Here is a 115,343-nt window from a genome sequence, read left to right as displayed (position 1 = left end):
GCGTGTATCTGATCGCCAGGAATTACCACAAGCCTTAAATGAGATGATAAATAGCAAAGGCTCATTTTTATTGGAAGTAATGGTAACAAAAGAAAATAATGTTTTTCCGATGGTGGCGCAGGGATGCAGCTTAAGTGAAATAAGGCTTAAATAATCATATGAAAAACGAAGAAACAAATAAGCAGGAATTCAATATCACTGTATACTCAAAAAACCACGTGGGATTGTTAACCCAAATAGCCACGATGTTTACGCGAAGGAAAATAAATATCGAAAGCCTGAATACATCACCATCTGAGGTTTCCGGTATCCATCGCTTTCATATCCTGATTTCAGAAACGGAGGAAGTTATCGGCAAACTTGTACGCCACCTGGAAAAACTGACAGAGGTCCTCAAGGTATACTATCACTCCAATGATGAAGTGATCTGGCAGGAAATGGCATTGTATAAGATGTCAACAAATATTATTAAAGAACATTTAAACGTTGAAAGGTTATTGCGGATGCATGGAGCAAGAGTAGTGGTGATTCGAAAGGATTATACAGTATTTGAGGTTACCGGGCACAGAGAGGAAACCAATAATTTAATAACAATTTTACAACCCTACGGCTTGATTGAGTTTGTACGGAGTGCAAGGGTAGCTATTATAAAAAACAGCAATGGTTTTAATAGCAAGCTAAAACAGTTTGAAAGATTAGATCCATTAACTGATATGGTACCTGAACACTTTTTAAATGAAGTAACAACCAGCGAAATAGTTGTTTAGAGGATAATGATTGAAATGTATCTACCCTGTCATTGGGGTAGATCATTCAATCATGCAACCTAAAGTTTTTAATTTTCCGGGCATCCGCCGGGGAATAGCGTCCATTTTTATGAGCGCAGCAGAGGCTTATAAATCTTTTAAAGGCATCATCAGGCGTTTATTCCAATGGACAACCGTCTTGCCAATAGCAGGAATAACGAAGATGAGGACAGCAACAACCAGTGACACAATTGCAAAGATCATAAACAATGCCCGGTTTGTTAACAATTGGCTTTGCTGCGTGAGGTTTTGCCATACAGCACCATTTGCCAGGCTTGATGCCTGTTCAGATGTGAATCCTTTTGAAGTATAAAGAGACCGGTAGGTAGTTAAACGTACAATCAGATTTTGGTTATCCGACGTCAGGTAACCAAGAAATCCCTCTTTAAAATATTGATTAAAGTACAATTGCAGATTATAAAATCCGGCGAATGAATTTGCAGTGGCGGTAAAACGTGTACAGGCAGCTATTACCAAACCTGTAGTACCTGTATATGCGGGCGCTGATGAAAGTACAAATATCATAATAGGAACAAACAAAAGGCCTGAAGCAGCACCCTGTACAAATACCGGCAACAACAAATCGGCGAAGGATAAATCAGGTGTTAATAAAAAGCTCATCCAGATATTGAATGCCCCCATCAGCACAAACCCTGTTACCAAAAGCACTTTAATAGTAACTTTTTTGGCGAGCATCAGTCGGATAGAGAAAATCAATAAACCTACCATCCCCACTATATTGCACAGGCCTAATGTAATAACCTGAAGCGCACTCCATTTAAGTACTCCGCCTGCATAGCCATAAATCAGGTTCACACTGTCTTTACAGCCGTAATAAACAGCAAGCAAACAAACCCCCATTACAAAATTTCGTATTTTAAATACACTAAGATGCACCACCGGCCGTTTAACGATGCTTTGCCTGTACAAAAACAACGATGCCCCAATCACCGTGGCAATAGCACTATACTGTATACGCGGAGCGGCAAACCAATAATATTTGGAGCCATAAATGATGGTGTAAGCCAGCGCAAGAGCGCTGAAAGGAAATATGACCATTCCACTCCAATCAATCTGATACAGGGGATAGCGCTTGTGCACCGTCTTCCGCTTTAACATCAGTAAGGTAATAGTCAGCGTCAACAACTGGAACACGATCAGGTAATAATATGTTATCTTCCAATCCGCAGACTCTACAACCACGCTGGCAAGCAAACCAATCAATACGGTGTTGCTAAGCAGCGTTCCATAAAATACAGCGGGAGCTATAGTTTGCACCCGCTCTGCAGGCAAACGCGAAAACACCAGCAACAGTCCAAATACAATGACATTGCCTGTTACAATCCCTTGCAGAAACCGGATAACAAGAAATAAATTAATATCATGGCAGTGCAAACAGGCGAAATTCAACATAATGGCTACCATCATGCTGCCCAATAAATAGCTTCGGGTTTGAAAGTATTTGAAAAAACGAAATTGCACCGGTAAAACAGTAATAATACCAGCATATGTTGACAATACAGCAAACCCAATATCCTCGGGCTGTGCACCAAGATAGGCAACCATATAATTCTGCGTGAGCACGAACATACCCAACTGCACCAGGCCCGACAGTAAAATCATGAATAACGCAATACGTACTCCCCAATGCCAGCCTGTTATCCAATCTTTAAAATATACCGATTTCATGATTACGATTTCTTTTTAACGGCCACAGTCACATTCATACCGGCAACTACATTGCTGGCCTGTTCATCTGCAAACTCAATTTTTACGGGCACCCGCTGGATGATCTTAACAAAGTTTCCGGTAGAATTATCTGGCGGCAAAAGCGAGAAACGAGAGCCGGTAGAACCTGCTATAGCCATGATCCTGCCTTTAAATACTTTGCCGTCTATGGCATCTACCCGTATCTCTACAGGTTGCCCCACGTACATGCCAGCCACCTGTGTTTCCTTATAGTTCGCGTTTATCCATTTTTCTTTTTCATTAATAATGCTTACCAATGGCTGTCCGGGTTGGATCTGCTGGCCCTCTAAAATATTTTTGCGGCCCAGCCTGCCTGAGTAAGGCGCGCGGATAATGGTATAAGATAAGTTAAGCCTCGCCAGCTCCAGTGCAGCCTGTTTACGCTTGATATCTGCCTGCAACAGGGCGAAATGAGTTTTAAGCTCCGCGATGCGTGCCTCGTTAGTTCTTAAGCCATTTTTTGCAGCACTATAGTCGCTTTCTGCTACATCATAGTGTGCTTTCACCTGTTCCAAATCGGCACCGGTAGCGGCTTCTTCTTTCACCAGATTGGTGTACCGCCTGATATCCTGTTGCTGTTGCACAAATCTGGCCTCCGCACCCTTGATCTGATCCTGGTTGACACTGGTACCTGTTTCTGCCGAGTGAATACCCGCTGTAAGTACCGTTAGTTGAGCACGGGCATCCTCTATAGTCGCTTCCGCAGCCTCCAGCTGGGCCCTATACTCTCTGTCATCAAGCATAACCAGCGTATCGCCCTGTTTAACCAGCTGATGCTCGTTAAAGCGAACACGCTGAATATAGCCCCCTGCTCGTGCTGAGACCGGATTGATATATGATTCAACCTGAGCGTCATTGGTTTCTTCGTAATGCTCGCTATATTTCCAGTATTGAAAAAAATACACGAGCCCTGTAAGGATCAAAATCACCGCGATAATCGTGATGGCAATATTCCCAGGATGTGTTTTATGATTCTCTTTTTTCATTTTTTTTATTGTTTGTTTATAAGTTACCGCTGGTATAAAGAATATGATAATAAATAGCCAGTGCATCAGTTTGCGCTTTAATCAAACTGAACCTCGACTCCTGGTACAGGTTATCCGCATCCAGCAGATCTGTTAACAAGGAAAGCTGATTTAAATATTTGGTATTTACGATACGGTAATTTACCTCAGCCTGTTGCACGGAGTGCTCATTAACCGAAATCCGGCTGAGCGCTTCAGCATACTTGATATAATAAGATTTGATATCCGTACGAACCTCATCACTATAAGCCTCCTGCTGTATTTCAAGTTCTTTTACCCGCAGTTTACCAGCGGTCACCTTACTTTTATTGTGGTATAGCGATGAGATGCTGTACTGCGCTTTCAGCCCCACAAAACCAACTGCATAAGCCTGGTTAACCGGCGGAAAGACCAAGTAATTTGGGTAATTCAGCCCATAGGCGGTATAAAAGCTCAAACTGGGTTTATTACTGCTTTGAACTCCTCTAAGCCTGGCCCGCTGTACTTCAACGTTTTCAGCGGCTTTTTGCACGCTATAGGAAGAAACTCCGGCGGCCTCGATAAGCGGTAGCAATGAACTGCTCTCCGGCTTTGGCATACCGGCGGAATCAACAGGTGATATCCGCACGGAATCAGGAACATCCATCAAAACATCTAACTTTTGATTGGCGATACTAATATCATTTTGATTTTGCTGCAAAGAAAGTTCAACGTTTGCCAATGTAACCTCTGCCCGCAGCACATCGCTTTTGGTAACTTTTTGATTTTTGTAAAGCGAGTTAATGTTATTAAGCCGGGTTTGCGCTCTTTTAAGCTGGTCCAGGATAAACTTCTGAAGATCATTAAGCTTAACCAGATCAAGGTATTGGTTAGCAGTTTGTAAAGCAATATTTCCAGATTGATCCCGGGTGTTCAGCTTCGCCAGCTTAAAATGCGAAGTACTTTCTTTTTGCAAGGCTCGCTGCCTGCCACCACTATAAATATTAAATGAGGCATCAACACCTATTGCCGCAGCGTTTTGTGTTGGTGGCAACGGTATTGTAGTGGAATGGCTAAGTCCTTGTGAAAACAAAGTGAGTTGAGAAAAACGCTGATACGAGGTACCAACGTTAATCGTCGGCAATGCGGCGTTGTAAGCATCTTTGCGGTCTTCGCCAGCAGCATTTTCTCCGATATTGGCGGCCTGCACCCATTTGTTTTGATTCTTGGCAAATTGTACCGCCTCAGCGAGGGTAAGTTTATAGTTATTGCCAGCCCGCTCCTGGGCGTTTACAAATGTTGTATTCAACATTAAAACAGCTATTAATAAAACAGTAGCTGACAAATACAGCTTTCTGCCGTAGTAGGCATTATTATACATGATTTTTTTGTTCAAATTGATGATGATCTTCGAGGGTTAGCATCGACATAACGTAGTCCACTATTCGACGGGCGAAATCATCCTGTGGTGTTTTATTCAAATGGATGCGCAAGGTCAGATAATCAGTAAACACCGATCGTACCAAAGCGAGTATATTCAGCACAAACACCTCTTCGTCTATTTTTTTAAAGTATCCTTTAGATACACCGCTTCCAATGGCTTTCAGCAGGAAATTATATACACGGTTTCTTACTTCTGTTAACCGGGCGATAATGAGTGGATGCTGCTCGGCAATTAGTTCATTGCATAGCAGTCGATGAAAACTCTGGTTAGAAGATACTCGCTTGATATAGGCCGCGATATACGCTTTTAACTTTTCCGCCGGATCAAGATCAAGCCTTTCAAAATGGTTGATTTCTTCGGCGATCTCGTCCAGTCGTAACTTAAAAATATCGAGGTAAAGCGCTTCCTTTGAACCAAAATAATAACTGATCATGGCCGAATTCACTCCCGATCTTTCGCCAATAAGCCTGATGCTGGCGCCAGCGAAACTATATTGAGCAAACACTTCTTCAGCGATCATCAGTATCGTTTCTTTGCGATCATGCAAGCCATAATTTGTTGCGGTTGTCATTTGTCAAACCCTATTAAAATTTTTGATAGGACAAATTTCCGGCTAAACGGCAGCGAAAAGTAGGCGAAACTACGTCAATGTTCGTCGAAATGACTTATATAAGGCTGAAGCGAAGAGATAAAATTCAATCGAATTTTTTTCGGTATTCCACCGGTGATATCCCGGTACCTGCCCGGAAGAATTTGCCAAAAACAGACTGGTCTGAGAAATTAAGCATCCCGCTGACCTGCGATACGGTGAGTGCCTTGTTTTGCAGCAAAACTTTAGCCTCAAGAATGATGGCGTCATCGATCCATTTTCCGGCAGACCTACCCGTTTTCTTTTTGATGGCCGCCGAAAGAGACTTTGGCGTTACATGAAGCTGACCAGCATAAAAATCAAGTCTGCGCTCGCGCATATAATTACGAATCACCAATTGCTTAAATTTTGTGAACAAAGGGTGTCCCTTTAGCAGGCTTGCCGGACCAGAAATATGCTGCCGGTGATACGCATCAATTTCGTAAACCAGGGCGAAAATGTAGCTTCGAATAATCTCGGCCTCATGATAATTTGCAGTGGCTTGCGTAAGTTGAATGAGCTCAAATATCTTGCTGAATTTAATAGCGTTAGTTTCTTTCAGCGGTAAAACATGAAGATCACTATTTTCAAAAAAATCATACCTGGTGAGAAAAAAAAGGTCCGCGTGTCGTTCCAGTAAAAATGTGTCCTTAAAAAATATCACATCCATTTTTAGGAGGTCGCTGCTTTTAGTGAAATACCTGATAACCGAAGGCCCCAAGGTAATAATTGACGGCGCTTCAACATCCCATGATACCAAGCCTGTATTTAATTTTACGCCGCCCTCTTTTATATGAACGATAGCATAACTTTCCGCCCGGTATGGTTCTTCCTGATACGGAGTTTCACCAGATCTCACGAAAAGATAATCCTTGTTATTATCGGGTACAGAGAAGAGCCGACTGTGTCTTGAAAGCGAAAAGGTTTTCATGCCATTCATCAACGTAAAGTTACAATATAGAGCCTATTTTTAGCTCTCAACAGCATTTTATATACTAATTGCAAAGGAAATGATCTATAAGGCAGATGCTTCTATAAAACCGGCAGATTTTTAATTATCTTTACTTATAAACCTTTCCCGACCAAAATTACGATTACGTTTTAACTCATTGGATAGTCATGAAAATCAAAAAAAAACTATTGTTGGGGTTTAGCCTATTGTTTATTGTAGTGCTCATTTTTGGCATTGTTTCTATATACTACATCAAGGTAATATCTGAAACCTCCAGTATTACCTTGAAAAATAATTATGCAACGTTAAAATTTACCCGCGAAATGCGCTCCGTTTTAGATGAAAATGATTTGCCGCTAAACTCAGTGGCAATTAACACATTTGATAATGCGCTAAAAAAACAGGAAAATAATATCACAGAACCAGGCGAAAGTATAGCAACAAGTAATTTGCGCAAAGCCTTCCGTTTGCTAACAGGCTCTTCTTCAAATTTAAATCAAACACAGCAGGCGGAACGGGATGCACGCCTGCAATTGAAAAATATTGAAGGCTTAAATATGCATGCCATTGAGCTTAAAAATAATTACACGCATTCAACTGTCGATAGGTCAACCTTTTTTCTTGGTGGCATGGTATTTATCACCTTTTTAATCCTTTTTGTTTTAATTGTCAATTTCCCGGGCTTTATATTGAATCCGCTCCAGGAACTGGCAAATGCCTTTCATCAGATCAGTCAAAAAAATTATAATGCCAGGCTGCACTTCCAAACAAGTGATGAGTTTATCCAACTTGCCGACGAGTTTAATATCATGGCAACCAAACTCGACGAAGAACAAAATGCCGATCTTACCAAAATAATTGCGGCAGAATTGCGGATAAAAATGCTGATAGAAGAAATGCCGGACGCTGTAATCGGCCTCAACGAAAAACAGGAAATTCTATTTATAAATGAGGAGGCCAGGAGAATCTTTAACATGGGCAAAAAGCCTGTTACAGGTCAATCTGTTGCCGAGTTATCAAAAAGCAACAAACTGTTAAAAATGATACTGGATGGTAAGGGCACAGAAAATTCTTTAAATACCGACCAACCAGGTAACGATTTGTATTTCCAACAAAAAACGATTGAAGTTGTAGTACCTAATTTGAAACCAAATCATGATGTGCTGGATGTTGCCGGTTACTCGGCCGGAACAATCCAGGTTTTTAAAAAAGTAGAAGTTTAAGCGATAAATCCCCTCAATAAATAATGACAGCTTAATCACCCTTTTAAGCTATTGATTACTAACACGCAAATCCAATACCCTTCTGCCTGAGCTCTCATGCTCAGATGTATTTGTTATCAACAAATACACTTTCCAAATCCAAACTTCACTTAAAGTTAAATTTTATTTTTCTTTAAAAGCAACCTGCTACACCTTTTTAGAGTAGTTACTGATACATCAAAAACTCCTAAATTAAAAAATATGAAAAATCAGAAACTAAGCTATTTTTTTATAGCTGTATCAATGGGTATTATGCTATTGAGCATCTCTTGCAAAAAAAGTTCACACAAGATTGATCCAACACCTGTTTTAACCGGTGTTAAGCTTACCGACAATACCACGTTTGGTAAAATACTTACCGATAATAATGGCTTTTCGTTGTACTTTTTCTCAAAAGATGTAAGTGGCACATCAAATTGCGCGGGAGGCTGCGCCACCACATGGCCTGTGTTTTACAAAGAAAGCTTAACTATTGGTACAGGTTTAACCACATCGGATTTTGGGACGATAGACAGGGCTGATGGCAGCAAACAAAGCACCTACAAGGGCTGGCCATTATATTATTATATGAATGATACTAAAGCAGGCGATACAAACGGCGATAAGGTTGCCAACCTATGGGCAATTGCCAAAGCTGATTATTCCATTATGTTTGGTAACGCGCAGCTAATTGGTTTAGATAAAGTGCAATATACCGACCAGGGTGTGGCGGGAACTGCAGTATCACAATACATTACAGATGGCAACGGCCTCACATTATACATGTTCAGTAAAGATGCGGCCAATAAAAATAACTTTACCAAACCCGATTTTAGCAATGATGTGGCCTGGCCTATTTACACAGTTAGCGCGGTGGCCAGCATTCCATCCGTGTTTGATAAAAGCCAGTTCACTACCATTGATGTTTTTGGCAGAACACAACTTGTTTATAAAGGACATCCATTGTATCATTTTGGGCAGGACGCAGCAACTCGTGGCAACACAAACGGCATCAGCTTCCCAACGCCAGGTGCCGCTATCTGGAAGATAACCAACAGTACTACCGTTGCATTATAATAACAATTGACCATTTACAAAAGCGGATGGATTTTAATAGTCATCGAACGCTCTTTGAAAAGCCGCCTAATAGGGTGGCTTTTTTGTTGTTGATAGTAACACCCCCGTTTAATAACAATCTACCATTTAAAGTAATGTTAACAAACAGGATAGCAATGGGAAAAGAGAACAAGATCATTTGTCTCTTACTCACGCCAAACAAAGAAATTTCAAGATTATTAGTGGTATTTACTTTATCAAACTAATAAAGCCATTGGCTGCAACTTATCGAAATAAAGTATCTTTAATTTAAATGATTTTATATTTACATTATTAAAATAAACAGTGATGAAACAAGAATTCATGTTATATATCCGCAATGCAGGGGATGCAAAAGCGGCGTTATCAGCAGATCAACATCTAGCGTTTATAAAAAAATGCGAAACTTATATCCAGTTATTAAAAGCAGAAAACAAATTAATAGCAGCCCAGCCAATTGTACGGGAAGGTTATATTATTTCAAAAAATGAAAATGTATGGACACAAATAGCGATCGATCCCAGTAAAGAAGTTCAGGTTGGTTATTATCATATTTCAGCAAGAGACATAGATGAAGCAATTGAAATAGCAAAGAATAATCCCGAGTTTGAGTATGTACCTTCGGCTACAATCGAAGTAAGGCCAATAAAATTAAAGGAAGAGCAAACTAACTTTGTTTACCCCAAATAAGCAGGTAGTAAAATATATTTAGCCCAAAAAAGCTACTACGTATTTGGCGACTCTGGCAATGTAGCCAATGTATTCACCTAATTGATAATATACATTTCCTTAGTTAGCTCCTTTTACAACTTTAACTCACCCCAACCCTGCCTGTAAGCCCGGCGGATGTATTGGTTGGCGGGTTCAAAATTGGTAACCTTCATATTTTCGCCATCCCAGGTTAAGCCGGTGTATCTGCCGCTAAATTTGTAGCCTTCCATATTGCCGTAAACAGGGTCATTACGTTTTATTTTCTCGCGCAGGTTAAAGGTACGCAGCAGTAGGTTGCCCATGAGCACAGTTTCTGTAAGCGGGCCCGCATAACCTACAAAGGGCGAATCTACTTCCAGTTTACCATAACCGGCTATACTGGCATCAACCCATTGCCACCAGTGGCCATCCATACCACCGGGTACCCTGGCGTATTTCTCCGGAACATGTACATCCTTATTTAAAGCCAATGGTAGCAACCGGGGATGACTTCCACCCCATCCGCAGGAAACTTTGCCTTTGGTGCCGATGAAAAGCGTACAGCCCTCAAAATCATTTTCGCCGGGGAAATCGCCCAGGGCTTCATTCATATTTAAAGCGGGGTCAAGTTCCGCAAGGCGTTCGGGCGTTATGCCGCCATCCATCCAGTAAAGATCAAGGTTATTACCGTTTTGTTGTTTAAATTTAAATTTGATATAACTTGATACCGGTCCGCTTCTGGGGTAAATACCTTCTTTAAATATTCCCTGGTAAACCGTACTGGCACTGCCCGAGACCTCGGTTGGGTAACCTAAACCCAACAGTTTAAACGGCGGCCCCATGATGTGGCAGCCCATATCGCCGAGTGCACCGGTACCAAACTCCCACCAGCCACGCCAGTTAAAGGGTACCAGATTATCAATATAATTGGTTTGTTTGGCGGTACCCAGCCACAGGTCCCACTTCAGTTCTTTGGGTATGGGTGGTTTAGTCTTTGGCCACGCTATACCCTGCGGCCACACGGGGCGATCCGTCCAACAGTATACTTTTTCAATATCACCTATCAAACCGGCCTCAAACCATTCGCGCATGGTGCGCATACCATCGCACGATGCGCCCTGGTCTCCCATTTGGGTAACCACCTTGTATTTTTCTGATGCCTGGGTTAATATGCGGGCTTCGTAAATATCATGTGTTAAGGGCTTTTGCAGGTATAGGTGTTTTTTTAATTGCATGGCGCTTAGACCAACCAACGCGTGGTTATGATCGGGGATAGCCACGGTAACGGCATCAAAGTTTTTGTGCTGCTTATCAAACAGTTCGCGCCAATCGTGATAAAAGGGTGCCTTTGGAAATTCCTTACGGCGCGGGGCGGCCTGTCTATCGTCAACATCGCACAAAAAAGCGATAACTGCGTTCTTTTTGGGGGCAGTTGCAAAATGATGAATATCGTTCTCGGCCTCGCCACCACAGCCAATGGCGGCAATATATAACTTATCGCTTGGTGCGGTGTAGCCTTTGCCACCCAACACAAAACGAGGTACAATATAAAATCCTGCCGTAGCAATAGCTGCCTTTTTTATAAAATCGGCCCGGCTTATACCATTGGTGGTGGTAGTTTCCTCTGCTTTTTCCATCATATTATTTGTGTAGTGGCTTTACAGATACCTCTTTAAAAAACACTATATCATCATTTCCATGATTTTGCAGGCCGATATAGCCTTCATTGGGGCGGATGCCGCGGAAAGGCTCAAAATCAAACTTGCGTTGTGGGGTTGGGTCGCCTTCTTTATAATCGGTAACTTTTTGGCCGTTTACAAAAACAATTGTGCGCGGGCCGTCCAGCGTAATCTCCATGGTATTCCATTCCGGCCCAGGCTTACCGGGCTTGGCCAATGGTTTGGTTAACGAATACAAAGTACCGGTAATATGGTAATCATCCTCCTTGGATGTTTCGGGGTGATTATCAATCTGTACCTCGTAGCCATAAAATACCGGCATCCACTCCTCCCGCGGTTCCAGCGGAATACGGATAAACACACCGGCATTGCTGTTAAATTTTTGCATTTTGTAAACCACCCGGATGGTGCAATTGCTAAATTTCTCTTTAGTCCAGTATAATAAGCCCATTCCTCCATGGCTTCCGGTTACACCATCCTTCACGTACCGGCTGCCCTTCCCTACCTGTTTCCAGCCGTTAAGATCTTTACCATTAAAAAGCTGCCGCCAACCATCCTTGCTTTGCGCATAAGTATTGTTTGCAGCAATTAAAAAAAATAAAGTTATACCGCCCAACAGGCATTGTTGAAAGTGCTTTTTGTTCATGACAGACGAGAATATAAATGGTTTATAATTGGTTATACTAATGTATAACTATTTTTTGAAATGGAGTAAGAACGGCGTTAATTGATAAAATTAAGATTATTGCGGCAAGCAGCAGTTTGGGCGGCTAAAGACGAAGCTTAAAAAGCTTCTATCACCTGAACGACACAGGAAATAAAAAAGGCCGAAAAACTCTCGCAGTTTAATCGGCCCTACATCTACCTATGAAAAACAATCCTTTGAGAAGGATATTAAGTTAAATTCAAATGCTGTGCCAATTGTTAACTATAGCTTAAAACACACAAAATGGCACTTAATTTTTATTTTCGTTAATATTTTGTGGAAATATTTCCACCATTTGGAATCGCAAATCACCACAGTAATTGCAAAGCTGCAAATTGCCTGTTTTAAACCGTTTTCGTCGGCACATTTTGCCTTCTTGTCTATTCTATTTAACACATGGCTTAAATGCTATTACCTTAGCCCGTATGTTTAACCGTATAAAACCGGCGCTTATTATTGAAGTGTGTATCCACCTTTTGTTTTGGGCACTTATTATATATACTCCCATTATTTCCAGGCCAGATATGCGGGGTATGCCCCAGCATATGTTTTCGCCGGGGCGCATCATCACTTTTAACCTGGTATTGGCCGCGGAATTTTACCTCAATGCTTTTTTATTGATCCCTAAGGTGCTAACAAAAAATGCTTGGCTTTATTTTTTAGCGTTATTAACCTCCTTTGCTGTTTTTAATATATTGCTCTGGTACCTGAGGCCACATTTCCCAATGCCGGAGTTTAGAGGAATGGCCGGCCACATGCCTCCCCGCGGACCTAATTTGATCCTGTTCCCATTATTATCCATTACTGCGGGCAGCTTTGCCTACCATTACCTTTCTGATCAGTTTAAGGCAATGAACAAAAAGAAGGATATCGCTAATGCTTCACTCCTTTCCGAGCTGGCTTTTTTGCGTTCGCAGATCAGTCCGCACTTTATATTCAACGTAATTAACAGCGCGGTTGCCCTTTCGCGTTTAAATCCTTCGGCAGTTGAGCCTACGCTGATACAATTATCCAAATTATTGCGTTACATGCTGTATGTTACTGATGCCGAAATGGTAACGGTACAAAAAAAGGACGATTACCTGCGCAGTTACATTGAACTGCAGCAACTGCGCTTTGGCGATCAGGTGAAAATATATTACCATTCGGAAATAAAGACACCTGATAAAACCATTGAGCCTATGCTGTTAATCCCCTTTGTGGAGAATGCCTTTAAACATGGTACCGGCGATATCGACAAACCCGATATTGCGGTAACCCTTATAACTGATGAAAAAAACCTGCGGTTTAGTGTACAAAACGTTTACAATGCCACCGAAATACAAAAGGATAATGACAGCGGTATTGGCTTAACAAATGTTAAAAGGAGGCTTGAGCTGTTATACCCTGATAAACATAATTTATATATCAATAAAAACGAGCAAAACTACATTGTAATGCTGCAACTGGAACTTAAATGATGCGATGCCTGATTATTGATGATGAGCCACTGGCGCTTGATTTGCTGGAAGATAGCTTAAAACATGTACATGCCATACAAATAGCGGGGCGATGCCGCAATGCTGGCGAGGCTATCCTTGCCATGCAAAAGGAGCACATCGATCTTATTTTCTGTGACATATACATGCCCGGAATTAACGGTTTACAGCTTATCAAGAGCCTTACCAATCGCCCAATGGTGATATTTGTAACCGCTTATGAAAAATTTGCTATTGAGGGTTTTGAGCTTGATGTAATTGATTACCTGGTGAAACCGGTACCGCTGGATAGATTTTTAAAGGCATGCCATAAGGCGATAGACCTGTTTGAGCTTCGCCGGAGTTATGTGCCGCAACCTGTAGTTAAAAACTATTTCTTTTTGCATGCCGATTATAACCTCATTAAGATATGTTTTGACCATGTGGAATATATTGAAGGGTTGAAGGATTACGTAAAGGTTCATTTTGCCAACCAGCAAAAGCCGGTGTTATCGCGCATCAGTCTTAAAGCGGTTGAGCTGCAATTACCTGCCGAGCAGTTTTTCAGGGTTCATAAATCATACCTGGTAAACCTGCAGCATGTATCGCAGCTACGCAGGGCACGCATTAAACTCATCAATACCGAAGTACCTTTAAGCGATAGCTACAGAGACGTAATTAACCGGATGATTGGCAAGGTACAATAGTGAGTGGTTGATTAAGTGAATGGTTGGCCAGTTTAAGAAACTTGGTTGATCGTACGCAGTTAGTCAATTTGAGAAATCAAACTACCGCTCTCTATTCACCACTCACTTAATCAACCACACACTATTCACCACCCGACCCACTACACATTAACCTCCCTTATCTACACAAGCTCTGCTAACGTCGCTTTTATTTTAAGGCATTAAAAATAGGGTGCATTTTCGGCTCAAAGAAAATGTACCCCCTAATGAAGAGATTTTCCTTATTGTTATTTACTATTATTGGTTTAGGCCATTCGGCCGTTCAGGCGCAGCAAACGCAGAAAAAGTTGAAAAACATCATTGTCAACCATTTTTTTGCGTGTCCGCTTGATCAGATGTTTGATACACTGGGCATGACTTACCAGGTACGTATTGTTTTTGACCGCGAACCGCTGAACGCGATGGATGTGGTTGAACACTTTTTTGAAGAACCTTTAAAAGATGTTATTGCCAAAGTATGTAAAGAAAACGATCTGAAATACTGGATCGAATCCTCGGGCACCATTTACATTCTGCAAAACACCGACGACCTTAGCCGTCTTAAAAAACTTAACCAGCTATCGTTACAGGCAGCCAACGCCAAAGTAAAACGTCGCCAGCGCGATGAGGATGATGAGCCAAAATTGGTGCCCAAACACTTTATGGTAAGTGTTAACGGGCGTGTTATTGACCAGCTAACCGGCGAATCACTCCCCTCGGCCACAGTAAAGGTCCGCAATACCGATCTTAACACCATGACCAACGCCGAAGGTTATTTTACTTTTCTGCGGGTACCATCCGATACCTGTATCGTGGAAGTATCGTATGCAGGCTACCAATCAGATTTTTTCAGGCTCAACAGTGAGAAAATCAACACCACGCTTATATGCGGCATGTACTCATCGCTCAACACCTTAAATGAGGTTAGCATCACCGGCAAAAAAAGCGGGGTAATGAATACAGATAGCAGGCAGGTAGGTGTGTTGCAGCTTTCGCCCGCCAATTTGGATAAATTGCCAACTATGGGCGATAAGGACATTCTGCGGGCCTTCCAGCTGATGCCAGGTGTAAGCGGCACCAATGAATCGTCGTCGGGAGCCTACGTGCGTGGTGGCACACCTGATCAGAACCTGGTATTACTTGATGGCTTTACCATTTACCAGGTAGATCACCTGTACGGTTTCTTTAGCGCCTTTAATGCCAGCGCGGTAAAGGATGTCCAGTTATACAAAGGGGGCTTTACCTCCAAATACGGTGGCAGACTATCAAGCGTTACCGAAATTAATGGCAAAGAAGGAAACAGGAACGAAACCAACATGGGCGTAGACCTAAGCTTGCTGAGCGCGAGCGGTTTCCTGGAGGCTCCGCTATCAGATAAATCATCCTTGTTACTGGCCATCAGACGATCATACCAGGGACCATTCTATAACAAAATATTTAACCAGTTCAACCAAACTACTACTTTCCAGGGTGGCGGTGGGGGCGGCCGGGGTTTTGGAGGCAGATCCGGCGGCGGTTTTGCCAACCAGGTAACACCAAGCTCTTTTTTTTATGATGCTAATGCCAAATACACCTATAACATCAGCCAAAAAGATAAAGTATCTGTGAGCTATTACTCTGGCACTGATAAAACTGACAATAGCCGCGACCTGGGCCTGCCGCCGGGATTATCATCATCGGGCAGCGGCATAGGCATTACCGATTATACTAAATACGGCAACCTGGGCAGCAGTATCAAATGGTTTAGGCAGTGGAATAAAAAACTGTACTCCAATAATTACATCACCTACTCCTCCTATTTTAATGATCGCAACCGCGGCAGTTCCGGCGGATCATTATTGGACAGTAACGGGATAGCACATACTTTTAGCAACAGCACCATCGAAAACAACAACCTGAAGGATGTTGGCTATAAATCTGAGTGGGAATGGCAGGCAAGCAACACTTATAAATTACTGTTCGGTGGGTTTATTTCCTACAAAAAAATAGATTATGAGTACACCCAGAATGATACCAGCAAGCTCATCAATCAGCATAACAACGCCACACTGGAAGGTGTGTATGCAGAGCTGGCTATCGACCCAAATAACAAACTGCATATTCAACCCGGTTTACGCACCAGCTACTATGGCCCTACCGGCAAACCTTATTTTGAACCCCGTTTATCGGCCAGTTATAACCTCACCGATAGATTTACCATAAAGGGGGCCACCGGTCAGTTCTACCAGTTCGAAAACCAGGTGATTCGTGAGGATATACTCGCCGGCGACCGTAACTTTTGGGTGTTATCCAATAACAACAATATCCCGGTAGGCAGTTCAAGGCATTTTATAGGTGGCGTAAGCTATGAAACCGACGAACTTTTGATTAGCGTTGAGGGTTACTACAAAACCCTGAGCGGACTTACCCAATACACCGTAAGGCAAACCCAAACAGGCGGAGGCAGTTTCAGAATGCCAGGTGTGGGAGAAACGCAAACCGTTACCCAAGATTTTTACGAAGGCACAGGCCGGGCCAAAGGCGTTGAAGTATTGCTACAAAAAAAGATGGGTAATTATACCGGCTGGATTAGCTATACCCTGGCCAAAGCCGAAAACAAATTCAGTGCTTTTGGTAATGATTATTATACCGCCAACCAGGATGTAAGGCATGAGTTTAAATCAATCAACATGTACCATTACGATAGGTGGAACTTTGCAGCCACATTCCTGTTCAGTACCGGCAGACCGTATACTGCTCCCCTATCTACCTACACCATTAAAACTGCCGATGGTAATAGCACAACCTACCTCAACATCAGCGATAAAAACGGTGAGCGTTTGCCAGCCTATCACCGTTTAGATATGTCGGTATCATACGATCTGCTGAAGATAGATGGACATAAGGTAGGCTCCATTGGTCTTTCGTTTTTTAATGTTTACAACCATACCAATACCTGGTACCGCGAGTACCAGATGCAAAATAACCAGGTGATAACCACCAATGTTAATTACCTGGGCTTTACCCCCAACCTTACTTTAAGTTTACGATGGAAATAAATACATACCCCCGCCATATCATATTATGTTTAATAACAGGCGTGCTCCTTATGGCATCCTGCAAAAAAAACCAGTCGGATATTTTAGCAACCAACAAACCGGTGGTTGAAGCCTACCTTATACCCGGCCAGGCCTTAAGCGTGAAGGTTTACCAGCAAAAAGATCTTGCTGATACTACAACTTATGGCGCTGCACTAACCGGCTTAAGCATCAGCGTATCTGATGGCAGCCAGAGCGTTAAGCTTACCGAGTCGGCAAGTGGCACTTATACTTACGCCAGTTCATCATTTGTAACCGGCGGTAAAACCTATACCATGCAGTTTAATTATGATAATGTGACTGTGAGCGCCACTACAGTAATGCCGGGCAAGCCACAAAACTTTGCCTTATCTGATAGTGTTTTTCATGTACCCAGCGCCATTAACCCGTTGTATGCCGATGTAGTAAGGGCAACCATCAGTTGGACAAACCCCGATTCGTTGTATCATTTGCTGGTATTTAAAAATCTGGATAATGATCCATATTATATATCTTACGTCCGCAGTAATAACAAGCCCAGCTTCCAGATCAATACAGAACAAGCCTCCTATTACAACTTGCTTCAATCATCATTTAACTACTATGGCCATTACAAAGTTATATTGATGAGGGTTAATAAGGAATATATTAACATCCTCACCACCAACATATCGCGCAATTCGCAAACCCTTGTTAATGAGCCTACCAACGTTACCAATGGTTTGGGGATTTTTACGGCCATGCAAACAGACACCTTGAATTTGAGGGTTACTACGCAGTAATTTGCATACTTAATCTTTTTAGATTTCACTGTGGTTAACAGGTACTCATAACCAAATGGCCTTGAGCTAATATTATAGGTTGCTATATTAAATTACCTTATTTAATATAGCAACTTTTTATTTACTCATTTCGTATAGATTCCTAAATAATCGTTTCTTAATAATTAAGAAAAATCATTCATTTACCTAAACCAAAGTTATGATGTAAGCCCACCTTTTGCTACTTATTGTATTTGAAGTTGTTTAGGCTATTTTTATCCTCCGCTATAAACAGCACATAAAAAACTCATGGAATCTACTTTTATTTTATAAAAACAGGTAAAAACACCTGTTTCACAAAAAGGGATTTTTCACTTGTAACCCGGCGCAGTTAATTAAATAAATTTGTACTAATAGTTAATAAATATTAAAATAAACTATAAGTTTAAAACCAATTACAGCAAGTATTAAACATTAAAAATCATTAAAAAATGGGACAATTCGCTTCGGTTACTAATTTAACCATGCCCGAGATAGTGGCACTGGTTACGCAATCAGTTAAAGATACCACACTGGCACTTTCTGATTTAAATATTATTATACAGGGGCTCACTCCCCGTTCATCTGAAACTCCCCCACCAACATATACCAATCTGGAGCTGGCAGTACCAGCAGCTATTTCGGCAGCCGAAAGCGATTCAACTTTTATTTTTGATGCGATATTTCCTACTATTACCCTGCCCTCTTCATCGCAGGATGCCGGCGTTGTATTGGGCTATAATGTAAATGGAAACATTCAGTCTTTAACAACGCAGATAATGGTCGACCTGATTAACTGGGGCATCCAGATCCCCAGTGATGATGTTGCTTTATTGGCTACTCAAATACAAGGCCAGGTTGATAATAGCGACCTTACACCATCCACAACATATGGACAAATAAATATGAACAACCCGCTTGATGAAGTTTTAGGCTGGGTAGCATCATTTGGCGTATTCCGTACCGGCTACAATCCTGATGGGACCATTAACCAGGCAGTTATTTACAGCTTTTGTGCAGCAGTGGGCGTGCCCGAAGTTGTAACAATTTAAATGAATTAAATACCATCATGCTTTAAACATTTAACTTAAAATACAAACCTAAAAAACATAATTATCATGAATAACGTCGAAAGTACAACTTCCGATCAAAGCGCTATCAGCAGCAGATCATCATTATCCAATAAACCCCGTATCCCGTTAGCAGAGGCAGTATCAAGGGCCGAAAACTGGCGTAACCTGGTTGTTAAAATGCCCGCGGGAAGTACATCAAATATTTTAGGGGCAACCAATGGCACAGACGTATCCAAACAGCGCATTTTCAGAGCTATTAATATAAACATTGCCGATGTAAAAGATTTGATGCAAGATCATCCGCAAGCCAAATCAATCCGCCTGTATTTAAGTTTGCAGGATCCCGCCTTCCCTTACCAGATCACCGGTATGCTGGTGCCGGTTGATGCCAACAACCACGATATGTTAACCAAAAAATCGGTTAGTGAAGGCTTGATGAATGAAGGTGAAATAGTAAACAGCGCGAGTGCCTCAACCATTTACGATTTTACACAACCTTGCCCGGCCTTGTGCGATACCTCAAGTCCGCTATTTAATAGCACCAATAGTTTAGAGAATTATATATAATCTAATAAGCCTGCTATGCCTTCAGCCAAATTAATTTTTGTGGGCTTAATTGTTCCGGTTTCAGTTTTAATCCCTATCAGTTTCGCTGTGTCAAAATATAAGCGCGCTGATAGGGCGCTTTTGCTCATCTTTTATTATTTATTATTGGATGGTTTGGTTAATCTGCTGGCAGCAGCTCTCGCCGATAGGAAGATAAATAATCTTCCGTTATTACACATATTCACAATATTTGAATTTTTGCTGCTTTCGTATTTTTATATAAAGATTTTAAAGGAAGCATTGATTCGTAAAGTCATAGGTGCATTAATGGTGATATTTCCGTTGGTCTGTATACTAAATTTTACTTTTTTTCAGAGCATTTTCCGTTTTAATACCTATACAAGGCCCTTAGAGGTATTGATTGTGATGGCTTACAGCCTGGCTTATTTCGCCCAGATAAATGAGGCCGACAATGAAAAACGATGGGTCAGCAACCCTTTAAACTGGATCAATACCGGGGTACTTCTCTATTTTTCGGGAGCATTATTTGTATATTCCTTTTCTAATTTAACCGTTGCCTATATTATCAGCCCCAAATATTATTCACTCAATTTGTTTATATGGAACATACATGCCGCCTTACTGCTGGCCATGTATCTTTTGTTTTCGTGGGGGTTTTATATATGCAGAAAGACGTAGGCGATAATATATATGTACTGGTAATTATGTGTACAGGAGGTATTGCCTTATTGGTGATATCATTTGTTATTTTGTTTATACGCAATCAAAACAAGCTGCTGCAACAGCGGGAAAGTTTGCACCAGGTTGCTATGGATCATCAAAAAAACCTGCTCCACGCTGTAATTCACTCGCAGGAGGAGGAAAGAAAACGCATTGGCCAGGATCTGCATGATGAAGTTGGTGGTTCGTTATCAAACCTAAGAATGCTCATTAACCGGTTAAACAATAGCAATGTTGCTGAAAATGATGTGCCGCCAGCCGAGTTTTATAAGCAGCTGATAGATAAGATAATTGAAAATGTGCGTAATATATCTCACAATCTTTCGCCTCCCGGGCTTGAGCTGTTTGGATTTTCGGAAGCATTAGAAGAAATGAAGGATGTTATAAGTAAGGGGCATGATTCCCTTATCTCTATAACCAACCATGCAACCATGTCAACAGATACGCTACCTAAACACGTGGCGCTGGCCCTGATAAGAGTATTGCAGGAACTGGTTACCAATACGTTAAAACATTCCCTGGCCAATTATATCGGCATATCGCTTTTTATGAAAAACAATTTGCTATCTATTCATTATACAGATAATGGCATAGGTTATAATACAGAAGATAAGAGATTCAAAAAAGGTATGGGCATGCAAAATATAGAGAGCCGCCTCATGCTGATCAATGCAAGATATTCTGTTAAAACAAGTGCTGGCAGAGGCTTTTCTATGTTTATTTACCTTGACCCTCAAAAAGATATTGGCCCCAATTAATTTGACATGAAAAAGATCCGTATTGTTGTTGCTGACGATCAAACCCTCTTCCTGGAAGGATTGGTTAATTTATTAAGCACCAATCCCGAATTTGAATTGGTGGGCCAGGCCGAAAACGGGCGAGTATTGCTTGAGCACCTTAAAAGCCAGGCCACGCTGCCGGATATTGCGCTGATAGATATGAATATGCCGATAATGAATGGCGTTGAACTAAACGCGGTTTTACATCGCGAATATCCTTCCATAAAAGTTATTGTATTATCGGTGCATGGTGAGGAGCGGTATATGAGTAAAATGATTGAAGCCGGAGCATGCGGCTATCTCAAAAAAAATTGCGAAACACATGAACTCTTTCAAACTATTATCAATACCCACCAATTGGGTTTTTATTTTAACAGGGATGCTGTTAGTGCCATGAGAAACGCTGCGCATCATCGTAAAGCAGGCATTCAAAATCTGAATAATATCCCCATATCATTAACCGAAAGGGAGTTGCTGATACTAAAAATGATCTGCGACGAATTAACCAATGCCGAAATAGCGGAGAAGCTATTTATCAGCAGCCGCACCGTTGACGGGCATCGTACCAATTTACTTGGAAAAATTGGATGCAAAAACACTGCAGGCCTGGTCATATTTGCCATCAAATATGGCGTTTTTGAGGTGCAGTTTTAGTTACATCCATTGTAACACACCATTCCATGCGGCAAAGCAATGTACCAATTGCTTTCCTTTAACCGCTCTATTTTCAATTAAGAACTTCCTCATCCGGCTGATGTCTTATAAGGCCATTTAACGTTTATACACTTTTTCAGCATTTAACCATAGGGAAAAACAGGTAAAAACACTTGCTTTTTAAGCAAAAACACTTGATTTAAATGACAGGGGTTAATACGCTGAAATTGGCCGTTGCATAGGCGTTACTTTGAAATGTCAAAACAAAAAAGAAGCGCATCTAACCAAATGACAAAACGGCCGATACCGAAAAGCCTTAAAAGAGTAGGTAAAAATCAGGAAAGTTTAACAACATGAAAAATTCAGAATTAACAGCTTCAAAGATCCCGGTAAATTCATGCCAGGTGTTCATCATCGCTTTTGTTGATTCAAGCTCTATACAAACCGGAAGCGGGCAGGGCTTGTATTTTGTAGATAACAGAAGCTCGGCAGGCAGTAGCAACGAGGGTACATCCGCGCTACAAACTGTTTGTTCAAAAATGTCAAATGTGGCATGGAGTGTTATCCCCTTAAATCCAAACGATGGCTTTTTATACTCCATACAAAGCATTGGCAGTTCAAACTCATGGGGACCTGGTGGTCAACCTGGGAGCGCTACTGCCGGCTACTTTACCGGCCAGGTTCAAAACGGCGGGCAAGCCAGCTATCAAATTGAAATTAATGCAATAGGCGGTGGTAACGTATTGCAGCCAGCTACCACTCTGGGCATGAATGGTAATTAATTTATTAATCAATCTGTTAAAATTTTAAAGAAAATCAACATGTCACACACACCAAAAGTGCAGCTAATTAAAGCATCACAAACCCCGCAAACTACTATTGGTATTGCTTTAGATACCGCTTATTTAACCAGCCTGCCACCGGGCACACAGCCAAGTACCGGCATTTATATGATTGATAACCGCCTTAATATTGGCAGTTATAATGAAGGCCAAATGGAATTATATACATTTTGCTACCCCGGCGATAATGTTTCTTTTTACGCCCAGCCAATTGACACGCAGCGTGGTGATTCTGTAAGTATCATCGGTATCAATGTTTCTTATGGTAACGTATTCGGTGGTAGTTTAGGCGCCCCACAGCCTACAGATAATGCCGCTTATTGGATTGGCCGGGCCATTAACAGTGGCAGACAAACCTACCAGGTACAAGTTTTAATAACCGACGAAAACCATAATGTTTATGTTATTAACTGGGATCCGTTTATTCAAACTGTAGGCTCCTGAGCATTTTAATGAACAATATTCAACTGCCGGTTAGTTTAACCGGCAGTTTTTTTTATCCGTAGGTAAACACACCCATCAACATGACCGGCAAATCACAGATCAATATTTTTTATGCTGTTCAAACTCCTCAAACCACTATTAATATAGCGCTTGATACTGCTTATTTAGAAGGGGTTCCGCCGGGCAAGCAAGCCATTACGGGTATTTACTTAATGGACAACCGCATTAATATGGGCAGCACTATGGAGGGCACTCAAAACCTGCATACGGTTTGTTATACAGGCGATAATATATCCTGGCTGGTAATGCCTGTGGATCCTGAAAGGGATGACGTGGTATCTATTATTGGTTTTACTGTTTTAACCGGCAATGTTTTTGGAGGAAATATAGGCGCTCCTCAAAGCGGAACCAATCCGGCTTATTGGGTTGGCAGGGCCATTAATGGCAAAACCCAATCATCCTACCAGATTAACTTTTTAATTGTTGATAAAAATGGCAACCTGTTTACCTCCCACTGCGTTGCTGCTATATCTACCATTTAGTATAAATTAAAAAGCAACAGACCACCGGTTATTTTATGAAAAGATGGGCCAATAGTGTTTAATTGCAATGATTATTCCGGGTTATTGCATATATAAATATCTAAAATATAAATTGTAGCTTTAGGTAAAAAATATCAATTCGTCGGGCAGAGTTATTTTTAGTGATCTGGCCGAATCATTTAAGCCGCCTTGCTATGAAGAAAAAGGAAGAATTAAAGTACATTGATAAAGAGTGGAAGGATATGAAAGCCAGTCTTGAGCAGTATTTAATTAATGAACGCCCGGAAGATCTTCATCATTTCAGAGTACAGGTAAAAAAAATACGTGCTTTTGTAATCCTCTCTGATAGCGCAAAACATCATCCCCAATTAGCCAAACACTTTTTATCTGTACGGAAAATTTTTAAACAGGCCGGCGAGATAAGAAACGCGTATATAAACCTGGAATTGGGTAAAGCTTACCAAATAAATAACCAGGATTTTTTAAACACCCAGCAAATGCTGTTTGAAGAAGCGAACAAAAAGTTTAAATCTAACGGCGACAAATATTTAAAACAACTCAAAGAGTCGCACCAAAGGCTCAACAGAAAAATAAAATCCATTAGTGATTGGCATATCAATCAGTATTATCTACATCAGTTACATACAATTGCAGGATCGCTCATCATACCAGAATTTGATGATCAGTTACATGAATCCCGCAAACAGATAAAAATCCTTGTACACAATCATAAAATAGTCCATACAGCACTCCATACAGGAATAAACGGTGATTATTTAAATGAGGTGCAAACCGCTATAGGCGATTGGCATGATAGCGTGCTGGCAGCAGAGTTGCTTTCAAGTGATGAAGAAAAAGGTAATATCACAGTTAACAAATTGAAAAAACAGCTTGTAAAACTTAAAAATAAGGTAACTGATATTATTAATGATTTTTATAACCGGGCAACAACAGTGGTTGACTTACCTGTTGAACAATTAAGTTAGCTATATAGCTATCGGCCTCCCCGTCACATTTTCAAATTAAACAAACTTAGCGCCCTGGCCCTAAAACCAAAGCCCATCCGCGCTGCTTTCCAATTTTTCGTAATTTAGCGTTTTATAAAAAACAGAATATATATGAGTATGGATGAATATGTTTCGTTTGAACAGATCCCTTTTGGTTCGGATGATTTCGCCAACAACCCCGAATCGAGGTGCCCTTGCCTTTTGCTGTTGGATACCTCTGGTTCTATGGGTGGGATGCCCATACAGCAGCTTAACGAAGGTGTATTAACTCTGAAAAACGAATTGATACAGGACTCTTTGGCATCTAAAAGAGTGGAGGTGGCTATTGTTACCTTCGGGCCGGTTAACCTGCAGTCTGACTTTACTACCGTTGATAACTTTTTTCCCCAGACCTTAACTGCCGAGGGTGATACCCCTATTGGTGCAGCCATTACTATGGGGATTGATATGATAGCCAAACGCAAACAAGTGTATAAAGAAAACGGCGTGGGCTACTATAAACCCTGGATTATCCTGATCACAGATGGTGCCCCTACTGATAACTGGGCGCATGCAGCACAGCTGATCAAAGAGGGGGAAGAAAAAAACGCTTTTGCCTTTTTCGCTATAGGTGTAGAGGGCGCAAGCATGGATACCTTAACCAAACTATCGGTGCGCAGCCCCATCAAATTAAAGGGACTGATGTTTAGGGAGTTTTTCCTGTGGTTATCCTCATCAATGAAAATGGTATCCAGTAAAAATCCGGGTACTCCAACCAAATTACTGCCACCATCGGGCTGGGGAGAAGTATGATCTGGAAGGTAATTGCACAAAGCGTTATCGGTACATCACACATCGCGGCAGGAAAAACCTGCGAGGATACGGTACATTTTTGTTTGACAGAATTGCCGCACGGTGGTGAAGCCCTGATTTGTTTTGTAAGTGACGGAGCGGGCAGTGCCACCTACGCTGCCGAAGCATCTGCCGCGGCGGTACAACAGGGTACAGATATTATGCACGACTGGATACTGGCTGAAAAAGAAATTGATGACGCCGCTTTAATAGAACTGGCCGAAATGATTTATGACGGCCTGGATGCACTGGCAGCAGAAAGGGAAGTGATGCTGAATGAGTTTTCATGCACCCTCCTGGGTTTTGTGATATTCCCCGAAAAGTCTTGCTTTATGCAGATAGGCGACGGAGCTATTGTACGCAATGATGGCAGCGGTTATTTTACACATCTGTGGTGGCCGCATAATGGCGAATACCAGAACACCACTACGTTTTTGATAGATGACCCTAATCTGCGGAACCTGAAAACCAAAGTAATACATGAAAGCATTGCCGAAGTAGCCATTTTTACGGACGGACTTCAAATGCTGGCCCTGAACAATGAAACCGAAACGGTTCACCAGCCCTTTTTGAATGATTTGTTTAAAGTACTGCGAATGGTTGAAAATCCGGAGCACATAGAGATCCTGAACAACAAATTAGCTGGCTACTTAGCTGGCGATACCATTAACAGCCGCACCGATGACGATAAAACGTTGCTGCTGGCTACCCGATTAACTCATGGCAAACCAGGCATATAAGGGAGCGAAAGACACCCCTTACCTGGCAGGCCGCCAGATTGGCGAAGGGGGCGAAGGAACGATACACGAGGTACAGGGCAACCCGGCACTGGTGCTTAAAGTGTACAAAGAAGCTGTTGACCGCGATAAAGCGGAAAAACTGCTGCACATGACCTCCATTACTGACCCCGAACTGGCCAAATTTGCGGCATGGCCCATAGATGTGATCCGTGATGGTGCGGGCAGGGTATCGGGCTTTGTGATGAAAAAACTATTGGGCTTTGTGCCCCTGCACATGTTGTTTAGCCCTATGGACCGTAAAAAGCTGTTCCCTGATAAAGGTTATAACTTTTTGGTGCACGTGGCCCGTAACCTGGCAACCGCTTTCCATAAAATACATCAACTGGGTATAGTGGTTGGCGATATTAACGAGGCTAATATATTGGTGAACGGAACCGGTATGGTGGCTCTGATAGATTGCGATTCGTTCCAGGTAAAAAACGGTAAGCGTTACCATTTTTGTGAGGTGGGTATCCCCCGGTATACTCCACCGGAGTTATTGCAGATGGGATCTTTTGAAAACGTTGTGCGTACAATAAATACAGATAGCTTTTCACTTGCCACCCTCATTTTCCAGTTGTTGTTTATGGGGAGAGCTCCCTTTACCGGGGTTAACCGCAGTAAAGAGGATTTTGACGAAGACAAAGCAATTAAATTAAAAGAGTTTGCATACTCTTTGCAACGGCCCAATAAAAAACTTACACCGGCACCCAACAGCCTAAATCTAAAGGATTTTACACCGGGTCTCATCAGTTCTTTTCATGCTGCGTTTGATGGCAGCACACCAAGGCCCACGCCCAGGCAATGGGTGCTCGATCTGGAAGAGCTAAATAAGGAGATGGTGAATTGCAATCGCTCCCGGCTGCATTATTATTCGAAGAGCATGCAGCAATGCCCATGGTGTGCTTTCAGAGACAGGGCCGGTATAGTTTATTTTATGGAGGATGCCCATCTAAAAAACATCCCCGAGCTGCAGGATATTGAACAGTTTGTAAATGGTTTTAAGCTGGAGAACCTGGAGATAAGAAAACTGGCCGATACCTATACTTCTGGTACGATAAAGGCAAGGCCAGTTGAACAGAAATTTAAAACACTTTTTTACATCAACATCACCGTACAGATCATTGCTTTATTGATTACCTTAAGTGTTAGCATGACGGAAAGCTGGTGGTTTGGTTTTGCAGGTGCATTGTTCCTTTTACTGTATAATACGCTGGCACCCGCCCAAAAACAACTTAAGGCTGAACTTAAAAGCAGGAAAGCCGATCATGAAGTTTTACAAAACAAGTTCCAGGCGTTGGTAAAAAAACACAACCAGCCAACCGAACTGAACCGCTATAACCAATCGGCAAAAAAACTGACTGACCTGATCACTGCCTTCCGATCATTACCCGCAGATTTCGCCGCTAAAAAAAGGATGATCGAGGAAAAATACTACAACATTAAGTACCAGGTTCACCTTCTGCAATTTGATATCCGTAACTACCCTATCCCCTCCTTTGGCACCGCGAAAAAGCAACTGATCTATACCAACGGTATCCACACAGCGGCAGATATGTACAAACTGAAAACCCATAAGATAAGCGGCATAGGACCAAAAAACATCCAGGTGCTGCTGGATTGGCAAAGGCAAATGGGGGCTGGGTTTACCTATACACCAGATACGGAGGCCATTGACCGCGAGATCAATTTCATCGCCAACGAGATCTACATCAAAAAACGCAAACTGGAAAACGATATCAAAGCCGAGTACAAAGGTTTGTCTACACTAAGAGCAGGTATCATAACCGCCACCGAGCTATTGGAGCGCCAATATGTGCAGCTTGGAACAAAGCTATACCAATCCCGGGTTGACGTTGAAGCTTTTGAGAAGATTGCCGGTAAGTGGTTTTAATGGCTATCACCCGGTAACATACTTAACCAAAGGCAACTTACTCATGGCATAAATTAATAACCATGACAGCAAAAAGCATAGCAACGCTATAAGTGGAATGCTTAGTATAGGTGTAAAAAGCGTATAATTAATTCCAGCCAAATCGAGCAGAGTTAATATTAAAGCATGGCTAAGGTAAATGCCCAGTGTATATTTCCCGGCATTATCAAAAACGCGCCTTATGGCAGGGTTTAATTTTACCATGGTATATTTCGCTATTAAAAACGCGCTTGCCGAAAGCACCACTATAAATGGTCCTATGGGTTCATAAAAAAATGTGCTTAATGCATGATCCTTTATTTCCAGGTAATAAGTCCCCCAGGTAATTAAAGCAACAAGACCAATAAATACTAAAGCTGCGATAACAGGCAACGCACGCAATTTAAAGTGTTTGTAGGTTAAATAATGCCCTAATACCAGGTATCCAATATACCCGGTAAAATTATGAAGATCAACAGCGGTGTTGAAAATGCCCAAATAGGGTGTGCTTAACAGCATAGCCAAAAACCAGATGGCAAGGAAATATAATAGCTCGTTTTCGGTAGCGTTACGCACAAATTTACTCAAAACCGGGATAAACAGGTACAAGCCTATCAACAGGTATACATACCACAGGTGATAAAAACTACCGGTTTGCAGCTGATGTAATACCAATTTAAGATCGGCCCAAACATCGCTGGTAAAAGCAATCTCTTCGTTGTATAACTGGTAGCCTATGTACACCAGGCTCCAGAAGATAAAGGGCAGGATCAGTCGACCGATGCGTTTTTTTAAAAAGTCGCCCAACTCATATTCACGATGAAGCAATAAGGCACCCGTTATCATCACAAAAACGGGCACAGCAAAACGCACCAATGCATTATATATATCGCCAACTATCCAATCGTGTAAAGGCGTACCTTTATAGGCAAAAAGTAACGGCGAAGCTGTATGTAGCACAATAACAGCAAACATGGCTATCAGCCGTAAATTATTTATCCAGTTAATATTTTGTTCTTTATGCTGCAAAACGGCTTCGCTAAATTTCATCGGATAAACATATACAATATTTTGGTTCGGTTATGTTTCATTTTTATTTTGACATTCCGTTTTACCATAAAATACAGCTTCCTTTCTTATACACAAAGTACTAATCCCCTCTCCCATTTTAAAAATCCTATCTTTGTAAAATGCTGTCAAAACTCGTCAGATCTGTACTGGTAGTTACCCTGTTATTCGCTTTGCAATTAAGCGGCGCTGCAAGGGTATATGCTGTTACGGGTAAATCGAAGGCCGCAAAAACTCCCGAAAGCGGAATTAAGCAAAGCACACGTAATGATCAGCTGATTGCCGAAACGGGAGATACCATACATTTGCCGGTATTGCAGTTAAGTGTGCAGCAGGCAGCTTTTTTAACTACGGGTAATCTTGTTGAACCTAAAGATGGCATTGGCCTTTATTTAGGTGCGCCATTAAGTGTTCCCGGGGCCCGGTTTTACCGGCTCATCCTCTTCCCTTTTCATGGTTTCTGGTAAATCCAACTGATTCTATTTTAATTTCTCCGCTTTTTAACAAAGCGTATTTTAATCATTTTTTTAATTATCAGCATGAACCATATAACGGAAAATGCCCTGGTTGCGGGCATCTTATTATCTATATTTATCCTGCCGGTGGTGATCATCACCCGGCGATCTAAACAAAAAAGAATTGCAAGCTTAAATAAGCATCTGCAAAGCATTATAAATGAACAACAGCTTAGCCTAACCCGCTCTGAACTTATTGGTAATAAGATCATCGGCTGGGCACAGGCCGGTAAAACACTATTGTTTGGGGCAAGCGATGGAATGATGATCAACGATTTGAGTACTGCTAACCGCTGCTACGTGCTGAAAAGCATGAACGGCAAAGCAGTAAAATCAATCATCCTGCAAATAGCAGATCCTACAAACAGGTTGGTTTGCAGCATACCATTTTACCAACAATTTATGGATAATGAACAAAAGCTAAAACAGCTGGAGGCCCAGGCAAAAGACTGGGAACAGCTGCTAAACAATCATTTTCATAAGTAGTTTATTAATGAAGCTGCACATAAATCATGATGCAGCTTCTTTTTATTCAAAAAAAGGAGGCTATCATTTCGACAGCCTCCTTTTTTTGTTACCTAATTATTTTATTAGTTTAACTAACCGATATTTAAAACCCGGTATTGTTAGGCAATAATTTAGGGTTTACATCTGTTTCTTGTTTTGGTAAAGGGAATAATAACTGCTTTTCGGCAAAAGTGGCGCCAAAAACAGTTTTATGCCCAACAAAATTATCCCAGTTGCCCGTAACGTCATTGTGCACTTTGCGGGTCCTGATCATATCAAACCACATTTTATTTTCAAAGCAAAGTTCATAATAGCGTTGTAGCCAAACTTCCTGCTCAAATGCGGCTTGTGATAATGCAACAATTGGCACCAGGTTTGCTCTTGCCCGAATATTATTAACCATTTGAATAGCAGTAGCATTGGGGCCGTTCTCTGCCTCATTTGATGCTTCTGCATACATCAGTTCCACATCGGCCAGGCGGTACAGTGTATAGTTCAAATCAGATTTTACTGTACTTGTTGCAGCGGTTACATCAAACCATTTATAAATGTAGTGCCCTTTAAAATTAACGGTAACACCTGTTTTAATGTTAGGATAATTGGTATAAAAGAATTGTTTTTCCTGTACCCTTTTATCGCCGGCAGGGAACGAATTAATAAACTGCTCAGTTGGATATACTGATCCGTATTCGTCGGAGTATTTTGAGATACCCGAGAAGTTTGGAATAGTAAGCGGAGTAAGCGGATTTGTTGAAGGTACCGACGCAGCATATTGTACCTGGAAAATAAACTCTCCGGTATTTTTGTTGCCTGGTTTTATCATATCGGTATACTCAGGAAACAAAGTGTATCCACCATTCTGGATCACATCAAGCGACCGTTTTGCCGATTCTGCATAATATTGCTTACCACCGTTTATGGCAGCGCCAGCATAGGTAAGATATACATCCGCAAGTAAAGCCTTAACAGCACCCATAGACACTTTACCTGTATTATCTTTCCACGGTAAGGTTGATTTTTCTGCTAACAGTAAATCCGGGATAATAACTTTATCATAGATATCTTTTGCAGCTGTACGTGGTATATTAAGATTCAGATCCTTAGGCGTTTCTGTAACCATGGGTACAGCACCATACATTCTTACCAGTTGAAAATAGTACAAAGCCCTTAATGTATGTACTTCGGCAAGCATATTTGTTTTAGCTTCATCAGTTAAACCGGCTGCGTTAATAGCAGGTATTTTGGAGATAGCCAGATTGGTAGCGCCAATACCCAGGTACATTTGTTGCCACCATGTATCAAAGTAAAATGACGTAGGACTGTATGACAAATTTTGATAATTAATAAATCCGGTTTGTCCCAGGTCGCTATTTGATTTACCGGTCATAAATTCCATTAAATTCCAGGTGTTACCACCATATGAGCCGGATTGACCTGCCAGGAAACCCTGCAAATTCTGATAACCTGAATTTGCGAATGCCCGGGCTACTTTAACGCTTGAAACATTAGATTCGGGCGTTAAAAAGCTGGTGGGTTTTTCTTCTAAAAACTTCTTGCAGGAGCATGATAGTAGTATTGTGGCTGCAAGTAATATATTTCTTGTTGTTTTCATTTGAATATCATTTAAAGTAAAACTTATAAATCGTTCCTTTTTTGCGTTATGCTATTTTATCTAATCTTTTATCTTACGCAATTACTTAAAAGGTTACTTGTAAACCCAGGTTCCAAACACGCGGACGTGGGTTTGAGAAGAAATCTAAATTTTGTGAGAACGAACCGTTTGATCCGTAACCTGAGTTAAATGTATCAACCTCAGGATCGTAGCCGGTATACTTGGTGATGATGAACAAATTTTGAACGCTGGTGTAAACCCTAAAACGATTAATGTGTAATTTTTGGGTTACCGATTGCGGTAAGCTGTAACCCAAGGTAAAGTTTTGGCCACGTATGAATGAACCATCTTCAACCCACCAGGTATCAAAGTGCGAATCCTGCGCAAATTTGTAATTACGCACCTGCGATATGTAAGTATTTTGATGAGAAGGTGTCCAACCGTCAAGCACAGTTGCAAGACTGTTTGATAATGTTTGCCTGTCTTCTGTAGAGTGCTTAAAGTTAGCAGCGGTATTTACACCTTCAACAAAACGGATATCGAAAGAAAAATCAACATTTTTATACCTGAAACTGCTGCTGAATGTACCAGTCCATTTTGGATAAGCCTGCCCTATTATACTATAATAGTTACTGCCATCCGGGTTATAAATATATTTCCTGTCACCTGCTTTTAAGCTATGCTTAGCGGCTTCGGCAACGTCAGCAGGCGAATCGCTGTATGTGCCCAGTCTGGTCATTCCATAAAATGAACCAATTGGCTGGCCTACACGAATCACATAGTTTTGACCAAGGAAGTTAGGGCCAGGGAAAATGTCGGCACCATTATCGTTCAGTTTTAATACCTTGTTTTTATTGGCATTAAATATAAAATTAGTGCTCCATTCAAAATCAGTTGATTTTATATTTACGGTATTCAGGCTGATCTCGACACCGGCATTTCTTACCGAACCTACGTTTTTGTATACGTTGGCGTTGGTTTCACCAGCCGACCATGGAATAGGCGCCTGCAACAACAGATCCTTAGTTACACGGTTGTAATAATCAAGATTAAGGCTAACACGATCATGAAGCAAGCCTAATTCAACACCGGCATCAAACTGTACAGAACGCTCCCACTTAAGGTTAGGGTTGCCAATGTAGCTTGGTAAAAGTGTTGATTGAGTAGCTCCGCTTAAAACTGTTGTACTTGGCTGTATTTGTGCCAATGAGCGGTAATTACCTATCTCCTGGTTACCTGATACACCATAGCTGGCCCTTAACTTAAGGTTTGATATGGTTTGATTATTTTTAAGGAAATCTTCCTGAGATACACGCCAAGCTGCACCTACTGATGGGAAGAATGCGTATTTATTGTTTTTACCAAACCTTGATGATCCATCATAACGGCCGGTAGCTGTAAACAGGTATTTATCATCAATATTATAAGTTAAACGGGCGTAATATGAACTCAAAGAAGATTTTTCGTCCTGAGTTTCATTGGCGCTTTTAACAGAACCAGCCTGCTCATAATGATATTGGAATATATCATCAATAAAGTTTTGTGTTTCTGAACGTACTCTTTCATATCCTTTTTGTTGAAAAGATACCCCCACCAAAGCAGTTAACCTTTGTCTGTCACTTATTTTTTTGTTCCAGGTTAAATAATTTTCTGTTTGCCAATAGTAGTTAGTGTAAGCATTTACGTTGGCTACACCTCCCTGATCCTGTGATAAGTGAGGCAAATCTCCGGCAGAATAAAAATTATTTTTTTGTGAGCTTAAATTATAACCAAAGTCTGTTTTAAAATCCAGTTCCTTTGTTATGTGAAATAAAGAATAAACGTTTCCAAGCATTTGCAGGTTATTGTTCAATGTATAACGCTCATTGGCAACCTGCACAGGATTTGGAGCTCCTTCAAGACCAGCTATATCATAGTTGCCAGCCCAGGTACCGTCCGGATATTTTACCGGTACAATAGGCACTTCCTCAGATACATCGCGGGGAACGTTTAAGCCACCGTTTCCGTCGGTAACCAAACGTTGCCTGCTGCTTATCAGGTTAATGCTACCACCCATTTTAAGCCAGTCTTTAACGTCATTATCCATGGTCATTTTTACAGAATATCTTTTAAATGCCGATGTAGGTGCTAAACCATTTTGATTAAAGTAACCAAATGATAAACTGTATACCGATTTTTCGGTTCCGCCCTGGATGCTTAATTGATGACTCTGCGAAAAAGATGGTTTATAGGTTTCCTTTTCCCAGTTAGTATCATAAATAGGATTATTGCTGGCATCAAATAACTTAGGGAAGTTAGCATGATTTAAAGCAGCCGGAGGTGTCCATACCGCCCCTGTAGGATCAAATTTTTGCCCGTTAGCAAATGATTCATTATAAACCTTTACAAATTCGGCAGAGTTAAGTGTGCGCAAATGCCTGTATAATTGGCTTTCATTAAAATTATCATCATAAGTGATGGTTGCAGTACCTGCACGGCCACGCTTGGTAGTAATCATGATAACCCCGTTTGCACCGCGTGATCCGTAGATGGCAGTTGAAGAAGCATCCTTCAATACCTCGGCAGAAGCAACGTCAAGTGGATTAATAGTGTTAGGGTCAACACCAACTACACCATCAACCACATATAAGGGATCAAGGTTGGAGTTAATTGATCCAATCCCCCTGATACGTACCTTTGCACCTGCACCAGGAGCCGCGCTGTTAACACTTACCTCAACACCGGCAACTTTGCCTTGCAAGGCTTGTGTAAGGTTGGCAACAGGCCTATCGTTTAACTGGTCGCCCTTAATACCGGTAACAGCACCCGTAAGATCTGATTTTTTTACTGTACCGTAACCTATTACAACCACCTCGTTAAGGGCGCTTGCAATTTCTTTTAACTGAACGTTAATAGTGCTTTTACCAATCGCATTTATTTCCTGCGTGGCATAACCGGTATATGAAAATACCAGTATAGGGTTAGCTTCTGTTAATTGTATACTGAAATTTCCTTTCAGATCGGTTTGGGTACCGCCCTGGGTACCTCTTATTTTTATACTTACACCAGGTAAGGCAGAGTTATCTTTGGCATCGGTAACCTTTCCGCTGATTTTAAGCTGCGCCATCACGTGTAGCGATAGCAAAGTGAACAAAATTGAATAGATAATTTTTTTCTTCATAACATTGATTTTAGTTTTTTTAGAGAATTAATTCTTTGGGGATGATCGACATGCATCCTGCACTGTCAAGGAGGCTTAGCACCCCGGGTTTTACTGGTATTTGGCCAAAAAAATGACAAAACAATTCCAGCTACCTTTATGGCATTATTTTTTTTCATGAATTATTGTTTATAGGTTGTTTTTAGTAGTTGTATTTACTTTTATTGACTATTTATTCTTAATGGCCCATTGCTTCAAAACAGTAATGGCATCATACAAAACACCAGCCTCGCCCCTGAAATCGCCAGATCCTTTTGGGGCTCCGGTTTGCACATCATACCATTCAAAAAAACCTTTGTTAGCAAGTGCCCTGTCAAGCATGGGCGATAATTCGGTATATGCGTCGTTAACGTAACCATATTCAATCAAAGCGCCCATCATCCTGCCGCCAAACCAGGTCCAATCACCACCATTCTGATAATTATATGGTTGCATGTTGGGGTACTGTTTTGCCGGATATGGGGGATAGACCGTGATACCTATAGTGCCATGTTTTTCCTTAGCTGCAGCGGCTACCATTTGCCTGTTTATTTCCTTAACCTCCGCAGGTGTATTAAAACCGGCTAAAATAGCGCACACAGATCCACCTGTATATAATATCTCTTTCTCGTTAAAATCTGGCGAAAAGGGGCTGCCATTTAAATAAATATGAGGGATATACTTTTGGGTTTTAGCATCCCACAGGTATTTACGTACATTTTTGGTAACACCCGCTGCCACTGAAGCCCAATCCTTTTGCGTTTTATAAGTTTTGGGTTTCATGGCCAGAAAATCATGAATGGCCTTTACATACATGGCGTTGTCATAAATATCAATTGCCCACTTGGTTTTATCATTAATAGCTACACCCCAGCCTGTTTCCGATTGTACATCGCCCCAATCTATAGTAGTTGCACCTGTAACAAGACCGTATTTTGCCGACCACCTGTCCTTTTGTATATAACTAAAGGCATCTTCCATACGCCGTAACACGGTTTTATCGCCGATAACTTCGTTTAGGATAGCCTTATCGCCTGTTACATCAATATATTTTTTTACAGCCTGAACTAAAGATGATTCCTGGTCTGTTTCAACCGTGTTTTTATGAGCCGCCCATCCACGCAGCAATGGCGAATAGCGGTATTTATAACCAACATTCGCTTTCGCGCTATCCACTACTCCATCAACTATATTGCCATCCTCGCCCTGAATTTTAAAAAACATCAGGAGATTGGTTTTTACTTCTTCTTTAGGATGAACTTTAAGCGACCCTTTAATAAATGTGTTAAAATCACGGATCCACACTTCGTTATAAGAAGTGCCTGCAGAAAAGCCCGAGAGCAATTTTAAAGCCCTGGCCTGGATAGTATCTAACCGCTGATCGGAAATAATCGATTTAGCTAATACCGGTTTGACAGATACCTGTGCACTGGCATTTAAATTGACAAAAATGGATAAAGTAAAAAAAGCAGGTAAAAGTACTTTCATGCAGGAATAAATGTTAACGTTAGGTATTACGATGTAAATTAGGTACTAAGCATCTGATACATAGCATCAGATCTGGTTTATATGTACAAACATAGCAACATAAAAATATAATGCAAATTTTTTGTTACATATTTTTTTAAAAAAAACGGCCTAATTTTAAGCCCCCCGGCTTTTGACATAGAAACCGTATAACGGCATATAAATTATCAGTATATACATATAAACATTATCATGTTTATATATTAATGATTTAATTTGCAGTACATATAGTTTGTAAAAACTAAAAAAATACCGAGATATATGAAACTTTCCATTGATCACAAAAGTGCCGTACCTCTTCATATACAGGCCGAAAACCTGTTAAGGGAACTGATTAAAGATCCTGAATATCAGTCTGGTAAATTATTGCCAAATGAAGTAGACCTGGCAAAAATATTGGCTATATCCAGGACCACCCTGCGCCAGGCCATTAATAAATTGGTTTATGAGGAGTTGCTGATCAGAAAAAAGAGACTGGGAACAAAGGTAGCTCATCCCAAAATGAGCTCAAAATCAATGAATTGGTTAAGTTTCACCCAGGAAATGCAGGCGCGCGGCATTCCTATTAAAAATTATGAATTACATGTTAGCTGGGTATACCCAGACGAGTTCATCGCTAATTTTTTTGATATAAAAGCCGAGAAAAAGATCATGAAACTGGAGCGGCTGAGAGGCAATGCCGAAGAAGCCTTCGTTTACTTTGTATCTTATTTTCACCCCAGGATAGGGCTAACCGGTGATGAGGATTTTAAAAAGCCATTATATGAAATGCTGGAAGTTGACCACTCGGTAGTAGCCAATTTATCAAAAGAAGAGATTAGCGCCAAAGCAGCCGATAAACTAATTGCAGGCAAGCTGGAAATTGACCCCGGCAGCCCGGTACTTTTCAGAAAACGTTTTGTTTTTGACCAGGGAGATCGCCCTATGGAGTATAACCTGGGTTACTATAAAGCCGAAAGCTTTATATATACTGTTGAAAGCAGGCGCACCAGCTAATTTCATGTAAAAAGATATAAGCGGTGTTTGGAATATAAGGTAAATACAATATGTTTGCACATTATAACATATAACATTTGTATGAGCAAGAATTCTGCTTCACCAAGCGATTTCAAAATTGATGGCGGGGAATTAAGGTCGACTAAACAGTTCCTTATCCCGGCAAAAAAAGAAACCGCCTTAATTCACCAATACGATATTTATCCTACTTTTAAAATCAACCAACAAATTTATAACGGTTTTGAAAGCTTGGCGGTATGGATAGCAGCACAAAAAACAAACATTACTATAGATGGCTATTCCGGGGTTTACTGGGACATTTTTTTAGATAGTCTTAATGCGGAATTTATAAAAAAGGGCATTCATGTAAATTGGGTAAACATCAATGAAGCACTTAAGCCCGAAAATGTTATTAATGAAATAATAGCCCCTGCCATGGGTGGGGATGATCCACTCTTCGGCAAGATATATGAAGGTGTCATCACCGATTTTTTCGACGCCGGAAAACTAAGCTCATTAAAACCAATTGAAGGCAGCGTAAATATAATTTATGCTTGTGGTGCTGCGCTTGCCGGTTGGGAAACCCCGGTTATTTATATTGATGTTCCTAAAAACGAGATTCAATTCAGATCAAGGGCGAACAAGATCACCAACTTGGGCGATAATCAACCTGCCGATCCAAAAGTTCAATACAAACGCTTCTATTTTGTTGAATGGCCCGTATTAAATAAACACAAAAAGCAATTGATCCCCATAATTGATGTAATTGTTGACGAACAACGGATCAACGAGATATCATGGGCAACAGGACAAGCGCTTAGAGATGCCTTAAAAGCAATGGCTCAAAATATGTTCAGGGCCAGGCCATGGTTTGAGCCCGGCGTATGGGGTGGTGAATGGATAAAACATCACATTAAGGGTTTAAATAATGATGTTGTAAACTATGCATGGTCATTTGAACTGATAGCACCCGAAAATGGTATTATTTTACAAAACGGCAGCGAAATGCTGGAAGTATCTTTAGATACGCTGTTTTTATATAATAACAAAGCTGTTTTAGGTAAAGCCGCCGAAAGATTTGGCGATGCCTTCCCTATTCGTTTTGATTTTCTGGATACCTATAACGGGGGTAATCTGTCTCTTCAATGCCATCCTACTGTTGCCTATACCAAAGCGAATTTTGGCGAAAATTTCACCCAGGATGAAACCTATTATATCCTTGACGCCGAACCAGGTGCCGAGGTATACCTTGGTTTCCAGGAAAATATTAATAAGCAGGAATTTAAAGCCGTTTTAGAGAACAGTTTCAAAAACAATGAGCCTGTTGAAGTTGGAGATTATGTGCAAATATTGCCGGCAAAAAAACATGACCTGTTCCTGATCCCCAATGGTACGGTACATTGCTCTGGTAAAAACAATATGGTGCTTGAAATAAGTGCCACCCCATATATTTTTACTTTCAAAATGTACGACTGGCTGCGCCCGGATCTGAGCGGAAACCCACGAACATTAAATATAGACCGGGCATTTGAAAACCTGAATTTTGAGCGGAAAGGGAAAGTAGTTACAGATACCTTGATATCCCGGCAAACCATCATTAAACAAGGTGATGATTGGCAGATCATCAATCTTACTACACATCCGGATCATTTTTATGCTGTTGAGCGCATTGAATTTGATACCGTTATTGAAGAATTTACACACAACCAATGCCATGTACTTAGCTTGGTTGAAGGTGAAAGCATCACCGTTACCACCAACAATATGGAACAGGTAATAAACTATGCCGAAACATTTATTATCCCTGCCGACGCCATAAGTTATACCATTACCAACAAAGGCAACAGCCGGGCAAAAGTGATAAAGGCATTTGTTAAAGATGAATGCTGCTAATTAATGGCAACTTCATTAAAAGATTAAGCAAACCAATAAAGCAATCAACTTTAAACAGTTTTAGCAATTCAAAAAAAAGCTAAAATTGCAAGAAAAAAAAATAACCAAGCCACCTAAAACTGTTTTATGAGTAAGGAAAATTTAAAGTCGGTAAATAGCGGATCCACCGTGTTTTTGGTGGCAATTACTTTGGTAGCTACACTGGGTGGTTTACTTTTTGGTTTCGATATGGCGGTGATTTCCGGCGTGCTGCCTTTTGTTAAAAACCAGTTCTCGCTTTCGGCTGCAACAGAAGGCTGGTTTGTATCTTCGGCATTGGTTGGCTGTATCATCGGAGTTTCATTCTCGGGCGATCTGAGCGACCGTTTAGGTCGAAAAAAAATGCTGATGCTCTCTGCCATATTATTCCTGGCATCGGCAGTTGGTTCGGCATTATCATCTGGTTTTACATTACTCATCTTGGCGCGTATGCTTGGGGGGATGGGAGTTGGGGTTGCCTCAATTGTAGCTCCATTATACATCTCAGAAATTGCACCGGCCAATGTAAGGGGGCGCCTGGTTACATTTTACCAACTGGCTATTACCGCCGGCATATTGGTTGCCTACTTAACCAATGCGGGTTTATTAAGCTTCTCCTTAAATTACAAAGGTACAGGCATGGGTCATATTTTAAACCTTATCCTGGTTAAAGAAGTGTGGCGCAGTATGCTTGGTTTGGGTACTATACCGGCCTTGCTATTTTTTACCGGCTTATGTTTTGTACCTGAAAGCCCGCGCTGGCTAATCCAAAAAGGACAAACTGAAGAGGGTATCTCGATTTTGGCCCGGATCACCAACCTTGCTACTGCCAAAAGCGACGCCCTCATCATAAAAAGCAGCATAACACAGGAAAAAGGCTCATACAAAGAGATTTTTGCACCGGCCATGCGCAAGCCCTTGCTTATTGGTTTGCTGCTGCCTTTATTTTCACAATTTAGTGGTATCAACGCGGTTATTTATTACGGTCCGCGCATTTTGAGCGATGCGGGAATCAACATTACGAACGCTTTATTGGGGCAGATCATTTTTGGGATTGCCAACTTCCTGTTCACCCTGATCGCAATCTGGAAGGTGGATAAAATGGGGCGCAGGCCTTTGTATATAGTGGGTGCCTTAGGTGCTACTGTTTGTTTGTTTTTTACGGGTGTTTGTTTTTACACAGGTGCTACAAATAATATAGCATTGGTTATCAGTATTATATTGTTCCTTGCGTGTTTCGCCTTTTCTATTGGCCCCCTGAAGTTTGTTATAGCTTCCGAAATCTTCCCCACTAAAATACGCGGCCGGGCGCTAGCTTTAAGTATTATGGTGATGTGGATTGCGGATACTATTGTAGGGCAGTTAACGCCGATGTTTTTAGGATCTGTTGGACCGGCTGTTACCTTCTGGTTTTTCTCTGCTTGTTGCCTGCTATCTTTCTGGGTGGTATACAAAATGGTACCCGAAACCAAAGGGAAATCGCTTGAAGAGGTACAGGAGATCTGGGCAGGACACTAATTTAAATGCGGCAATATAAATCATACAGATTTTAACTACCTTAATCCTGCACTATAGCTAAAACATTCTACATAAATGATTAACAGAAAAACGCTGACTATCATAGGCATAGCCGTATATTTTGCTACCGCCGCAAATGCGCAAGTATATAAAAATCCTAAAGCTCCGGTCCAACAGCGCGTTGCTGATCTTTTAAAAAGGATGACGCTTGAAGAAAAGGTTGGTCAAATGAGCATGTCATCCCTCGGCGAAGCAAAAAATAGCAAAATTGGATATGGTGTTTTGGAAAGCCCGTTTACCAATGTTAAGGACATTGCCCTACAATCGATTGTAGCTAAAAAATACGCCCGTGAACAAACCAGGCTGGGAATCCCTCCTATCCAGATTGGCGAATGCCTGCACGGCCAGTTGGCTGCCGGCGCAACAACATTTCCGCAAGCTATAGCGCAAGGAAGTACCTGGAACCCGGCTTTGATTGAGCAAATGGGTTCTGCAATTGCTTATGAGGCTTCTACCTCTGGGGTTGATGAAGCCTTATCACCATTATTTGATCTTATCAGGGATGCCCGTTATGGCCGTGTAGAAGAATGCTTTGCGGAGGATCCTTACCTGGTAGGCCAGCTGGGCTCCGCTTTTGTAAAAGGCATGCAGGGCGATCCATTGAAAACCCGTGCCAGCTTTGCCTTTGATAAAGTGATGTGTACAGGCAAACACTTTGCCGCTTATAGTAAACCCATAGCCGGTATTAACCTTGCACCTGCAGAAATTGGTGAACGAGAATTACGCTCCATGTTTTTGCCGCCTTTTAAAGATGCGGTGCAAGATGCCAATATTGCCGCCATTATGCCATCATACAACGAAATTGATGGTATCCCGGCCCATAGTAACGAGTTTTTGCTGAAACAGGTTTTAAGAGGAGAATGGGGCTTTAAAGGATATGTTTTTTCGGACTATGGAGGCTTGAGTCAATTATACAATTTTCATAAAGTAGCAAAAACGGCTTCAGATGCTGCGCTCTTAGGTATAAAAGCAGGTGTAGATCTGGAAGCTTCACGTCCCGATGTGTATGCCCACTTAATTGAACTGGTAAAAACCGGGAAAGTAAAGGAAAGCCAGGTTGATAGCGCAGTATCAAGAATACTGACGGCCAAATTTAAAGCCGGACTATTTGAAAAACCATTGCCGGATACTTCACTTTTGAACAGCAGGTTGCATACACCCGATCATATCAAACTATCGCAACAAATAGCCGAAGAATCCATCATCCTGTTAAAAAACGAGAAAAGCTTATTGCCTTTGAATATCAGCAAGCTTAAATCAATAGCAGTTATAGGCCCAAATGCCAACAAGGTGCAATATGGCGATTACAGCTTTACCCGTGATAATCTTTCGGGCGTTACGGTGTTGGATGGTATTAAACAATTTGCGGGTAACAACATTAAAGTTAATTATGCACAGGGCTGCGAACTTTCCGGCTTAGATAAAAGCGGTTTTGATGAAGCTGTTAAAATAGCAGCAAACAGCGACGCCGTTGTTGTGGTGTTAGGAACCACCAGCGTGGTATTTTCTGGAATTGGCTGGAATGGACATGCTCCCGGCAATGAACCTAAAGATCCATTTACCTGTGGTGAGGGATATGATGTTACAGATATTAACCCGCAAGGTGTGCAACGGGAGTTATTACAGGCAATTTATAAAACTGGCAAACCTGTAATATTAGTAATGGTACATGGCCGCCCATGGAGTATCAGCTGGGAAAAGGAAAACATCCCGGCTATACTGGAAGCGTGGTATCCCGGCGAAAAAGGTGGTACCGCAATAGCCAATATCCTTTTCGGCAAAGTAAATCCTTCCGGAAGGTTAAACATGAGTGTGCCGCAATCAACCGGGCACATCCCGGTATTTTATAATTATGTGAACTCATCAAAAGGAATTAACCGCCAACATGGTACTATTGAAAAACCAGGGCAGGATTATGTATACTCATCAACCGATCCTTTGTTCGCTTTTGGTTACGGCTTAAGCTATACATCTTTCCAGTATGATAACCTAAAAGTGTCCAAAACCGCTTTTACTAAAAATGAGCAGGTTACTATTTCTGTCGATATAAAAAATACCGGAAGCATTGCTGGCAAAGAGGTTGTGCAGCTTTACTTGGGTAATAAAATAAACTCTGTAAGTACTCCCGAAATGAGCCTGAAACGTTTCAGCAAGATAGCTCTTGAACCGGGCGAAGTTAAAACCATCAATTTCACTATCAACAGTAAAGATCTGGCCATCTGGAACAGGCAAATGAAACTGGTTACAGAGCCGGGAACTTTTGATGTAATGATTGCTAAGGCTGCAGATAATGTGGTATTAAAAAAACAACTCGAGTACAAATTGTAATGATGCATCAGGGCCTACATTATAACCTAAAAACACAATCATTTATTTTCTATCTGATTTTCACCAAAAACCCGCCATTGAGTAACGATGGCTTATTATATAAAAATGGTTCACCGGCCGAATTACACATTACAGCGCCGCTATAAATTGCTATTGCCTGGCCTGCCGCTGTATCCCACTCCATTGTTGGCCCATGCCTGTAATATATATCCGCTTTACCTTCGGCAATTAAACCAAACTTAATAGAGCTGCCAACAGATACCGTCTCTGCAATAGGATATTGTTTCAACATAGTGATTTCTTCTGCCGATGAATGCGACCTGCTACCTACAGCTATCCAGTTTTTTGTTTTTTTATTGGCATGAAGTTCCTTTGTTTCGCCTGTTGCACTCTCCTTCCAACTGCCAATACCTTCACCTCCATAATATAGTTCGCCGGTAACAGGAACATATATAATACCTAAAACAGGTGCGTTTTTATGAATAAGTGCTATGTTAACGGTAAATTCACCGTTACGTTTAATAAACTCTTTTGTTCCATCTAAAGGGTCAACACACCAAAAGTATTCCCAATTTTTCCTAACTTCATAAGGGATATCTTTCCCTTCCTCGGAAATTACAGGTATACCTGGATTTAAAACGGTAAGCCCTTGCATTATAATTTCATGTGAGATCTGGTCGGCAAGTGTTAAAGGCGATCTGTCATTCTTTAAAGTTACCGCTATATCACCGCCGTTATAAACAGTAAGTATCCCCCTGCCTGCCTCCTTAGCAAGTGCTAATAAAATGTGCAGATCAATAGTTGGTAACCCTTCAAAATTCAATTTCATAAAAGCAGATCAATAGCAATACATATTTTCCAATAATAGCTATTGCTATCAATATTTGCACCCTAACTTAATTTTTATTTGATGATAGCAGACGTTATGGTATCAGATTGATTTAATTTTACCTTAGATACCGATCCTTATGAAAGAAGAAGAAAAACTGATCTTCAATAATCTCAAAGAACAATACATTCATTTTGGTTTGCCTGCTGATTGCATTGATGATAAAACCGACTTTGTAATTCACAATTTGAAGGATATCCACAAGAATTTGCCTTATCAGTCGCTGGTGTTCAGGCCAAACTTCTTTTCTTTTGTTTTTGTTAAAAATGGCTCGGGGAAATATACTACCGATGAACTGGTGTTTGATACCGTACCCGGAACCATTTATTTTACAAACCCGGGGCATTACAAATCATATAACTGGTATAATATAGAAGAGGTATACCTGATTACCCTTAGCGAATCCTTCCTGAAAGAGAATGTTCACCCGGATATTTTTGAGGAGTTTCCGTTCCTGCTTGCCGAAACCGTACAGCCACGGGTTTTGGCTCCGGCCGCCTTTGCAGAGTTTGAGCAGCTTTACCTGCAGATATCAAAGGAGTACCAAGCTCAAAGCGCCTATCGCAATCGCATTATCGGGAACCTGTTTGTTGTATTGCTGTTAAAAGTAAAGGAGTATTTTTGGAAAGATTACAACCCCATTTATGAAGGCAACCGCAGTTCGCAGATAGTGAAGGAGTTTAAACGCACGCTCGAAAAACATTACCGCGACCTGAGTAATGGCCTTGTTGAAAAAGCTTACCGTGTACAGGATTATGCCGATGCCCAAAGCTTGCACCCTAATTATTTAAGCAACGTTATCAAAATAAAAACCGGGAAGGCAATTGGTACCTGGATAGCCGAAAAAACAATATCTGAAGCTAAGGCGCTGTTACAAAACTCGACCATATCTATTAAGGAAATTGCCTACCGTTTAGGATTTACCGAGTCGACACACTTTAGCAATTATTTTAAAAAACATACACAGCTATCTCCTGTTTTGTTCAGGAAACAGCATGTAAGTTCCTCATTGTAGATATTTCAACATTTGCCATTAAATAACAGCGTATTAATATAAAAAAACTCCATTCGCGATAAACAAATGGAGTTTTTTATGGTGAGATTTTTTTGGTGATTTAAGATGCTTTTGCCAACTTAAAGCCGGGTGCAGCCTTTAAAGTGTTTTTTACTACCGGCGTTACCGATTCATAATGTTTTTCTTTCAGTTTTTTAAATATCTCAAAACTAAATGCATCCTGCATAGGCAAGTTATATTTTGCTATAGTAGCCGGATGAAGCTGTAAGGTTTCTGAGGGAACTTTAAGATTCATATGGTTGATATGCGTTAAGCCGGTTACATTATCCGTATCAAATACAACAAAGGTATCTATCAACCTTCCTTCGGCATCGGTATAAACCACTGATTCATGTTCTTTAAAGGTTTCCATAATTAACAGATATAACCAGATAACAAGCAACTGTTTTAATAGTTTGATAACTATTAATTAAATATTACAGGAATTTAACTGACAGATTATTTACACCTGTTTAAAACCTGCCGATAAGCGCCCTAAATAAAGAAACTGTTGATGGCGTGCATCCTAATGCAGCCAGATATCAAATTATGGCCACCATTACAGAGCAGCAATTGCCAGGGCTTTTAAATAATACTGTGGCACAGCTGTTTGCATTTACATTATCTTATATGTAACTTTAGGTTATCGGTGTAAATACTGATAAGTTTTATCCAGATCCTTTTAATCTTTAAATTCACAGTTATGCCTAATCACCTATCCCCGCTCGGAATTTTCCATACTGCTGTTAGTATCCTCGCTGTTCTCATTGCATTATACGCTTTAATCCGTTATGGGAAAATAGATCCCGCAACTGCTGTTGGTAAGTTATATATAACTTTAACAGCAATTGCCTGCCTTACGGCATTGCCGATCATGAAAACCGGACATTTAAGTGCTGGGCATGGCCTGGCAGTTATTGTTTTAGTATTGCTCCCCATTGGCGTATATGCCAAATCAATCAAATTTTTGGGGAAGGGTGCCGATTATATTCAAACTATAGTAATGTCCTCAACCTTGTTTTTCTCGATGATTCCTGCAACTATTGAAACTTTAACCAGGCTACCTATAAGCCACCCGCTGGCCGCCGACCCAAATGACCCGGTAGCAAAAATGGGACTGCTCATCCTTGTTGTACTTTACATTGTAGGCGTGCTATACCAGGTTATAAAAATCAGGTCGGGGAGAAAGGCGACAGGAACACCAGATAGCACAGTTACATTGAGTTAATTTATCACAACTTAATGTTGATCCTGTTTAAACGTGATGTTTTGATTTGCCGTTATTGACTTGAACCTTTGCTGGTGGAATTGATTAAACAAATTTAAGCCTCATTCAATGCATTTATCCAAACCATTTTATTGTAAAAATGGTTTGGATATTGCTTAACGATTAAGCCGCATGCTTTACATAATGGCCGACCAGGTTGGTTAGTGCAGTTAATTCAAATGGCTTGCTTAACCAGGCATCAGCCCCACAGGCTTTAGCGATATCTGCAAGATCAGGATATCCCGATATCAGTATAACCGGGATATGACTGGTTAACGGATGCTGTTTTATGGCCCGGCATAGTTCGCTGCCAAAGCCGTCCTTTAGTTTATTATCAACCAAAACAAGATCTGGCATATGAAGAATCACTCCTTTGATGGAGTTTTTATCAAGAGATGCAACGGTGCAATACCCCTCTTCTCTAAGGACGACCTGTATAGCTTCAGACAAGTCTGAATCGTCTTCCACAACAAATATTTTTTTGCTCATAGGTTTGGTTTTAAGTAGATACACAAATTTACTCAGCAAAACTATCAATTACAAATTAACTTATTTACACAAAAGGCAACCATAAAATTCAGGTTTCACATTGATTATCAACATGGAAAAACAAAATATGGTATATCGCCAAACAAATCAACCTGATTTTAATTTAATTGGTGTAATATGAAATTTAATACCCCCTAATCGCATATGAAAATTACAACATACCCCGGTAAATCATTCCCGCTTGGCGCTACATGGGATGGTAAGGGCGTCAACTTCACACTATATTCCGAGAATGCTACTGGCGTTGAACTTTGTTTGTTTAACGCTCCTAATGACGAAATTGAATCAGAAAGAATACAAATCACCGAATACTCTGAACTGATATGGCATGTTTATATCCCCGGTTTAAAACCCGGGCAGCTTTATGGCTACAGGGTGAGCGGCCCCTATGAACCCGAAAATGGACACCGCTTTAATCCTAATAAACTGCTGCTTGACCCTTATGCCAAGGCAATTTCCGGAACTATCAATTGGGACGATTCTTTATTCGGATACCAAATTGGCAGCCCGGATGAAGACCTTAGCTTTAGCGAGACCGACAATGCAGCCTTTGTTCCAAAATCAGTAGTTATTGATCATAATTTCGATTGGGAAGGCGACAAACCTCCTGACATTGAATATTTTAATTCGGTTATTTATGAAGCGCATGTAAAGGGTTTTACCAAAATGAATCCCCAAATACCTGAGAGCATCAGGGGTACGTACGCGGCTATTGGACACCCTGTAACTATTAAATACTTAAAGGACCTGGGTATAACTGCCATTGAATTAATGCCGGTGCACCACTTTTTAAACGACAGACACCTGGTTGAAAACGGCCTTACCAATTATTGGGGCTACAATACAATGGGCTTTTTTGCTCCTGATTGCAGGTACTCTTCCTGCGGAGTGCAGGGTGAGCAGGTAAGGGAGTTTAAAACTATGGTAAAGGAATTGCACAAGGCGGGTATTGAAGTGATACTTGATGTGGTTTACAATCATACCGGCGAAGGTAGCCACATGGGCCCTACCTTATCGTTCCGCGGCATTGACAACTCCTCTTATTACCGCCTTACCGAAGACAAACGATTTTACATGGACTACACCGGTACAGGCAACACACTTAATGCCAATTTGCCCAATGTGCTGCGCCTGATGATGGATAGTCTGCGCTATTGGATCCTGGAAATGCATGTTGATGGTTTCCGCTTTGACCTTGCCGCTACACTTGCCCGCGAATTGCATGAGGTGAATCGCCTGAGTGCTTTTTTTGATATTATTCACCAGGATCCGTGCATATCGCAAGTAAAACTAATTGCCGAACCCTGGGATGTTGGCGAAGGTGGTTACCAGGTTGGCAAGTTTCCGCCGGGATGGGGCGAATGGAACGGCAAATACAGGGACAGCATCCGCGATTTCTGGAGTGGTACGGAAAGTTCACTGGCTGAATTTGGCGACCGCATAACCGGCAGTTCTGATCTGTACAAACTATACCGCCGCCCGACGGCAAGTATCAACTTTGTAACCGCTCATGACGGCTTTACCCTAAATGATCTTGTATCATACAATGAAAAGCACAATGAAGCCAACGGAGAGGATAATAATGATGGCGAAAGCCACAACCGCTCATGGAACTGCGGCGTTGAGGGCCCAACCGACGATGAAAACATCAATGAATTGCGCGAAAAACAAAAGCGCAATTTTTTAACAACATTATTCCTATCGCAAGGGGTGCCAATGCTGGTGGCAGGCGACGAAATGAGCCGCACCCAAAAGGGAAACAACAATACTTATTGCCAGGATAATGAAATTTCATGGATCAACTGGGAAACCATGGATAAAGATTTAATGCAATTTACCCGTAAACTCATAAAACTTAGAAAAGAGCATGCTGCATTTTCAAGGAAAAACTGGTTTAACGGCGAGGTTGAAACAAAAAGCGGAGTAGCTGATATTGCCTGGTTTTTGCCAGATGGATCTGAAATGAGTGAGGATAACTGGAATCATGACTTTGCCAAATCAGTTGCCATTTTTTTAAATGGTTTAGGACTACATAGCGTAAATGCAGAGGGAAATAAAGTAATTGACGATAGCTTTTACGTAATATTTAACGCTCATGACGAACCACTTAGCTACAAGCTACCGGCAAAGGAATACGCCAAGGATTGGGAGTTAATTATCGACACACATAAAAACCCTAACGAAAAGGTAAAAGGCAAATTTAAAGCAAAAGATACCATACAAGTTGAAGGACGATCCGTTGTATTACTTCAGCATCAACTGATTCACAATGGCGAAACAAAACACCAATAACAGAACATTAGGTATTAATTTTAATGATCCCGGATTTGCAGAAGTGAGGGTTTGGGCACCAAATGCAGGTGAGGTTTTACTAAAGTTAGATGTGCTTGAGCATTCTTTAGTTAAAGAAGAATACGGCTATTGGACATTGAAAACCAATCACCTTGAGCCCGGTGAAAACTATTGGTTTAAGGTAGATGGTAAACAATTACCAGATCCGGCTTCGTTACTTCAACCCCAGGGTGTACACGGCCCATCAGAAGCATTTGATTTAAAAGCTTTTGACTGGACTGATACTCAATGGCAAAATATCCCGCTTGCCGATTATATTATTTATGAGCTGCATACCGGCACATTTACCCAGACCAGTACATTTAAAGGCATCGAGGACAAACTGAACTATTTGGTTGAACTGGGCATTACAGCAATTGAGCTTATGCCTGTTTCGCAGTTTCCAGGAGAAAGAAACTGGGGGTACGATGGCGTTTTCCCCTTCGCTGTACAAAATAGCTACGGAGGCCCGGCGGGTTTACAGCAATTGATCAACACCTGCCATAGCAAAGGTTTAGCTGTTATTCTGGATGTTGTTTATAATCACCTGGGGCCGGAGGGTAATTATTTTGCAAATTTCGGGCCCTATTTTACAGATAAATATCATACCCCCTGGGGCAGTGCTATCAATTTTGATGATGCAGGTTGCGACGAAGTAAGACGATATTTTATGGAGAATGTAATGATGTGGTTTCGGGATTTCCATGTAGATGCCCTGCGCATGGATGCCGTACACGCCATACGAGACTTTAGTCCGAACCATATTTTACGGGAGATCAATCAGCACGTGGCCCAACTAATGGAAGAATCGGGAAGAACCCATTACCTGATAGCTGAGTGCGACCTGAACGACATCCGTTATATTAACCCCATTCAAAAAGACGGCTATGGCTTTAACGCACAGTGGATAGATGAGTTTCACCACTCCTTGCGCGTAACAGCTGGTGGTGAACGTAATGGTTATTACACAGATTTTAATGGCATATCCGATTTAGCAATCGCTTACCAAAACGGATATGTATATCACGGGCAATATTCCCAACAACGACAAAAAACCTTCGGCACAACAACCGAGGGTATCAACGGGCAACAATTTGTGGTGTTTTCCCAAAACCATGACCAGGTGGGAAATAGGATGCTTGGAGAGCGATCAAGCCAATTGTTTAGTTTCGAGATGCAAAAGCTAATGGCAGGCGCGGTTATGGTTAGCCCGTTTTTACCGATGCTATTTATGGGCGAGGAATGGAGCGAACCTAACCCATTCCAGTTTTTTGTAAGCCATACCGACGAAAAATTGATTAAAGCTGTGCGAAAAGGCCGTAAAGAAGAATTTGCCGATTTCCATTCACAAGGGCAAGCTCCAGACCCGCAGGCCTTATCCACTTTTGAAAGCTCCAAACTAAATTGGGGCTTATTAGATAAGGGATTACACAATGTAATGCTGCGGTATTACAAAAGCCTTATCAAACTAAAAAAACGACAGCCAGCTATTAAAAGCACTAATCGCGAAAATATAAGTGTCACCGTTGATGAAACAACTCAAACATTAATGATTGAACGATGGACCGAAGAGCAAAAAACACTTAGCCTGTTAAACTTCTCCAGGCTATATCAGGATATAAAAATCCCCGATGGAATAAACCAATGGCAAAAACTGTTTGATTCCGCCGAGCCTAAATGGAACGGACCAATAGCCTCTGCAGAGATTATAAGTACAGGCAATATGCAGCTACCACCAGAGTCTATACTCATATATACTCAATATTATGCATAACCCCGTTGCAACGTATAGGATCCAGTTCAATAAAAACTTCACCTTTAATCATTTAAAGGCGATTATTCCTTACCTCCAACAGTTGGGGATCAGCACCTTATACGCCTCCCCTATTTTTGAAGCCGCGCCGGGCAGCACACACGGTTATGATGTGGTTAATCCCTTGGTCATCAACCCGGAGATTGGCACCTTGCAGGAATTGGAAGCAATTAGCAAAACACTTAAAAAACACAACATCAGCTGGCTGCAGGATATAGTGCCTAATCATATGGCCTATCATCAAAACAACAAATGGCTGATGGATGTGCTGGAGAAAGGCAAACGATCTGAATACGTTGATTTTTTTGACATCGTTTGGTCGGCTCCGATCTATAATAGCCGACTAATGGTTCCTTTTTTAGGCGAACCGTTTGAAGATGCATTAAAAGACGGGCAGATTAAAATAGTTTTTAAAGAAAATAGTTTTGCTTTTACATACGGTGAACAGTATTACCCGTTGAATCTGCATGCCTATATAACCATTCTGCAAACTGCAGAAGAACCTAATGAATTGATTACGCTGTTAATTGCAGAGGCAAAGGAACTGCAGCAAGCAGATGATAATATTTCTTTCGGTATCCGGTTTATGGAATTGAAAGAACAACTGGCTTCCATTTATAAACATGATGATACAAAAAAATCCATCCAGGCATCTATTGATAAAATAAATAAGGATACATCATTATTGCAGCAAATATCAAGCGAGCAATACTACCAGTTATGCTTTTGGCAGAAGACGGAAAAGCAGATCAATTTTCGCAGATTTTTTACGGTGAATGGACTTATCTGCCTCAACATGCAACTTCCAAAGGTGTTTGATAAATACCATGAACTGATTAAATCATTGCTGGATAAAGGCATTGTACAGGGCCTTCGTTTAGATCATATCGACGGATTGTATGATCCCGCCGAATACCTGGAACGCCTGCGCGCACTTACCGGCAGCGAAACCTATATTGTAGTAGAAAAGATATTGGAAGACGGCGAAAAATTTCCGGATAGCTGGCCGGTACAAGGCAGTACGGGCTATGATTTCCTGGCGGCAATAAACAACCTGTTTACCCAAACAGAAAATAAAAAAGCTTTTGCAGATTTTTACCGCGAGCTTACTAAAGAAAAACAACCTATAACCAAAGCGATTTTTAATAAGAAGTCGCTCATTTTACATGAGCACATGGCCGGCGAACTGGAAAACCTGTACCAGTTATTTTGTGATCTGGAACTTGCAGATCAGGATGCAATAAAAACAAATGACATCAAAACTGTAATAGCCGAATTTTTGATCAGGTGCCCGGTTTACAGATATTATGGCAATAGTTTCCCCCTGCCACTTGATGAACAAAAAGCGGTTACAGAAATATTTAAAAGTATCCGTGATGCTAAGCCGGAACTTGAAAAAGGCGCAGATCTGTTGCAAAACATATTGATTAAAGAAAATGATGATGGTGTGAGCCAGCATATACTCCAGTTTTATCAACGCTGTATGCAATTTACAGGCCCGCTGATGGCCAAAGGAGTAGAAGATACCCTAATGTATACCTATGACCGGTTTATCGGCCACAACGAAGTTGGTGATACGCCACAAACTTTCGGATTATCGGTAGATGAATTTCACAATGCGATGATTCAAAGACACCAGCAATATCCGCTGGCTATTAATGCGACATCAACTCATGATACTAAACGAGGCGAAGGTGTAAGGGCGAGATTAAATGTTTTAACTGACCTTGCTGAGGATTGGTTAAAAATGGTCGTGCACTGGCAAAATATTAACAGCAAATTTAAAACTGATGGTGCACCCGATGCCAACGACGAATATCTTCTTTACCAAAGCATAACCGGAAGTTTCCCCATGCCAGGGGAAGATGACGACTTCTTAAACCGTCTGCAAGAATACCTGATTAAAGGTTTGCGCGAAGCTAAACGCCATACACAATGGGCAGAGCCAAATGAAGAATATGAAGAAAGTTGTAAAAGATTCATTGAATCAATACTGCAACCAAAAAGTGATTTCAATGACAGCTTTCAACCATTGCTAAATAAAATCGCTGATTATGGCATTATAAACTCATTAGCGCAAACTATTCTAAAATTCACTTGCCCCGGCACGCCGGATGTTTACCAGGGTTGCGAATATTGGGACCTCAGCATGGTTGACCCAGACAACCGCCGCCCGGTGGATTATGAATTAAGAGCCAATAATTTAAACCAACTAACTAAAGATAATGTCTCCTTTGATGAGCTATGGAATAAAAGGCAAAATGCCAATATCAAACTCTGGCTCACTCAATTACTGTTTGGTGAGCGAAAAAAGAACTCCATAACTTTTGAAAAAGGCTTATATATACCCTTGACAGTTACAGGAAAATTCGAGAAAAATGTAATGGCCTTTGCCCGGCAATATCACGAAGATTGGTACATAGTGATTATACCTCTTCATTTGGATCAAATAAGCCCAGACCACCACGCCCCAGGCTCCATCAATTGGGAAGATACACATATAGAATTGCCTGTTAAGGCCCCACTAAAATGGCATAATCTATTATGCGACAAAGCATCAGAGCATAATTTGGTTATCAAAATGAACATCATATTGGACCAGGTGCCCTTTGCCTTGCTTAAAAATATTAAACTATAAAAAAGCCGGATGGAAATAAATCTCCATCCGGCTAAATCACTCTAAAACAATCACCTCTTATTAAATAGGAAGTTATAACAATAATATATAGATACTTTTACAAGAGCCTATTAATTAAATGTTTAAACAAAGGTATCTATAATATACTGGGACTTTATCGACCACCCATCATTTTTACGGGGTACTGACACAGCACAAATTGAATTTAATCGATTGTATTAGCAATACATTAAACCCTTTATGAATATATCAGTAAGCAATAGCTTTTTGCTTCTAATTTCTTCGAGATGTTCCTTACGCGGAAAACTGGATTTCTTTTGAGACACGGCACCCACCCTGATACCATGCATAGCATCTAAAAGCAGGTCAACTACCTCTTCGGAGTTTTCAATAGGTTTTATAGTGCCCTTTTCAATTTCAACTTTAACGGCATTACTCAACAAAGTAAGTTCTGCTTTGTGCACTTGTTCAACAATTTCCCAAATGGTATCCGGTAAATTTTGTTCATTAAGCCTGAAAAAATCGAAGAAATTATAATTCTTTACAATAAAATCATGATGAGTATTGATCTGGAAAACAAAGGCTTCTTTTAAATTATTAAAAGTATCAATGTTATCTTCAAGCAACTTTAAGTATTCATTAGCCAGCTTACGCATTACAGCTATATATAACTGGCTTTTATCAGGGAAATAATAGTACAGCAAAGCTTTCGACATAGAGAGGTCCCCGGCAATTTCATTCATCGTGGTTTTTGAATAACCATAATGTAAAAATCGCTCATATGAGGCTTCTAAAATCTTTTCCCTTTTTATATCCTGATGGTCATTCACTGCAGCCATTTGTTATATAAATTATACAATCTGTAATCAGCAACCTAAATTCCTGACTTTTTAAACAAATCTATCAAAAAATCTACATATAAATATGGCAACCCCCATTTCGTTACGTGTTGTTAAAACAATTTTACATTCGTAGTATTTAACTAATGTTGATTAATATAAAATAACATGAATATCGAAAACAGGTTACCCCCTGATCTGCTTGACTTTTCCCAACAACTTCCAGCCATAGTATGGAATTTCCTGATAGCTGTAATAGCTATCCTTGCAGGGCTGATTATAAAGTATATTGTTACCCTCTTATTCAAATTTTACGCTAAAAAGGAAGAATCCTACTCCTTTTTTAGGTCGGTGATAATCAATTTAGGCCCCGCTATAACTTACTTTATCCCATTATTTTTGCTAAATCTCTTTATCCCCATCATGAGGATGGATAAAATTTATGTTACTCCGCTTGATAAAACAATTGAAATTTTACTGACAATATCTTTTGCAGGCATTCTTGTACGCTCCATCCGGATTTTAGAAGATTACATCTATCACACCTACGATCTTAATAAAGCCGACAACCTGGTGGAGCGCAAAGTGCGCACACAAATTCAATTTATACGTAAGTTTTTAGTGGTTGTAATTGTATTTGTTACCATAGCTATCATCCTGCTTAGTTTTGAAAGTATGCGTAAAATTGGCACAGGCTTATTAACCGGTGTGGGAATAGGTGGTATTATTGTAGGTTTCGCGGCGCAAAACTCTTTAGGAAATTTACTGGCCGGTTTCCAGATAGCGTTTACACAACCCATCAGGATTGATGATGTTTTAGTAGTTGAAGGCGAATGGGGGCGCGTGGAGGAAATAACCCTAACTTACGTAGTGTTGAATATATGGGATAAACGCAGGTTGATTCTTCCCATCAACTATTTCATTACAAAACCCTTTCAAAACTGGACAAGATCTTCGTCCGAAATATTGGGAACAGTATTTTTATATGTGGATTACACCATTCCGCTTGAGGCTATCCGTAAAGAGTTTGACCGGTTGATTGAGCTATCGCCGCTTTGGGATAAGAAAGTTAAAGTGGTGCAGGTTACCGATACCAAAGAAAACAATATTGAAGTACGCGTACTGATGAGTGCACACAATTCATCCGATGCGTTTGACCTGAGATGCTACATCAGGGAAAACCTGGTAACCTTTATCCAACAGAATTACCCGGGTAGTTTGCCAAGAATTCGTACCGAGGTTAGCAATCTTGAAAAATACTTGCAGCCTAAAACTGATAATTAAGCTGCATTTGATATTTCAACTCCACTGCCAATTACAAGCGCATCTTCAATAGCGCCTACAATCGGGTCAATAACATGACTGGTTTTAACCGCATTTTTACGCAGAAAATAACTACCAAATGTGGAAGCAAAAGCAGCCGCTCCACCAATTAAAGCGCCCATTGCAACTTTACCGCCAGTTGCCTTATAAACACTTGCACCGGCAAGCGCTCCCGAAAGCATCCTGAAGGCAAGTACGGCAGGCTTGATACGATTGGGTGCCGAACGTAATTTATCGCCTATTATTTCGCCTACGGCTAAAATCTTCAATGCAAGCGCCACATTTTTTGATTGCATGAACTGCAAAGGTGAATGATCAAGTTTTTTTGACTGGTGATGACTTAATATATGACTGACAATAACCGGTGCCGATGTTGAGCGCATACCGGCCAGGGCTCCAAGACCAATAACCTGCCAAAAGGGATGTGATATTTTGAGTTCCATAATTGACGTTTGATGTTTGTTATACATATAAAACTATACACATCTCATTATGTTCTAATTAAAAACATAAATCAGACCCCTTTAAAGCAAAATAGCCGCACACTTTTCAGCATGCGGCTATTTGTTTATGATTTTACCTATTAAACGGTCTCGGCTTCTAATACTTCTATATGTTTCTTTTCTTTTTTACCAAAAAGCCTTGCCTTAAGGTTGTGACGGATAAGATACATACATGGCACAAGGATTAAAGTAATAACGGTTGCAAAACCTAAACCAAATATCATTGTCCAGGCCAACGGTCCCCAGAAGGCAACGTTATCACCACCGAAGTGAATATGTGGCTTAAAGTGTGTGAACATCTCCACAAAATCGATATTAAAGCCTACAGCTAATGGTATTAAACCTAATATGGCTGCAGTGGCCGTTAATAAAACTGGCGTCATACGGGTGTGTCCTGCCTCAACTACGGCATCATGAACGTTTGCACCCTGCTCTATCAACATATCTGTAAACTCTACAAGCAAGATTCCGTTTCGGACCACCACACCGGCAAGAGCGATGATACCTACCCCCGTCATAACTATAGCCATGGTCATGCCAAAGATACTTACACCCAATAACACCCCAATGATACTAAAGAAGATCTCACTGATGATGATGAATGTTTTACCGATGGAATTAAACTGGATCATTAAAATGATCAGGATAAGCCCAAAAGAGGTAGCAAGTGCACCACCAAGGAAAGTAACCGCTTCCAGCTGATCTTCCTGGCCACCACCCTGCCTGATGATGATATCATCAGATTTTTTAAAGTTGGCTATAGCCTTTAAGATATTAGCATTTACCTCGTTGGCATTATACGGTTTAATTACGCTTGAACCTAAAGTTAATACCCTGCGCTGTTGTTTACGCTTAATGTTACTATAGGTATTGGTATACCTTATATCAGTAAATGCCGATATAGGCACCTGGCGTATGGCACCACCGGTGGCAAGGTCACGATAAGTTATTTTCATGTTGCGTAACTCATCTATATTACCACGCTGTTGTTCCAATGCCCTTACCTTTATCTGGTAATCATCTTCTTTGGTATTCCTAAAATCGCCTGCTTTGGCGCCAAAAATGGCCGTACCAAGAGCCTGACTTATTTGCGATGTACTGATACCTTCGCGGTTAGCCCTTTCACGGTCAATATCAAAAACAATTTCTGGCTTATCGTTTTGAACGTCGGCAACCAGGTTTTCAATACCGGCAATATTTTGCTTAGCCAGGTAACTCTTTAAACGATTGCTGGTGTTTACCAACGAATCCAGGTTATCGCCTATTAGTTCAATACTAATATCTTTCTGTACCGGCGGACCACTATTTTCCTGTGCTACAGCAATTTTAGCTCCTGGTACGCCTTGAACAGCTGCGCGAATCTTTCGCAAAACCTCCTTGGTATCCTTACCGTTACGTTTACCAAATTCAACAAATGCAACGGTTACTTTACCTTTATTTTGATAATCGCCCTGATCTTCATCAGTAGGGTCGGTTACGCCCTTGGTAACGTTTGATATTACGGATGATACAATATCCTTATCAGGTTCAACAACCTGTGCAACACGCTGCTCCAATTTTTTAGTTACCTCGTTGGTAGTAGCCTGGTCGGTACCTATAGGCATAGTGATGTAAACGTATGCAAAGTTTGGATCGCCAGACGGGAAAAACTCAGGCGTTTTGCCTCTTACCACCATCAATAATATAGCAAACACAAACAGTGCAAATGTACCCAACAGCACTATTACAGGCCTTTTAACAGCACGCTCCAACCATTTGGCATACCATTTTTGAAAACGCGGCCATACATTGTTTTGAAACTTGTCTATTATCCTTAATAACACAAAGTGGTTTAACAGGTAAAGCACAATAGCAAGCGCCAGTAAATTGCCCATACCCATAGTCCATATACCCGCGAAAAACAACCCATAGCTAAGTATGGCAAGTACCGCCAAAATGAGCAATACACGTAAGGTTTTCTTATCAAATTTAGGATTATCATGTTCGCCTTTAAAGTGTGGTTTCATAAAATCAACCGCAAAAACCGGGTTCATGATATAAGCCACCACTAACGATGCCAATAAGGTAATAATAAGTGTTATTGGCAGGAAGAACATAAAGTGCCCAATCAAACTATTCCAGAATGCCAACGGAACAAATGGCGCCAATGTGGTCATGGTACCTGAAAACACGGGGAGAAATACCTCGCCTGCTGCCATTTTAGCTGCCTGTTTAATGGGTATTTTTCCGTTATCAAAAATACGGTGCGTGTTTTCAATTACCACAATGGCATCATCCACCACAATACCTAAAGCCAGCAGGAACGAGAATAACACGATCATATTTAGTGTAAACCCAATGGCCGGCATTATTAAAAATGCAATGAAGCACGATAGCGGTACAGATAATGCCACGAAAATAGCGTTAGTTGTCCCCATGAAGAACATCAGGATAACTGTAACCAATATAAAACCAATTACAATGGTGTTGATAAGGTCATTAAGTGTGGTACGCGTCTTGTCCGACTGATCTCCTGTTACCGTAATATTTAATCCTTTAGGGAAAACTGTTTTTTGTTTTAGTTTGATCAGCTCATTGATCTTATCAGATGCCTGGATCAGGTTCTCTCCTGCCCTTTTACTTACGTTAAGGGTAATTACATTTTTAAATTTAGGATTTTCTGGCGTTTTTAAACGTGCATAGCTCTCCTGTTCTAAAAACGAGTCTTTTATTTCGGCAATATCGCGCAGATAAACTGCTTGTCCCTTGGGGTTACGAATAGCCATTTCAGATACCTCCTGGGCATCTTTAAAATCCTGTTTAATATCAATACTACGGCGAATACCATCAGTTTTTACAGTACCCGCGGTTGTTAAAATATTTTCGTTACCAATTGCCTGGGTAATATCATTAAAGCTAACCTGTGCTGCGGCCATCTTATTCAGGTCGACATTCACCTGTATCTCGGGCGTTAAAGCACCAACCTCATCAACTTTCGAAATCTCCTTATAGCCTTCAATCTCATCCTTCAAAAGATCAGCATACTCTTTTAATTTCTTGAGATCGTAGTCGCCGGATATATTGATATATAAGATTGGAAGATCGGCTACGTTTATATCAGATATAACAGATTCCTTAAGGTTATTATCATTTTGAGGCAGATCCTGTTTGGCTTTATCCACAGCATCTTTTACATCAATTTTGGCATCTTTAATTTTAATATTAGCCTGAAATTCGGCTGTTATTATAGATACGTTTTGTACCGAATTTGAAGTAACCTTTTTAAGTCCCTTTAATGACTTTAGCTGCTTTTCAATTTGCCTTGTTACCAGGTTCTCGATGTTTTGAGGAGATTGGCCCGCAAAAGTTGTGGTAACAAATACTTTAGATTGCGCTATATCCGGAAAGTTCTCCTTTGGCAGATTGTTATAGCTGATCAACCCCAATACTGTGATCAAAATTATGAGCACATATATGGCAGTTTTATTATCAATGGCCCAGCTTGAGGGCCCGAATTCTTTAGTTGAATCTTTCATAATTGACAGATCAATTGTTAATATAATTAATTAGCACTCTGTAAAACTTTGATCTTATCGCCATTTTCAATATCTGAAGCCCCTTCTGTTATCAGCTGATCGCCGGCTTTCAAGCCTGAAAGTATTTCAGTCTGCCCGCCATAAGTAGTTCCTGATTTAACATTAACTCTTTTAGCAATTCCATTTTCATTAATGTAAACAAAATCTCCATCTTCTGATTTTTGGATGGCTTTAACAGGTATCGCAATTGCGTTTGCCTTGGCATAATTAGCTATTTGAATAATGGCTGTCATATTTGGGCGTAAGGTTTTACGCACAGGCAACTTAATTTCAACACCAAAGCTTCTTGATGTTGGATCAATCACCTTGGCGGCAAATGTTACCTTGGTAACTAATGAATCCTTTGCATCGGGTACTAAAATTTTCACTTCGTTACCAGTATTTACACTTCCTGAATAAGATTCAGGCACATCGGCCTTTATCTTTAAAACATCAGCATTAACAACACGGATACCTGTTTGACCTGGGCTTGCTACCTGGCCCAATTTAAGATCCATTTGGTCAACAGTACCACTTATTGGCGATACAATACGGTATAAACCTGCTTGTTGTTTTAAACCAGCCAAAGCCTTCTTGCTACTTTGCAATGTTGTTTGGGCCTGTAAAAACTGTACTTCGGTACCTATTTTTTGATCCCAAAGATTTTTTTGACGATTGTATAAAGTCTGATTTAATTCCACCTGCGCTTCAGACTGCGCTACATTTTGTTGCATTACGCTGTTATCTAATTGTGCAAGTACCTGCCCTTTAGTTACATGCTGCCCAGGTTTAACAAACAGGCCCGTAATAATTGCAGAAGCCTGTGGATACGCGGTAACGTTATCCTGCGCATCAATTTTACCCTGCAATTGTACGTAGTTAGTAAAAGTGACTTGTTTAATAACAATAGTGCTTACATCAGTAGTTTTACCCGAATCAGCGGAACCAACCTCCGATTGCAGCTTGGCTACTTTTGAATTTATATCAGCCTGTTGTTTCTGCAGGTCGGCAAGCTCCGTCTTTTTGTCTTTTGGTTTGTTGGTGCAAGCTGCCGCTAAAAGAACCAGGACCGGTATGTATAATATTTTTTTCATGTCTTTTTTATAATAGTGAGTTTAGTTATATTGTTTTATTGAATACGTCCGTATGCCTTATCAAGATCAACTTTACTTACAAGGGCATCATAAAGGCCTTGTATGTATTTATTATCAGCATCTTCAAGTGATGTTTGAGCTTGTGTAACTTCAATACTTGAGCCTACGCCTTGTTGATATTTAATTTTGGATACCCTTAAAACTTCCTGGGCAAGCGTTTGGTTACTTTTTTGGTTATTAAGTGATTGTAACCCATTGATAAAAGTTATACGTGCCTGGCTGGCCTGCAGGCTCAATGCATTCTTTACGTTTGTAAGATCATTTTTCGACTTCAATACACTGATCTGGGATTGCCTAACCTGGTTAATACGTTGGCCTCCACTAAAGATGGGCACATTTAAAGTAAGCCCAATAAATGTTGAAGGATAGCTTGTATTATATAATTTATTATAGCTATTATCCTGATAATTAACGGCAGTACTTGCGTTAAATGATAAAGAAGGTAAAAACTGTGCCTTTTTACGTTTTAAGTCAAGTTCATTTAATTTCAGGGAAGTTTCAGTCAAACCATATTCAATTCTCTTATGGTAAAATGTAGTGTCTGTTGCAATATCGTTAACACTTTCATTAAGGTTTATATCCTGTAGTCTATCTTTTAACGTTACTTCGTATTCAATTGGCATACCCATTTGAAATTTCAGGAACTGATAATTCAAAACCAATAAACGCAAAGTATTTTCGCGGGTAGTAATTAAGTTATTGTATTGCACAGTTATTCTATCCACATCAATTTTCTCAACAAAGCCTTGCTTATTTTGAGCCACTGTTTGATCAAATTGTTGTTTAAGCTGAGCTATATTAGCATCAAGCAACCTCACCTGCTCATTACTTACCAGTGCCTGATAATATGCCTTAGTAACATTCACGCTTGCTTCAATTCTTGATCGCGTATAGCTGCGCTGTGAAAGCTCTTTGTAGGTTTTTGAGGCTTTCAACCCTACCAGGTAAGTACCATCAAATAACAATTGATTTAAATTTAAGCCAAAGTTGTTACTATACTTTTGATAAATACTAAATTTATTTCCGCCGAATATTACAACAGGGGTTTTCAAATAATCCTGAAATGAAGCTTGCCCGCTTATTTGTGGCAAACCTATGCCTGTTGTTTCTTTAACCTTATATTCTGCACTTTTAACATCAAGCTTGGCATTCACCACTGAATCCTGATGTTCATAAGCATAATTTATACAGTCCTGTACGCTAAAATTGAAAGATTGGTTATTAGGTGGCGTTTCCTGGGCATAGCTTTTAATAGCTATGGCACAAAAAAATGTTGCCGTAAAAAGTAAATATTTCATTGTATATATTGTTGTTGTTGATTTTTTATTTAATACACTTTACGGCCTCAAATATCCCTGCCATCTGTGACAGCCGTATGTCAGCAGACTTTTATTCTTCCTTTATATTTTTATACTGATTTAAAAGCTTGTAACCTTTAAGTGTACAAATACCATAGTTAAAATGATCTAAAAACTGCACCTGCACCTTCCAGGTATTAAATTCGGCTACAGGGAAAATGGTGGTATTAAAACCCAACTCAACTGTATTTACCCTCATCCGGGCAACTATCCTTACATCAATTTCAGATCTGATGTAACCCTGCTTAATACCTTTTGTTAACAATTCTTCCAGTGTACTTATTAAAACCTCTGATTTAAACCGCTGAAATTCGGCCCAGGCCTCCGGATGATATTTTTGCATATCATGGATCACTATCGGGTTGATCCTTGAAAACATCTCTTCTGAACACTTGGTCATGGCAATCATCTCCTCAATCACATTGGCAGATTTGCTGATGTATTCAACCATTTCCTCCTCATCTTCTTTGAGCTTCTTTTTTACCAGTGCTGTTACAAGCTCATTCTTATCCTTAAAAAACTGGTATATGGTTTTTTTCGACATACCCAAATGTTTGGCTATATCATCCATGGTTACGCTTTTGATGCCTGCCTTTAAAAACAGCTCTTCGCCCCCGTGTATTATTCTCTCTATTTGACTCATTGACTTTCTTGGTCAAAACTAAGGAAACATTTTATGATTTCAAAGTTTCCAAACGAAATTACTTTTCTCAGACAAAAGGTTGCAGATGTGCAGATCTCAAATTCCAGATGTACAGATGATTGCCGTACGATTTTATTCTATTAACTATCGATCATCAGCAAATTGGACATCCAAACGCAAATTAATTTGTTCATTTAAAATCTGCATATCTGTCATCTGCATATCTGCACATCTATTTTCTTATCTTTGCAAAAATTTATATTTTATATGACCCTTACTCCACTTTCAGCAATTTCGCCAATTGATGGCCGCTATAGAAACACCACTGCTGAACTTGCCGGTTACTTTTCAGAATTTGCCCTCATCAAGTATCGTGTATTTGTTGAGATAGAATATTTCATCGCATTGGTTGAATATCCTTTACCTCAGCTACAACAATTTGATAGTAATCTAACAGAAAAGTTACGCGACATTTACAGAAATTTCACTGAAGTGGATGCTGAAAGCATTAAAGTGATTGAAAAAACAACCAATCACGATGTTAAAGCGGTGGAGTATTTCATCAAAAATGAGTTTGATAAATTAGGTGGTCTTGACCCTTATAAAGAGTTTATACACTTTGGATTAACCTCGCAGGATATAAACAATACAGCTATTCCTTATACTTTTAAGCTGGCCATCAACAATACCTACTACCCCGCTATAACCGAATTGGTTAATACCTTAAAAAGCTACGCAGCCGACTGGGCACAAATCCCCTTGCTTGCACATACCCACGGGCAACCAGCATCGCCTACACGTTTGGGTAAAGAGATTGAAGTGTTTATTGAACGTATAGAAGGACAATTAGTCTTATTAAAATCGGTTAATTATTCGGCAAAATTTGGCGGAGCTACAGGTAACTTCAATGCACACCATATAGCTTATCCGGGTAAAGACTGGAAAGCTTTCGGCAACCATTTTGTAAATAACATTTTAGGATTAAGCCGCTCACAATTCACCACTCAAATTGAGCATTATGACAATTTTGCCGCTCAGTGTGACGCCCTGAAAAGGATTAATAATATATTGATTGATCTTGACCGTGATATGTGGACATATATATCCATGAATTACTTTAAGCAAAAAATTAAAGCCGGCGAGGTTGGCTCTTCAGCCATGCCACATAAGGTAAACCCAATTGACTTTGAAAACTCCGAAGGTAACTTAGGTATCGCCAACGCCTTATTTGAACACCTGGCTGCTAAACTGCCAATATCAAGACTTCAGCGCGATTTAACCGACTCAACCGTTCTGCGTAATATAGGCGTACCGGTGGCCCATACTTTGATTGCGATAAAATCAACTATCAAAGGCTTAAACAAACTATTACTTAACCAGGACGCCATCACTGCCGATCTGGAAGCTAACTGGCCCGTTGTTGCCGAGGCCATCCAAACTATTTTAAGACGTGAAGGTTATCCTAACCCCTACGAAGCACTGAAAGACTTAACCCGTACAAACCAACAGATAAATGCTCAAACAATATCGGAGTTTGTTGATACGTTAAATATAAGTGATGAAGTTAAGAGTGAATTAAAGCAAATAACACCATTAAATTATACCGGGATTTAATTCTAAAAACCCGTCATTGCGAGGTACGAAGCAATCCCAAACGATACAGAGCGGATTTACAAAGCTTCTCTGTAAGCAGGGGATTGCTTCGCACCTCGCAATGACGCACTTTTTTTACATGTTTGCACATTTGCAATCTTCCCGTCATAACACGTTAACTATTGCATTTAAACAAAAAAGCTACTTAAATTTGTTAATTCCATTTTAAATATAGAATTCACGATGAATATCAACGTATATACAGAATCAACGCCAAACCCGGCAACTATGAAGTTCATAGTGAACAAGTTGCTAATTAATGGCAGTGCCGACTATGCTACAAAAGAGAGTGCCGAAAAATCACCTTTCGCTAAAGAATTATATAAGTTTTCTTTTGTAAACGGTGTTTTTTTCGCCAGTAACTTTGTTACTATCACCAAAACTGATGATAGTGACTGGGCAGATGTTGAGCCTATTATGAAGGAATTTGTAAAAGGCGCGGTTGAATCAGAACTGAAGATCCAATTAGAAGAGCAATCTGAAGAAACAAACTTTGAAGGTTCTGAAACTGAAGTTAAAATACAGCAGATTTTACATGATTACGTTCGCCCGGCTGTTGAGCAGGATGGTGGCGCTATCTCTTACCGTTCATTTAACGAAGGTGTGGTTACCGTTGAGCTGCGTGGTTCATGCAGTGGTTGCCCGTCATCAACCATAACACTTAAAGCCGGCATCGAAAACCTGCTTAAACGTATGGTGCCCGAAGTTACCGAAGTGGTATCAGAAGCATTATAAGATAGACACGAATTACACTGATTTATTCGAATTGCACGAATTGATCAGATACATGAAAGGCACAAACTTAATCGACTTACACTAATCTGTGTTCGATTAAATTTGTGCCTTTTTCATTTGAAAAAATTCGTTCTTATTCGTGAAATTCGTGTTTGTTAAAATTCGTGCTTGTTAAAATTGGTGTTTATTAAGATCCCTACTCCTCTTTTACTTGAAGTACTTTTGAATAGAAGTTAACAGTTCTTCGGTTATCTTTCCGTTAGTTGCCAGCAACTCTCTTGTTTCCAGCACTTCGCTTCCACCTTTAAAATTTACTATCTGGCCTCCGGCTTGCTTTACAATTACTATACCTGCCGCCACGTCCCAGGCGTTTAAATTATATTCATAAAAGGCATCAAACCTACCGCAGGCGGTATAAGCCAGATCAACGGCTGCAGAACCTATGCGCCTTAACCCATGGCTGCTTTTCATAAGCTCGGCAAATAGTTCAATATATGCTGCCTGCTTCCCAAAATCATAATATGGAAAACCTGTTGCCAATAAGCTGGTGCCTACTGTTGTGTTTTTGCTTACGCTTATCTCCTTGCCATTTAAATAAGCAGGTGCATCTTTCCAGGCATAAAAACATTCATCCTGGTTTATTTCATATACTACCCCTAACACCAGTTCGTCATACTCCTTCAATGCTATACTTACCGAAAACGCCGGTAATCCATGTATAAAATTGGTGGTTCCATCCAACGGATCAATTATCCAGTTATAACGTTCTCCAATTGTGGTTGTGGTTTTTTCTTCAGTAACAAAGCCGGCTTCGGGCAATACTTTCCTTAGGCCTTCAACTATTATTCGCTCGGCAGTTTTATCAACGTATGATACCATATCGTTGAGTCCTTTATATTCAATTTTATCAGAATCAAAAGTTTTACGCTCCTGCCTAATAAAATCACCTGCCTGTTTAGCAATTTCAATTACCTGGTTCGCTATGTTCGTGAGTGCCATGATGTCTTAATGATAAGCTAAATGAAAATACCTTATGTATAAAAAAGCTTGCAAAAAACAAGCTTAATGCGGCACCGATACGTGCTAAAGGCGGATAGATTCCGAAAAACTGTATCAATACCTTAATTACCAACAAATTTGCAAAGAAACCAATGCAGGCCACAGATGCAAAGCGAAAAAACTGTTTATGTGCCGATAGTTTTGATTCTGTAAAAACGAGGTAACGGGTAACTAAAAAATTAACGATCACTCCCAACGCAAACGATATGGCTAATGACAATGTGGAATTACGAACTGTAATTGAGCCTATAGGGTAAGTGTGCCGAACCAGTAAATTATGATAAAAGAGATAGAACGCAGATATATCAACCAAAAAACCGGCACCTGCCGAAAGTACAAACCTGAACACCTGGTTATCCAAAAGCCTGTATGCCTGCTTTGTATTAGCCATGCTGCAAAGTAGCTGTTTTTTTGTTTTTTAACCCGTTTATAATTAAAGCAGCACCGCCAATTACCATAATCAATGAAATCATTTCTGCTTGTGTAAAACTGACGCCGGCTACGTGGTATTTTGTATTTACACGGATTAGCTCAATAAAAAAGCGTTCAACACCCGCCAATATCATATAAATACCAAACAATACACCTGAACTTTTTATTCGCTTGCGAATGCTCCACAAAAAAGCAAATAACAACAAGCCAATTATACACTCATAAAATGAAGTAGGGTATACAGGATATTGTAATTCATGGCAAAACTTGCCAACGCAATTGACCATGGCTACTCCCTCATCATTAACGTTATGCGGAAATTTGAACGACCACATCCAATTTGGAGCCCAGCTTAACCATTGTGGTTTTGGATTAAGGTTAACAACACCCCAATCGCCATCACCAGACATCTGGCAGCCAACACGCCCCAGAGCATAAGCCAGCATCATACCAGGGCCACCAATATCCAGCATATCCAGTGGTTTAATACCATGTTTTTTGGCTATGTAAAGTACCGCAGCACCGCCACAAATAAGGCCCCCATAAAAGGTTAATCCGCTAAAGCCAATCAGCATGCCAACCGGGTCTTTCATAAAATCACCCCAGTTTTCAAGGGCATTAAATAATTTAGCGCCTGCAAAGCCAAACACTGCAGCCCATAGCAAAATACTGCCCATTAATTCATGCGGATGAGCTGTTACTTCTTCTGTTTTGGGTTGAGCCAGCTTTTGTTTATCGCTCTCATAATAGGCCCAGTAAGCAAAAGCGGCCGCGCCTATAATTCCACCCAGCCAATTGCCACGTGTAGATAAAAGAAACTCCTGTGGGTTATCTAAAAGCAGATGATAGTTTAGTACTGCATCAATAATTTTATAACCTAAAATAAAGCCGAATATCCCATTGCCTATCAACTCATTAACAGTAGCTGGCTGGCCAATAGTAACAGTTTTTTTAAAGCTATGAATTACGCCAAGTTTCTCTTTTCTATCAAACTCCTTTGCAAAAGCCCAATAAGCTGCCATAAAAGCTATCGCCACAAAAAAACCAAAAGTTTGAATAGGTAATGGTAAATTAAAGCCAAAAAGGTATTGAAGAAGCGATGTTATGGTAGGAAACATAGGTTAAATTTTGAAGCGAAGATAATGTTTTAATGCATTAATATTTCCTGGCCTTCTGTTATTTCGACGTCACCATCGGGTGAAATATTTGTTAAGTAAACCGTTTTCAATTCGTTAACCAATATAGGATCATACTTAACTTTTACCTTTACGTAGTTACGGGTAAACCCGTGCATGTACCCCTCTTTTATATCGCGCTCAAACAAAACTTCTTCGTTTTTATTGAGTTGGGTTTCGTAAAAAGCCCTGCGTTTTTTATCAGATAAAATATGCAGCATTTTACTCCTGTCGTTACGGGTTGAACCGGGTACTACCCCACTCATTTCGGCCGCCAGGGTGTTTTCCCTTTCAGAATAAGTAAATACATGCAGGTATGAAACGTTTAGTTCGTTCAGAAAATTATAGGTATCGATAAAATCTTCCCTGGTTTCGCCCGGGAAACCAACAATCACATCTACACCAATGCAGCAATCTGGCATCAGCTCTTTTATTTTGGCTACGCGGTTTACATACAAATCGCGTTTATAACGACGGCGCATCAAACCCAATATTTTATCTGAGCCTGATTGCAATGGAATATGAAAATGCGGAACAAACCGTTTTGAAGTAGCAACAAACGCAATAATTTCGTCAGTAAGCAGGTTTGGCTCTATAGATGATATGCGGATACGGTCAATCCCTTCAACTTCATCCAATGCCTTTACCAGGTCGAAGAACTTATCTTCACGCTGACCGTTTCTGATCCCGAAATCGCCCAGGTTAACACCTGTCAGCACTATTTCCTTTACTCCTGATAAAGCAATTTCCTTTGCCTGCTCAATAACGTTTTGGATAGTATCACTCCTGCTGGAGCCGCGGGCTAAAGGAATGGTACAAAACGTACATGAATAATCGCAGCCATCCTGAACTTTCAGGAAAGTACGGGTACGATCGCCACCAACAGAATAAGCCGGCACAAATTGGTTAGCCTCACTTACCGGTTGGTTATAAACTACAGCTTTGGGCTTTTTAGTAAGATCGGTAATATGATCAATGATCATGAATTTTTCTGCAGCACCAAGCACCATATCAACACCAGGTATTTCGGCAATTTCCTGAGGTTTTAATTGGGCATAACATCCCACAATAGTTACATACGCGTTAGGTGAAATCTTAAGCGCTTCTTTAACTATCTTTTTACACTTTTTATCAGCGTTTTCGGTGACCGAACAGGTGTTGATAACAAAAACATCGGGAGTATCGGAAAACTCGACCGTATCATAACCAGCCTTGCTAAACAGCCTGCCGATAGATGAGGTTTCTGAGTAATTCAGTTTACAGCCTAAAGTATAAAAAGCGACTTTCTTATTCATTTCAAAGCTGCAAAGGTAAGCAATTTGTGAATTAGTGAGTTGATGAATTAGCTATTTTTACTTTGGGCTTAATTATTAACCAGGTAAATCCAATCACAAATTCACTAAATCGCCAATTCACCAGCTAAATTCCTTTCCACTCATAGCTCTTGTTCTCCAGCCCTATCAGATCAATAACCCGGTTCACGACCGTCATGGCCAGCTCTTCTATGGTTTGCGGTTTGCTGTAGTATGAGGGAATAGCCGGGCAAATAATACCACCGGCTTCCGTAACTGTAGCCATATTACGGATGTGGATGAGATTAAACGGTGTATCGCGCGCCACCAGGATAAGCTTCCGGCGTTCTTTGAGGATCACATCGGCAGCACGACTGATCAGGTCATCAGAGATCCCTCCCGCTATCCGGCCAAGGGTGCCCATGGAGCATGGAACAATAACCATAGTATCAAACTTAGCCGACCCTGATGCAAAAGGGGCCATGAAATCATTTTTGGCGTAAAACTTATAATTGTATTTACTGTAGTCCTCATTATCAAGCTCAAAACGCCAAACATCCTTGGCGTTATCAGACATTACGACTGCAACCTCCTGTATTTGATCTTCTAACTGGCTTAACTTCTTTAATAACAGATCGGCATAAATAGCGCCGCTTGCACCCGTAATAGCAACTACAATCTTCTTCTTCATGACTCATCAATAACTACCCAAACAGATAAAAGTTACGGGCATAAAAAAGGGTCGAATAACTTGTACCCGACCCTACATCTACCTATGAAAAACATGCCCTTGAGAGGGCAATACAAATGTACTAACAGTTTTTATATAAAAAAACAAATTTGTAAAAATAATTTTACGTTATTTTTCTATTAAGATAAATTCTTTTCTATTAGAAGCTGTATAATTCCATCAACCATACCTACCCGGGGAACATAGATCTGCTTTATACCGGCGTTTTTCATCACAGTCATATAAATTTCACAGGCAGGAATGATTACATCCGCCCTATCCTGGTTTAAACCAAGTACGTTTATGCGGTCTTTCAGTGAAAATGAATTGAGATAAGTGTAAAGCGATTTTAGCTTACCAAATGCCATTGGCGCATCGTCACCCTCCTCGGCCAATCTATGGATTTTGTTGATATTGCCACCGGTTCCTATGCCTAACAATTGTTTGTAGCCACGTGTATGCTCGCGGATAAAATCTTTCATCTCATTCCAGGTTTCTTCAGAGTCCTGGTTATCCAATATCCTGATAGTACCAATATTAAATGATTTGGAAGCCATCAGTTCCCCTGCCGAAAAAAGTGAAAGTTCGGTACTGCCACCACCAACATCTATATACAAATAGCTTTTGCTTTTGTCAATAGTTTGCTCGGCATGACTGGCATATATTACTTTAGCCTCTTTTGAACCATGAATGATCTCCAGATCAATATTGGCGTCCTGTTTTATCAGTTTAACTACATCATCGCCATTTTTAGCTTCACGCATGGCCGATGTAGCATAAGCCAGGTAATCCGTCACCTTATAAACATCCATAAGATTGCGGAATGCACTCATTGATTTTACCAGGTCGCCGGCTTTTTTATCAGAAATGTGTTGCTGGATAAAGGCATCATCGCCGAGGCGCAACGGCACCCTGATTAAAGTGTTTTTCTTGAAAGAATAAGAACCATGATTTTCAATAATATCGGCAATAAGCAGCCTTACTGCGTTGGAGCCAATATCTATAGCTGCGTATCTCAATTTTGTTTGTTTTTAGTTTTAAGGTAAGTATATATCTCTATCTGCGCACGATGAGAATCGGCCGAATTAGTTTTATGATATTTGTTGCTGTTGGTGCTGTTTATTTCGCGTGCCTTGGTGTTATCCTGCAGTTGTATGTTGATCATATCCTTCACTTCCTTACGCAAGTGCTCATCTAAAATCGGGAAACCAACCTCTACCCTGTTATCAATATTCCGGCTCATAAAATCGGCCGATGTAAGGTAGATCAACTCGCTACCACCGTTGCAATAAATGTGTACACGTGCATGTTCCAGATATTTATCTACAATGCTTATCACCTCAATATTTTCACTGAAACCTTTTACACCGGGAACAAGGCAGCACATACCACGGATGATCATTTTTATTTTAACACCGGCATTGCTGGCCTGGTATAATTTATTAATCAGGCTTTCATCGGCAAGGCTGTTCATTTTTAATATCATGTAGGCCTTTTTGCCTGCTTTAGCATTCTTTATTTCGTTATCTATCAGTTTGTAAATGCCCGGCCTTGAATCAATGGGCGATACAATCAGCGTCTTTAGTCCTTTCGGCAGCACATTCCTTTTAAGGGCTTTAAACACATCAGCAAGATCATCAGTTATCTTTTTGTTAGCTGTAAAAAGCGTATGGTCTGCATAGATCTTAGCAGTTTTTTCATTAAAATTTCCTGTTGATAAACAGGCATAATTTACCACCTTTTGTTTTTCCAAACGGCTAACCAGGCATATTTTTGAGTGCACTTTGTAGCCTGGCACTCCATAAAGCACATTTACACCCTCTTCTTCTAACCTGTTGCTCCAGAATATGTTGTTTTGCTCATCAAACCGTGCACGAAGCTCTACCAGGCAATTAACCTTTTTACCGTTTTTGGCAGCGTTTACCAATGCGTGAATGATTCTTGAATTCTCGGCAAGCCGGTAAACCGCTATACTGATTTCTTTAACCTTAGGATCAATAGCGGCCTCGCGTAAAAAGTGAATAATGTAATCATATGACTGGTAAGGTGTGCTTACCATATAATCCTTTTTAGCAATCAGTTCGATCAAACTTTTGCCGAAAGAAAGATCTTCGACAGGCAGAGCAGGATATTTAACAAACTCCAGTTCGGGCGAACCAACATTAGGAAATGATATAAAATTTTTAAAGTTATGATACCTGTTACCGGGGATCAGGCTCTCACCATGCAGCCCCATTTTGGTTACCAGGTACTTTAACATGTCCATCGGCATTTCGGTATCGTAAAGCAAACGCATAGGTGTACCTTTCTTGCGTTTTTGAAGGCTTTTGGATAGCGCGTCAATAAATTTTCCGCTTAGTTCTTTATCCAGATCAAGCTCTGCATCGCGGGTAAGCTGCAATGAATAGGCCTCAATACTGTCATGATCAAAAATGAAAAATATATCCTCCAAACTGTACCTGATGATATCATCCAGCAGGATGATAAACTTCAGGTTATTGGTTTCGGGCAATACCACAAATCTTGATAGCGTATCAGGAAACTCAATAAGCGCGAACCTTGATTTTTTATTTTTGGTGAGCTTAACAAAAAAGTAAATGGCTCTGTCGCGCAGTTCGGGTAGCGGCAGGCTGTCATCCAACATAATTGGTACCAGCGTAGCCAGTAATTTTTCTCTGAAATAGTTTTTAACAAATGCCCCACGGGATACATTAAGCTGCTTATCATTCAGGATAAAGATCTTTTCCTCGGCAAGCTGTTTAACTATAATATTTTCATAAAGGCTATTGAACTTACGTTCCTGCCGTACAACGATATTTTTTATCTGATTAAGAAGTTTTTTGGGGTTATATCCTAAAATCTCCTTCGATTTTTCGTTTAAAGCGGCAAGGCGGCTCATGGTTGCTACCCTCACCCTATAAAACTCATCAAGATTGGATGAAAATATCGCTAAAAAACGCACCCGTTCAATTAATGGAACAGTGGGATCAGCAGCTTCCTGCAAAACCCTATCGTTAAAATATAACCAACTTATTTCCCTGTTTATTAATGGTGCCTGTTTATCCATAAAAATTTGTGCCCCCGGGCCACATTTACAAAGCTGCTTATTTATTTGTTAACTTAATATTAACTCATCTGCATTTTGAAGGTTTTTATTCATTATTATTTATTACGTTATGTAAACAAATTAATAATCATCATGCGTAAATGTTTACAATACATTAGTTTTGTAAACATTTATAAACACAAACTTATGCCAACATTTGATATAGTAAGCAAGATAGACGGCCAAACCCTTGATAACGCTATCAATACCGCTAAAAAAGAGATATTAAACCGTTATGATTTTAACGACTCTAAAAGTACTATCGATCTGGATAAAAAAACAAACGATATAACCATTGTTACCGAAAACGATATGCGTTTGAAAGCCATCCAGGATTCTATAATAGGCCGTATGGTAAAGCAACATCTTGATCCTAATGCGCTTGATTTTGGTAAAGAACAATATGCATCGGGCAATATGATCCGTAAAGAGATCAAAGTTAAGGAAGGTATTGACAAAGAAACCTCCAAAAAACTGGTTAAAAAAATAAAAGACAGCGGCTTAAAAGTTCAGGCATCCATCATGGACGACCAGGTGCGCGTGCAGGGTAAAAAAATAGATGACCTGCAGGCAGTGATCAGTCTTTGCCGTGGCGAAAACTTTGGTCAGCCATTGCAATTTATTAATATGAGGGATTAATTCTAATTGTGCACCCCTCCCGTCGTTGCAATGACGAATGATTAAAAACAACAAGAGGCGCAAATATGCGCCTCTCTAATAAAATCTCCATTAAAACAGCAGGTTAACCTGCTGTTTCCATTTCTTTAACTTCATTAGGACGACCGTTTTTGAATGCCTTGCGCGGCGATAAGCCCAGCAGCTCAAACATTGCCATATCGGTATCAAAAGACGGGTTTGGCGTAGTCAGTAACTTCTCGCCTGCAAAAATTGAATTAGCACCAGCCATAAAACAAAACGCTTGTTCAACCACGCTCATTTCTGTACGGCCGGCAGATAAACGCACTACCGTTTTAGGCATAATAATGCGGGTAGTAGCTATCATCCTAACCATATCCCAAACAGATACCCTGGGCTGATCGGCCAGAGGGGTTCCCTGTACAGGAACCAAAGCGTTGATTGGCACTGATTCCGGGTGCTTTGGCAAGTTTGATAAGGTTTTCAGCATCGAGATGCGGTCTTCAACCGTTTCGCCTAAGCCAATGATACCTCCACTACATACAGTGATCTTTGCTTTGCGAACATGTTTCAATGTTTCTAAGCGGTCATCATAGGTACGGGTGGTTATAATACGTTTGTAATCCTCCTCAGATGTATCCAGATTATGATTGTAGGCGTACAGGCCTGCATCAGCCAAACGCTGAGCCTGGCTTTCTGTAAGCATACCCAGTGTACAGCAAACTTCCATATCAAGGCTATTAACGGCCTTTACCATATCAATCACTTTATCAAAATCACGATTGTCCCGCACTTCACGCCATGCTGCCCCCATACACAATCTTGAAGCACCGCCTGCTTTTGCCTTTTCGGCAGCCGCAATAACTTCATCCTTTGGCATTATCGCATGAACATCAACACCTGTATTATAACGGGCAGCCTGCGGGCAATAAGCGCAATCTTCAGAGCACCCTCCGGTTTTGATCGAGATCAGCGAACTGATCTGCACCTCGGCGTAGTCGGTATTTTCACGGTGAATACTTGCCGCTTTATAAACAAGGTCAAGTAACGGGGTATGGTATATTTCGGCTATTTGCTCTTTTGTCCAGTCGTTTCTTACTTCAGTCATAAGTTTTAATTTAATATCTCAATCTTATTGTTAGCTCGCACTAAGACGCAAAGATTCAAAGATTATTTACTATTCTGGTTATTTCTGTTTTATTTTATCGCAAAGGTGCTTAGATGCAGCGCTTTAAAAATTATTTACAGTCCGCCCTTTTGTTTTTGGGCAATATCAATGCTTCAACAAAAGCTTGGTTGCAAGATAAAGCGGCAGCAAAAATCCCGCGCAATCTGTAAAAGTAGTTATGATGATAGATGATGCAACTGCCGGGTCAATCCCTACCCTTTTTAACACAAGCGGAATTGATGCGCCTGTAATGCCAGCTATAATTAAGTTCCCTGTCATCGCTAAAAACAAAACCAGGCCCAGCATGGGGTTAGCATCATAGAACAAAGCAATGCAAAAAACTACAAGTCCGTTAGCCGCGCCGTTGAGCATGCCTACTAAAAACTCTTTTATAACAGTATTATATGCCTGGCTATCGGTAAGGTTACTTAATGAAATACGCCTCACGGTTACCGCGAGGGCCTGTGTGGCGGCATTACCACCCATACCTGCAATAATGGTCATATAGGCTGCAATACCCTTTACCTGCGATACAGTATCATCAAAATGACGAATTACGGAAGCCGCCAAATATGCAGTGGCTAAATTAATAACCAGCCAAGGCAGGCGGCTCTTAACAGCATCTTTCCAGTTACCGCTCAGTTCTTCATCTTCAGATACACCGGAGATCTTTAAGATATCCTCGGTATTTTCCTGCTCCATTACGTCGATAATATCATCAACCGTAACCCGACCCAGCAGTTTCATGTTATCGTCAACAACCGGTATGGTGGTTAGGTTATATTGGGATATCAAGCGGGCAACTTCTTCCTGGTCAAGATCCGCCTTTACATAAACAGGATCGCGCCTTACCAGGTCTTTTACTTTTACATCGGCGTGAGCCTTAATTACATCTTTTATGGATAATATTCCTTTCAGGATATCAAAATCATCGACAACGTAAATGGTGTAAAACTCTTCCATTTCTTCAGATTGACGGATGATCTCGTCCAACGCTGCCTTTTTATCAAGGTTGATGTTCACCTTAATAATATCGGAGTTCATCAAACCACCAGCCGTATCCTCGTCATAACTTAACAAGGCGCGAATGCTGCTTGCATCTTCCTGGTCAATATCCTTTAATATTTCGTGTTGCTGATCTTTATCAAGCTGAGAAATAATATCGGTGGCATCGTCATAGTCCAGTTCCTCCACAATCTCGGATCTTTTCTCGGGATGCAGGTTAATGAGTAGTTCTTCGGGGTGATGCTCCTCATCCATTTCCGAAATTACTTCTGAGGCGACGTCGGTTGGCAGGATATTGATAATGCGTTCTTTTGCTTCCTGCGGAAGTTGCTCAAACAGCAAGGCAATCTCCGAAGCGTGATAATCTTGCAAAACAGCCTCTAAATCAGCATCATCGCCTTCAAGGGCGGTTTTAATGCGGAGGAGATCGGTTTTATCTAATTCAAAAGATTGCATATGCGACTAAAATAAACATTTAAGCCACAAAACAGGAATTAAAAAGGTATTAATTGAGCGTTAAAATAAACACGACACTAACCAATTAGTAACAACATGAACATAGGTGCCAAATAGGTATTGGTGTGTGTTCCATTTACAAATGGGGAGGAATTAGTGGTTTTTTTTGGGATTTTTAACTTTTAACTCGCAATGAACTAACTATCAAAAACTTACAAGTTTAAATTCAAAATCATCTACGACATTACTTGACGTACTTCTACCATCTGCACTTTCCATGTTTCCTGAAACAGTATACATATCAATTAAAGACTAAAGTTAAACCGAAATTTTAGCCCGCCTACCTTGCCCAATTTGCCCAAGGTTTGTTCAACCTGTGTTTTGCGGATAGAAAGCTGCATGCTGCAATCATTATCAAATTGCTGCTCAAGCACAACCAGGTTATCATCCTTAATTATGCGCATTACATCATTCATTTGCAAATAATCAAATGTGATGGTATAAATATCATTTACTGTTTTTTGAATTATTACAGCCTGCTTCAGGGCCTCCTCGGTTGCAACCTTATAGGCATTAATTAAACCGGGAACACCTAACAAAGTACCACCAAAGTAGCGTACCACTACAACCAGGATATTGGTAAGATCTTTAGATAATAGCGTATTTAAAATTGGCCGGCCGGCCGTGCCAGATGGCTCGCCATCATCATTTACCCGGAATACCGACCTATCAATACTTAAGCGCACAGCCCAGCAATGATGATTAGCTTTAGGATGTTCGGCTTTTAGTTTAGCAACTATGCCTTTAATATCATTTTCTGAACTGATAGGGTATGCAAAGCCAAGGAACTTACTGCCCCTGTCGCGAAAAAGACTTTCAGTTGTTTTTTCTATAGTTTGATAAGTATCGTCAAAAAGCATTTTAGAAAACTAAAGGCAGAAGGCTTACAGCAAGAGCAATAATTTGCCTTCGTAATGTATATCATTAAATGTGCAGAAATCCCAACGTTTGCGGAAAGTATATAATTACAATAGCTAATACAGCTATTACGATACCTATTTTATTAAGCAGGCTTAGTTTTTCTTTAAATACCAGCATGCCAACCAAAGCACCAACAACAATAACGCCGATGTTCATTGCCGAAAATACTGACGAAGGATTATTTGCCAGTGCTTTATGCGCTTTTAAGTAAAATAGTATGTTACCAAAGTTAAACATACCCAATACCCAGCCTATAAAAATATGGGGCCAGGAGAAACGCATTTTTTTGGTAAAGACCTGGTACAACAACCCTATTAACGATAGTATAAACGCCAGGATAAATATGACAAAAATAGCCGTGGTAAACGGTACATTGTTAACCTTTGTTATCTGTTTTAACAATACATCAATAACTCCAAAGCCTAAAAACACAATAAGCAGGTAAAGCCAGGAGCCTTTCTCTGCTCTATTGCCGGCACCTTTTTGCCAGGGGATTGAGCATATAATAGCGATGAAAGCCAACGCAATACCAATTATTTTAACTGAGGTTGTTGCCTCGCCAAATAAAAGGAACGCTGCAATTATGGGAATGAATAAGGATAAACGTTGTGCAACATCTGTACGCACTATACCGGCCTTCCGTACCGAGGAGGCCATAATTACAAAAAGCAACGGAAATAATATCCCGAGCGCCAGGTAATTATAAATGGGCGCCTGCTGCAGGTTTGATAAAGATGGTCTAAAAAATATCCAGGTAAGCAATATAGCCATGGAGTAATTCCAGGTGATTGCCTGGAAAACATCGATATGATAACGCTTGGCCAGCTTTAGCATAACCGACACAATAACACTGCAACAGATACTTAAAAAAACGTATAGCATTTTATATAATTGGCTTATTGAAAGAGGCAAGAATTAAGAGTCAAGAATCAAGATAAGAAACTAAAAATCAGATTACTTAAGCTAATACCTTAACTAATCCAGCTTTTTAGTTGATTTACTGTATGTCTTGTTTTCTTCCGTCTTGATTCTTGACTCTTAATTCTTGATTCTTCCGTCTCGATTCTTATTTATTATGGAGCACCTGCAAGCGGTCGTCTCCAATAACAGACTCATCCGCAATTATACCGGTTATTTGCGGTGATTTTATACCTTTTGTTAAAACAGTTTTCCCGGTAAAAATACGGGCCTCATCCCAAAGTCCGGCGTCAATAAATGTTTGCAGCGTATGCGCGCCCCCTTCAATTATTACAGATTGAATATCCTGCAGGTATAACTGGTACAAAATATATTGCGGTACATACCGATCAAAATCCTCCAAGGCAATGAACCTGTTTTTTCCATCTACGTTGAACTCAACTTCATTAAAAATGAATGTTTCAACCGATTGATCAAATACATTTGACTGTTTATTTAACTCCAGCCGCCTGTCAATCACCACCCGTTTGGGCGACCGCCCTTCCCAGTAACGTACATTCAACTGCGGATTGTCAATGGCAACAGTGTTCTTGCCTACCAGTATGGCATCTTCCTCGCTACGCCATTTGTGTACCAGCTTGCGCGATTCCAGACCGGTTATCCAAAGCTGACTGCTATCATCCGGCGCAAAATAACCATCACTGGTTTGTGCCCATTTCAGAATGATATACGGCCGGTGCTTTTGCACCTTGGTAAAAAAACGGCGGTTAAGCCATTGGCATTCTGTTTCTAATACCCCGGTAATCACTTCAATACCGGCAGCTTTAAGCTTTTCAATACCCTTGCCATCAACCTGCGCAAATGGATCGCGGGTACCAACCACAACCAAAGGAATTTGATGCTTGATGATCAAATCGGCACAGGGCGGTGTTTTACCGTAATGCGCACATGGCTCCAAAGAAACATAAATTACAGACTGCCTTAATAGCTCAGCCGGGTTATCAAACTTACTGGTAACCTGTGCAATAGCATTAACTTCGGCATGTACTTCACCATACTTTTGGTGGTAGCCCTCGCCTATTATTTTGCCATCATGAACAACAACGGCACCCACCATCGGGTTCGGACTAACCAGCCCTGCCCCCAATTCGGCAAGTTCCAGGCAACGCCGCATAAATTTTTCATGTTGAACCATGCTGCAAAAGTAGCTTTTATGTTACTTTGTTGTATGATTACTATCCAGGAAGTTTTTGAAGATTACAAAAAGCTGAACAATATATATAGCTCCAATGAAACCGAGGCACTTAGTTTATTGACTATCAGCGAAATAACACAAACATCAAAAGCAACAATCAAAGCTTTTCCTGAAAAAGTGCTTACTGCCGAACAGCTGGAAAGGCTGCAAAATATTTTAGCCGAACTGCTAACAGGCAAGCCTATCCAATATATTTTAGGTGTTACCGAATTTTATGGACTACCATTTAAAGTAAACCCCAGCGTACTGATCCCCCGCCCCGAAACAGAAGAATTGGTGGAATGGATTTTAAGCGAAACGCAAAAGGTGAAAAACAAAGGATTTTCGGGACGCATTATTGACATAGGTACCGGTAGCGGATGTATCGCTGTCACCTTAAAAAAGAATTTACCAGGCGCTGTTGTTTTTGCAATAGATATATCGGAGGATGCGTTACGTACCGCCGAAGACAATGCCGAACTCAATGAAACAGAAGTTAATTTCCTAAACCTGGATATCCTTAATTTTTTACCAGACAACACCATTCCAAAGTCCGATGTCATCGTCAGCAACCCTCCCTACGTTACCGAGGATGATAAAAAGCAGATGCATAACAACGTTACTGATTTTGAGCCGCATACAGCGCTGTTTGTACCCGAGAATGATCCGTTGATATTTTACAGGGCTATAGCTGATTTTGCTTTAGCTAATTTAAAACCGGACGGCTATTTATTCTTCGAGATCAATGAAAATCTGGGTAATGAAACGGTTGAACTCTTACAGCACAAAGGATTCAAAAAAATTGAGTTAAGGCAAGACATGAGTGGTAGAGATAGGATGATTAGCTCGCGGTTGACAGTTGACATATAGCAGTTGGCGGTGGGCTGTGTGTAATTTACAGTGGGCAATTTGCAGTTAATAATTGTAGCCAGTTTTAAGCGGTAGGCGCCAACTGTTACAAGCACACTGCTATCTGCAAACTGCCAAATGCCATCTGCCCACTGCAAACTGCTCACCGCCAACTCATGAACGCGGATGAAACTGGCTAATCGTACTCTTTAAATACTCCCTATCCAAATGGGTATAAATCTCTGTAGTAGTGATACTTTCATGGCCCAGCATTTCCTGCACGGCGCGCAGATCGGCTCCGCCTTCAACCAGGTGGGTAGCAAATGAATGGCGGAAAGTGTGCGGACTGATCGTTTTTTTCAATCCCACAACTTGCGCCAGGCTTTGGATCATCAAAAATATCATCTGGCGACTTAGCCTTGCTCCCCGTCGGTTTAAAAAAACAATGTCTTCCTCGCCTTTTTTTATAGGAATATGAACACGCAAACTCCCGGTATATATTTGGAGGGCGTTAATGGCTTCTGCTCCAATGGGTACTAAGCGTTCTTTATTTCCTTTACCTGTAACTTTTATAAATTCAATATCAAGATACAGGTTTGATAGTTTAAGCTCTGTAAGTTCAGATACCCGCAATCCGCTACCATATAAAGTCTCCAGTATGGCTTTGTTGCGGGGGCCTTCGGGCTTTGAAAGATCAATAGCTGCAATCAGCTTATTAATATCCTGGTAACTCAGCGTATCAGGCAGTTTACGCTGAATTTTGGGCGATTCCAATAATTCCGATGGATCATTTTTTATAATATCTTCCATCAGCATATATTTATAAAAAGCTTTGATGCCCGATAATATCCTGGCTTGGGAAGACGGGATCATGCCCAGCTCATTAACCCAGTTTATAAACTGGCGCAGATCGCCAAGTGTAATGCTTTCGGGCTTTAATTTAATTGCCTGTATTTCAGAAAACTGGTACAGTTTTTCTATATCCCGGCTATAAGCTTCAACGGAATTATCTGCCAGCGATTTCTCTAATTTCAAATACGCCTGGAAACCTTTAATTGCCGAATGCCAATCCAATTGATTTTACTTTTAATGTTTTATAGTTAAGTTTGAACCAATGAAGATACAAATTATTAACGGCCCCAATTTAAACCTGCTTGGCGTACGCGAAAAATCCATCTACGGTAACACCAACTTTGAAAGTTATCTTGAGGAACTGCGTACCCGTTATGCAAACATCACCATTAATTATTACCAAAGTAATGTTGAGGGCGAAATTATAAACAAACTCCACGAAATTGGTTTTGAATACGATGGGATCGTAATAAATGCCGGTGCCTACACCCACACATCTATTGCAATTGCCGATGCCATCGCGGCCATCAATACGCCCGTTATCGAGGTACATATCTCAAACGTTTACAAGCGCGAAGAATTCAGGCATCACTCCATGCTGGCGGCAAGCTGCAAAGGCGTCATTGCAGGTTTTGGCATGGACTCTTATAGGCTGGCTATTGAAAATTTAATTGGATAATAATTTTGCTGAAATTGAAAATTAAAAGACACCGAAACTGCCAATACTAAAGTAGATCGGCCTGCGGCAGATCGGTAAACTTGATTTTCTTTTTAACAAAAAACTGCCATACAATACTACCTCTGAAGGTACCTTTTAAGTTAGCGGTGAGTGGTGAATCGCCCAAAGTAATTTTTGACTTTTCACTTTTCGCTTTTGACTTAAATAGCCCTGCAAAAAAACTCTGGTGTGCCCTGCTTACCGCCCAAGCATCTCTGCGCTTACCTTCGGCTAAAAACCGCAGCAAAGCCAGCAGATCCATCCATATGCGCAGGCTAATCACCCAAAAGGCTCTCCAAAATGATAAGTTATTGCTAAGCAGCATTAAATTATTCCTGAAATTAAGGTAGGTTTTAAAAGGGTTTTCTACGTCTAATGTGCCTCCCCCAACGTGGTATACCGTTGATTGTGCACAGTACATCACTTTATAACCCATGTTTTTAAGGCGCCAGCATAGGTCTATTTCTTCCATGTGAGCAAAAAAGCGCTCATCAAAGCCACCTGCCAAATCCCAATATTTCTTTTTGATGAACAAAGAAGCGCCCGAGGCCCAAAACACCTCACCCGACAGTTCATATTGCCCATGATCCTTTTCAACTTCGTTAAATAGCCTTCCCCTGCAAAACGGGTATCCATAAGCATCTATAAAACCACCCGCAGCACCCGCATGCTCAAAAGTATCTTTCTGTGCATAAGCTAATAATTTTGGCGCTGCCGCGGCAATTAGCTCATCGCTTTCCATCAGGCTGATCACAGGCTCTATCCAGCCGGGTACTACTTCCACATCTGAGTTTAGCAGGATATAATAATCAGCATCAACCTGGGCCAAAATTCTGTTATAGCCCCCCGTAAATCCGTAATTTTTGTCGTTTTGAATAATGCTGACAGTTGGGTAATTCTCGCTCACAAAAGCTACAGAATCATCGGTAGAGGCATTATCGCCCATCACAATTTCAAGCCCTGGCCAGGTGGATGCCATAACTGAGGGAAGAAATTGCTTAAGGTATTTAGTACCGTTCCAGTTTAAAATTACTACGGCAACCTTTGGTTTATTAATCATCTATGTAAATCCTCCGGCCTGAATTTCCACCTTCGGTGCGACCATAGCCAATATTGTGGCTCCTTCCTGATCATGCCATCCAGGTATTGCACATGCATATCTGTAATCTCATGCTCGGCAGTTTGTTTGGGATTTTCAGTCAATGGAACTAATGTGTAAGTATAATAACCGCGTTTAACGCGTTTCATGTCATAAAAAACAACAGCGGCATCAATTGTTTTAGCTATTTTTTCGATACCTAAAAACACCGCTGTAGGTTGGTTTAAAAATTTGGCAAAATAAGTAACCTCGTGCATTACGGGTGTTTGGTCGCCAACCAGCACGCTTACCGTTAACTCTTTCCTATACTCTACCATTTTACGCAACGTTTGCTTCATAGCTACCGGCTGCCCCCCAAAACGCGAACGGATCTGGATAAAAAACTTATCAAAAATTGCATTCGACAAAGGTTTATAAACTATCATAAACCTTTTATCGGTAACAAAATTAAAATTAAGCGCCGCCATTTCCCAATTGCAATAATGGCCGGCTACTGCAATAATACTTTTACCTTTGGCAAAGTACTCATGCACCAGTTCGGCGTTTGTGGCTATCACCCTCTTCTGGATTTGTTTTTCAGATACAGTGATCATTTTAACCGTTTCAACAATCAAATCAGCCAGGTAGCGATAGTATTTACGCTCGATATCCTGGCGTTCTTTTGCCGACTTTTCTGGAAAAGCATTGGCCAGATTTTGTTGCACAACATTACGGCGATAATGTACGATGTAGAATATAACTACAAACAAAACATCAGATATGAGATACAAAAACCAAAAGGGCAATAACGATATCAGGTATAAAAATACTATACCTAACCTTAAAAGCCCTTTTTTTACCATTATTTTAACCAATTTTGAACACAAACATAAAATATATGATTGAAAAAGGTGCTGTATTGCCAATGTTTTATCTTCCGCCGGTTGAGTATTTTGTACAATTAAATACTTACAAGCCTGATATACTGATAGAAAGAGAAGAACATTTCMCTAAACAAACTTACCGTAACCGTGCCAATATTTACTCGCCCGAGGGTATCCTTACATTGGTGGTGCCGGTTGTAAAAGGTTCAAAAAAACATACAAAAGTTAAAGACGCTAAAATAAGTTATGATTTTGACTGGCAACGCCTTCATTGGCAAAGCCTTGGGGCCTGTTATCGCCGGTCGGCTTATTTTGAATATTATGAGGATGACCTGGCCGTGTTTTATGATAAAAAAAAGCAGATCCCTTATTTGTTTGATTATAATGAACAGCTTTTGCAACTGCTGCTTAAATTTATAAAAATAAAAACGGAAATAAAATATACCGACGAATACCATGCAGCGTATCCATCCCTTCCAGACTTCAGGGCATCAATCCACCCTAAAAAAGATGCAGAGTGGGAACAAAAACCTTACTTCCAGGTTTTTGAGGACAGAAAAGGGTTCCTGAAAAATCTGAGTATTGTTGATTTGCTTTTTAACCAGGGCCCACAAAGCTTAAATTATTTATAAATGGATAATCGTATTAAAAGAGTACGCTATAACGCCCGCAGGCGCAGCGGTAACGTAGGCGATAGTCCGGGCCTGATTGTGGTACCGGAAGGTGCCCTTACACCTCATATAGCTGTTTTTAGTTATAATAAAGATGAGCTGATCACATCTGAGGGTAAAGACATTAAGGTAATCCTCTCCCAGTTAAAAAAGTGTGATAACCATACACACTGGATAAAGATCAATGGCCTCGGCGATGCCCAACTGATAGAGCAGATAGGTGTTCATCTTAATATAAATCCTTTAGTGCTGGAAGATATTGCCAACATTCACCAGCGCCCAAAGTTTGATGAGTACGAAGATTACGTGTTTAGCACCAGTCGCATTGTACATTTTAACAGTGAGGATGAGCTGGTAAATCACCAGTTTTCATCTATTGTAAAGGATAACCTCATTATCAGCTTTGAAGAAGACCACAAAGAGTATTTTGAAGCAGTTAAAGCCCGCCTAAAAGCAGGTAAAGGAGCCATACGTACTGCAGGACCAAGTTACATGTGCTATGCGCTTACTGATACCATCATTGATACTTACTTTATTTTGCTTGCACAGATAGGCGACAAACTGGATAGCATAGAAGATAAGGTTTATAACGATGCCGATAAAAGCATCATGTTCAATTCTCAGCAAATTAAACGTACCCTGATCATTATACGCCGTGCAAGCTGGCCCGAGCGTGATAAGATCAATGATATGATCCGCTCAGAAAGTGTGCTGATCCCCCCCGAAGTAAAACTTTTTTTGCGCGATGCTTATGACCACTGCATCCAGGCGATGGACCTGATTGAAAATTACAAGGAGGTAACTTCCAGCATTATTGATCTTTACCTATCCATGGTGAGTAACCGGATGAACGAGATCATGAAGGTGCTAACTATCATCTCGGTTATATTTATTCCACTCACCTTTATCGCGGGTATTTACGGGATGAACTTTTCGAGGCAAGATGACAAAGGCCACGTTTTACCAGATAATATGCCCGAACTTTACTGGCATCACGGCTACATATATGCTATTGTCTTTATGTTTTTAATAGCGATTGTACAGGTTGTTGTATTTTGGAAAAAGGGGTGGTTTAATAAATTGTAATACAGTTTTGGGGTTTACACAAAAGCCCGACGGGCCGTTATTTTGCGGCACCCATATTTACCAGCTGTAATTCACGAATTGAGCATCCGCTATGCTTAAAACACAAAAAAGCCGTCTCAAATCAATGAAACGGCTTTTTCATTAGTGCCAAATCGTTATTTCTTAAACTCCGGCTTTAAATCGGCAGCCATTGCTTTCCTGAATTTCATTACTTTAGGTGTAGAAACCGATGCGATGTATGGCTGATCCAAATGGGTTTTATAATATCCCTGGTGATAATTTTCAGCGGCATAAAATACGGTGAAAGGTACAACCTGTGTAACTACAGGGTTGATGTAATGCTTTGACTCATTCACTTTTTTAATGGTGGCCTCCAAAATATTTTTTTCTTCAGGTGTTCTATAAAATGCAATTGAACGGTAATCGGTACCCTCATCAGGTCCCTGGCGGTTTAATGTAGTAGGATCATGGGCAAAGAAAAACGCCTCAGCCAGCTTAGCATAACTGATCACTTTTGGATCATAGTAGATCTGCACCGTTTCGGCATGGTTAGTAGTGGCCGTGCTAACTTCCTCATACGTTGGATTTTTTGTATTACCACCTGCATATCCGGATACCACTTTGTTAACGCCTTTCAGTTCAGACATAGCCTCGCCCATGCTCCAAAAACAGCCACCACCAAAAGTAGCAAGGGCTTCACCGGTTTTCGGTTTAGGGAGAGTTGCCATTGCGTTGCCACCCTGTTTTGGTTGACCGCTTACACAGCCAACAAATAAAAATACACCTGCGATATATAATATTAACTTGTTCATGATTATTATATTTTTAATTACTTAGACGTATATACGCAACAAGCCTTACAGCCGGATGGTCACCGTAAGGTAATCTTGAACTACTTGAGTTTAGGGCTGATACCTGATCCTTTCTGAAGCGATTTTCTGACCATAAACAGTATGTCACCCAGGCCGTTTGTTTTAATCTCAAAAACAGTTGACAACATCATACCTAGTTTATCTTTAGTAAAACCCTTGCCGGCCATCCATTCCAGGTAACTTATTGGTATATCGGCTATAATAGTGCCTTTATATTTACCGTAAGGCATAGGGGTTTGTACAATATCTATCAGTACTTTAGGATCGGGCTGTAAGTTTTCCACAGAAGCAAAGGTAAAGGAATTTTAGTCTTTTGTTTTAACTGATTACCAGGAATTAACTGTAAATCTTTTCAATCCAAAAGAGGGGCAAACACAAAGCATTGCCATGTGTTACCTTTAAAATTACAAACTATGGAACAGCAAATTGAAGCTACGCTAAGTGGCACCGATAGTGAAATTGATGGCATCTTACAATCTATTACATATGGCAACTTTACAAAAGCATATGAATTTAAATCTATCGACGGAACATTACACCTGATTATAGCTAAAGATAATGATGGCGAATGGATCAGGTTAACAGTTACCGAGCCGTACTTATCCAGCTGGATAGATGAACTGGCAGAACAGGTAAGTTCATTAAAATAGATTAGTATAAATTGATTCATTTGTTCTGGAGCTAAATTCTCCCGAACAAATGAATCAATGATCTTTAAACCCAATTATAAATTAACGGGTTTCATTTTAGGCGAAAGCAAATGCATGATAAACCAAGCCAGCAAGTAAGCACAACCGCATATCAGGAAAATGATATTATAGCCCGTTACCAGGTGCCCACTCTCTTTATAAAATTCTAATATATGCCCAACCAAAAACGGGAACAGTATACCACCTACCGAACCGGCCATACCACCAATACCTATTACAGAACTAAGTGCCCTTTTAGGGAACATATCAGATGCAGTGGTAAAAATATTAGCACTCCAGGCCTGGTGAGCAGCTGCAGCCAAGCTTATTAAAGCCACCGCTTGCCATACATTAGTGGCGTACATGGCCGATATAATAGGCACAACACACAACGCAAATATAAACATGGCTGTTTTGCGCGCTTTAAATACAGGCCATCCCTTCTTTATAAGATACGATGATAAATAACCACCACCAATACTACCTATTGACGTAGCAGTATAAACCAGGATTAAAGGAAGACTTGGTTTTTTAAGGTCGAGATTAAAAGTGCTTGAAAAATACGAGGGCAACCAAAACAGGAAAAACCACCATATAGGATCAGTTAAAAATTTACCAATCACAAAAGTCCACGTTTGTCTAATAGCAAAAAGCTGTATCCATTTTATCTTGCTTTCGTTTTCTGCTAATAAAGCTTCATCAGCATCACTGTTAATATATGCAACCTCTTCTGGAGTTACCTTTTTATGCTTTGCCGGAATTTCATAAAAAATCCACCAAAATATCAGCCACACAAAACCAATAGCGCCGGTTATTAAAAATGCCATCTGCCACCCATAAACACCCAATATCCAGGGCACCATTATAGGCGCAACTACTGCCCCAATATTAGCCCCTGAGTTAAATATGCCCGTTGCAAATGCCCGCTCCCTTTTTGGAAACCACTCTGCTACTACTTTAATTGCAGCCGGAAAATTACCCGATTCGCCTAAGCCCAAGGCGGCCCTAACCACCCCAAAACCAAATGTACTTGTAACAATGGCGTGAAGCATGGCCGAAATACTCCATACAATCAATGATATCGTGTAACCTAATTTGGTACCTATTTTATCAATAAAACCACCAAAAAGCAACAACCCTAAAGCATATGCGGTAGAAAATGCCATTACGATATAACCGTAATCGGTTTCTGTCCATTTAAACTGAATTTCAAGTACAGGTTTTAATAAGCCTATCACCTGCCTATCGAGGTAATTTATTGTTGTAGCAAAAAATAAAAGTGAAACTACAACCCATCTGTAGTTTCCAACTTTGGTTTCTCTCATTATAATTGGTTTAAATTGGTTATTTGCAGGTTTGTACCATCTCCAGCAACTTTATAGTATCGTTATACAATTGGTTATACAAACGATTTTCAAGTACATTTTTACTAATTAGCTTACTGCCCATGCCCACAGCACAAACCCCTGCCCTAAACCAGGTGCTGATATTATCAATATTCAAATCTACCCCACCTGTAGGTATGAACAATTGACCCGAAAATAAATCCCGGATTGAAGAAACAAACTCCGGCCCTAAAATATTGGCCGGAAAGATCTTGATCAGCGCCGCCCCATGTTGCTGCGCGGTATGGATCTCGGTAGGTGTCATACAGCCCGGTATCCACAACAACTTATGCTGACTGGCTATTTTCTCCACCTCGGGATTAACAATTGGCGATACAATAAAATCGGCTCCTGCACTGATAAACGCGGCAGCTTCTGCACCGGTTTTTATAGTACCTATACCCAAATACAAATCGGGCATTTCATCCTGCTGCGCTTTTTTCAAAATCTTGAAATTAGCCAGGGCGGCAGCGCCGCGGTTGGTATATTCAAACACCCTTACTCCTGCTTTATATAGGGTACGGGTAATTTCCAGGCTCACATCTGCATCTTCATAAAAAAACAGCGGCAATGTACCCTGGGTTAGTATAGCATCAAGTACTATTTCTTTTTTGCTCATGATTTAATGGCTTTAATAATTTCTTCAACTGTTTTATTGGTGGCGTCGCCCTCAATAAATAGTTTGGTGTATGCGGCTGCGGTAGCAAACTCCAATGTTTGTCGTGGATCCAGGTTATTATAAAACCCATATATCAATCCCGCCATAAAACAATCGCCACTGCCTACTTTGTCAATCACCTCATCTGTATCGTATTGGTTGGAGTTATATAGCTTGTCTCCGGTGTACAGGGCAGTATAATATTCTATTCCCTTACCTGCGTCAAAGCGGAAAGTATTGGCAACAGCCTTGCATTTAGGATATTGTGCCATGATACTTTCTGATGTTTGCAAGGCTTCTTTGAGGTAGATGCTTTTTTGCCCCGATTCGTGAATATCCGGTGCGATAGGTATACCCAGCATCATTTCGGCGGCCCAGATATTGCCCATCATAAGGTCGGCATATCCTGCCAATTTTGGCATAATATCAATGGGCTCCTTACCGTATTTCCATAGCTTTGAACGGTAATTGAGATCAATAGAGATGGTGATATTTTTTGCCGAAGCAGCTTCCAGTACTTCTAAACAAACATCTGCTGCATCCTGGCTAATAGCCGGGCAAATCGCACTAAAATGAAACCAGCTTACACCATCCAAAACTTTATCCCAGTCAACCTGTCCCGGTTTCAGGGTAGCAAATGCCGAACCCGCCCGGTCATATATCAGCGCATTGTTTTTGATATCCTTTCCGCGGGTTAAGTAATATAGTCCTATCCTCTCACCCGTTGTGAAAACCGAAGATGAATCAACCTTTTTTTGCTGCAGATAATCGGTTATTTGTTTGGACATCGCATTACCTGGCAATGCCGTAAAATATGCCGATGGCAGATCCCATAATGCTAAGGCGGTAGCGACATTCAGCTCGGCCCCGCCGATAAAAAATGGTAATTGGTTATCATTAAGCCATTCGCCACCAGCATCCGGGCATATCCTTAACAACAGCTCACCAAATGAAAGTATTTTGCCCTGCGGAGATTTTATTTCAAGTGCCCGGCTCATTTTGACTGATCGAAATTAAAGTAATTCTTAGCGTTATAGTAACATATATCCTGGATGATCTTACCTGTCCATGTGATGTCATCTGGCAGTTCGCCATTTTCAATATCATCACCAAACAGGTTACAAACTAACCTGCGGAAATACTCGTGCCGGGGGAAAGACAGGAAACTGCGCGAATCTGTAAGCATACCAACCATCCGGCTGATAAGGCCAATATTGGAAAGCGCGTTAAGCTGCTTAGTCATCCCATCCTTTTGATCCAGAAACCACCATGCCGATCCAAACTGCACTTTACCGGCAACAGAGCCGTCGTTAAAGTTGCCCGTCATTGATGCCATCAACTCGTTATCAGCAGGGTTTAAATTATACAATATGGTTTTGGCCAATTGATTAGTAGTATCCAACCGGTTCAGGAATTTAGATAATGCCCTACCCTGTGAAAAATCACCAATGGAATCCCAACCTGTATCAGGCCCCAGTTCACTTAAACCGCGTGCATTGTTATTACGTAATGCGCCTAAATGTAACTGCATTACCCAACCTTTTTCATGATTCCAAAGGGCAAACTTATGTAGCAAAGCCGATTTAAACTTCAGGATTTCATCAGCCGATAACTCCTGCCCGCTTCTTATTTTTAAATATATGGCGGCAATTTCTGTTTCTGTGTAATCCTCCGCGTAAATCTGTTCCAAACCATGGTCTGATAAACGGCAACCATTTTTGGCAAAATAATCATGGCGGCTTTTTAAAGCTGCCAAGTAAGCCTGTATAGAATCCATTGGATTGTTAGCTATGGCTTCCAGCTTATCAATGTAGCTATTTAATGCAGCCAAATCATCGGCATTCATAGCTTTATCCGGCCTGAAAGTTGGCAATACCTGCACCTCATAGCCATCAGCCTTAATCTGTTGATGATATGACAAATCATCCAACGGATCATCAGTTGTACAGATAACCTCTACATTTTTATTTCTGATGATATTACGAACGCTGTATTGCGGCAATTGCAGTTTGTTGTTGCAATCCGTATATATTTCAAGAGCTGTTGCCGGCGAAAGCAATTCGTTTATATCGAAATATCGCTGTAATTCCAGGTGTGTCCAATGGAAAAGTGGATTGCGTAAAGTATACGGAACGGTTGCTGCCCATTGTTCAAATTTCTCCTGGTCTGATTTATTACCGGTTATGTATGCCTCATTAACACCATTAGCACGCATAGCACGCCATTTATAATGATCGCCATTGAGCCAGACCTTTGTGATGTTCTCAAAATTAATATCCGCCGCTATCTGATCGGCCGGTAAATGGCTATGGTAATCTATAATTGGCAAATCGGCAGCATAATCATGGTATAAACGCTGCGCCGTTTTTGTATTTAGCAAAAAGTCCTGATCTAAAAACCCTTTCATTATATAAATTTATGCCCTATCAAATAAAGACCGTTTAACACCCATTTCCAAACCTCGTAATTCGGCCAAACCCTTCAACCTGCCTATGGCAGAATATCCATGGTATGTTTTATAATTAAAATCATCCAGCAATTTATGCCCATGATCAGGGCGCATAGGTATAGCAATATCTTGGCGACCGTCCTTTTCTCTTTTTTGTTGCTCCAGAACAATGTTCTTCATTACTGCATACATATCAGTGCTTCCTCCCAAATGCTCCGCCTCATAAAAGCTGCCATCGGCCTCGCGCTGTACATTGCGCAGGTGCAGAAAATGAATGTGTTCTCCTAATCTTTCAACAATACCGGGCAAATCATTATCAGCCCGGGCTCCCAGCGAGCCACTGCAAAAAGTTAAGCCATTGCTTGGTGATGGGCAAAAGTTTACAACATCCGCCAGATCTTGCTCGGTAGATACCACCCTTGGCAAACCTAATATTGGGAAAGGAGGATCATCGGGGTGAATACACATTTTAACTCCAGCCTGTTCTGCAGCCGGAATAATGCCTCTTAAAAAGTAGGCGAGATTTTCCTTTAATCCAGCTGCATCAACATTGGCATAACGTTGCAAATGCTCCTTAAATTCGGCAATGGATAATGTTTTATTGGTGCCCGGAAGGCCGGCCATCAGGTTGTTGATGAGCTGTGCTTTTTCATCAGCAGTAATGCCATCAAGGTACTGTTTGGCAATCTGCTGCTGTGCGCTGCTATAATCATCCCGGGCGCCATTGCGTTCCAATATGTACAGATCAAAGGCGGCAAGTGCTTTTGCATCATACCTTAAAGCAGTTGCCTGGTTAGGTAACAGGTAATCAAGATCGGTACGGGTCCAATCCAAAACTGGCATAAAATTGTAACATACAATTTCAATACCAGCCTTTGCCAAATTTTGAAGTGTACTGATGTAGTTTTCAATGTACTTGTCTCTGTCTGCCCCGGCAGTTTTAATGCTTTCATGGATGTTTACACTCTCCACAACCGACCAACGCAGTCCGGCCTCTTCAATCAATTTTTTGCGTTGGATGATTTCATCCAATTCCCACACCTCACCTACCGGAATATGATAAAGTGCAGTAACGATGCCTGTAGCTCCGCATTGGGAGATTGCTTTAAGTGTAACCGGATCGGCGGGGCCAAACCATCTAAATGTTTGTTCTAAATTATTCACTATAGGTTAATGGTATTGTAGTTTGTAAGGGGCAAATTACACATCATTATTTTAGGATGGAAGCCTTATTTGAAACAATCTACGATAACGATTGCGTGAAATGCGAAAGTAACAGCAGTGATAAACTGGCGGCACATATCATAACGAGCTTTAGAGAAATTTTCATTCATAAAAAAAGAGCGGCAGGAAATTAACCCGCCGCTCTTTTAATATTTAAACAATCCTATCTGCTACCAGAAAACAGAATAAAGCGCTACAACTATTCCTGTTATAATTAACGCGCCAGCCAAAAATCCTTTTGAGGTTTTAAACATAGATGCATCAATTTCCAATCCATTAGTGGTAATACCTCTTGCCTGGTCAATTTTTGATATGATATACATACCAACAACGCAAATGATGAATACAAAGCCCATACGATCAAGGAAAGGGATCTCATAAAGCTGGGTTACCTTATCATCCTGCAAGGCCAATTTCGAGAAGCCATATGGCGACAGGAAGCTTAGATCGGCAAAACGAGGTAGCAATTTAAAGAAGCACGACATGATGAAACCACCGATGGTAGCAAACATGGCCGCGTTTGAAGTTGCTTTTTTCCAGAAGAAACCAAGGATGAACATGGCAAATATACCCGGAGATACAAAACCTGTATATTCCTGTATATATTGAAAGCCTTGCTTACCCTCGCCCATTAATGCCTTGCCAATAAGCTCGGATAAAATGATACCCAATACCATAGCTACCACAACAGACCATTTACCTAAATTCACCAGTTTTTTATCGGTTGCACCTGGGTTAATGGCTTTTTTGTAGATATCCAACGTAAAAATAGTAGCGATACTATTTGCCTTACCTGCTAACGAAGCCACAATTGCAGCTGTTAAAGCGGCAAATGAAAGTCCTTTCAATCCGGTTGGCAACAAGTTCAATAACGATGGATAGGCCTTATTAGGATCCATAACACCCGATGAACTCATCATTTCCTGGTGGAACATACCTTTTTGATACAGCAGGTAAGCAGCAATACCCGGAAGTACTACAATAACCGGCATCAGCAATTTAAGAAAAGCCGCGAACAGGATACCACCGCGGGCAGTTTTAAGGTTTGCACCCAATGCCCTTTGCGTAATGTACTGGTTACAGCCCCAGTAGTTAAGGTTTGTGATCCACATACCACCTATCAGCACCGATAAACCCGGAAGATCCATATAGTTTGGATTATCTTTCTTGAATATCATGTGGAAGTGATCTTTAGCTTCGGTATGCAGGATTTTGAAACCATTCAATAAGCCGGTAGTACCTTCTTTTTCGCTTAATAGCGTTAATGCAAGGTAAGTAGCCATTAAACCACCTAATATAAGCACAGCAACCTGTATAACATCGGTATAACCGATTACCTTCATCCCACCCAGGGTTATAAAAACAGAGAATGCAGCCAATAACCAGATACACAAGTGAATATCCAATCCTGATATACCGCTGATAGCCAATGCGCCAAGGTAAAGGATTGACATTAAATTAACCACAATGTACAACAACAGCCAAAAGATGGCCATGATCATAGCTACCGTGCCATTATAGCGCTGGTGCAAAAATTGCGGCATGGTGAAGATCTTGTTTTTAAGATACACCGGTATAAAAAATACAGCCACAATGATCAATGTAATGGCCGCCATCCACTCGTAAGTTGATATGGCTAAGCCCATCTTAAATGCCGATCCGCTGGTACCAATAAACTGCTCTGCAGATATATTGGATGCGATCAATGAAGCACCGATTGCCCACCACGTAAGCGACCCTTCGGCCAAAAAGTAGTCTTTGGAGGTCGCGTCTGCGTTATGCTTACGCTTGTATACCCACCAGCCATAGCTGGAAACTATAACAAAGTAGATTAAAAATACAGCATAATCGCCGATTGAGAGGGTTTTCAGGTTCATTGGTTGGTTAAATTGGTTTTAATAATGTTAGATTGACAATTATAAGCTATATATAGCGATTTATCAAATTTTCTAAATATTCTTGTTTACCACTTAGCGTTTTAGGTTCGCCATTGGTAATTGCATAGGTACGCAAATCTTCTAATGAAAGCTTGCCTTCTTCAAAATCTTTTCCAGAACCGGCATCAAAGGATGCATATCTGTCAGTACGGATCTTTTTGTAATCTGATTTCTGCAGGATGCTATCAGCAATAACCAAAGCACGGGCAAAAATATCCATACCACCAACGTGAGCGTAGAACAAGTCGGCCGGATCGGTTGAGTTACGACGAATTTTGGCATCAAAATTAATACCGCCACCCTGTAAGCCGCCTGCCTCCAATATAATCATCATCGATTCGGTGATCTCATTGATATCATTAGGGAACTGATCTGTATCCCAGCCGTTCTGCGTATCGCCCCTGTTAGCATCTATCGAACCTAATAAACCAGAATCGGCTGCAACCTGCAACTCATGCTGGAATGTATGGCCAGCTAAAGTAGCGTGGTTCACTTCCAGGTTAAGTTTAAAGTCGTTCAACAGGTCGTACTTCTGCAAAAAGCCAAATACAGTAGCTGCATCATAATCATACTGGTGCTTGGTAGGTTCGCAAGGTTTTGGCTCAATGAAGAAATTACCTTTAAAGCCTTGTTTGCGGGCATAATCTTTAGCTGTATGTAAAAATTTTGCTAAATGCTCTTGCTCGCGTTTCATATCGGTATTCAGCAGGCTCATGTAACCTTCACGGCCTCCCCAGAATACATAGTTTTCGCCACCCAAAGCAATGGTTGCATCAATAGCTGCTTTCACCTGGGCACCAGCATGGGCCAGTACATGAAAATCGGGATTGGTAGCAGCACCGTTCATATACCTGCGGTGACTGAACAGATTTGACGTTCCCCAAAGCAATTTTACGCCACTTTCGGCTTGTTTTTGTTTAGCGTATTCCACCAATGCCTGTAAGCGTCTGTCGTTTTCGTTAACATCATTGGTATAATCAACAACATCTACATCGTGAAAACAGTAGTAAGGCATGTTCATTTTGGTGATGAACTCAAATGCCGCGTCCATTTTGTCTTTGGCACGTTCAACAGCATCGGCTTTTTCGTCCCATGCAAAAATGTGGGTGGGGCCGCCAAACGGATCGGCACCATTACCGTTAAATGAATGCCAGTAAGAACACGCAAAGCGTAAATGCTCGGCCATAGTTTTGCCTGCTACTACCCTGTTAGCATCGTACCAACGAAACGCTAACGGATTGTCTGATTCGAGGCCTTCAAATTTAACCTCGCCTATTCCTTTAAAGAATTCCTTTTCTCCGGTGATAATACTCATATTTTTAATTATTGATTTACTGATTTAATGAATTATTGATTTTTCCCTTTTTAACTTTTGCCTTTGACCTCTAACCTTTTGCCTTTGACCTTTCGCCGCTAACCTTTTGCCTTTGACCTTTCGCCGCTAACCTTTTGCCTTTGACCTTTCGCCTCTAACCTTTTGCCTTTGACCTTTTGCCTCTAACCTTTTGCCTTTGACTTTTCGCCTTTACCCCTTTAACCTCTAACCGCCGTTAACCTAACGTCCAAAAGTTCTTTCCATTCCTGGTAAACCGGTTCAAATTGTTGGGTTGCATGGGGCTCTATTAACTGTATGGCCTTAGTATTACTGAAAGCCTCTGCCGGCGATTTAAAAATACCTGCTCCTATTCCAGCGCCCAATGCCGCACCTACGCTGCCATCGTTATTATATAACTCAACGGGTACACCTGTTGAGTTTACAAAAGTTTCGGTAAATAGCTCACTTAAAAACAAGTTGCTTTTACCCGCACGGATAACTGTAGGATTCATGCCGTTACTGCGCATAATATCAAACCCATAACGGAATGCGCAAGCAATGCCTTCCTGTACCGCCCTAAAAATATGAGCCTGGGTATGCAGGTTAAGGTCGATATTTTGAAAATGGGCGCCCACCTGCTTGTTGTTTAGCATTCGCTCGGCTCCATTACCAAAGGGCAGCACACGCAAGCCATCGCTGCCTAAGGGTGCTTTTTGGGCTTCGTTGTTTAACTGGGTATAGCTTAAGCCTGCACCGAAATTATATTTTGCCCAACGGTACAGGCTGCCGGTACCATTGATACATAATAATACACCCAAACGTTTTTCTTCTTCGGTGTAATTTACGTGCGCAAAAGTATTGATGCGCGATTGCTGATCATAAGCCAATTGATCACTCACCCCATATATCACTCCCGACGTGCCGGCGGTTGCTGCTACTTCACCTGGGTTCAATACATTTAATGAAAGGGCATTATTGGGCTGGTCGCCTGATTTATAAGTTACAGGGATACCCGCTTTTAGTTTCAGCTTTTCTGCAACCGAAGCAAGTAAGGTTCCGTGTGATGAAAATACCGGGTTTATTACCGGGAACAAACTTTCATCAAAGCCAAAGTAATTGATAACATCTTTAGATATGCTGTTGGTTACAAAATCAAAGAAAACCCCTTCGGACAATGCCGAAACAGACGTAGTGATCTCGCCGGTTAGTTTCATGGCGATATAATCACCGGGCAGCATGATCTTATCTATTTTTTCATAAATAGCGGGCTCGTTTTCCTTTACCCAGGCCAGTTTAGAGGCAGTAAAGTTTCCCGGAGAATTTAACAGGTGCGACAAACATTTTTCTTCGCCAATGGATGCAAACGCTTTATCGCCAATTTCTACGGCGCGGCTATCGCACCAAATAATACTATCGCGCAAAACGTTCTGGTCTTTATCAACCAAAACCAAACCGTGCATTTGGTAAGCAATACCTATGGCGGCGATATCCTGCGAATGGTAAGTATTTTTAGCATGGCATATTTCCAAAGCTTTTTGAGCTTGTTCCCACCACATGAGCGGCGATTGCTCGGCCCAACCGGGGTGTACAGCTTTTATTGGCGATTCCTCATCCGGGTATTGTGCCGAGGCAACAGTTTGTTGCGTAGCAGCATCAACAACGCTAACTTTAACAGACGAGGTACCTATATCGATCCCTAATAACAACATAGCTTTTTCTGGGTTATTAACATGAACATTAAAACAGGTTTATTTTTTGGTAACTTAACGCCACGAAATTAAAGAAATATTTGAAATTGCAATCGATTGCGTAAATTTTTTTTTCCAACTTGCACTTTATAATGAAAAAAGTAAAACGCACCACCATTTATGACATTGCCGCCAAGCTGGGCATAACTGCTTCTTCGGTATCAAGAGCGCTGAACAACAGCAACCAGGTGAACGAAAAAACCAAAGAGCTCATCATCAAAACTGCCGATGAGTTAAATTACAAGCGCAATATACTGGCCTCCAACTTGCGTAAAGGACATTCCAAAACCATTGGTGTAGTGGTACCACGAATTAATCAGAATTTTTTCGCGAATGTGATAGCAGGTATTGAAGAAGCTACTTATCAAAAGGGTTATAACTTAATTATCTGCCAATCGGGCGAGTTGCATGATAAGGAGATTCAATGCGTAAACACTTTAATAAACCAGGATGTGGATTGTATTGTGATATCCGTATCGGCCGATGGAAATGATTACCAGCACCTTCAAAATGTAATAGACCACGGCATCCAGCTTATCCAGTTTGATCGTGTGGCCGAAGAACTGGAAACGCTTAAAGTGATTAACGATAATGAACAGGCATCGTACGAAGCCGTATCACACCTGATTGAAAGCGGCTATAAACGGATAGCGCTACTGGAAGGCCCACAAAACCTGAGCATTTTTAAACAACGGAAGGTGGGTTATTTACGGGCCTTAAAAGATTATAATATTCCCGTTATTGATGAGCTGATAGTTGAAAACGCCTGGACAAAAGAACTTGGTGCCGAGGGAACCCGCAAACTGCTCACACTCCCCCAGCCTCCTGATGCCATATTTGCCTCCACATCTGATTTCTCGGCCCTGGGTGTGTTGGAAGTAGCTAATGACATGAAAATCAAAGTACCGGCTGAATTGGGTGTTTGCGGCTACGCGAATGAAAGTTTTTCGGAGATCACCAGTCCGTCCATTACCACCATAGATCAGTTTAGTGTTTATATGGGCAATACCGTTGCCAATCTGTACTTCCAGGAAAAGGGTAATACCGATACCACTGCTAAACCAAAGATCATCAGTATAAAGCCAGAGTTGATCATCAGGGGATCAACAGCGAGGAATGCTAAAGGTTAGGAAAATTTGAGGGCATTTTTGTTCTTCTGCCAAGTTTGCAACCGTGTATACACAAGTATATATACTCCGTCAGGAGCTACCTGTTTGTAGAAATAATTGAAAAAAGACGAACGTGCACCGTTAGGTGCTACCTTTTGTAGAAAATAATTGACAGAAGACGGATGTGCGCCGTAGGTGCTACCCTAAATTGACAAGGTAAATAAACTTTAAAAGGGTAGCCTCTCCGAGGCAAAGGTTTATGGCATATTTTTCTACAACAGGTAGCACCTAACGGTGCAAGCTGCATTTTTTGGGTGTCCACACAATAGCCCGGGAAAGGGCGCATTGCATTGCCATATGGCGGGATCTGCTCTCCACTATATCCGCCAAATAACAAGTACCACAGCCCCCTCAACGGAAGAATGCCCTGCTTTTCCCTGTCACTTTTACTAAATTCTATCCACTAATACAATACGTTACAATAAAAAACCGCTAATTCATATTCAATATCAATTAACATTTCTGTTACATTTGTGCGATATAGCTTTTAACTTTCAACCATAATTTATATCACGACTATGGATGATTTTATCGCAGCAAGGTCGCAAATGGCCTTATCATTAGGTTTTCATATCATCTACTCCTGCATCGGTATGGTTATGCCTGTTTTTATGGCCATATCGCATTACAAGTGGATAAAAACTAAAGACCCTGTTTACAAAAATGTTACCATTGCCTGGAGTAAGGGTGTAGCCATATTTTTTGCTACAGGTGCAGTATCCGGCACTATGCTTTCATTTGAACTTGGTTTGCTGTGGCCTTCGTTTATGAAGCATGCCGGTCCTATTTTCGGGATGCCATTTTCTTTGGAAGGTACTGCGTTTTTTATTGAAGCCATTGCCCTTGGATTTTTCCTATACGGATGGAACAGACTTAACACCTGGTTCCATTGGGTAACCGGAGTGGTGGTAGGTATAAGTGGAATAGCATCGGGAATTTTAGTGGTATCGGCCAACGCGTGGATGAACAGTCCATCCGGGTTTGATTATTTGAACGGTAAATACCTCAACATTGATCCATTAAAGGCTATGTTTAACGAGGCTTGGTTTTCTGAATCATTGCACATGACCATTGCGGCGTTTTCGGCCACCGGTTTCGCGGTAGCGGGGATCCACGCGCTGATGATCTACAGGAAAAGAAACGTTGCTTTTCATACCAAATCATTTAAAATAGCCATCATATTTGGCGCAGCAGCAGCTATTTTACAACCGTTTAGCGGCGATATATCTGCAAAAGGGGCAGCAAAAAGGCAACCCGCTAAACTTGCCGCAATGGAGGCCTACTTTCATACCCAGGAATATGCTCCGCTTGTTATTGGCGGTATACCGGATACCGCTGCAAAAAAAGTAAATTATGGCCTGGAGATTCCGGGTTTACTGAGCTTTTTGGTTCATGATAATTTTAAAACATCAGTAAATGCGCTGGATAAGATCCCGGTAAAAGATCAGCCTCCCGTCGCCATTATGCATTATGCTTTTCAAATCATGGTTGGTATTGGTACGCTGATGATGTTTATCGGCATACTATATTTTATTGCCCTTTGGAAAAAAACAGATTGGTTCAACAAAGGTTGGTTCCTTAAACTATTTATCGTTGCTACACCATTGGGCTTTATTGCCCTTGAGGCCGGATGGACAGTTACAGAGGTTGGCAGACAGCCGTGGATCATCCAGGGTGTAATGCGCACCAGTGATGCAGTAACCAAAATGCCGGGCATCCAGTATACTTTTTACCTGTTCACCTTTATTTACTTTACCCTAAGCGTATTTGTTATTTTCCTGCTGAAAAGACAGATCCAAATGGTACCTGAATTGTACGACCGTTAACCCGCCGATATTATGTTATACGTTGTTATCCTTTTTTTATTTGCCTCAATTACCCTGTACTTCCTGTTAGGGGGAGCAGATTTTGGCGCTGGCATTATCGAGCTTTTTACCTCAACCGATAATAAACACCGAACCCGTAAAACCATGTACCAGGCCATTGGCCCCATATGGGAAGCCAATCATATGTGGCTTATTATTACCGTGGTGATTCTTTTTGTAGGATTCCCGGATATTTACAGTGAAATGTGCACTTATCTGCATATTCCATTGTTGATTTTGCTATTGGGGATCATTGCCCGCGGCACCGCGTTTACCTTCCGTAATTACGATGCTATTAAGGACGAAAAAACACAGGGATTTTATAACCACATGTTTGTTTATTCCAGCTTTGTTACGCCCTTGTTTTTGGGCATTATTGCCGGCAGCGCGCTATCGGGCCAAATTGATCCCACAGCAAAAGATTTTGTGCATGCTTATATTTTCAGTTGGTTTAATTGGTTTTCTGTAGCCGTTGGATTTTTCACGGTAGCACTTTGCGGTTTCCTTGCGGCTATTTATATAGTAGGCGAAACAGATAATGTTGATGATATTAAACGCTATATCAAAAAAGCAAAAGTATCAAACATTGTTGCTGCTATTTGCGGCGGGTTGGTTTTCATAGCCTCGGATATTGAGCATGTGGGCTTATCAAAGTGGATTTTTGGCAATCCGATTGGCCTGACAGCTGTAATAGCAGCTATCCTATCGTTGGTATTACTTTGGTTTATCATATCCGACAAAAAGAACCGTCAATGGATCAGGGTATTGGCAGCATTCCAGGTAAGCATGATCCTGATCTCGGTTGGGGCAAGCCGTTTCCCCCGCTTTGTGATCTTTAAAGGCGGCAGCTCCATGTCGTTATTAACCGATCATGCCAATGTTAATACCGTTGATGATCTTGGCATCGGATTACTGATTGGCAGTATGTTTATACTGCCTGCATTGGGGTATTTATATTACAGTTTTCAGCGGAAGGACAGGTAAAATTGCTTGAACCGGAATTTACCGAATTAGTTGAATTATTAGAATTCTAAAATTCTGCAAATTCTTTAATTCGGTAAATTCCGGTTCAGACAAAAAACTATTGCTGAAATATCCCGGGATACTTCGTTATAAAATAAACCGGGGTACAGCTCCAGACATGGATCCCATATGCAGTTTAATTTAGTTTTTGTTTTTTACGCTGATCCAGGAGAGAAAACCAGGCAAAGAAATTATTGGTTCCTTCAACGTAAAAACACGCCGTCATCAACCATCCTTTACTATCTTTTTAAATTAAAAATATAAATGCGGAATATTACATTTGTGCCAGGCCCAATTATATAAGTGTGAAAAATTACCTGAAAATATTATCCATTGATGAGTATTCCATTACGCCAAAATACCTTCAATTATCAAATGCCATTATCAGGGCAATTGAAAATGGTGATATTGTAAAAGATGATATGCTGCCATCGATCAATGACCTCAGCTTTGCGCTGGATACTTCGCGCAATACCATTGAGCGGGTTTATAGGGAATTGAAAGATAAGGGCATTGTAAGCTCGGTACCGGGAAAAGGTTTTTTTATCTCGAATACCGATTTTCAGAAACCGTTAAAAATATTTTTACTTTTCAATAAGCTAAGCGCTCACAAGAAGATAATATACGACGCTTTTGTGGCTACCATCGGTGAGCTGGCAACAATTGATTTTTATATTTATAACAACGACTTCTACTTTTTTAAAAAGATAATTGCCGAGAGCTTCCAAAGCGACTATGCCAAATACATCATTATACCACACTTTTTGGATAATGAAACCAAAGCTCACGAAATTATCAATACCATTCCAAAAGATAAACTGATATTGCTTGATAACCTGGTACCTGGTGTAGGCGGAAAATTCGCGGCCATTTATGAGAATTTCGCATCTGATGTTTATGAAGCACTTAAAAAACTACTGGATAAGCTTACCAAATACCACACCATTAAGCTCATATTCCCAGGCAAAACGTATCATTCCAAAGAGATATTGAAAGGCTTTCTTAATTTTTGCCGCCAATATGCTTTTGATTATGAAGTAGTTGATTCTTTAGCCTCTGAAACCATTAAAATGAATACAGTTTATATCAGCTTAATGGAAGATGACCTGGTTGTCCTGATCAAAAAGATCATTGCGGCTGATCTCAAGGTAGCCAGGGATGTAGGGGTAATATCTTATAATGAAACTGCACTTAAGGAGATCATACTTGATGGTATCACCACCATATCTACCGATTTTAAGCTCATGGGCAGCAAAACCGCCGAGTATGCATTAAGCAATTGCCATGAGCATTTTGCAGTGCCATTTAATGTAACGCTGAGGAGTTCGTTGTAGAAGGCCCCCCCCTCTTGTATTAAAAACGTCGTCATTTCGAACGAGGCACGAGGAGAAATCTTATGCGACTTGCATGTTCGCTTGTCGCTTATATAAGATTTCTCCTCACCCCATTGCTCGTGCCACCCCACTGTTCGTCGAAATGACATTTTTTTTTATTTTAAAAGACGTATCCACACACCAACTCTCTTGAGAAGGCCTGTGTGGCCCCTATTTCAACTCTTTAACCTTTATACTTCTAAAAAACACCTCGTTACCATGATCCTGTAATAACAGGTGTCCTTGAGGGGCTTCGCCAAAGTTTTTCCAGATGGTATATTTACTCAAGGCTACCAGATCTTTGTAGGCTTTTGAACCACGTTCATATTCCAGTACTTTAACACCATTCAGGTAATGTTCTACATGGTTGTTTGGATAAACAACTACCCTGCCGATATTCCAGGCGCCAATAGGATGAACAAAACGGTCCTGTTTATTGGCCTTTATGAGGTCATACAGCGAAGCTAAAGTTCTGTCGCCATCCCGGCCAAGTTTTGCATCGGGGTGCAGTTTATCATCCAGCACCTGGTATTCCAGGCCTATGGCCGATCCTGTGGTAACTTCGCTAAGGGTAACAAAATATTTAACACCGCTGTTGGCGCCAGGTGTCAGCTTAAACTCAAACGACAGATCAAAAGCGCTGTAATTTTCGTTGGTAACTATATCACCACCACCAGATTCTTCCTTACCTGCAGAAGGCAGCACATGCATAGTGCCATTAGCTACCTCCCAACCATGATCAGGAAAGCTTTTAAGGGTTGCTCCATGCCAGCCTGTATTGTTTTTCCCATCGTAAAGCAACTTCCATCCGGCAGCCTTCTCGGCGGGCGTGATGCTGTTAGGCTGCAGATTTACCACGTAAACATCTTTAGGGAAGGGTTTTGATTTTAAATTGATAGTTTGCAGGTTGAAATTTTTAAAGTACACCTTTTTGCCTGCTTGTTTCTGATCAGTAACAGCATGTACCTGTAAGGCAATAAAACCTTTTGTATCAATGGTATCTACCACATCGGCCGTTGGGATGCCGTTTACCCATGTTTTCATTTCGTTACCAATACATTCTATGCGGATATGATTGTATTCTCCGACTTTAAAGGCATCTTTTGCAGCTGCGTTTAAATCCACGGGATATAGCCAATCACGCCTGCCCTCATCATAAATACCGCCTGTCCATTTACGATCAGACGGATCAATTTCAAACTGGCGTCCATAAACCAGGCCTTTACCATCATGCCCGGCAGGATTGTAGTGACTGCGGGTTTGTACTCCCGAGTTACTTAGTTTGCTTTCAATTTTCGCGTCAAGCTCTAAAATAAAATTGCCATATTCCTTTTCAGTAACTAAAAAGGTGTTGCCAGAGTTTAAAACGGTAGTGCCTACAATGGCCCCATCTTCTACATTATAGTCGGCGGTACCGGCGAGGCGCTTCCAGCCTTTGAGTGTTTTACCATCAAATATTTTAGTTTGAGCCTGGGTTAGCGAGGCTGTACTTAATAAGAGAATTATTGGATAGATGTATTTTTTCATAGTATGGTTTTATTGTTCAAAATTTATAAATTATGTAATTGCGTGTGCAACGTGAAAATCGGGAACCTTTCAAGTTCGCGATTGCTTCGTTCCTCGCAATGACATGGTGTAGAGGAACGTTTTGTCATCCTGAACATAGTGAAGGATCTATTATTCGCCATGCTTCTTCGCCCTGTAAAGTCTGCGATTAGATCCTTCGCTATCGCTCAGGATGACAAAGGATTTATTCTTTACACCTTCACTTCCCAGCCCTTTTCATATTCCCTGCTCCAAAGCTTTTCAGCTTCGGGATCATTCAGGATATGGCCATTGGTTGGGTCAATATGTAATACCCTATCTACACGATAGGATATATTTCCTAATTGTGGCAGCAGGGTTGATTTAAAGCCGATTTCGATAGGGCAATTCAGTGGTGCTACTCCCCTAACCCCATCAATAAAGTTTTTCATATGAAAACCATCCAGCGCTTCGGTAGGGCTTACTTTGTTGGTGGCATCAACTTTAGTATCATCTTTAATTTCCTTTACCAATTTGTTATCGCCATCATAAACCTGGTAACCATTGCCGCTGCCATAAAACAGTGTTCCTTTGTCCCCATAAAATATTACACCGCGGCCCAATTGTTCAATGTTAAAGCCGTTGCTGCTCCGACTTTCCCATTCGGCGGCAGTATTATTGGGGAAGTTATAAAGGATATTTTGGGTATCCGGCGTTTGCCAGTCATCATTAAAGTGGAAGCGACCACCGGTTGATACTACTTTATTAGGATAATCAACACCCAATCCCCAACGGATCACGTCGAGCTCATGGGTACCGTTGTTGAGGGCCTCGCCGGTTCCCCAGTTCCAGAACCAGTGCCAGTTATAGTGGATAAGGTTATCCTGGTATGGTTTCCTTGGTGCAGGGCCCTGCCATAAATCGTAATTCAGGTTAGCTGGCACAGGAACCTGCTTGCCATGACCAATGCTTAAACGATGGTTGGTATACCATCCTTTTGCATAATAAGTTCTGCCGATAACGCCGTCATGCAATTCCTTAACCATTGCCTGCACGTTTGAGAATGAGCGTCTTTGACTGCCCATTTGCACCAAACGATTATACTTTTTTGCTGCCTCAACAGCCATTTCGCCTTCATGAGGATTATGGCTGCAGGGCTTTTCTACATACACATGCTTACCTGCCTGGCAGGCCATAATAGTTGCAGGTGCATGCCAGTGATCGGGCGGGGCAACAACTACGGCGTCAATGGCTTTTATCTCGAGCATCTTGCGGATGTCAGTAATGCCTTTAGGTCTTTTACCTGTTATTTTAAAGATCTCGTCGATAGTTTTATCCACCACCTTTGAATCTACATCACAAATATACCCTATCTCTACATTGGGGATTTTAGCATAGTTCTGGGCCAGGTAAAGGCCACGACTATTGGTTCCCATCATACCTAAAACTACTTTTTCATTAGGCGATCCCTTAAAAAATGAGGCGGCCTTTGATACCTGGGTTCCAAGCAGGAAACTGGTTCCGGCAACTGATGTAGTTTGAATGAACTGTCTACGGTTAAGCATAGCTAAAATGGGTTAATTGGTTTATAACACATTGCCCGGCGGGCAGGGGCGGCAAATTAGCTAAGTTTTGTAAAGCCTGAAAAAAAATAGGAGTTTTTTTTTAACAGCCACTGTAATTTAACTGTTACTTTAATTATGGAGTATAATTATCGCGAATGTTTATTTCTAAAAAACAAGCCTCAGCAAGTAGGCTTGTTTAAAATGATAAGGTTTAGGAATTTAAGCAGACCTTAATACTAACCGTTTTCATTATAAAAGTAGTTAATTTCCACTACCAAAAAAATAGTATTAATACGGAATTTGGGGATTGATGAGACGTAATTTTACGTAAACAATAATGAACCCCAATAGATACCTAGCGATAGATTTAAGACCTATCGCTAAGGTATTTGACTTTATATGGTTTAATATTGTATTGGCAGCGGCACCAATTTAGTATCCTGGCGCTGGTGCCAATATGGGTAAATTGGCGCAACCTCACTGGCAGCATCCAGTTTTTTAACCTGGTCTATAGTTAAGTTCCAGCCAACGGCATCAAGGTTTTGTTTAAGCTGCTCCTCGTTGCGGGCACCTATAATAATGTTGGCGACAGTCGGCCTTTGTAATAACCAATTGATTGACACCTGTGCAACAGATTTACCTGTTTCCTCGGCTACCTCGTCCAAAGCATCAACAATGTTGTATAAATGATCAAAGTTGGTGGCCGGGCCATGCGCACCGCCTTGTACCGTTCTTGAATTTTCTGGTATAGGCTGACCTCTCCTGAACTTGCCGCTCAACTGACCTGATGCTAAAGGACTCCAAACTATGGTACTAACATTTTGATCAATGGCTAAAGGCATCAGCTCCCATTCAAATTCACGATTCAACAGCGAATAATAGGCCTGGTTAGCCACATACCTGCTCCAGCCATAACGCTCAGATACAGACAGCGACTTCATTAAATGCCAGCCCGAAAAATTGGAACAGGCAATGTACCGTACTTTGCCGCTGGTTACCAGGTCGTCCAAGGCACGCAGGGTTTCCTGAACCGGCGTTGTGGCATCAAAGCCGTGCATATGGTATATGTCAATATGATCTGTTTGCAGGCGGCGTAAACTATCCTCGGCCTGCCTGATCAAATGAAAACGAGATGAGCCATAGTCATTAGCGCCATCGCCCATGCTAAAGGTTGCTTTGGTACTAATAAGCACATCATTGCGCAATCCATCTAAAGCTTTACCCAATATTTCTTCAGAGGCGCCCCTTGAGTACACATTCGCGGTATCAAAAAAGTTAACGCCGGCATCAAGGCATAAATTGATGAGCTTTTTAGCTTCATCAACCTGCGTATTACCCCAGGCTTTAAAAAATTCATTTCCACCGCCAAAAGTGGCAGTGCCAAAACTTAACACGGGCACTCTCAAACCCGATGCTCCTAATTGTCTGTATTCCATTGTGGTATTTTTTAATATAAGTAATTACATGATGTAGGTACATAACAAAGCTAAAATTTATGTTTGCGAAGAGCGGGCTCTATACATCATCATTTTGTCATTTGTAGTTTAGTTAGGTAGCCGTAACAAGAAAAAAACGCCAACCGTCTTAATTCTTGATTCTTGACTCTCGATTCTATTTCCAATCCAATCAGGAACACTTCTAAATAGCAAATAGGCTTCATAGACGCCCCGTCATTGGTTACCTTTGCACCAAAATTTTAACGAATGGCAACAACTAAACTTACTATTAATAACAACGGATCTGTAAAAATTGAAGGCGATTTTGAAATTGTAGATATGCAGGGCAACAACTACGGCTTACAAGGCAGAACTGTGCTTTCTGTTTGTCGTTGTGGCTTATCAGCAAACAAACCGTTTTGTGATGGATCGCACAAAGGTCATTTTGAGCATAATGCAATCGCATTTGACCTCCCTCCTAAAAAAGTTTAAATAACGGTTTATTACCATATTTATAAAGGCTCGCAGTTAAATACCGCGGGCCTTTACTTTTACAGACATTTTTACCACATTTTTTGTGGATTTTTGGCAAAAGAAGATGCGGTATTTTTTTCATATAGGTTATCATGGCACACGGTACAGCGGCTGGCAAAAACATGCAGGCGTTGCAAGCGTACAGGATATTTTTGAAACTGCACTAAGCCAGCTTTTAAAAACCGTGGTTGCAGTTAACGGCTGTGGCCGCACAGATGCCCAGGTGCATGCCAGCCAGTTTTTTTTCCATGTTGACATTGAGCAGGAATGGGATTTCGACCTCTTCTTCAGGCTGAATAAAATATTGCCTGATGATATCGCTGTATTTGATATTATACCAATGCAGGGCCTGCCCCACGCCCGTTTCGATGCCATACAGCGCTCCTATGATTATTTCATCCACACCTATAAAGACCCTTTTTTAAGTGGTTTCAGTGCCTTGTACCCGGAAACAAATCTTAACATTGAAGAAATGAAAAAGGCGGTTGCACTGTTACCGCTTTACAATGATTACCGTGCCTTCTGCAAAATGCCCAACAGGATTGATCATACTATTTGCCATGTGAGCTCGGCTGCGCTATACGTTGATAAAACCGGCGACAGGCTGCGTTTCCATATTTCTGCCAACCGGTTTTTAAGTAAGATGATCAGGATAATTGTTGGCCGCCTGTTAGAAATCGGTCGCGGCCAGATGACTGTTGATGAATTTGAGGGTCACCTCGTCAGTGGGCAAACACCAAAGATCATTATACCCGCCTATCCGCAGGGTTTATACCTCTCAAAAATAACTTATCCTTACCTTGATATCCCGGCCAAGCCAACATTTTCGGGCCTGCTGCAAAAGGATGATGATACGGTTTGGCAATCACTTTAATGCTGATAAATTACGCCTATCTTGTCTCCTGATTCTAATTTATTGACTCTCATAATGGATATGAGCAGTATTTTAGGTAAATTCGCCCTCTTAAATATAATTTAATAAGGTTCTCAGATGGTGTGGTTTGAAAAATTGAAGCTAAAAAAGCAACTTGTTCGGTCGGTAAATGAAGCTGGTTTTACAAACCCTAAAGAACTGCAACTAAAAACCTTGTCAAGAATAGTTGGCGGCCAGGATATTATCGCCATAGGGCATGAAGGCAGCGGTAAAACTACCACTTATGTTTTAGGGGTGTTAAACCGCTTTAATTATGCACCAGAAGGCGTTCCGCATGTATTGATCCTTGTACCCGAGAAAGAAGATGTATTAAGCGTAATTGAACAATTTGATCTTCTTAATAAAAATAAATCCATTAAAATTGTTGGCCTGTATGTAGCGCCAGGTATAGAAGCACAGATGGATGCACTTGCTGATGGTGCCGATATTGTTGTTGCCACTCCTGACAGGGCAAGAGCTATCTACCTGAAACTTGCTCTTAACCTTAACAAGGTTGTTCTGTTTGTGGTTGATGATGCTGATGAGATGATTAAAAAAGGCATGCAACTACCTGTAGTTGAACTGGCCAACAGCATTGGCAAAAGTCAAAAACTGGTATTTACCGAGGTAATGCACAGCAAGCTGGAAAAAATGTTAGCTCCTTTTATGCATGAGCCCACTATCATCGAGGTAGAAGCGTTGGCAGAGAAACCAATAGAAACCTATCCGCAGTTATTATATAATGTACCAAACTTTGGCACCAAACTAAACCTGCTTAATTTATTCATGTACGATGAGGAGTTGTTTACCAAAACCGTTGTGTTTGTAAACACACGCGCTACAGCCGAAAAAGTATACAAAAGCCTTCAAACACGCTTACGTACAGCAGTTGCCTATTTAAACCCACAGTTTTTTGATAGCCCTGGTTTTAAAAGCATCGAAGATTTTAAGGCTGATGAAAGTTCAAGAGTACTACTGGTTGCCAATGAAAACGAGGAAACCATCAACCTTACAGATATCCCCTTCCTGATCCATTTTGATTTGCCTGCAGAAAAGGACATGTTTATTGAGCGTATCACTAATCACCTGCCCGATAGCGAAAACGAAACAATGGCCCTAACCTTTGCTACCGATCTTGAGCTTAGCCAGGTAAAGAAGATTGAGCAAGCTATTGGCAAAAAAATATCAATTGCCGAATTGCCTGCAGAGCTAATTATTGAAAAAGAGCTGAAAGTTAAGAAAGAAGAGAAAGCAACTAAACCAAATCCAGAAGCTCCTGTTGCAGGTGCTGCCTTTCATGAAAAAAAAGCAGCCAACTCAAAAACTTACAACTTTAGTTCGGGGCAAAAGGCCAAAATGAACAATAAGCGCAAGCACTAATTCTTTTTTGTAAAGTAATGAATGTACATGTCCTCAACCTTTTTGCGGGCCCAGGGCGTTTTGCGCAAAAATTTAAGACTTGACGATATGCTTGGATCCTCCAAAAAGCAATTTATCCGTATCTGGTAGCCAAGCTCCGGCCAGCCGAAACGGGCCACCAGCTCGTTCAATATCATCTCTAATGTTTTACCGTGTAGCGGGTTATTTACTTGTTGAGGCATATGCAAAGGTAAAAAAATAGCTCTATATTGTTTTTAAGGCAACGCGCATAGCTACCAAAGGAAACAGGAAGTTTTCAAGTTCGTTTATTGGGTCGCAATGTGCAAAATTACAAGGTATCTATTAATTTAACTTTAGCTTAGGCATAACTAAATCAGGTTGTTCCACGTTTAAACAGGTATACCCCGGCGTTCCAGTTAATTACTTAATTTCCAAGATCTGGGTTATTTACACAATACATCCAATTTTATAACATCCTGATATCAATGAATGGCTATAAGCTTTATCTGATCTTACTTTTTCAAGCTATATCATTGTTTGTAATTGCCCAGGACCGGCCCATACATTTCCAGCGTATTGGCAGTAAGGAAAACCTTTCCGAACTTAATGTCAACTCCCTGATACAAGACCACCGCGGATTTATATGGGTAGGTACCCGTGATGGCCTTAACAGGTACGATGGCAGTAAATTCAAGATCTTCCGGAATGATATTAATGACAACACCAGCATCAGCAACAATTATGTAAACCATATTGTTGAAGATAAAAACGGCGATCTGTGGATAGCTACAAGCGGAGGGGTTAATAAATACGACCGTAAAAAAAATCGCTTTTACCATTACCTGCATAACGATAAGCTACAAAACAGCCTTACCAATAATTTCATCGTAAATATTGCTTTGGATAAGAATGGTAATTTATGGATAGCCACTTTAAAGGATGGCGTTGATGAATACATCGTCAATGAAAACAAATTCATTCATTACAAGTACAACAAGAATGATCCACGTAGTTTAAGTGACGATAATGCGAGGGTAATATATGTTGATACTCAAAATAATGTATGGATAGGAACATCAAATGGCGGCCTTAATCTTTTTGATCCAAAAACCAAAAGCTTCACCAGCTTTAAACATGATGAAAAAGATGGAAAAACAATATCTGCCAATAAAATAACTTCCATTTTTGAAGATAGCAGCCACCGTTTATGGATTGGTGTTACCGAGGGCGGCTTAAACCTTTACGATGCCAATACTTTAACTTTTAAGCATTTCAAAAACAATCCCAACAATAGCAATTCGCTATCACATAACAACATACAGTGCCTTGGCGAAGACAGCAATCATAATTTATGGATAGGTACAGAAAACGGAGGTCTGAGCATATTTAATTACGAGAAAGCAACATTTAGCAACCATTCCCAGGACGAGGTGGATAACAGCAGCATATCCAGCAATTCTGTTGATGTGATTTTGAAGGATAAAGTAGGTAATATGTGGATAAGCGGCTTTGCCGCTGGTATCAGTTTATACAAAAAAGTAAAAGAAAATTTCACTCACTACAATCATAATTCGTTGGCCAATAGCTTATCAAACAACTTTGTGCTGAGTATTGCTGAAGATAAAGAAAACAATATATGGCTTGGTACCGATGGCGGCGGACTGAACCAATTTAATCCCCAAACAGGCAGTTTTAAAGCTTACCGGTATAGTGATAAAGACAAAACAACCATCGGCGGCAATTATGTTTTGGCATTAAAAGAAGATGACCGAAACAATTTATGGATAGGCACCTGGGGAGATGGAGTAAGCGTAATGGATCTGCAAACCCATAAATTCAAATCGTACAGGAACAATCCCAATGACTCGACCAGTTTAAGCGGAAACAATGTTTATGCCGTTGCTGCTGCTCCCGATCATAAAATATGGTTTGGCACACTTGGCCAGGGGCTTGAATTGTTTAACCCCAAAACAAATGGCTTTATCCATTACCGGCACGATCCTAATAACCCGAAAAGCATTAGCAGCGACAATATTAACTCCCTTTTAAGTGATACTAAAGGAAACCTTTGGGTGGGCACCAATGATGGCAGCCTTGACTTGTTTGAGCCAGAGACCAATACCTTTAAGATATTCAGATACAACATTTCAAAAAACAGTTTGGGTAATAATGCGGCGCTTGATTTGTTTGAAGACCATGTTGGAACCATATGGATATGCACTTATGATGGCCTTACCCGGTTTGATCCAAAAACAAACAAGTTTTTTACCTATAAAGCAAGCGATGGCCTGCCAAACAATTATACTTATGCTATAAGGGAAGATAATAATGGCAACCTATGGATAAGCACCAACAATGGCGTATCGAGGTTTAATCCGCGAACAAAAAAATTCCATAATTTCAATATCGAAGATGGTTTGCAATCAGATGAATTTAAGCCTCACTCGGCAGTAAAGAGCCATGACGGTATTATTTATTTTGGTGGCGTTAACGGGTTCAATATGTTTGATCCGGATAAGGTAATGGAAACTACCTATGATCCTCCACTAATATTAACAGATTTCCAAATTTTTAATAAAACGGTTCCTGTAGCTCAAAATGATAACGACCACTCCCCTTTAAAAGAGGACATTTCTGAAACAAAATCGATTACGCTGCTCCACAGGCAATCGGTTATCTCTTTTGAATTTGTATCGTTGGATTTTGTGCAGGCCAATAAAAAAGAATACGCATACCAGTTAGTAAACTTCGATAAAAACTGGAATTATGTTGGTAGCAAAAACTCAGCTACTTATACCAACCTGCCAGCCGGTAACTACATATTAAAGGTAAAAAGCCGTAACGGCGACGGCAAATGGTCAAAACACGAATTGAGTTTAAATCTTACCGTTTTACCTCCTTTCTGGCTAACCTGGTGGTTTATTTTGGGTACTTTATTGGGTGTGTTTGCTATAATTTATAGTCTTTACCGATGGAAGGTAAACAATATAGAAAAGCAAAAATATTTATTGGAACAACAAGTATCTGAACGTACCGCCGAGGTTTTATACCAGTCGGAAGCGATAAAAAAACAATCCGACGATCTGCAGCAACTAAATTCCGATCTGCAGGCGCAATCTGAAGAATTGCAGGCTCTTAATGAAGAATTACTATCGCAATCAGAAGAGCTGGAAGTTCACATGACCCATGAAAAAGAGGCCCGCGAAGAAGCAGATAAGGCCAACCAGGCCAAAAGTATATTCCTGGCTACCATGAGCCATGAAATACGCACGCCCATGAACGGTGTAATTGGTATGGCTTCACTTTTAAGTGAAACCGAACTGAATATGGAACAACGTGAATACACAGATACGATTATATCATGCGGCGATAGCCTGGTTAACGTAATCAATGATATTCTCGATTTTTCAAAGATAGAATCGGGCAAAATGGAGATGGAGGAAGAAGATTTCGACCTGCGCCATTGTATTGAAGATGTACTTGACCTGTTTGCACCTAAAGCCTCGCAGCAAGGACTGGAGCTGGTTTACCAGATAGATGCTGCCCTGCCAAACCAGGTGGTGGGTGATAGCCTGCGCTTGAAACAGGTAATGAGTAATTTAACCAGCAATGCCTTAAAGTTTACCCAGCAAGGCGAAGTATTTATAAAGGTTTTTCTTTCAAAAACCCATAGCAACGGTGATATTGAAATAGGTTTTAGCGTAATGGATACAGGAATTGGTATCCCCGAAAAAAAGGTATCCAGCCTATTCAATGCATTTTGGCAGGCAGATTCATCAACCACACGTAAATATGGCGGTACCGGTTTAGGTTTGGTTATCAGCCAGCGTTTGGTAAAGCTGATGGGAGGAGATATTTGGGCAGAAAGCGTTTACGGCGAAGGTTCGGTATTTGTGTTTACCATTAAAGTTGCGGTAAGTAAAAAGCAATCCAAACATGTACCGTTGGTTTTTGACACTTCTCTTCTTGAGGGCAAAAAAGTATTGGTTGTTGATGACAACCAAACCAACCTTTTTATAATTAAAACCCAATTGGAGCAATGGGGATTAATCACCACAACTGCCTCATCAGCTGCGGAGGGTCTTGATTTGCTGGCCAATAACCAGGATTACAATCTCATCATTACAGATATGGAGATGCCATTTATGGATGGTGTTGGTTTTGCTACGGCCGTTAAGGCTAAATATGCACAGATGCCTATTATCATGCTGAGCTCCATTGGCGACGGTTCAAAAACAAAATATCCGGGACTGTTCTCGGCCATTTTAAC

General features: G+C 40.8%; 98 protein-coding genes (2 of these 98 running past the window's edge). 49 read left to right on the top strand and 49 right to left on the bottom strand.

What is annotated here, in order from left to right; genetic code table 11:
- Together ilvB and ilvN are read left to right on the top strand one after the other, a co-directional pair.
- Positions 1-154 carry the end of a biosynthetic-type acetolactate synthase large subunit gene (gene ilvB / locus AC1D0K_RS06085; RefSeq protein WP_477393374.1) on the top strand. Its footprint begins 1,586 nt before the window's first position, so only the last 154 of its 1,740 coding nucleotides appear in the window; the start codon falls outside the window, past its left edge; the stop codon is at positions 152-154.
- A 4-nt stretch (positions 155-158) separates the two neighbouring features.
- Positions 159-767: an acetolactate synthase small subunit gene (gene ilvN, locus AC1D0K_RS06080; protein WP_477393376.1), complete on the top strand. Its 609-nt coding sequence runs from the start codon at positions 159-161 to the stop codon at positions 765-767.
- Positions 768-893: 126 nt separating this feature from the next.
- Here the strand turns inward: ilvN and AC1D0K_RS06075 are convergent, their stop codons facing one another.
- From AC1D0K_RS06075 to AC1D0K_RS06055, 5 genes are all read right to left on the bottom strand, one after another.
- Positions 894-2,495 carry an MFS transporter gene (locus AC1D0K_RS06075; protein WP_477393378.1) on the bottom strand — a complete coding sequence of 534 codons (1,602 nt, stop codon included), beginning with the start codon at positions 2,493-2,495 and terminating at the stop codon, positions 894-896.
- Positions 2,496-2,497: 2 nt separating this feature from the next.
- Entirely contained in the window at positions 2,498-3,541 is a 1,044-nt protein-coding gene (locus AC1D0K_RS06070) for an HlyD family secretion protein (protein WP_477393380.1), read from the bottom strand.
- Positions 3,542-3,557: 16 nt separating this feature from the next.
- Positions 3,558-4,850: a TolC family protein gene (locus AC1D0K_RS06065; RefSeq protein WP_477393382.1), complete on the bottom strand. Its 1,293-nt coding sequence runs from the start codon at positions 4,848-4,850 to the stop codon at positions 3,558-3,560.
- Between the two features lie 61 nt (positions 4,851-4,911).
- The gene (locus AC1D0K_RS06060) at positions 4,912-5,553 is read right to left on the bottom strand and encodes a TetR/AcrR family transcriptional regulator (RefSeq protein ID WP_477393384.1); all 642 of its coding nucleotides are present in this window, start codon (positions 5,551-5,553) and stop codon (positions 4,912-4,914) included.
- A gap of 124 nt (positions 5,554-5,677) precedes the next feature.
- Entirely contained in the window at positions 5,678-6,541 is an 864-nt protein-coding gene (locus tag AC1D0K_RS06055; protein WP_477393386.1) for a helix-turn-helix domain-containing protein, read from the bottom strand.
- 188 nt (positions 6,542-6,729) lie between these two features.
- On the opposite strand from AC1D0K_RS06055, the gene AC1D0K_RS06050 reads away from it, so the two are divergent.
- The 3 genes from AC1D0K_RS06050 (at position 6,730) to AC1D0K_RS06040 (ending at position 9,588) form a co-directional block, all read left to right on the top strand.
- Positions 6,730-7,785 (top strand): HAMP domain-containing protein, encoded by a 1,056-nt coding sequence (locus AC1D0K_RS06050; protein ID WP_477393388.1) that lies wholly within the window; start codon positions 6,730-6,732, stop codon positions 7,783-7,785.
- 240 nt (positions 7,786-8,025) lie between these two features.
- The gene (locus AC1D0K_RS06045) at positions 8,026-8,880 is read left to right on the top strand and encodes a hypothetical protein (RefSeq protein ID WP_477442249.1); all 855 of its coding nucleotides are present in this window, start codon (positions 8,026-8,028) and stop codon (positions 8,878-8,880) included.
- 327 nt (positions 8,881-9,207) lie between these two features.
- Positions 9,208-9,588 (top strand): YciI family protein, encoded by a 381-nt coding sequence (locus AC1D0K_RS06040; protein ID WP_477391643.1) that lies wholly within the window; start codon positions 9,208-9,210, stop codon positions 9,586-9,588.
- Positions 9,589-9,701: 113 nt separating this feature from the next.
- Here the strand turns inward: AC1D0K_RS06040 and AC1D0K_RS06035 are convergent, their stop codons facing one another.
- Both AC1D0K_RS06035 and AC1D0K_RS06030 read right to left on the bottom strand, forming a co-directional pair.
- Positions 9,702-11,228 carry a Gfo/Idh/MocA family protein gene (locus AC1D0K_RS06035; RefSeq protein ID WP_477442251.1) on the bottom strand — a complete coding sequence of 509 codons (1,527 nt, stop codon included), beginning with the start codon at positions 11,226-11,228 and terminating at the stop codon, positions 9,702-9,704.
- A 1-nt stretch (position 11,229) separates the two neighbouring features.
- Complete coding sequence (locus AC1D0K_RS06030) at positions 11,230-11,913, bottom strand: 3-keto-disaccharide hydrolase (RefSeq protein ID WP_477391641.1); 684 nt, start codon at positions 11,911-11,913, stop codon at positions 11,230-11,232.
- Positions 11,914-12,398: 485 nt separating this feature from the next.
- On the opposite strand from AC1D0K_RS06030, the gene AC1D0K_RS06025 reads away from it, so the two are divergent.
- The 16 genes from AC1D0K_RS06025 (at position 12,399) to AC1D0K_RS05950 (ending at position 28,143) form a co-directional block, all read left to right on the top strand.
- Complete coding sequence (locus AC1D0K_RS06025; protein ID WP_477391640.1) at positions 12,399-13,433, top strand: sensor histidine kinase; 1,035 nt, start codon at positions 12,399-12,401, stop codon at positions 13,431-13,433.
- Entirely contained in the window at positions 13,430-14,137 is a 708-nt protein-coding gene (locus AC1D0K_RS06020; RefSeq protein ID WP_477442253.1) for a LytR/AlgR family response regulator transcription factor, read from the top strand. Before AC1D0K_RS06025 ends, AC1D0K_RS06020 begins: the two co-directional genes overlap by 4 nt.
- 245 nt (positions 14,138-14,382) lie before the next feature.
- Complete coding sequence (locus AC1D0K_RS06015; RefSeq protein WP_477391638.1) at positions 14,383-17,193, top strand: TonB-dependent receptor; 2,811 nt, start codon at positions 14,383-14,385, stop codon at positions 17,191-17,193.
- A gap of 50 nt (positions 17,194-17,243) precedes the next feature.
- A complete protein-coding gene (locus AC1D0K_RS06010; protein WP_477391637.1) occupies positions 17,244-17,993 on the top strand; it encodes a DUF4249 domain-containing protein in 750 nt (249 codons plus the stop codon).
- Positions 17,994-18,463: 470 nt separating this feature from the next.
- Positions 18,464-19,063, top strand: a complete 600-nt coding sequence (locus AC1D0K_RS06005; RefSeq protein WP_477391636.1) for a hypothetical protein — start codon at positions 18,464-18,466, stop codon at positions 19,061-19,063.
- A gap of 66 nt (positions 19,064-19,129) precedes the next feature.
- Complete coding sequence (locus AC1D0K_RS06000; RefSeq protein WP_477391635.1) at positions 19,130-19,651, top strand: hypothetical protein; 522 nt, start codon at positions 19,130-19,132, stop codon at positions 19,649-19,651.
- A gap of 15 nt (positions 19,652-19,666) precedes the next feature.
- On the top strand, positions 19,667-20,329 hold the full coding sequence (locus AC1D0K_RS05995; protein WP_295711795.1) for a hypothetical protein: 663 nt from the start codon (positions 19,667-19,669) through the stop codon (positions 20,327-20,329).
- Positions 20,314-21,129, top strand: a complete 816-nt coding sequence (locus AC1D0K_RS05990) for a sensor histidine kinase (RefSeq protein ID WP_477391633.1) — start codon at positions 20,314-20,316, stop codon at positions 21,127-21,129. The genes AC1D0K_RS05995 and AC1D0K_RS05990 overlap by 16 nt, the downstream gene beginning before the upstream one ends.
- A 6-nt stretch (positions 21,130-21,135) precedes the next feature.
- Positions 21,136-21,804, top strand: a complete 669-nt coding sequence (locus AC1D0K_RS05985) for a response regulator (protein ID WP_295711792.1) — start codon at positions 21,136-21,138, stop codon at positions 21,802-21,804.
- 353 nt (positions 21,805-22,157) lie between these two features.
- Entirely contained in the window at positions 22,158-22,586 is a 429-nt protein-coding gene (locus tag AC1D0K_RS05980) for a hypothetical protein (protein ID WP_295711790.1), read from the top strand.
- A 39-nt stretch (positions 22,587-22,625) separates the two neighbouring features.
- Positions 22,626-23,090 carry a hypothetical protein gene (locus tag AC1D0K_RS05975; RefSeq protein WP_477391632.1) on the top strand — a complete coding sequence of 155 codons (465 nt, stop codon included), beginning with the start codon at positions 22,626-22,628 and terminating at the stop codon, positions 23,088-23,090.
- Positions 23,091-23,170: 80 nt separating this feature from the next.
- Positions 23,171-23,632, top strand: coding sequence for a hypothetical protein (locus tag AC1D0K_RS05970; protein ID WP_477391631.1), 462 nt, complete (start codon positions 23,171-23,173; stop codon positions 23,630-23,632).
- Positions 23,633-23,826: 194 nt separating this feature from the next.
- Positions 23,827-24,618, top strand: a complete 792-nt coding sequence (locus tag AC1D0K_RS05965) for a CHAD domain-containing protein (RefSeq protein ID WP_477391630.1) — start codon at positions 23,827-23,829, stop codon at positions 24,616-24,618.
- A gap of 132 nt (positions 24,619-24,750) precedes the next feature.
- The gene (locus tag AC1D0K_RS05960) at positions 24,751-25,431 is read left to right on the top strand and encodes a vWA domain-containing protein (protein WP_477391629.1); all 681 of its coding nucleotides are present in this window, start codon (positions 24,751-24,753) and stop codon (positions 25,429-25,431) included.
- Positions 25,428-26,210, top strand: coding sequence for a PP2C family serine/threonine-protein phosphatase (locus AC1D0K_RS05955; protein ID WP_477391628.1), 783 nt, complete (start codon positions 25,428-25,430; stop codon positions 26,208-26,210). The genes AC1D0K_RS05960 and AC1D0K_RS05955 overlap by 4 nt, the downstream gene beginning before the upstream one ends.
- Positions 26,191-28,143 (top strand): protein kinase domain-containing protein, encoded by a 1,953-nt coding sequence (locus tag AC1D0K_RS05950; RefSeq protein ID WP_477391627.1) that lies wholly within the window; start codon positions 26,191-26,193, stop codon positions 28,141-28,143. Before AC1D0K_RS05955 ends, AC1D0K_RS05950 begins: the two co-directional genes overlap by 20 nt.
- A 6-nt stretch (positions 28,144-28,149) precedes the next feature.
- Here the strand turns inward: AC1D0K_RS05950 and AC1D0K_RS05945 are convergent, their stop codons facing one another.
- Entirely contained in the window at positions 28,150-29,211 is a 1,062-nt protein-coding gene (locus tag AC1D0K_RS05945) for an acyltransferase (RefSeq protein ID WP_477391626.1), read from the bottom strand.
- Positions 29,212-29,351: 140 nt separating this feature from the next.
- Between AC1D0K_RS05945 and AC1D0K_RS05940 the strand changes: the two genes are divergently transcribed.
- Complete coding sequence (locus AC1D0K_RS05940) at positions 29,352-29,696, top strand: hypothetical protein (RefSeq protein ID WP_477391625.1); 345 nt, start codon at positions 29,352-29,354, stop codon at positions 29,694-29,696.
- A gap of 72 nt (positions 29,697-29,768) precedes the next feature.
- The gene (locus AC1D0K_RS05935) at positions 29,769-30,230 is read left to right on the top strand and encodes a hypothetical protein (protein WP_477391624.1); all 462 of its coding nucleotides are present in this window, start codon (positions 29,769-29,771) and stop codon (positions 30,228-30,230) included.
- A 124-nt stretch (positions 30,231-30,354) separates the two neighbouring features.
- Here the strand turns inward: AC1D0K_RS05935 and AC1D0K_RS05930 are convergent, their stop codons facing one another.
- The 3 genes from AC1D0K_RS05930 to AC1D0K_RS05920 form a co-directional block, all read right to left on the bottom strand.
- The gene (locus tag AC1D0K_RS05930; protein ID WP_295711772.1) at positions 30,355-31,863 is read right to left on the bottom strand and encodes a RagB/SusD family nutrient uptake outer membrane protein; all 1,509 of its coding nucleotides are present in this window, start codon (positions 31,861-31,863) and stop codon (positions 30,355-30,357) included.
- Between the two features lie 85 nt (positions 31,864-31,948).
- Positions 31,949-35,023, bottom strand: a complete 3,075-nt coding sequence (locus tag AC1D0K_RS05925) for a SusC/RagA family TonB-linked outer membrane protein (RefSeq protein ID WP_295711770.1) — start codon at positions 35,021-35,023, stop codon at positions 31,949-31,951.
- Between the two features lie 207 nt (positions 35,024-35,230).
- Positions 35,231-36,529 (bottom strand): MGH1-like glycoside hydrolase domain-containing protein, encoded by a 1,299-nt coding sequence (locus AC1D0K_RS05920; RefSeq protein ID WP_477391622.1) that lies wholly within the window; start codon positions 36,527-36,529, stop codon positions 35,231-35,233.
- A 300-nt stretch (positions 36,530-36,829) separates the two neighbouring features.
- On the opposite strand from AC1D0K_RS05920, the gene AC1D0K_RS05915 reads away from it, so the two are divergent.
- The 4 genes from AC1D0K_RS05915 to AC1D0K_RS05900 all read left to right on the top strand — a co-directional run bounded on the left by AC1D0K_RS05915 (position 36,830) and on the right by AC1D0K_RS05900 (position 43,381).
- On the top strand, positions 36,830-37,564 hold the full coding sequence (locus AC1D0K_RS05915) for a GntR family transcriptional regulator (protein ID WP_477391621.1): 735 nt from the start codon (positions 36,830-36,832) through the stop codon (positions 37,562-37,564).
- An 81-nt stretch (positions 37,565-37,645) separates the two neighbouring features.
- Positions 37,646-39,457, top strand: a complete 1,812-nt coding sequence (locus AC1D0K_RS05910) for a class I mannose-6-phosphate isomerase (protein WP_477391620.1) — start codon at positions 37,646-37,648, stop codon at positions 39,455-39,457.
- 126 nt (positions 39,458-39,583) lie between these two features.
- Complete coding sequence (locus tag AC1D0K_RS05905; protein WP_477391619.1) at positions 39,584-40,993, top strand: sugar porter family MFS transporter; 1,410 nt, start codon at positions 39,584-39,586, stop codon at positions 40,991-40,993.
- A 75-nt stretch (positions 40,994-41,068) separates the two neighbouring features.
- Positions 41,069-43,381 (top strand): glycoside hydrolase family 3 N-terminal domain-containing protein, encoded by a 2,313-nt coding sequence (locus AC1D0K_RS05900; RefSeq protein WP_477391618.1) that lies wholly within the window; start codon positions 41,069-41,071, stop codon positions 43,379-43,381.
- Positions 43,382-43,430: 49 nt separating this feature from the next.
- Here AC1D0K_RS05900 and cysQ read toward each other — a convergent pair whose 3' ends face one another.
- The gene (cysQ, locus tag AC1D0K_RS05895; protein ID WP_477391617.1) at positions 43,431-44,210 is read right to left on the bottom strand and encodes a 3'(2'),5'-bisphosphate nucleotidase CysQ; all 780 of its coding nucleotides are present in this window, start codon (positions 44,208-44,210) and stop codon (positions 43,431-43,433) included.
- Positions 44,211-44,349: 139 nt separating this feature from the next.
- Between cysQ and AC1D0K_RS05890 the strand changes: the two genes are divergently transcribed.
- Positions 44,350-45,285 carry a helix-turn-helix domain-containing protein gene (locus tag AC1D0K_RS05890; RefSeq protein WP_477391616.1) on the top strand — a complete coding sequence of 312 codons (936 nt, stop codon included), beginning with the start codon at positions 44,350-44,352 and terminating at the stop codon, positions 45,283-45,285.
- Between the two features lie 100 nt (positions 45,286-45,385).
- On the opposite strand, the gene AC1D0K_RS05885 is transcribed toward AC1D0K_RS05890, so the two are convergent.
- On the bottom strand, positions 45,386-45,697 hold the full coding sequence (locus AC1D0K_RS05885; RefSeq protein WP_477391615.1) for a hypothetical protein: 312 nt from the start codon (positions 45,695-45,697) through the stop codon (positions 45,386-45,388).
- A 330-nt stretch (positions 45,698-46,027) separates the two neighbouring features.
- Between AC1D0K_RS05885 and AC1D0K_RS05880 the strand changes: the two genes are divergently transcribed.
- A complete protein-coding gene (locus AC1D0K_RS05880) occupies positions 46,028-46,552 on the top strand; it encodes a hypothetical protein (RefSeq protein WP_295711753.1) in 525 nt (174 codons plus the stop codon).
- Between the two features lie 162 nt (positions 46,553-46,714).
- Here the strand turns inward: AC1D0K_RS05880 and AC1D0K_RS05875 are convergent, their stop codons facing one another.
- Complete coding sequence (locus AC1D0K_RS05875) at positions 46,715-47,080, bottom strand: response regulator (RefSeq protein WP_477391614.1); 366 nt, start codon at positions 47,078-47,080, stop codon at positions 46,715-46,717.
- A 204-nt stretch (positions 47,081-47,284) separates the two neighbouring features.
- Here AC1D0K_RS05875 and glgX point away from each other — a divergent pair, with 204 nt between their 5' ends.
- From glgX to treY, 3 genes are read left to right on the top strand one after another with little or no spacing between them, the layout of a single operon-like run.
- Positions 47,285-49,432, top strand: a complete 2,148-nt coding sequence (glgX, locus tag AC1D0K_RS05870) for a glycogen debranching protein GlgX (RefSeq protein ID WP_477442392.1) — start codon at positions 47,285-47,287, stop codon at positions 49,430-49,432.
- Positions 49,410-51,245, top strand: coding sequence for a malto-oligosyltrehalose trehalohydrolase (gene treZ / locus AC1D0K_RS05865; RefSeq protein ID WP_477391612.1), 1,836 nt, complete (start codon positions 49,410-49,412; stop codon positions 51,243-51,245). The genes glgX and treZ overlap by 23 nt, the downstream gene beginning before the upstream one ends.
- Positions 51,238-53,922, top strand: a complete 2,685-nt coding sequence (gene treY / locus AC1D0K_RS05860) for a malto-oligosyltrehalose synthase (protein ID WP_477391611.1) — start codon at positions 51,238-51,240, stop codon at positions 53,920-53,922. Before treZ ends, treY begins: the two co-directional genes overlap by 8 nt.
- Positions 53,923-54,140: 218 nt before the next feature.
- Here the strand turns inward: treY and AC1D0K_RS05855 are convergent, their stop codons facing one another.
- Positions 54,141-54,761, bottom strand: coding sequence for a TetR/AcrR family transcriptional regulator (locus tag AC1D0K_RS05855; protein WP_295711744.1), 621 nt, complete (start codon positions 54,759-54,761; stop codon positions 54,141-54,143).
- A 168-nt stretch (positions 54,762-54,929) separates the two neighbouring features.
- Between AC1D0K_RS05855 and AC1D0K_RS05850 the strand changes: the two genes are divergently transcribed.
- The gene (locus AC1D0K_RS05850) at positions 54,930-56,045 is read left to right on the top strand and encodes a mechanosensitive ion channel family protein (protein ID WP_477391610.1); all 1,116 of its coding nucleotides are present in this window, start codon (positions 54,930-54,932) and stop codon (positions 56,043-56,045) included.
- On the opposite strand, the gene AC1D0K_RS05845 is transcribed toward AC1D0K_RS05850, so the two are convergent.
- The 5 genes from AC1D0K_RS05845 to AC1D0K_RS05825 form a co-directional block, all read right to left on the bottom strand.
- On the bottom strand, positions 56,042-56,527 hold the full coding sequence (locus tag AC1D0K_RS05845; protein ID WP_477442394.1) for a DUF4126 family protein: 486 nt from the start codon (positions 56,525-56,527) through the stop codon (positions 56,042-56,044). The two genes, AC1D0K_RS05850 and AC1D0K_RS05845, sit on opposite strands and share 4 nt — an antisense overlap.
- 140 nt (positions 56,528-56,667) lie before the next feature.
- Positions 56,668-60,102, bottom strand: a complete 3,435-nt coding sequence (locus tag AC1D0K_RS05840; RefSeq protein WP_477463018.1) for an efflux RND transporter permease subunit — start codon at positions 60,100-60,102, stop codon at positions 56,668-56,670.
- A gap of 26 nt (positions 60,103-60,128) precedes the next feature.
- Complete coding sequence (locus AC1D0K_RS05835) at positions 60,129-61,235, bottom strand: efflux RND transporter periplasmic adaptor subunit (RefSeq protein ID WP_477391607.1); 1,107 nt, start codon at positions 61,233-61,235, stop codon at positions 60,129-60,131.
- Positions 61,236-61,270: 35 nt separating this feature from the next.
- Entirely contained in the window at positions 61,271-62,593 is a 1,323-nt protein-coding gene (locus AC1D0K_RS05830; RefSeq protein ID WP_477391606.1) for a TolC family protein, read from the bottom strand.
- Between the two features lie 91 nt (positions 62,594-62,684).
- Positions 62,685-63,296 carry a TetR/AcrR family transcriptional regulator gene (locus AC1D0K_RS05825; RefSeq protein ID WP_295711734.1) on the bottom strand — a complete coding sequence of 204 codons (612 nt, stop codon included), beginning with the start codon at positions 63,294-63,296 and terminating at the stop codon, positions 62,685-62,687.
- Positions 63,297-63,563: 267 nt separating this feature from the next.
- On the opposite strand from AC1D0K_RS05825, the gene purB reads away from it, so the two are divergent.
- Positions 63,564-64,910, top strand: coding sequence for an adenylosuccinate lyase (purB, locus tag AC1D0K_RS05820; protein ID WP_477442996.1), 1,347 nt, complete (start codon positions 63,564-63,566; stop codon positions 64,908-64,910).
- A 222-nt stretch (positions 64,911-65,132) separates the two neighbouring features.
- Positions 65,133-65,684, top strand: a complete 552-nt coding sequence (locus AC1D0K_RS05815) for a NifU family protein (protein WP_295711730.1) — start codon at positions 65,133-65,135, stop codon at positions 65,682-65,684.
- Positions 65,685-65,891: 207 nt separating this feature from the next.
- Here AC1D0K_RS05815 and AC1D0K_RS05810 read toward each other — a convergent pair whose 3' ends face one another.
- From AC1D0K_RS05810 to ppk1, 7 genes are all read right to left on the bottom strand, one after another.
- Positions 65,892-66,683: an inositol monophosphatase family protein gene (locus tag AC1D0K_RS05810; protein ID WP_477391604.1), complete on the bottom strand. Its 792-nt coding sequence runs from the start codon at positions 66,681-66,683 to the stop codon at positions 65,892-65,894.
- Positions 66,649-67,134 (bottom strand): GtrA family protein, encoded by a 486-nt coding sequence (locus AC1D0K_RS05805; protein ID WP_477391603.1) that lies wholly within the window; start codon positions 67,132-67,134, stop codon positions 66,649-66,651. Before AC1D0K_RS05805 ends, AC1D0K_RS05810 begins: the two co-directional genes overlap by 35 nt.
- The gene (locus AC1D0K_RS05800; protein WP_295711725.1) at positions 67,127-68,293 is read right to left on the bottom strand and encodes a prolipoprotein diacylglyceryl transferase; all 1,167 of its coding nucleotides are present in this window, start codon (positions 68,291-68,293) and stop codon (positions 67,127-67,129) included. The genes AC1D0K_RS05805 and AC1D0K_RS05800 overlap by 8 nt, the downstream gene beginning before the upstream one ends.
- A 29-nt stretch (positions 68,294-68,322) precedes the next feature.
- The gene (mtaB, locus tag AC1D0K_RS05795) at positions 68,323-69,645 is read right to left on the bottom strand and encodes a tRNA (N(6)-L-threonylcarbamoyladenosine(37)-C(2))-methylthiotransferase MtaB (RefSeq protein ID WP_477391602.1); all 1,323 of its coding nucleotides are present in this window, start codon (positions 69,643-69,645) and stop codon (positions 68,323-68,325) included.
- A 124-nt stretch (positions 69,646-69,769) separates the two neighbouring features.
- Positions 69,770-70,333, bottom strand: a complete 564-nt coding sequence (locus AC1D0K_RS05790) for a UbiX family flavin prenyltransferase (RefSeq protein WP_295711718.1) — start codon at positions 70,331-70,333, stop codon at positions 69,770-69,772.
- 179 nt (positions 70,334-70,512) lie between these two features.
- The gene (locus tag AC1D0K_RS05785) at positions 70,513-71,391 is read right to left on the bottom strand and encodes a Ppx/GppA phosphatase family protein (RefSeq protein WP_477391601.1); all 879 of its coding nucleotides are present in this window, start codon (positions 71,389-71,391) and stop codon (positions 70,513-70,515) included.
- Entirely contained in the window at positions 71,388-73,439 is a 2,052-nt protein-coding gene (ppk1, locus tag AC1D0K_RS05780) for a polyphosphate kinase 1 (RefSeq protein ID WP_477391600.1), read from the bottom strand. The genes AC1D0K_RS05785 and ppk1 overlap by 4 nt, the downstream gene beginning before the upstream one ends.
- A 186-nt stretch (positions 73,440-73,625) precedes the next feature.
- Here ppk1 and AC1D0K_RS05775 point away from each other — a divergent pair, with 186 nt between their 5' ends.
- Positions 73,626-74,117 carry a YajQ family cyclic di-GMP-binding protein gene (locus AC1D0K_RS05775; RefSeq protein WP_295711715.1) on the top strand — a complete coding sequence of 164 codons (492 nt, stop codon included), beginning with the start codon at positions 73,626-73,628 and terminating at the stop codon, positions 74,115-74,117.
- A 103-nt stretch (positions 74,118-74,220) separates the two neighbouring features.
- On the opposite strand, the gene bioB is transcribed toward AC1D0K_RS05775, so the two are convergent.
- From bioB to ribD, 5 genes are all read right to left on the bottom strand, one after another.
- Entirely contained in the window at positions 74,221-75,222 is a 1,002-nt protein-coding gene (gene bioB / locus AC1D0K_RS05770; RefSeq protein WP_477391599.1) for a biotin synthase BioB, read from the bottom strand.
- Positions 75,223-75,387: 165 nt separating this feature from the next.
- Positions 75,388-76,743, bottom strand: coding sequence for a magnesium transporter (mgtE, locus tag AC1D0K_RS05765; RefSeq protein ID WP_295711711.1), 1,356 nt, complete (start codon positions 76,741-76,743; stop codon positions 75,388-75,390).
- A 305-nt stretch (positions 76,744-77,048) separates the two neighbouring features.
- The gene (locus AC1D0K_RS05760; RefSeq protein WP_477391598.1) at positions 77,049-77,663 is read right to left on the bottom strand and encodes an IMPACT family protein; all 615 of its coding nucleotides are present in this window, start codon (positions 77,661-77,663) and stop codon (positions 77,049-77,051) included.
- 64 nt (positions 77,664-77,727) lie between these two features.
- Complete coding sequence (locus tag AC1D0K_RS05755; RefSeq protein WP_477391597.1) at positions 77,728-78,606, bottom strand: EamA family transporter; 879 nt, start codon at positions 78,604-78,606, stop codon at positions 77,728-77,730.
- A 184-nt stretch (positions 78,607-78,790) separates the two neighbouring features.
- The gene (gene ribD / locus AC1D0K_RS05750) at positions 78,791-79,837 is read right to left on the bottom strand and encodes a bifunctional diaminohydroxyphosphoribosylaminopyrimidine deaminase/5-amino-6-(5-phosphoribosylamino)uracil reductase RibD (RefSeq protein ID WP_477391596.1); all 1,047 of its coding nucleotides are present in this window, start codon (positions 79,835-79,837) and stop codon (positions 78,791-78,793) included.
- Positions 79,838-79,870: 33 nt separating this feature from the next.
- Here ribD and prmC point away from each other — a divergent pair, with 33 nt between their 5' ends.
- Complete coding sequence (gene prmC / locus AC1D0K_RS05745; protein WP_477391595.1) at positions 79,871-80,746, top strand: peptide chain release factor N(5)-glutamine methyltransferase; 876 nt, start codon at positions 79,871-79,873, stop codon at positions 80,744-80,746.
- A 153-nt stretch (positions 80,747-80,899) separates the two neighbouring features.
- Here the strand turns inward: prmC and xerD are convergent, their stop codons facing one another.
- A complete protein-coding gene (gene xerD, locus AC1D0K_RS05740) occupies positions 80,900-81,799 on the bottom strand; it encodes a site-specific tyrosine recombinase XerD (RefSeq protein ID WP_477391594.1) in 900 nt (299 codons plus the stop codon).
- A gap of 40 nt (positions 81,800-81,839) precedes the next feature.
- Here xerD and aroQ point away from each other — a divergent pair, with 40 nt between their 5' ends.
- Positions 81,840-82,256 carry a type II 3-dehydroquinate dehydratase gene (aroQ, locus tag AC1D0K_RS05735; RefSeq protein ID WP_477391593.1) on the top strand — a complete coding sequence of 139 codons (417 nt, stop codon included), beginning with the start codon at positions 81,840-81,842 and terminating at the stop codon, positions 82,254-82,256.
- Between the two features lie 46 nt (positions 82,257-82,302).
- Here aroQ and AC1D0K_RS05730 read toward each other — a convergent pair whose 3' ends face one another.
- Together AC1D0K_RS05730 and AC1D0K_RS05725 are read right to left on the bottom strand one after the other, a co-directional pair.
- Positions 82,303-83,355 (bottom strand): glycosyltransferase family 2 protein, encoded by a 1,053-nt coding sequence (locus AC1D0K_RS05730; protein ID WP_477391592.1) that lies wholly within the window; start codon positions 83,353-83,355, stop codon positions 82,303-82,305.
- The gene (locus AC1D0K_RS05725) at positions 83,352-84,236 is read right to left on the bottom strand and encodes a lysophospholipid acyltransferase family protein (RefSeq protein WP_477391591.1); all 885 of its coding nucleotides are present in this window, start codon (positions 84,234-84,236) and stop codon (positions 83,352-83,354) included. Before AC1D0K_RS05725 ends, AC1D0K_RS05730 begins: the two co-directional genes overlap by 4 nt.
- 35 nt (positions 84,237-84,271) lie before the next feature.
- Between AC1D0K_RS05725 and AC1D0K_RS05720 the strand changes: the two genes are divergently transcribed.
- The gene (locus AC1D0K_RS05720; protein ID WP_477463017.1) at positions 84,272-84,889 is read left to right on the top strand and encodes a WbqC family protein; all 618 of its coding nucleotides are present in this window, start codon (positions 84,272-84,274) and stop codon (positions 84,887-84,889) included.
- Complete coding sequence (gene corA / locus AC1D0K_RS05715) at positions 84,890-86,014, top strand: magnesium/cobalt transporter CorA (protein WP_295711694.1); 1,125 nt, start codon at positions 84,890-84,892, stop codon at positions 86,012-86,014. It abuts the gene before it with no gap.
- A 155-nt stretch (positions 86,015-86,169) separates the two neighbouring features.
- On the opposite strand, the gene msrA is transcribed toward corA, so the two are convergent.
- Entirely contained in the window at positions 86,170-86,826 is a 657-nt protein-coding gene (msrA, locus tag AC1D0K_RS05710; protein WP_477391589.1) for a peptide-methionine (S)-S-oxide reductase MsrA, read from the bottom strand.
- Positions 86,827-86,906: 80 nt separating this feature from the next.
- Complete coding sequence (locus AC1D0K_RS05705; protein WP_295711692.1) at positions 86,907-87,170, bottom strand: DUF3820 family protein; 264 nt, start codon at positions 87,168-87,170, stop codon at positions 86,907-86,909.
- 129 nt (positions 87,171-87,299) lie between these two features.
- Between AC1D0K_RS05705 and AC1D0K_RS05700 the strand changes: the two genes are divergently transcribed.
- Positions 87,300-87,536 carry a hypothetical protein gene (locus AC1D0K_RS05700; RefSeq protein ID WP_477391588.1) on the top strand — a complete coding sequence of 79 codons (237 nt, stop codon included), beginning with the start codon at positions 87,300-87,302 and terminating at the stop codon, positions 87,534-87,536.
- Positions 87,537-87,610: 74 nt separating this feature from the next.
- On the opposite strand, the gene AC1D0K_RS05695 is transcribed toward AC1D0K_RS05700, so the two are convergent.
- From AC1D0K_RS05695 to AC1D0K_RS05660, 8 genes are all read right to left on the bottom strand, one after another.
- On the bottom strand, positions 87,611-88,900 hold the full coding sequence (locus AC1D0K_RS05695; RefSeq protein ID WP_477441555.1) for an MFS transporter: 1,290 nt from the start codon (positions 88,898-88,900) through the stop codon (positions 87,611-87,613).
- A gap of 19 nt (positions 88,901-88,919) precedes the next feature.
- Positions 88,920-89,579 carry a beta/alpha barrel domain-containing protein gene (locus AC1D0K_RS05690; RefSeq protein WP_477391586.1) on the bottom strand — a complete coding sequence of 220 codons (660 nt, stop codon included), beginning with the start codon at positions 89,577-89,579 and terminating at the stop codon, positions 88,920-88,922.
- Positions 89,576-90,616, bottom strand: a complete 1,041-nt coding sequence (locus tag AC1D0K_RS05685) for a PfkB family carbohydrate kinase (RefSeq protein ID WP_477391585.1) — start codon at positions 90,614-90,616, stop codon at positions 89,576-89,578. Before AC1D0K_RS05685 ends, AC1D0K_RS05690 begins: the two co-directional genes overlap by 4 nt.
- Positions 90,613-92,025 (bottom strand): glucuronate isomerase, encoded by a 1,413-nt coding sequence (uxaC, locus tag AC1D0K_RS05680; RefSeq protein WP_477441553.1) that lies wholly within the window; start codon positions 92,023-92,025, stop codon positions 90,613-90,615. Before uxaC ends, AC1D0K_RS05685 begins: the two co-directional genes overlap by 4 nt.
- A gap of 9 nt (positions 92,026-92,034) precedes the next feature.
- On the bottom strand, positions 92,035-93,231 hold the full coding sequence (gene uxuA, locus AC1D0K_RS05675) for a mannonate dehydratase (RefSeq protein WP_477397019.1): 1,197 nt from the start codon (positions 93,229-93,231) through the stop codon (positions 92,035-92,037).
- Between the two features lie 230 nt (positions 93,232-93,461).
- Positions 93,462-95,162, bottom strand: a complete 1,701-nt coding sequence (locus AC1D0K_RS05670) for a sodium/sugar symporter (RefSeq protein WP_477397023.1) — start codon at positions 95,160-95,162, stop codon at positions 93,462-93,464.
- 52 nt (positions 95,163-95,214) lie between these two features.
- Positions 95,215-96,543, bottom strand: coding sequence for a xylose isomerase (xylA, locus tag AC1D0K_RS05665; RefSeq protein ID WP_295711680.1), 1,329 nt, complete (start codon positions 96,541-96,543; stop codon positions 95,215-95,217).
- Positions 96,544-96,761: 218 nt separating this feature from the next.
- The gene (locus AC1D0K_RS05660; RefSeq protein ID WP_477397015.1) at positions 96,762-98,252 is read right to left on the bottom strand and encodes a xylulokinase; all 1,491 of its coding nucleotides are present in this window, start codon (positions 98,250-98,252) and stop codon (positions 96,762-96,764) included.
- Positions 98,253-98,383: 131 nt separating this feature from the next.
- Between AC1D0K_RS05660 and AC1D0K_RS05655 the strand changes: the two genes are divergently transcribed.
- From AC1D0K_RS05655 to AC1D0K_RS05640, 4 genes are all read left to right on the top strand, one after another.
- Positions 98,384-99,421, top strand: a complete 1,038-nt coding sequence (locus AC1D0K_RS05655; RefSeq protein ID WP_477441551.1) for a LacI family DNA-binding transcriptional regulator — start codon at positions 98,384-98,386, stop codon at positions 99,419-99,421.
- Between the two features lie 557 nt (positions 99,422-99,978).
- Positions 99,979-101,286, top strand: a complete 1,308-nt coding sequence (locus AC1D0K_RS05650; protein ID WP_477397011.1) for a cytochrome ubiquinol oxidase subunit I — start codon at positions 99,979-99,981, stop codon at positions 101,284-101,286.
- A 12-nt stretch (positions 101,287-101,298) separates the two neighbouring features.
- On the top strand, positions 101,299-102,309 hold the full coding sequence (locus tag AC1D0K_RS05645) for a cytochrome d ubiquinol oxidase subunit II (RefSeq protein WP_477397009.1): 1,011 nt from the start codon (positions 101,299-101,301) through the stop codon (positions 102,307-102,309).
- Positions 102,310-102,653: 344 nt separating this feature from the next.
- The gene (locus tag AC1D0K_RS05640) at positions 102,654-103,682 is read left to right on the top strand and encodes a GntR family transcriptional regulator (RefSeq protein WP_477397007.1); all 1,029 of its coding nucleotides are present in this window, start codon (positions 102,654-102,656) and stop codon (positions 103,680-103,682) included.
- Between the two features lie 210 nt (positions 103,683-103,892).
- Here AC1D0K_RS05640 and AC1D0K_RS05635 read toward each other — a convergent pair whose 3' ends face one another.
- From AC1D0K_RS05635 to AC1D0K_RS05625, 3 genes are all read right to left on the bottom strand, one after another.
- The gene (locus AC1D0K_RS05635; RefSeq protein WP_477397005.1) at positions 103,893-105,248 is read right to left on the bottom strand and encodes a 3-keto-disaccharide hydrolase; all 1,356 of its coding nucleotides are present in this window, start codon (positions 105,246-105,248) and stop codon (positions 103,893-103,895) included.
- Positions 105,249-105,478: 230 nt separating this feature from the next.
- The gene (locus AC1D0K_RS05630; protein WP_295711670.1) at positions 105,479-106,810 is read right to left on the bottom strand and encodes a Gfo/Idh/MocA family protein; all 1,332 of its coding nucleotides are present in this window, start codon (positions 106,808-106,810) and stop codon (positions 105,479-105,481) included.
- Between the two features lie 404 nt (positions 106,811-107,214).
- On the bottom strand, positions 107,215-108,246 hold the full coding sequence (locus AC1D0K_RS05625) for an aldo/keto reductase (protein WP_477397003.1): 1,032 nt from the start codon (positions 108,244-108,246) through the stop codon (positions 107,215-107,217).
- 267 nt (positions 108,247-108,513) lie between these two features.
- On the opposite strand from AC1D0K_RS05625, the gene AC1D0K_RS05620 reads away from it, so the two are divergent.
- The 3 genes from AC1D0K_RS05620 (at position 108,514) to AC1D0K_RS05610 (ending at position 111,073) form a co-directional block, all read left to right on the top strand.
- On the top strand, positions 108,514-108,738 hold the full coding sequence (locus AC1D0K_RS05620) for a CDGSH iron-sulfur domain-containing protein (RefSeq protein ID WP_091142315.1): 225 nt from the start codon (positions 108,514-108,516) through the stop codon (positions 108,736-108,738).
- A 106-nt stretch (positions 108,739-108,844) separates the two neighbouring features.
- Entirely contained in the window at positions 108,845-109,654 is an 810-nt protein-coding gene (locus AC1D0K_RS05615; protein WP_477396999.1) for a tRNA pseudouridine synthase A, read from the top strand.
- Positions 109,655-109,771: 117 nt separating this feature from the next.
- Positions 109,772-111,073 carry a DEAD/DEAH box helicase gene (locus tag AC1D0K_RS05610; protein ID WP_477396997.1) on the top strand — a complete coding sequence of 434 codons (1,302 nt, stop codon included), beginning with the start codon at positions 109,772-109,774 and terminating at the stop codon, positions 111,071-111,073.
- On the opposite strand, the gene AC1D0K_RS05605 is transcribed toward AC1D0K_RS05610, so the two are convergent.
- On the bottom strand, positions 111,070-111,294 hold the full coding sequence (locus AC1D0K_RS05605; protein WP_295711666.1) for a VF530 family protein: 225 nt from the start codon (positions 111,292-111,294) through the stop codon (positions 111,070-111,072). The genes AC1D0K_RS05610 and AC1D0K_RS05605 overlap by 4 nt on opposite strands.
- Before the next feature lie 264 nt (positions 111,295-111,558).
- On the opposite strand from AC1D0K_RS05605, the gene AC1D0K_RS05600 reads away from it, so the two are divergent.
- Positions 111,559-115,343, top strand: partial view of a two-component regulator propeller domain-containing protein gene (locus AC1D0K_RS05600; protein WP_477441548.1) — the 5' portion only. It continues 514 nt past the right edge of the window; the window shows 3,785 of its 4,299 coding nt (coding positions 1-3,785); it begins with the start codon at positions 111,559-111,561; its stop codon lies beyond the right edge, outside the window.

The sequence above is a fragment of the Mucilaginibacter sp. P1_A3 genome (assembly GCF_056406855.1).
The sequence above is the reverse complement of the archived record's forward strand: the minus strand, read 5'-3'. Positions and strand labels throughout refer to the sequence as shown.

Bases quoted from the DNA above. Each gene is read 5' to 3' on its own strand.
- ilvN (WP_477393376.1), top strand. From the start codon at position 159: ATGAAAAACGAAGAAACAAATAAGCAGGAATTCAATATCACTGTATAC.
- AC1D0K_RS06075 (WP_477393378.1), bottom strand. From the start codon at position 2,495: ATGAAATCGGTATATTTTAAAGATTGGATAACAGGCTGGCATTGGGGA.
- AC1D0K_RS06070 (WP_477393380.1), bottom strand. From the start codon at position 3,541: ATGAAAAAAGAGAATCATAAAACACATCCTGGGAATATTGCCATCACG.
- AC1D0K_RS06065 (WP_477393382.1), bottom strand. From the start codon at position 4,850: ATGTTGAATACAACATTTGTAAACGCCCAGGAGCGGGCTGGCAATAAC.
- AC1D0K_RS06060 (WP_477393384.1), bottom strand. From the start codon at position 5,553: ATGACAACCGCAACAAATTATGGCTTGCATGATCGCAAAGAAACGATA.
- AC1D0K_RS06055 (WP_477393386.1), bottom strand. From the start codon at position 6,541: ATGAAAACCTTTTCGCTTTCAAGACACAGTCGGCTCTTCTCTGTACCC.
- AC1D0K_RS06050 (WP_477393388.1), top strand. From the start codon at position 6,730: ATGAAAATCAAAAAAAAACTATTGTTGGGGTTTAGCCTATTGTTTATT.
- AC1D0K_RS06045 (WP_477442249.1), top strand. From the start codon at position 8,026: ATGAAAAATCAGAAACTAAGCTATTTTTTTATAGCTGTATCAATGGGT.
- AC1D0K_RS06040 (WP_477391643.1), top strand. From the start codon at position 9,208: ATGAAACAAGAATTCATGTTATATATCCGCAATGCAGGGGATGCAAAA.
- AC1D0K_RS06035 (WP_477442251.1), bottom strand. From the start codon at position 11,228: ATGATGGAAAAAGCAGAGGAAACTACCACCACCAATGGTATAAGCCGG.
- AC1D0K_RS06030 (WP_477391641.1), bottom strand. From the start codon at position 11,913: ATGAACAAAAAGCACTTTCAACAATGCCTGTTGGGCGGTATAACTTTA.
- AC1D0K_RS06025 (WP_477391640.1), top strand. From the start codon at position 12,399: ATGTTTAACCGTATAAAACCGGCGCTTATTATTGAAGTGTGTATCCAC.
- AC1D0K_RS06020 (WP_477442253.1), top strand. From the start codon at position 13,430: ATGATGCGATGCCTGATTATTGATGATGAGCCACTGGCGCTTGATTTG.
- AC1D0K_RS06015 (WP_477391638.1), top strand. From the start codon at position 14,383: ATGAAGAGATTTTCCTTATTGTTATTTACTATTATTGGTTTAGGCCAT.
- AC1D0K_RS06010 (WP_477391637.1), top strand. From the start codon at position 17,244: ATGGCATCCTGCAAAAAAAACCAGTCGGATATTTTAGCAACCAACAAA.
- AC1D0K_RS06005 (WP_477391636.1), top strand. From the start codon at position 18,464: ATGGGACAATTCGCTTCGGTTACTAATTTAACCATGCCCGAGATAGTG.
- AC1D0K_RS06000 (WP_477391635.1), top strand. From the start codon at position 19,130: ATGAATAACGTCGAAAGTACAACTTCCGATCAAAGCGCTATCAGCAGC.
- AC1D0K_RS05995 (WP_295711795.1), top strand. From the start codon at position 19,667: ATGCCTTCAGCCAAATTAATTTTTGTGGGCTTAATTGTTCCGGTTTCA.
- AC1D0K_RS05990 (WP_477391633.1), top strand. From the start codon at position 20,314: ATGCAGAAAGACGTAGGCGATAATATATATGTACTGGTAATTATGTGT.
- AC1D0K_RS05985 (WP_295711792.1), top strand. From the start codon at position 21,136: ATGAAAAAGATCCGTATTGTTGTTGCTGACGATCAAACCCTCTTCCTG.
- AC1D0K_RS05980 (WP_295711790.1), top strand. From the start codon at position 22,158: ATGAAAAATTCAGAATTAACAGCTTCAAAGATCCCGGTAAATTCATGC.
- AC1D0K_RS05975 (WP_477391632.1), top strand. From the start codon at position 22,626: ATGTCACACACACCAAAAGTGCAGCTAATTAAAGCATCACAAACCCCG.
- AC1D0K_RS05970 (WP_477391631.1), top strand. From the start codon at position 23,171: ATGACCGGCAAATCACAGATCAATATTTTTTATGCTGTTCAAACTCCT.
- AC1D0K_RS05965 (WP_477391630.1), top strand. From the start codon at position 23,827: ATGAAGAAAAAGGAAGAATTAAAGTACATTGATAAAGAGTGGAAGGAT.
- AC1D0K_RS05960 (WP_477391629.1), top strand. From the start codon at position 24,751: ATGAGTATGGATGAATATGTTTCGTTTGAACAGATCCCTTTTGGTTCG.
- AC1D0K_RS05955 (WP_477391628.1), top strand. From the start codon at position 25,428: ATGATCTGGAAGGTAATTGCACAAAGCGTTATCGGTACATCACACATC.
- AC1D0K_RS05950 (WP_477391627.1), top strand. From the start codon at position 26,191: ATGGCAAACCAGGCATATAAGGGAGCGAAAGACACCCCTTACCTGGCA.
- AC1D0K_RS05945 (WP_477391626.1), bottom strand. From the start codon at position 29,211: ATGAAATTTAGCGAAGCCGTTTTGCAGCATAAAGAACAAAATATTAAC.
- AC1D0K_RS05940 (WP_477391625.1), top strand. From the start codon at position 29,352: ATGCTGTCAAAACTCGTCAGATCTGTACTGGTAGTTACCCTGTTATTC.
- AC1D0K_RS05935 (WP_477391624.1), top strand. From the start codon at position 29,769: ATGAACCATATAACGGAAAATGCCCTGGTTGCGGGCATCTTATTATCT.
- AC1D0K_RS05930 (WP_295711772.1), bottom strand. From the start codon at position 31,863: ATGAAAACAACAAGAAATATATTACTTGCAGCCACAATACTACTATCA.
- AC1D0K_RS05925 (WP_295711770.1), bottom strand. From the start codon at position 35,023: ATGAAGAAAAAAATTATCTATTCAATTTTGTTCACTTTGCTATCGCTA.
- AC1D0K_RS05920 (WP_477391622.1), bottom strand. From the start codon at position 36,529: ATGAAAGTACTTTTACCTGCTTTTTTTACTTTATCCATTTTTGTCAAT.
- AC1D0K_RS05915 (WP_477391621.1), top strand. From the start codon at position 36,830: ATGAAACTTTCCATTGATCACAAAAGTGCCGTACCTCTTCATATACAG.
- AC1D0K_RS05910 (WP_477391620.1), top strand. From the start codon at position 37,646: ATGAGCAAGAATTCTGCTTCACCAAGCGATTTCAAAATTGATGGCGGG.
- AC1D0K_RS05905 (WP_477391619.1), top strand. From the start codon at position 39,584: ATGAGTAAGGAAAATTTAAAGTCGGTAAATAGCGGATCCACCGTGTTT.
- AC1D0K_RS05900 (WP_477391618.1), top strand. From the start codon at position 41,069: ATGATTAACAGAAAAACGCTGACTATCATAGGCATAGCCGTATATTTT.
- cysQ (WP_477391617.1), bottom strand. From the start codon at position 44,210: ATGAAATTGAATTTTGAAGGGTTACCAACTATTGATCTGCACATTTTA.
- AC1D0K_RS05890 (WP_477391616.1), top strand. From the start codon at position 44,350: ATGAAAGAAGAAGAAAAACTGATCTTCAATAATCTCAAAGAACAATAC.
- AC1D0K_RS05885 (WP_477391615.1), bottom strand. From the start codon at position 45,697: ATGGAAACCTTTAAAGAACATGAATCAGTGGTTTATACCGATGCCGAA.
- AC1D0K_RS05880 (WP_295711753.1), top strand. From the start codon at position 46,028: ATGCCTAATCACCTATCCCCGCTCGGAATTTTCCATACTGCTGTTAGT.
- AC1D0K_RS05875 (WP_477391614.1), bottom strand. From the start codon at position 47,080: ATGAGCAAAAAAATATTTGTTGTGGAAGACGATTCAGACTTGTCTGAA.
- glgX (WP_477442392.1), top strand. From the start codon at position 47,285: ATGAAAATTACAACATACCCCGGTAAATCATTCCCGCTTGGCGCTACA.
- treZ (WP_477391612.1), top strand. From the start codon at position 49,410: ATGGCGAAACAAAACACCAATAACAGAACATTAGGTATTAATTTTAAT.
- treY (WP_477391611.1), top strand. From the start codon at position 51,238: ATGCATAACCCCGTTGCAACGTATAGGATCCAGTTCAATAAAAACTTC.
- AC1D0K_RS05855 (WP_295711744.1), bottom strand. From the start codon at position 54,761: ATGGCTGCAGTGAATGACCATCAGGATATAAAAAGGGAAAAGATTTTA.
- AC1D0K_RS05850 (WP_477391610.1), top strand. From the start codon at position 54,930: ATGAATATCGAAAACAGGTTACCCCCTGATCTGCTTGACTTTTCCCAA.
- AC1D0K_RS05845 (WP_477442394.1), bottom strand. From the start codon at position 56,527: ATGGAACTCAAAATATCACATCCCTTTTGGCAGGTTATTGGTCTTGGA.
- AC1D0K_RS05840 (WP_477463018.1), bottom strand. From the start codon at position 60,102: ATGAAAGATTCAACTAAAGAATTCGGGCCCTCAAGCTGGGCCATTGAT.
- AC1D0K_RS05835 (WP_477391607.1), bottom strand. From the start codon at position 61,235: ATGAAAAAAATATTATACATACCGGTCCTGGTTCTTTTAGCGGCAGCT.
- AC1D0K_RS05830 (WP_477391606.1), bottom strand. From the start codon at position 62,593: ATGAAATATTTACTTTTTACGGCAACATTTTTTTGTGCCATAGCTATT.
- AC1D0K_RS05825 (WP_295711734.1), bottom strand. From the start codon at position 63,296: ATGAGTCAAATAGAGAGAATAATACACGGGGGCGAAGAGCTGTTTTTA.
- purB (WP_477442996.1), top strand. From the start codon at position 63,564: ATGACCCTTACTCCACTTTCAGCAATTTCGCCAATTGATGGCCGCTAT.
- AC1D0K_RS05815 (WP_295711730.1), top strand. From the start codon at position 65,133: ATGAATATCAACGTATATACAGAATCAACGCCAAACCCGGCAACTATG.
- AC1D0K_RS05810 (WP_477391604.1), bottom strand. From the start codon at position 66,683: ATGGCACTCACGAACATAGCGAACCAGGTAATTGAAATTGCTAAACAG.
- AC1D0K_RS05805 (WP_477391603.1), bottom strand. From the start codon at position 67,134: ATGGCTAATACAAAGCAGGCATACAGGCTTTTGGATAACCAGGTGTTC.
- AC1D0K_RS05800 (WP_295711725.1), bottom strand. From the start codon at position 68,293: ATGTTTCCTACCATAACATCGCTTCTTCAATACCTTTTTGGCTTTAAT.
- mtaB (WP_477391602.1), bottom strand. From the start codon at position 69,645: ATGAATAAGAAAGTCGCTTTTTATACTTTAGGCTGTAAACTGAATTAC.
- AC1D0K_RS05790 (WP_295711718.1), bottom strand. From the start codon at position 70,333: ATGAAGAAGAAGATTGTAGTTGCTATTACGGGTGCAAGCGGCGCTATT.
- ppk1 (WP_477391600.1), bottom strand. From the start codon at position 73,439: ATGGATAAACAGGCACCATTAATAAACAGGGAAATAAGTTGGTTATAT.
- AC1D0K_RS05775 (WP_295711715.1), top strand. From the start codon at position 73,626: ATGCCAACATTTGATATAGTAAGCAAGATAGACGGCCAAACCCTTGAT.
- bioB (WP_477391599.1), bottom strand. From the start codon at position 75,222: ATGACTGAAGTAAGAAACGACTGGACAAAAGAGCAAATAGCCGAAATA.
- mgtE (WP_295711711.1), bottom strand. From the start codon at position 76,743: ATGCAATCTTTTGAATTAGATAAAACCGATCTCCTCCGCATTAAAACC.
- AC1D0K_RS05760 (WP_477391598.1), bottom strand. From the start codon at position 77,663: ATGCTTTTTGACGATACTTATCAAACTATAGAAAAAACAACTGAAAGT.
- AC1D0K_RS05755 (WP_477391597.1), bottom strand. From the start codon at position 78,606: ATGCTATACGTTTTTTTAAGTATCTGTTGCAGTGTTATTGTGTCGGTT.
- ribD (WP_477391596.1), bottom strand. From the start codon at position 79,837: ATGGTTCAACATGAAAAATTTATGCGGCGTTGCCTGGAACTTGCCGAA.
- prmC (WP_477391595.1), top strand. From the start codon at position 79,871: ATGATTACTATCCAGGAAGTTTTTGAAGATTACAAAAAGCTGAACAAT.
- aroQ (WP_477391593.1), top strand. From the start codon at position 81,840: ATGAAGATACAAATTATTAACGGCCCCAATTTAAACCTGCTTGGCGTA.
- AC1D0K_RS05730 (WP_477391592.1), bottom strand. From the start codon at position 83,355: ATGATTAATAAACCAAAGGTTGCCGTAGTAATTTTAAACTGGAACGGT.
- AC1D0K_RS05725 (WP_477391591.1), bottom strand. From the start codon at position 84,236: ATGGTAAAAAAAGGGCTTTTAAGGTTAGGTATAGTATTTTTATACCTG.
- corA (WP_295711694.1), top strand. From the start codon at position 84,890: ATGGATAATCGTATTAAAAGAGTACGCTATAACGCCCGCAGGCGCAGC.
- msrA (WP_477391589.1), bottom strand. From the start codon at position 86,826: ATGAACAAGTTAATATTATATATCGCAGGTGTATTTTTATTTGTTGGC.
- AC1D0K_RS05700 (WP_477391588.1), top strand. From the start codon at position 87,300: ATGGAACAGCAAATTGAAGCTACGCTAAGTGGCACCGATAGTGAAATT.
- AC1D0K_RS05695 (WP_477441555.1), bottom strand. From the start codon at position 88,900: ATGAGAGAAACCAAAGTTGGAAACTACAGATGGGTTGTAGTTTCACTT.
- AC1D0K_RS05690 (WP_477391586.1), bottom strand. From the start codon at position 89,579: ATGAGCAAAAAAGAAATAGTACTTGATGCTATACTAACCCAGGGTACA.
- AC1D0K_RS05685 (WP_477391585.1), bottom strand. From the start codon at position 90,616: ATGAGCCGGGCACTTGAAATAAAATCTCCGCAGGGCAAAATACTTTCA.
- uxaC (WP_477441553.1), bottom strand. From the start codon at position 92,025: ATGAAAGGGTTTTTAGATCAGGACTTTTTGCTAAATACAAAAACGGCG.
- xylA (WP_295711680.1), bottom strand. From the start codon at position 96,543: ATGAGTATTATCACCGGAGAAAAGGAATTCTTTAAAGGAATAGGCGAG.
- AC1D0K_RS05660 (WP_477397015.1), bottom strand. From the start codon at position 98,252: ATGTTGTTATTAGGGATCGATATAGGTACCTCGTCTGTTAAAGTTAGC.
- AC1D0K_RS05655 (WP_477441551.1), top strand. From the start codon at position 98,384: ATGAAAAAAGTAAAACGCACCACCATTTATGACATTGCCGCCAAGCTG.
- AC1D0K_RS05650 (WP_477397011.1), top strand. From the start codon at position 99,979: ATGGATGATTTTATCGCAGCAAGGTCGCAAATGGCCTTATCATTAGGT.
- AC1D0K_RS05645 (WP_477397009.1), top strand. From the start codon at position 101,299: ATGTTATACGTTGTTATCCTTTTTTTATTTGCCTCAATTACCCTGTAC.
- AC1D0K_RS05635 (WP_477397005.1), bottom strand. From the start codon at position 105,248: ATGAAAAAATACATCTATCCAATAATTCTCTTATTAAGTACAGCCTCG.
- AC1D0K_RS05630 (WP_295711670.1), bottom strand. From the start codon at position 106,810: ATGCTTAACCGTAGACAGTTCATTCAAACTACATCAGTTGCCGGAACC.
- AC1D0K_RS05625 (WP_477397003.1), bottom strand. From the start codon at position 108,246: ATGGAATACAGACAATTAGGAGCATCGGGTTTGAGAGTGCCCGTGTTA.
- AC1D0K_RS05620 (WP_091142315.1), top strand. From the start codon at position 108,514: ATGGCAACAACTAAACTTACTATTAATAACAACGGATCTGTAAAAATT.
- AC1D0K_RS05615 (WP_477396999.1), top strand. From the start codon at position 108,845: ATGCGGTATTTTTTTCATATAGGTTATCATGGCACACGGTACAGCGGC.
- AC1D0K_RS05610 (WP_477396997.1), top strand. From the start codon at position 109,772: ATGGTGTGGTTTGAAAAATTGAAGCTAAAAAAGCAACTTGTTCGGTCG.
- AC1D0K_RS05605 (WP_295711666.1), bottom strand. From the start codon at position 111,294: ATGCCTCAACAAGTAAATAACCCGCTACACGGTAAAACATTAGAGATG.